Here is a 115,343-nt window from a genome sequence, read left to right as displayed (position 1 = left end):
CGGGTATTTCAGCTTCGTCCACGCGTCCTGCAAAACGCCCGTATAGATCGCTCGCGGCACCCAGCTTACGGCGGGGTCGAGCAGGTCCGCCGAGTTTTTGACCATCGTCGTGATCATGAACAGGATCGGGTTCAAGTAAATGTAGGCGACGTCGATCAGGATGAGGTAGATGAAGGCGCGGAACAGAAGCCCTTTGTCCGCTTCCTTGCCCAGCACCACGTAGCGGGTACGGGTAAGCGCCAATCTCCAATCCAGCTTGTCGGCACGCCTCGTTTTCAAAGCCGTAATCAGTCGGGTCACTGGCTTTCCTCCTAAGAGCTTTTGCGAAGCAAAAGCTGGCTTCGTAAGCGTTAACCGAGCTTTTGCGAAGCAAAAGCTGGCTTCGTAAGCGTTAACCGAGCTTTTGCGAAGCAAAAGCTGGCTTGTATTTCATATTCCCGGCCTTTGCGAGGGCAAAAGCCGGGATGTCGCGAGCCTTTCCGTCAGCGTGAGGCGCCGAGGCCGGACGCCTTCTGCACGCGCTGGAAAATCCAGAGCACAATGCCGAGAAAGGCGAGAATGATAACGAAGTAAATCCAGGCGAGCGCGCTCGATTGACCGTAGTTGCTGCTGTTGACCTGAGTCAAAATCGGGTTCGTCGGGAACGTGAACAGGTCGACCGTCGTGTAAATGAGATTGAGCAATATAAACGGCGTCATGCCGGGCAGCGTAATTTTCCAGAACACTTCCCACGGCGTCGCCCCGTCGATCCGGGCGGCTTCGTAAACGGACGTGCCGATCGTTTGCCGGCCGGCCAGGAAAATCAGGATTTGCACCCCGGAGTACCAGAGAATCAGGACGAACGAGCCCATGACGGTTACGATCGGGCTGGCCCACGTCGCCGACAGGTTTTGCGAGACGAGCGACGTGATGTTGTACCGCTGAATGAAGCCGAGATCGCCTTCGCCCTGGTTCATGAATTCCCGTACGACCTGCCCGGTCGTGAAGATGACGGGCAGGAAGAAGATCGAGCGGAACAGCGCGCGTCCGCGAAACTTTTGGTTCAGCATGATCGCGACGAGCAAGGAAAAGATAAGAATGATCGGGATCATGATGATTGTTTGCCGGAGGAACGGGAACAGCTGGTTGTAAAGCAGCGCGGCGTTCTCGAGCATAATGTACTTGTAATGCTTCAAACCGACCGGCGTTATCTCGATCCCCGTACCCAGTATCCGCACTTGGTGAAAGCTCATGTAGAGCGAATAGCCGAGCGGGAACAACATAAACGCCAAAAATCCGAAAGCCCACGGGGCGATAAACAACGATCCTTCCAGCTTGCGAATCGTTTGACCCGACAGCCTGCTTTTTTTGGTCGTCACCGTGCCGTTCCTCCTTTCACGATCAAGTAGTCCTGCGGCTTAACGGTAATTCCGCCGCTCGAGTACGTCGTGTTGCCGTAGTTGACGATAATGCGTTTGCCGTTCGAATACGTCGTTTCCTTCACTTCGGGCGCCAGCGTACGGTGATTCACGATGAATTTGTTTTGCACGTCGCCGAGCGCTTCGTTCATTTTTTGGTACTGCTGAAGCGCTTCGGTTTCCCAGCCGCGGTAATCCGGACTGTACAGGTGAAGCTCGTCGGCGTTCTTGAAGTCTTCGGCGTTCTCGGCGATGAAGATGAACGAGAGCGCGGAGCCGTACTCCAGGTCGCGCAAAAATTGCTTCTGATACTCCTGCCGTTCGTTCACGTGCTGCGACGTATAGTTGACGAGTCCGTGCAGCGCGATTTGGATGAACGGGATCGACGTTTCGGAGAACGAGTCGTACGAGTAGTCGTCGATCAGCTGGTCGATCGTATTGAGATAAGGTACGGCGAACGTGGCCGATTTGGAGCCGCGCAGCTCGAGCGAAGCGTCCTTGAACTTCTGCATGATTTCCTGCTGCTTTTTCCGGCTTTCCTCGCGGCTGAACGGAAAGTTCGTATTATAGTCGCTGTTGACGGAGCGGCCGAACCCTTCCGACGAGAAGCCGACCGTACCGAACAGGACGCCGTCCGCGCCGAGCTTTTTGAAGTAAGGGATCTCGCGATCGACCACTTTGTCCAAGTAGCCGAGGCTGACGATCGTTTGGTCCTTGTACAGCACCGTGCCGCCCAAATCGCGCAGGCCGTGCTGTCTCCGGTTAAAGCCGCCGGCGTTCGTATTGTTGAACATGTAGTTCGTGCCGAGATAAACCGGAATGTCGTACATATGGGCGAATTCGATAAACTGCTTCATGCCTTTCTCGCCGCCGAGCCGGCTGTCGACCGGAAGCGGGGCGCCGAGGTCGCTGTAGCCGCCTTCGGCCCATCCCAAATAGTTGACGACCATGTTGTCGATGCCGAGACCGTACAGCCGCTGAACGATTTTCATCGCGTCCGACGTCGTCGTCGCTTTCAAGTAAGCGTCGGTAATGAGGCCGTTTTGGCGTTCCGCCCCGACGAGATTGACCGTGAGCGGCAGCTTCGTTTCGTTTTTCGGCTTGATCGGCTGCAGCTTGTATTTGTCCATCAAATATTGACGGTACCGTTCCGCCATGCCGACATAGTTCGCTTTCGGCTTGTCGAGCATAATGTAGCGGACGGCGCGGTCGCCGGTAAACCGTTCTTTTTTGTTGTACGTAATGAAGAAGCGGTTTTTTTGCTCGTTCGTCACTTGCTTGTAGGTCGAACGGTAGTTTTGCTGGGCGGTGATCCAGTTGTAGCCGCTGAATACGCCGGACGGCGAAGCGACGACGTCGGACATTTCCGCACCGTCTTCGATGACCGACAGGAAGCCTTTATCGGCCGATTTGGCGCCGAATACCGGCATCATGATCGGATGGCGCGACTGCGGTTCGTCGTTCGCCTTGAACGAGACGTCGGCGCCGTAAACGGGCTCCTGGTAAATCCGGTTGACGTTCGTCGAGTGCTGGCTGTACGGAATCAGCGCGCCCGAGCCGTCCGGTATGAACAAGTACCCTTCCTGGCCCGTCGAATGCGAGGCGCCGAAAAACGGATACAGCCGAATCCAGATGAGGCTGAGCGAGCCTTCCTTGATGCCGGAATCGATAATTTTCGTTACGACCGAATCGCCTTCCAGCTTGACTTCGATCGGAATCGTGAATTGCTTGGACGGCATGTCGAACGTCAGCTTGAAGCCGCCGTCGATATTGGCCACGTCGATAATTTTCCCCTGCTCATCGAGCAGGTTCGTTTCTTTCGGCTGCGTCACTTTGCCCGTCAAGTCGATATAGCGCAGCATGACGGGGGAGCGGAGATGGTTTCTCCAGGTCCCTTCCTGCTTCTCGTTCAGCCATTGTTCCGGATCGGGATACGACCGCCAAACGTTGCCGTTGCGTTTGTCGACGACGTTGAAATGGCCGGTCTTGGCGTCGAGCTTCAGCTCGAGCTGCCCGTTTTGGGCGACCGTCTTGAAGTCGGCTTCCTGCGGCAGCTCCGCAAGTCCCTTCTCCACCTTGACGGCGCCCACGTTGCCTTGTTGGGCCTGTGCGACGGCTCCGCGGTCAAGCGAGCTTATATCGAGTCGCGTAACGACGAACAGAAGCAGGGCGATGATCAGCACGGTCCATATCCAAACCGATACCGGTATTCGTTTGAGCAGCTTCACCGCAGCCTCACCTCCTGGTACACCTCATAGATGAAGTCTTTCAAGTCGCTGCTCAGTCCGAGAACGACGAGGGCCAAAATGGCGAGCGTCATGAAGGCGACGATCGTCAGGAAAATGTTCATGATCGTTTCGCCGACCGAGTAGTTTTGCAGCGATTGGATTTTCCAGAACACCATCAGGCCGGTCCAGATGTAAAGCACGTTTTGCAAGAAGTCGAATATCGCCTGCTCGGACAGCGTCATCGCGTTGGAGATGATCGCGAGCGGAATGCCGATCAGCACGAGCGGAATGAGCGCATAGGCGCTGCCGACGAATACGTCCTTGAAGCGGCCTTCGCCGCGGTAAATCGAGCTGACCAAGTAGTTGGAGACGACCCAGCCGAGCCAGATGAGCGCGTATTGCAGCAGCAGGCCGATAATGTTCACTCGGCGAACGTCGACCATGTTGAACGAAAAGCTCGTGTACAGCTTCAAAATGATTAGCGTCGCATAGGCGAGCGCGAGCAGGATGAACGCTCCGGCGTAGCCGCCTTTATTTTCGAAGCGCAGGGCGGTAAACCCGTCGATCGGATGCTTCAGCATGTAGAACATATGCTTGAACTGCACGATAAACCGGTTCGTCGACCGCTTGCGGGTGCGCCACGCTTTGCGCCATTTGGCCGAGCGGGTCGCCCGTTCGAAGACGGCGAGCAGGATGACGACGATGACGATGGTGGAGGCGAACAGCGAGAAGTGGCTTTGGAACCACTGCAGCCGGATTTGCCAGAACGCGTCGGAGTAGCCTTTATGATCGTCGCCGCGCTTGAACAGCTCGAGCGCTTCCTGATAGTTGCCCTGCTTGTAGGCCGCTTTCGCGAGGCCGAGAATGGCCGGTGCGAAGTTGGCGTTCAGGCGGAGCACTTCGCGCCAATGCGATTCGCTTTCCTCGTACCGTCCTTGCAGCGTCAGCTTGTTCGCTTCGTTTACTTTGATGCCGAATTCGGACAAGCGGAACAGCTGGATGACGCCTTCCTGTCCGTCGAGCAGGAACAGGTCGTTGCGGGAGTTGGCGTCGACGGCGACCGGGTTTTTCATGAGACCGAGCTGGGTCGTGTTCGCCGAAGACGGGCCGGCCCAGAAAAACAGCAGGTTGCCGTTCGCGTCGTACTGGTTAATATACTTGTAAGAAGAGTCGATCGCCGTCATGTTGCCGTTCGAGTCGATGGCGATGTCGATCAGCTGCGGCGTCACCTGGCCGCCGGTCGCGAACTTGATGTCGAAGCGCCGTACTTCGCCGAACGCTTTGTTTTCGAGCAGGTTGAGCCCTTTGATGCTGAGCTTTTTGATCTGCTCGGTTTTGATCCCTTGGCCGGCCGTCGTCGTGTACATGAACCCGTCGTGGTCGACGGCGACGCTGCTGATCGCGCCCGGCAGCTTGCTGATTTCGTTCGCGTACATTTGCTTCGTGTACAGCAGCCGCTTCATCGCGTCGAGCGGCGAGAAAATCGTTTTGTTCGCTCCGTAGAAGCTTTGGAAATTGCCGTCCGGATCGAGCTGGAGAAGACCTTGGTAGCCGCCGAGCACGGCGATGTACAAAAATCCGCGCTTGTCGACGACGAGTCTCGTCGGGTCGTACTTGAACGATTCCGGAATATACGGGGAATCCGGCTTCTTGTAATCTCGGATGAACTTGCCGTCCTTGTCGAGACGGACGACCCGCTTGTTGCCGGTGTCGGCGACATAAATGTCCAAGTTGTCCGTGACGAATACGCCTTCCGGCTTGTTGAACGCGCCGCCCGTATCTTTATCCAGCGCGATGAACCGTAAAAATTCGCCGCTCGGGCCGAATTCGACGATCCGGTTGTTGCCGGTGTCGGCGACGTAAATATGGTCCTGCTTGTCGATGAACAAATCTTTCGGGTTTTGCAGCGGCGACGCTACCGTTTCGCCCGGTTTGTCCTTGTTCGGGATCGACAAATCTTTGCCGAAGATCCCTTCGGGCGTATAGGCCGGCTGCGTCCATATAAGGCGTCCCTGCTTCTCTTTCGAGTTCGTCCAGTAAGGCACTTCCGCGAAAGCGGCCATCGGCGCGAGCGCCGTGGCGGCCAGCATCAGGACGAGTAGCGTCAGGATCCGCCGACTGATTCTTGATTTCATGGTCAGACCTCCGATGGTTTCGTGTCCTTTATTTGATGCCGGAATGCGCCATGGTGGCGATAACTTTGCGTTGGTAGAACAAGAAGAACAGCAAGTTCGGCAAGAACAGGATGAGAGCGGCGGCGGCGGCCGCGCCTTGCCTTGCGACGTTGTTGACGGCGCCGGTCGTAATCGTGCTCAGGAAGAACGGGAACGTCTTCATCGATTCGTCCTGCATGAACAGGCGGGACGTTTCCGTATTGCCCCATGCCGCCTGGAACGTCAAAATGGCGACGGTCGCCACGGCCGGCATGACGGTCGGGATGACGATCCGGTAAAAGACGGTGAATTCCCGGGCGCCGTCGATTTTCGCCGCCTCCAGCAGCTCGTTCGGCACCTGGTCGACGAACTGCTTCATCAGGAAGACGCTGACCGGAGCCGCCAAGTGCGGCAGCAGGTGGCCCAAATAATTGTTCATGATGCCGAGATTCGATGCGACCAAGTAGCGCGGAATACCGACCGTTTCCGGCGCGAACATCAGCGTGAGCAGAATCGTCGCGAACAATATTTTATGGCCCGGAAACTTGTGCTTCGACAGCGGGTAGGCGCACAAGGCGCTGACGATGACGACGCCGATAACGGTCAGGACGGTCGTCACGATGCTGTTGAACAAGTAACGCGTAACCGGCACGACCGACGAGCTGGACAGAACGAACAGCTCCCGGAAGTTGTTGAACGTCGGGTTTTCGACGTACGGCCGCGGCGGAACGATGAACAGCTCCTGGTACGGCTTGAGCGACTGGGCGAAAATGAACACAAGCGGTATAAGCATGAACAGCGACAACAGCGTCAGGAAGACGTACAGCACTTTCTGGAACGAATCCGCCCTGTCGAGCCGGTTTCTTCTCTTGGTCCGTATGGCCGCGAAAAAGCGCGTGACCGGGTTACTAGCGAGGCTAGCCATCATTCATCACCTCGGGATCCGAATAACTTATGTCCAAGCTTGTTGGCGAGATACATCATGACGAGCAAAAATACGGATATCGCCGAGGCGTAGCCCATCTCGAAGCGAATTTCCCCGTAGTCCTGAATATGGCTCATGAGCACGTGGCCGGAATATTGCGGCGTCGGGAACTGGCCGGAAAGCTGCTGCCCGATTTCGCCCGCTTTAAACGAGCCGACGATGGCCATAACGGCGCTGAACAGCATTTGCGGCTTCATCGACGGAATCGTAATGTACCATATTTCCTGCAGGCGGCTTTTTACGCCGTCGATGCGGCCGGCTTCGTACAGCTCCTTGTTGACGTTCAGCACGCCGGCGAGCTGGGCGAGGAAGCCGACGCCCATACTGGACCATAAAGTGACCGCGACCATCGAGCCCATCAAATATTTGGCGTCCGTTACCCACAGCACCGGCTTGTCGATCAAGCCGAGACTGAGCAGCACGCTGTTGATGTAACCGATCCGGTCGCCCATCAAGAGCGGAACCCAGACGGCGGTCATCGCCGCCCCGGCGACGAGCGACGGGCTGTAAATGATGAGCGCGTACACCGTGCGCGAATAGTTCGGCAGCTGGGAGATGAGCCAGGCCAGGATGAAGGAGGCGATATAGCCTCCCGGTCCGACCGCGAGCACGAATTTGATCGTGTTCGGCAGCGCGTTTTTCAGGAAAACCAAATCCTGCGACAGCAAGTACAAGTAGTTTTGCCAGCCTACGAAGCGGGGCGGCTGCAGCGCGTTGAAATACGTAAAGCTGAGCAGGATCGCCAGCACGACCGGTATAAAGATGAACGCCAGGAAGCAAAGGACGAACGGCGCGATAAACAAATACGAGAGGCGGTACGACCAAATCAGTTTCAAATACGCATTCAGACGTGTACCGAATCCGGCGTTCCGGTTTTTACTGAGGGGTACCGTCATTCCGGCTTCATTTTGGGACAAATCGGTCAACCCCTTCCCACGGTTTGGTGACTTGCGGCAAATCGAGCGTATGCAGTATCGTTCCGTCCGGCGCGATAAATCCGAATTCCTGCGCCTTCCGCACCATTTCGCGATCGATGTTGACGAGGCCTTCCTCCAGCGATTCGCGATAGTTCATGCCGTCGACGACGGTTCGGTTCCAGGCGTTGTTCAGTTCCCGCGGAACGAAATACGCGCCCGGCGGGTTCGGCATTTCTTTGTACCAGCGCCACTGCTCGAAGATGACCTTGAGATCTTCCTTCGGCCACGGCAGGCGGGAGAACGCTTCGATATTGGCCGTATTCCAGCGGAACATGACGCCGTAGAACGATTCCAGGTCGGAGCCGTACCGTTCCTGCACCTCGGCGGAAAGCAGCCATTTGAGGAACGTCCACGCTTCCTCTTTTTTCTTCGAGCTTTTGTAAATGAAGCCTGTCGTTTGACCGCCGGAAGACCAGCGGGCGACGGTGCCGTCCGACTGCTTGAAGCCCGGCAGCGGGGCGATTCCCCACCAGCCCGTCAGCTCGGGCGCCGCAACGGCAAACTGGATATACGAGTTGAAGTCGGCGATGCCGATCGGCATGGAGCCTTTCCGGAAATGCTGGTAGAAGCTCGGCACGCTACGTTCGAGATCGTAAATGTTGAACAGGTCGGTCCATTGCTTGAAGCCTTTGAACGATTCCGGCGTATTGAGCGCCGTGCTGAGGCCGTCTTTGTTGAAAAATTCGGCTCCGTTCTGATAGACGAACGTAATGAAATCGCCCGTAGGCACGTAGAAGTTGTAGCCGCTCTGCTGCAAGGTCGGCAGCATGTTGTAGACGTCGTCCCACGTGTCGGGAACTTTCAAGTTCAGCCGCTCCAAAATGTCTTTGCGATAAAAGAGCACTTTGAACGACTGCGTTTCGGGAAGGGCGTAGTAGCCTTTGTCGTAATAGAACGGCAGCAGCGCGCCCGGCGCGAACTGGCTGGCGACCTGCTGGAAGTCCGGGAATTTGCTCAAATCTTCGAGCGCGCCCCGCATCGCGAAGTCGATCGATTTGTCCTGCGGCTGGCCGAGCGCGACATCCGGCGAGATGCCGGCCGCGTTGGCGTAGATGAGCAGGTTTTCGTCGGGAAGCAGGTTCACCTTGACTTTAATGCCCGTCTGCGGCGTAAACATTTCGTTGCTCAAATCCTGCAGCAGGTTGACGTAGTCGCGAGGACGGTTCACCCATACGTTCAGGGCGGTGTCGGACAAGTTCGTCAAATCTTCCTTCTTGATGAAGGAGCGGAAGAAGTTCATGACCGACGCGCTCGTTTTTTCGAAAAAGTTCGCTTCCAGCCTCGGCGTGCTCGCGGCGGCCGGAACGACATAAATTTGATCGAGCTGCAGCGGCGATTTGATCAGCGTTTCGCGGATGGCGCCGACTTTTTCCTGCAGCGCGGAAATGTCGTCCATATAATACGGGATTTCGTTCGGATATTTCAGATAGTTGTCGATGTCCCGGATGGCGTTCAGCAAAATTTGCACGTTGTTTTCGCGGCGGCCGTTCGCCTTCATCATATCGTCGGCCATCAGCTGCATTTGCTGGCGGATCGTCTCGAGCCGTTTCGGCAGCTCCGGAAAATCTTCGTCGATTTTCCACGTCCGGTTTTTGTCGACGACGTTGCCCGTGAGCGCCTTCAGCTCCGCGGTCAGCTCGCGCAGCTGCGAGGTCGCCAGCTCGGACTCGATGATGACCGGCTGGAACGGCTCGATCGTCGCGGTCATCGACAACGTGTGCTCGCCTTTTTCCAAGTAAAACTCGTACGGCTTGCCCGCTTCGTCGGACAACGTTACGCCGACCCATTTGATGTCGTAAGGGAATTTGTAATTGAGCAGCTCCTTGAACGGCACTTTGCCGTCGATGGCGATCGTGCGGAACGTCGCCATGTTGGAGATCGTGTTCTGCTTGGCGCGCATCGAAATTTTGTAGCGTCCGCTTTCCGGCACGTTGAACGACCAGGTCACGGTTTGCCCGCCGGTTTGCCAGCGCGAACCGCCGACCGTGTTGAACGTTTCGTGCTTGCCGGCGGCCGGGGTCGAGAGCGCGTCCTTGTCGACGACCATCTGGATGGCGGCGTCGTTTTTCAGCGTCATGTTCTCCGCCTGGAATTGGACGATTTCCTTGGCGTTGCCTTGACCTTCCGGCAGCTTCGAGGCGTACGTCTTGTAATCGACGATCGTTTCGGGCGCGGTCAGCGTCAGGCCGCTGATGGCGATCGGTTCGCTGCCGGAGAGCCGGATCGTATGCTCGCCTTGCGGCAAGTACCATTTCAGCGGCTCGCTGTACGCGCCTCCGTTGTCGCGGAACGGCTCGTTCAGCCAGCGGTCGATCGAGAGCGATCGCGGACGGACGTCGTCGCCGTTTTCGTCCTGCTTGACGGGAAGATCGTCCTTGAACAGCTTCCGGAACGTGATCGCGCGCGCTTCCCGGAACGGGAACTGGCCGTCGATCGAGACGGAGAGCGAAACCGGTCTCCGGTTCAAGCCGTTCGAATTCGGATTGTACGGATAGTACTGCAAATTCATTTGATACAGTCCCGGTTTGTCGACCTTGACCTTGTACTCGACCCAGTTGTCGCGGTCGCTTTTCCAGAGCAGCACTTTGTCCCGGCCCTGGAACGAGCCCGTTTGGGCGAGCTGCGCGGGAGCTTGGGCGGAAATGTCGGCCCCGGCTATCGCAATGGTGCCGCTGCCGTTCGCGTACCCTTTCTGCGTCCAGTCCGCGAGCGTTTGGGCATAGAACGGTTCGAAGTTGTTGATCAAGCCGCCTGCGGCGATGGTCGATCCGGCGGGTTTGGCCGGAGCCGCGTTGTCGGCGGCATATACCGCTTTCCCTAGGTCGCTTTGAACGATGCTCGGGCCGGCTATCATGGAGGCGGCCAGCACGATCGCGACGGCGGCGCGTTTATGGTTGTTTCGGCGACGTTGCAATGGAGCTCCTCCTTTCTTCTTTTACGAATCGATCAGGCGTTGGCCGCTATCCCGATCGAAGAACAGCGCTTTATGCATGTCTACCGCTACGGAAATTTTCATTTCGTCGTTGTAGAAATTGCGAGGGCTCGTGCGGACGACGACCAGGTTCGGAATGCCGACGTCGAGATGGAGGAACCGGTCCGCGCCCATGAGCTCGTTGAATTTATGAATGCCGTTGATGACGGCGTTCGGGAACGCGTCGAACACGATTTGGTCGACGCTGATGTTTTCCGGACGGATGCCGAGCGTAACGACTTTGTTGACAAGCCGTTTGGCGATCAGCGCTTTGGCGATGCCTTGGGGAATTTCGAGCGCGAACCGGTTCGTATGGAACTCGAGCTTGCCGCCGTGCTCCTCGAGCCTTCCGTCGATAAAGTTCATCGGCGGCGAGCCGATAAAGCTGGCCACGAACGTGTTCGCGGGGTTGTTGTAAATTTCTTCGGGCGTGTCGACCTGTTGGATGATGCCGTCCTTCATGACGACGATCCGGTTCGCCATCGTCATCGCCTCGGTCTGGTCGTGGGTGACGTAGATGGTCGTAACCTCGAGCTGCTTGTGAAGCCGGATCAGCTCGGAGCGCATTTGCACCCGCAGCTTGGCGTCAAGGTTCGACAGCGGCTCGTCCATCAGGAACACTTGCGGATTGCGCACGATCGCGCGGCCGAGTGCGACCCGCTGGCGCTGACCGCCGGACAGCTGCTTCGGCTTGCGGTCGAGATACGCTTCGATTTCGAGCACGCGCGCCGCCCGTTTGACGGCGATGTCGATTTCGTGCTTCGGCATTTTGCGCAGCCGCAGGCCGAAGGCGATGTTTTCGTACACGGACATGTTCGGGTACAGCGCGTAGTTTTGGAACACCATGGCGATGTCGCGGTCTTTCGGAGGAAGCTCGTTGACGAGTACGTTGTTGATGTAAATCTCGCCCTTGCTGATGTCTTCAAGGCCCGCAATCATGCGGAGCGTGGTCGATTTGCCGCAGCCGGACGGACCGACGAAGACGACGAACTCCTTGTCTTCGATTTCCAGGTTGAAGTCTTTGACGACATTCTGCTTGTCTTTACCGTATTGCTTGTAAACGTGGTTGAACAAGATCCGGGACATGAGCCGATTACCCCCTCGATTCATAATTTGATGATGCCTTACGGAAAGCGGTTACATGGCAATATACTCTATTATAAAAAATGCGCTGTGAAATTGGTGTGAAGAAAACGACACAATTCGAGAGGAAACCGGCAATAAAGGGCCGATTCCATGTAAATTTTCAGTAAATCCCCGGAATACGGCGACGACAGACCGTTTCCGAGACCGCCCTCGGGCGGCTTCCGGGAACGCCCGATGAATTTCATGTGAAGATTGGCCGCAAATGATCCGGCGGACGCGCCGCCTGTGTATGATAATGGATAATGAAGCCAAACGGAGGGGAATCCTATGCCGTATGAGCAATATGAAGACAAGATTCGGCCGACCGGGCGAAAGTCGACAAAGGAACCGCGGTATTCGCCTTATTGCGACTTCGTCTACTACGAGTCGACCCGTACGCCGGGCGTCATGCTGGCCGCCCGCATCGTCAAGCCGAGCAGGCCGTCGTATATTGTGGCCGGCACGCACGGCTGGCATATGAGCATCCCGAAATTCGAAAACATGATGCAGCCCGAACCGGGCAACGACTACTTGCGGGTCGAGGTCGACATGCGCGGCCGCATTTTTTCCGACGGGGCGGCGGATTGCAACGGCTGGGAGCTGTACGACGTCATCGACGCCGTCGAGTACGCCCGCAAAGCGTACGCGGATTACATCGTTGACCCGGACATCGTCTACTTCGAAGCGGGAAGCGGCGGCGGCGGCAACGCGATGGCGATCGTCGGCAAGTTTCCGGACTATTTCGCGGCCTGTACGGCGCTGTGCGGCATATCCGATTACGCCCTTTGGTACGAGCAGGACGTTACGGGCGAATTCCGCGACGAGCTGGACGTCTGGATCGGCGGTAGCCCGGCCGACATGCCGACGGCGTACCGGTCGCGAAGCGGCCTCGAGCTCGTCGGCAATTTGCTGACGCCGATGTACTTGGCCCACGGCGAGACGGATATTCGCGTTCCGTCCGTCCATTCGAGGCGATACGCGAATCGGGCGGCGGAAGCGGGCAAAAGCGCTCTCGTCCGGTATGACGAGCTGCCCGGCGTCGGCACCCGGGATCATTGGGGCCATGCGACCGAAGCGATGATGGAACGCGTGAGGCGGGAGAGCGAGCGCAACCGGCTCGATCACCGGACGCCCGTCCGCATTCCCGGCGAAGGAACGTTCAAGGTCGGCGGGTATTTGTTCACGAAGCATTTTTCCGTCGTGCTCGATTCGCTCGACAAGGTGGCCGACCTGCGCTACGATCTCGCTTCCGGCACGTTCGACGTCTTCTGCGAAACGGAATGCGTGTATACGCTTTCGTTCGGCGGGGAAACGCAAGTCCGTCGGGCGACCGTCGTCCGGTAAACGGCGGGCGGGGCGGGACAACGCATACTACATTTTACACGGCGGCGGGGCAATTCAGAACCGGCGGCTGCGGCCTCCGTTTCGCAAAAATGCGCATTCGTCCGGACGACGGGAACGCGCGGAAGCGAAACGGAGGTTTTTCGCGTCCGATGGTCGGCGAAAACGGCGGCTGACGATTGACAAACCGGCGGCGAAGCGATATGATTGAAACGTTTCAATGAATACGTTTTCAGGGGAATGCTGCATATGAAAAGGAAAAGTCCGACGATCGTGGACGTAGCCAAATACGCCGGCGTTTCGATCGGAACCGTTTCGAACGTGTTGAACCGCCGCCGCGACGTTCCGCTCGCGGAGGATACCGTTTTGAAAGTGAACGAGGCGATTCGCGAGCTCGGCTACCGGCGCAATGCGATCGCCGCCAACTTGAGCCGCCAGCGCACGTACGAGCTGGGCATGCTGCTGCCGGGCTACGACGAATATTTCGTCAAGTTCGCCGGCGAGGTCGAGCAAATCGTGCTGGAGCGCGGCTACCATCTGTCCGTTTTCTCCGCGCCGGAGAAACCGGAGCTCGGCCGGAGACATTTGGAGCTGCTGCTGCAGCGCCGGGTCGACGGCTTGTTTTGCCACGGCTTGGCGATGCCTCCCGATACGGCGAGGAGAATCATTAACGAAGGGACGCCGATCGTCCTGTTCAACGCCTGGGGCTGGCCGGACGACATCGCCGCCGGTCGCGTCAATCTGGACGTGGTGACGGCGTGCGCCGAGGCGGTCGTTCATTTGTTCGAGCAGGGCTGCCGCACGATTTTGTATTTGGGCAACGGCAGAGCCGCGGCGACCGACGAGCAGCGGCGAATCGGCTTTGCGGAAGGCATGCGGCGGCTGGCCGGAGAGCCGGTCGCATCCGCCCTGCTCGATACGGGCACCCCGGGCTGGCTGAACGAGATCGGACGGCTGGCCGAGGCGGATCGTCCGGTCGGCGTGCTAGGCTTCGACGATTTGACCGCGTTCAACCTGATGTCGAAGCTTCTCGAGCGGGGATACCGGATTCCGGAGCAGGTCAAAATCGTCGGCATCAACAACACGTACGTGAGCCGCATGAGCTATCCCGGCATGACGAGCATCCAAAATCATTATAAAATGCAGGCCGAAGCCGCCGTACGGATGATGCTGCGCAGTCTGGGGGATGCGGACGAGGACGAAGCCGGACAAAGCGGCGCGGAATCCATCGCGCAATCGGTGAGCATTCCGCTTACGCTCATTCCCCGCAAATCGACGGAACGATAAACGGTCCGAGCGCCGGCTCCGGCAGCCGCGGCTTGCGACCGTTGGCGTCCCGAACGTCCGCCGACCGAACAAATAGATAGCTTCATTAATAGAGGACGCTCGTACAGTCTTTTTATGTCCCGACAGCGGTCCGGACAACATTTTGGTTGTGTTGAAACGTTTCAATCGATCTCGGAAAGGAGGTGAGGTCGGCGTACCGGGGCGGACGAACAAGGCGAAACGGCCGATCCGGAACCGTACGCCGGGCGAACCGGCGAACCGGCGAGACGGCGAATCGGAGAACGGTCGAACAGCCGGCCGAACCGACGGGACGAGCGAATAAACATGCGAAGCAAGCGAGTCGTGAAGGCCAAGACGGCGCGGACGACGCGCCGCCGGACGTATTTTGGAAGCGGTTAACGGAGCCGTCGAATTGCAAAAAGCCCAATGATAACCGAGGGGGTCCATGTCCATGAAGCGCAAAGTTGCGACCAGTTTGACCGTATTGTCGATTTCCGCCCTGCTTGCCGCTTGCGGAGGCGGCGGAAACGGGGGGGGAAGCGGTGCCGCGGGAGGCGGCGCCGACAATTCGAAAGATTCGGGGGCGGCGCCCGCCCCGCGCAAAGATCCGGTCGAGCTCGCGATCGTGAACGGCATGAGCACGATGACCGAAGATCAGTTTATGCAGGAATACGGCAAGACGATCATGGAAAAGTTTCCGCACGTCAAAATCAAATATTACATCGGAAACTCCAACAAAACGATGACCGAGCGGATTACGGCCGGCGAGCCGATCGACATCATTTTCGCCTCCAGCGGCCTGACGGTCGACAGCTTGATCGCCCACGGTCTGGAATACGACATCTCCGGGCTGATCAAGTCGTACAAGTACGACTTGAGCCGGCTCGAGCCGACGTCGATCGAGTTCCAGAACAAAATCGCGAACGGCGGCATTTACGGCTTGCCGGTCAATACGAATACGCTCGCGCTGTTTTACAACAAAGACATTTTCGACAAGTTCGGCGTTCCGTATCCGAAAGAAGGCATGACTTGGGACGAATTGTACGACGTGGCGAAAAAGCTGACCCGGCAAGAGGGCGGCGTGCAGTACCGCGGCTTCCTCATGTCGTTCCCGCACATGTTCCGGCTGAATCAGCTGTCCGTCCCGTTCGTCGATCCGCAAACGAACAAGCCGAATTTCGAAAGCGACGGATTCAAGCGGCTGGTCGACAACTTTGCGAGATTTTTCGCGATTCCGGGCAACGAAGGCAACGCCAGCACGGTGCAAAACCTGGGCAAGCAGAGAGACATGTTCGTCAAAGAAAAAAGCGCGGCGATGATCGCCGATTTGGGCGGCTGGTACGTCAACCCGGCACTCAAAGAGATGAATTGGGACGTCGTCCAACTTCCGTCGTTCAAAGACAAGATGGGCATCGGAACGCAAACGTATCCGACCTACTACTACATAACCGGAACGTCCAAATACAAGGAGCAGGCGTTCGAAATCATTTCCTACTTGACGACGGACGAATTCCAAACGGTTCAGGCGAGAAGAGGCTACGCCCCGATCGTCAAAAATCCGGAGATCGCGAAAGTGATCGGGCAGGATACGGACGTGCTGAAGGGCAAAAACGTCAAATCGCTGCTGCCGGAAAAATTCGCCTCCCCGGTCATGCTGTCGAGACAGTCGGCCGCGACGGAAGCCGCCATGTACAAAGCGCTGGAAAACATCGTCCAGAACAAATCGGACGTGAACACGGCGCTTCGCGAAGCGGTCGAGGGCGGCGACAAGGCGATCAAGGAGCTGGAAGCGAAAACGAAATAACGACGGCGAACGGAAGGCCGCTGCCGCGAGAAAATAAAGTCTCGCGCAGCGGTATTTTTTTGCAAAAATCGCATTGACAAATGATATTGATAACCATTATCATTTGTTATGTCAGTTGAGAATCGTTATCACTATTTGAACAATAACAAGCCGGAGTACGGACGGCTTGAGCGAGCGACAGGGAGGGCGTAAGCGAATGGCGCGTTTGTTCGCGGAGAAGCTGCACATCGCATACGGCGACAAGACGATCGTGGACCGGTTGGACTTGTCGGTGCCGGAAGGCCGGGTAAGCGCGCTCGTCGGGGCGAACGGTTCGGGAAAATCGACGATTTTGAAAACGATGGCCCGCATTATGAAGCCGCAGAAGGGCGGCGTTTTTCTCGACGGCAAGTCGATTCATCAGATGCAGACGAAAGAGGTGGCGAAGCGGCTCGCCATTCTCCCGCAAAATCCGGTAGCTCCGGAGGGGCTGACGGTGAGCGAGCTCGTCTCGTTCGGGCGGTTTCCGCACCAGCGGGGATTCGGCTCGCTTGGCAAGGAAGACAAGGACATGGTCGCCTGGGCGCTGGACGTCACCGGCATGACGGGCTTTTCCGACCGTCCGATCGAGCACATGTCGGGAGGGCAGCGTCAGCGGGCGTGGATTGCGATGGCGCTCGCGCAAGGAACGGACATTTTGTTTTTGGACGAACCGACGACGTTTCTCGACATGGCGCATCAGCTGGAGGTGCTGAAGCTGCTCGAGCGGCTTAACCGCGAGGAAGGGCGGACGATCGTCATGGTCGTTCACGACTTGAACCACGCGACCCAGTACGCGCATCACATCGTGGCGATCAAGCAGGGACAGGTCGTGTACGAGGGCGCTCCGGCCGACGTCGTCCATCCCGAAATGCTGAAGGACGTATTCGGCATTCGCGCCGACGTCATCGTCGACCCGCGCACGGGCGCGCCGCTCTGCCTGCCTTACGGCTTGGCCGGGGAAGACGAGCCGGCGGCCTACGACGCCCCTCGCGCCGGACGCAAGCCGGAAAGCGCGAACGCCTCCCCATCCGCATCCGGGGCCGTGAACGAGAAAGTCGGCGCGATGTAGCCGCCATTCATTTTGCAAACGAAAAAAGGGGATCTGACATGTTCAAACTTGTAAAACCGATCACGCTGCTTGTCGCGCTTCTGCTCATCCTGGCCGGCTGCGGCGCCAGTTCCGGCAGCCCGTCCTCCGCGCCGGCGGACGGCAAGCAAGGAAGCGCGGCGCCCGCCGGCGCGAATCCGGGGACGGCCGCGCCCGCGACGAGAACGATCGAGCACGCGATGGGAACGGCCGAAATTAAAGGCACGCCTTCGCGGATCGTCATTCTCGAATGGACGTACGCCGAAAACTTGCTGGCGCTCGGCATCCAGCCCGTCGGCCTCGCCGATATCGCCGGCTACAAAAAGTGGGTGAACGCGAAGCCGGAACCGGCCGCGACCGTCGTCGACGTCGGCACCCGCCAGGAGCCGAACATGGAAGTCATCATGAGCCTGAAGCCGGATCTCATCGTCACGACGACGATTCGCGCCAAAACGTCGTACGACAAGCTGAAGGCGATCGCCCCGACGATCGTGTTCGACCCGTATTCGGAGAAAGCGTCGAAAGATTTGTACGCGGCCATGCTCGACTCGTTCAAGCTGATGGCCGACATCGTCGGCAAATCGGCCGAAGCCGACAAGGTGATCCGGGATCTCGACAAGCTGTACGCGGACGCCCGGGCGAAGCTGAAGGCGGCGGGCAAGGAAGGCGCGGAATTCGTGCTGACCCAGGCGTACAGCAACCAAAATGCGGCCGTGTTCCGCCTGATGACCGAAAATTCCGCCGTCTCGCAAATTTACGGCAAGCTGGGGCTGAAAAACGCCTACAAGCCGGAAAAGTTCGAATCGCAAGGCTTTGCGACGACGTCCGTCGAGGCTCTGCCCGCCGTACAGAACGCGAACTTCATCTATGCCGTGCAAAGCGACGACAACGTGTTCGAGAAGCAGCTGAAAGACAATTCCGTCTGGAAAGGGCTCGCCTTCGTGAAGGAAAACCGGACGTACGCCATCGGCGGCGACATGTGGCTGTTCGGCGGCCCGCTGTCCGTTTCGAAAATCGTGGACAAAACCGTTAGCGTGCTGACCGCGAAATGAACGCGCCTACGGTAACCGCAGCATACGCCGGCCGGGGCCGATCCGGCCGGAACGCTTTACTCGTCTTCGGGGGCGGCGGGCTTGCGCTCGTCGTCCTTTTGTTCGTCAGCTTGACGCAAGGGGAAGCGAACATTACCGCGAAAACGGTCGTCGATGCGCTGCTGTCGCCGGCCGGCAGCCTGGAGCACAACACGGTGCTCACGATCCGCTTGCCGCGCGCGATCATGGGCTTGCTCGCCGGCGCCGCGCTGGCCGTGTCCGGCGCGCTGCTGCAGACGGTGACGCGCAATCCGCTCGCCTCGGCGGGAACGTTCGGCGTCAGCGCCGGCGCCTACTTCGTCGTCGTCGCCGCCGTCGTGTTCGCGCCGGCGCTCGCTTCGTCCGCGCCGCTCGCGCTCGCCCTGCTGGGCGGCTGCGGAGGGGCGGCCGTCGCCTACATGATGGCCGGCGGGCCGCGCGGAACGCCGGTGCGGATGGCGCTCGCCGGGATGATCGTCACGATGGTGCTGTCGTCGTTTACGAGCGCGCTGCAATTGCTGTTCGAAAACGAAACGAACGGCTTGTTTATGTGGGGATCGGGCTCGCTCGTCCAGAACGACTGGAAGGGCGTCCGGCACGCCTTGCCCTGGATCGCCGCCGGCTCGGCCGTGCTGCTGCTGTTCGTCCGGACGCTCGACATGCTCGAGCTCGGCGACGATACGGCCAAGTCGCTCGGGCAGCGGGTCGGGGCGGCGCGGATGTGCGCGCTCGCCGCGGCGATTTTGCTCGCCGGCGTCACCGTCAGCGTCGTTGGCCCGATCGGCTTCGTCGGCTTGATCGCGCCGCATCTCGTCCGGCTGCTCGGCTTCCGCCGACACCGGCTGCTGCTCCCCGCGAGCGCGATATGGGGCGCCGTCGTGCTGATCGGGGCCGATACGGTCGCGCGGATGTTCCGCAGCACGATCGGCGAGCTGCCGGCCGGCGCGGTCACGGCGCTGATCGGGGCGCCGTGGCTCATCTGGCTGGCCGTCCGGGGCGCGAAGGAGCGGCGCAGCGTGGAGGCGTCCAGCTCGATGAGCGTCGGCTTCCGCCTGCGGAGCGTGCCGTTCCCGCTCCTGCTCGCGGGTATCGCCCTGCTGCTTGCCGCGGCCGTCGTATTCGGGCTCGCTTCCGGCGGGCTGGCCATTCCGGTTCGCGACGTGCTCGCCGTCCTGACCGGCGGCGGGCAGGAGATGCACCGCAGCATCATGATGGAGATGCGCCTGCCGCGCATGGCCGTGGCGATGCTAGCCGGAGCCGGGCTGGCCGTGTCGGGCGTCATGCTGCAGGGCGCGGTGCGCAATCCGCTCGCCGATCCGTCGGTTATCGGCGTGACGTCCGGCGCGGGCGTCGGCGCGCTGCTGCTGCTCGTCGTCTGGCCCGAGGCGCCGGGGGCGCTGCTGCCGGCAACCGCCTTCGCCGGAGCGGTCGCTGCCGCCGCGGCCGTCTATGCGCTTTCCTGGCGCAAGGCGCTCCATCCGACGGTGCTGACGCTGGTCGGAATCGCGGTTTCCGCCATCGGCTCGGCGGCGATCCATTTTCTCGTCATCCAGTCGAAAATGGCGGCGGCGCCGGCGCTCGCCTGGCTCGCGGGAAGCACGTACGGCCGCGGCTGGGAGGAGCTGCGCTGGCTGGCGGCGGCAACCGTCGTCTTCGTCCCGCTCGCCTGGCTGCTCGGCCGCCGCATCGATCTGCTCGCCTTCGGCGACCCGGTGTCGCTCGGTCTCGGCCTCAGGCTGCAGCGGACGCGCATCGTCGCGGCCGGCGTCGGCGTGGCGCTCGCGGCGGTCGCCGTGTCGTGCGTCGGCACGGTCGGCTTCATCGGCCTGCTCGCGCCGCACGCCGCCCGGCTGCTCGTCGGCCAGCACCAGCGGAAGGCCGTCGCGCTGGCGGCGCCGCTCGGCGCGCTGCTGCTGCTGCTGGCCGACGTCATCGGCCGCACGGCGATCGCGCCGAAGGAAATTCCCGCCGGCCTCGTCGTCGCGCTGATCGGGACGCCCTATTTGCTCGCGCTCATGTATAAAAGCTTCGGCAGGCGCGGCGGGAGCTGAACGCGGTTTTTGTGTCATAATTCACCGATTGCGGGGCTTCCGCAAAACGGCCGGTGACGGTATAGTTGGAACTGTTTAACAGATGCAGCGCTGCAAAAAGGAGGGCGACCGATGGTACCGATGCCGGTTTTCGGACAGAAGGACAAAGGAAAAGGCCATTTTGGAAGAATCGTCAAGACGAACGACGATTTGAGAGCTCAGCCGCAATAAATGCGAATTCATTCCGAAAGAAAGCCGCGTACGGTATCGTATCGCGGCTTTCTTTTTGCGGTATTAAAGAGTTTGTATCTTTTCGGGTTGTCGTCGGGATCCTGCCGGGCGGTTGGAATATCGACTATCGAACGAACGGGAAAACCTCCCGTTAACTCGCTCTCGAATTGGCGTCGTTTTGAATTACCGGGAAAAGCTCCCGATAAAATGGCGCCGAATCGGCGAAAAGCGCGGCATGGACGAGTTTATCGGGACGTTTTACCGTTGTTTTGCCGGGAAACGGGAAACGACCGAAAATAGCGGGAGCATTTCCATCTCGTTCATGGGGCGGCGGCGGGACGGGCCCCGAGTTCCAAGTGCTAACGGACATGGCGGCCGCTAATGAGCCTCCTTTCGGCTTATTATTTTTGTAACGGACACAGGCGCACCTATTTGGCGAAAAACCCCCTCTTGGACGGCGGTTCGGAGCAAAAAAGCGCGCTGGTGTCCGTTACGATTGGAAAACGGCCGATTTTCGCGAAATAAGCGCCGTGGCGTCCGTTACGTTTCGGAAGCCGACCGTTTTCGCTCATCACCGAAATACGTCGATAGCCGTTTTTCTTGTTTCGGCGCCCGCCGATTCCTGTGTACGGAAAAGTGGCGCCGTGATATGATTACGGGTGAGAGACAAGGCTCCGTACGTTTACGGAGCGAGGAGGACGAAAGCCGTGGGAGAAACGATATGGACGAACGCGAAGCTGTATACGGGGTATCGCGTCATCGACAACGGGCGCATGATCGTCAGCGGACAAGGGACGATTCGCGCGATCGGGGACGAGCTGCTGCCGGTGCCGGCGCATGCGCAGGTGCGGGATTGCGGCGGCGCATTGCTGCTGCCCGGATTTATCGACGTCCATGTCCATGGCGGAGACGGGCACGGGATGATGGACGCATCGCCCGAGGCGCTTGACGGCATGAGCCGGTTTCATGCACGGCACGGGACGACGGCGTTTTTGGCGACGACGTCCACGGCTCGGGCGGACCGCATCGAGCGGGCGCTGCGCTGCGCGGCGGAGCGCGTCGGCGGAACGCCCGGCGCGGAGCTGGCCGGCATTCACCTGGAAGGGCCGTACTTGAACGAGAAGCGCCGGGGGGCGCAAAGCAAGGAGCATCTGCGGCTGCCGCAGCCCGAGGAAATCGATGCGTTCGTCGAAGCGGCCGGCGGCCATATGCGGCTCGTCACGCTGGCGCCCGAGCTGGAGGGCGGCCTGGCGGCGGTGTCTCGGCTGGCCGCGGGCGGCATCACCGTATCGGCCGGGCATTCGGACGCGACGCTGCGGGAGATCGAGGCGGCGGTGCAAGCCGGGCTGACGCATACGACGCACCATTTCAACGGCATGAGCCCGCTCCATCATCGGGAGCCGGGACTGGCCGGCGCCGGGCTGGCGCTCGGCGAGCTGACGACGGAGCTGATTTGCGACGGCATTCACGTGCACCCCGCCGTCGTCAAGCTGCTGTTCGAGACGAAAGGGCCGGACAAAGTATGCCTCATCACGGACGCGGTGTCGCCCGCCGGCTTGCCGGACGGGGAATACGGCGACGTCGTCGTGAGCGGCGGCGAAATCAGGCTGAAGGACGGCTCGTCGCTTGCCGGCAGCTCGCTGACGATGCTGCAGGCGCTCAAAAACGCGATGCGCTTTACCGGCTACCCGCTCGAAAAGCTGCTTCCGTCGCTGACGAGCGTCCCGGCCCGCCAGGCGAAGCTGGACCGGACGAAAGGCTCGCTCGCGCCGGGCAAGCACGCCGATTTCGTGCTGCTGACGGCGGGCTTGGAGCTGATCGCCACGTACGTCCGGGGCGCGGAAGTATACCGCTCGGGGCTTCCCGTCAACGCCTGACTTGCGGCGCGCTTCGCGGTCCGATACCGCTGCGCTGCCGTCGTTCGCCGGTACGGGTAGCCCCAGGAGCATCTTAACCTCGCATGACTGCCTCGCGACCAAGGTTGGCAGCAGCCTTTCGAGGCTCTTCTTTCGGACGCGAATGCCGATCATAAAGGAGTCTCAAACATCACTTCTTTTTGCCGGAAAGCAACTTTCCTTATCGGCAAAATGCCCGATGCGGGTGCGCTGTTGGGGACGCATGATGCTGGAGCGGGTACGAGGGCGGACCCAGGGTGCGGATGTGTAATTGGCGATGCGGAATGCAGGGGGCGCGCGGCATTGGGATGCCGGATAGCGTTGGCGGAATGCGGGAAATGGGATGCATGATGCCGGATACTGGAGGTTGATTCGGTGCGGGGGGGCATGTTGATCCGGGATGAAGCATGACGCGGGATGTAGAATGGGTGAGCGGAAGCGCAGCGAGAAGGAAGGCGGACTCGGGTTTTTAACGACCGGCTGCGTGCTACGGAACGGATACTAGAATACGGTGCGCGAAAGCCGGACTCTGTCGGCCGCGGCAGAAAAAACGGCAGCCCGCGTTCGCCCCGATCCGTCGGATCAAGTCGTACGCGGCACTGCCGGTTTCGGATGCACGGTCCGCCGTTCTTGCCCAATCTTATTTCGCTTCTTTTCCTTTGCTGCTCTCCCTTGTTCCTTCTAGCGTCCCTCGGCCTTCCGACCGTTTACTTCGCCAGCTCCTCCATTTGCCCGATCACGTCGCCGAACACGCTCATCGCTTGGCGAATCGGCTCCGGCGACGACATGTCGACGCCGGCCCGCTTCAAAATTTCGATCGAGTAGTCGCTGCCGCCGCTTTTCAGGAAGCCGAGATACCGGTCGACCGCCGGCTCGCCCTCGGACAAAATTTGCTTCGCGAAGCTGGCCGCCGCGGAGAAGCCGGTCGCGTATTTGAACACGTAAAAGCTCCGGTAAAAATGCGGAATGCGCGCCCATTCCATCTCGATCGGTTTGTCCACGGTCATCGCCGGGCCGTGGTAGCGGACGTTCAAATCGTAATAAATGCCGCACAGCTCCTGATGGGTCAGCGATTCGCCCTTTTCCGCCTTGGCGTAAATGAGCTGCTCGAACTCGGCGAACATCGTTTGCCGGAAAACGGTCGTCCGGAACTTGTCGGCGTAATGGCAGAGCAAGTACATTTTTTGCCGCGGATCGGTCGAACGGCGCAGCAAATAGTCCATCAGCAGCGCTTCGTTCAGCGTCGAGGCGACTTCGGCGAGAAAGATCGTATACTGCGCGCTCCGGTATTCCTGATGCGCGTCGGACAAATACGAATGGATCGCGTGGCCCATCTCGTGCGTCAGCGTAAACATGCTGCTCAAATTGTCTTTATGGTTCAGCAGCACGAACGGATGCGTGCCGTACGCGCCGGAGCAATAGGCGCCGCTGCGTTTGCCCTCGTTTTCGTAAACGTCGATCCAGCCGCCCTCGAGCCCTTTCTCCATAATGGCGCAATAGTCGGCGCCGAGCGGCTTCACGCTGTCCAGCACCGTCTTCTTCGCTTCCTCGTACGTAACGGTCATTTTATACTCCTCGACGAGCGGCGCGAACAAGTCGTACATATGCAGCTCGTCGACGTTCAGCAGCTTTTTGCGCAGCTCCATGTACCGGTGCAGCAGCGGCAAGCTTTCGTGAATCGTCGAGATGAGGTTGTTGTAGACGTCGACCGGAATTTTATCGCCGTACAGCGACGCTTCGAGGGCGGACGGGTACTTCCTCGCCTTGGCGTAAAACCTGTTTTTCGTCAAATTGGCGCCAAGCGTCGCGGCGAGCGTATTGCGCAGCTTGCCGTACGTCTCGTACATCGCCTCGAAGGCGCTTTTGCGCACGCTGCGGTCGCGGCTCTCCAAAAACTGAATGTACCGGCCGTGCGTCAGCTCGACGTCGTCGCCGTTTTCGTCCTTGACGGTCGGGAATTTCAAGTCCGCGTTGTTCAGCACGCCGAAAATGGTGCCGGGCGCCTGCGCGACGTTGCCGACCTGGGCGAGCAGCGCTTCCTCCGGCTTGGACAGCACGTGCTGCTTTTCGCGGACGATGTCCTGCAGCGTTTTTTTGTACCGGGCCAAGCCGGGGTCGTCGATCAGCGCCTGCAGCCGGTCGTCCGGCAGCGCCAAAATTTCCGGCGTAATGAAGGACATCGCCCCGTTCACTTCGACGCTGAGCTTCTTCACTTTGTCGAGCAGCGCCTGGAATTCCGGCTCGGCCGTATTTTCGTGATGGCGGTTGCTTGCGTATACGTACAGCCGCTCGGTCAGCAGCGACAGCTCGTCCTCGAGCTCGAAGCATTGCCGGATCGCCTCTCCGTCCGTCAGCTTTCCTTCGAAACGCCCCATTTCGGGAAGCCGCCGCTTCACTTCGTCGTACTCGCGGTCCCACGCCTGCTGATTTTCAAACAAATGTTCCAGACGCCATTTGGCTTCGGCCGGCACCTCGGAACGTTTCATCAACTGCTTCATCCGCATTCCTCTCCTTTATCGGTCGGTCAGACGCGAAGGTCCCCGACGGAAGCCGGGGACCGGTCATGCTGCGCGCAAAATGCCGCGCGCGTCGATCGTTACTTCGTCAGCTCTTCCATTTGCTCGATCAAGCTTTCGAACACGCTCATCGCTTGGCGGACCGGCTCGGGCGACGACATGTCGACGCCGGCGCGCTTCAAGATTTCGATCGAGTAGTCGCTGCTGCCGCTTTGCAGGAAGCCGAGGTACCGGTCGACCGCCGGATCGCCCTCCTCCAATATTTGCTTCGCGAAGCTCGTCGCCGCCGAGAAGCCGGTTGCGTATTTGAATACGTAGAAGCTGTTGTAAAAATGGGGAATGCGCGCCCACTCCATCTCGATCGCTTTATCGACGGTCATCGACGGGCCGTGGTATTTCAAGTTCAAGTCGTAATAGATTTTGCACAAATCTTGGTGCGTCAGCGATTCGCCCTTTTCCGCCTTGTCGTAGACGATTTTTTCGAATTCCGCGAACATCGTTTGCCGGAACACGGTCGTGCGGAATTGATCGGCGTAGTAGGTAAGCAGATACATTTTTTGCTTCGGATCGGTCGAATGCTTCAGCAAATGGTCCATCAGCAGCGCTTCGTTCAGCGTCGAAGCGACTTCGGCCAAAAAGATCGTATACTGCGCGGTCCGGTACTCCTGATGCGTGTCGGACAAATACGAGTGCAGCGCGTGACCCATCTCGTGCGCCAGCGTGAACATGCTGTTCAAATTGTCCTTATGGTTCAGCAGCACGAACGGATGGGTGCCGTAGGCGCCCCATTGATAAGCGCCGCTTCGCTTGCCCTCGTTCTCGTAAACGTCGATCCAGCCGCCGTTGAACCCTTCGCGCAAAATGCGGCAGTACTCCTCGCCGAGCGGCTTCAAGCTTTCGAGCACCGTCTTCTTCGCTTCCTCGTACGCGATGTCCATGTCGTACTCGTCGACGAGCGGTGCGAACAAGTCGTACATATGCAGTTCGTCGACCTTCAGCAGCTTTTTGCGCAGCTCCATGTACCGGTGCAGCAGCGGCAAGCTTTCGTGGATCGACGCGATCAGGTTCGTGTAAACGTCGAGCGGAATTTTATCGCCGTACAGCGACGATTCGAGCGCGGACGGATATTTTCTCGCTTTGGAATAAAAAATGTTTTTCGTCACGTTGGCGCCGAGCGTAGCCGCGAACGTGTTGCGCAGCTTCCCGTACGTGTCGTACATCGCCTCGAAGGCGCCTTTGCGCACGTCGCGATTGCGGCTTTCGAGAAATTGGATATAGCTGCCGTGCGTCAGCTCCGCTTCTTCGCCCTTGTCGTTTTTCACCTTCGGAAACTTCATGTCCGCGTTGTTGAGCATGCCGAAAATCGTGTCCGGCGCCTGGGACAGGTTGCCGACCTGGGCGAGCAGCGCTTCCTCCGGCTTCGACAATACGTGCGGCTTTTGGCGCAGCATATCCTCGAGCGTTTTTTTGTATTTCGCGAGCGCCGGATCGGCTACGAACGATTGCAGCTTCTCGTCCGGCAGGGCGAGTATTTCCGGGGTAATAAAAGAGAGCGCCTCGCCGACTTCGACGTTCAGCTTTTTCGCCTTTTCGGACAGCGCTTGGTATGTAGGCTCGGCCATATCTTCGTGATGGCGCATGTTGGCGTATACGTACAAACGTTCGATATGCAGCGAAATATCGTCCTCGAGGGCGAAGCATTGCCGGATCGTTTCGGCGTCGTTCAGCCTGCCTTCGAATCGGCCGATTTCTCCCAGCAGCTTTTTCAGCTCGTCGTATTCGTTGTCCCACGCTTGCCGGTCCGCGAACATATCTTCCAGCTTCCAGCGGAACTGCTCGGGAACTTCGGAACGTTTCATCAATTGACTCATAGGTACCCTCCTATCGATTTTCGGCGGTCTGTTCGTTTGAATGGCATGGGCGGGGACGGCGGCGATCGTGGCGAGGCAAACGGATGCTAGCAGCGGTTTGAGCTTCATCTGGCGTTCCTCCGTTGCGGTTCGAAAGATTCGCCTCCTAGTATGGCCGATCCGCCCCGCGATTATGAGATGCCGCCGCCGCCGCTAGTCGCCCGCGTAAAGCAGGCTGAATGCGATCAGAAAAAAAGAACAGCTGACGAGCACGATCGCGACGAGCGCCAGCATTCGCCGCAGCTGCGGCGGTATCGAATCTTTCTTCATGATGAGCACGAGCGCGAGCGAAAAAGCGAGGATCGTAAACAATACGATCGATCCGGTATCGTTCAATCTGCAGTCACCTCGGAGCCGGGAGTCCTTACCGACGATTGCGAACGAATCCGCCCGTTCGCGCGTAAAGCGCCGTGCGGGTCGACGGTTCTATCGTCTCTTATTCTCCAAGCGAGCGCAAAATCCTTTTTGCGGCGTAATTTTGCGGCGGAAATCAAGCGCCGGCGCCGTGCGGGCCATTCCTACTATATGGGGATCGGCGAACGGGCAGAACACGTTTTGCCGCCCGTGCGCGCGGGGCGCAGCGCATCGGACGCAATCAAGGAAGACGACTTATAAAAATTCGCCACAATGCCTTCGCGCGCACACTCATAAGTTACAAGCAGGGCGGAATACATTTGAAGAAACGGAATGCCCGCGCCGGTTGCGGGATGCGCCGTTCAGTTCATTACGCCGGGGAGGTGTCCCTTTCGCTTCCACCCGAAGCGGAGGGAAACGCATTGGAAAGCGGTCCGTTACCGATATGGCTCTCTGCAACGCTCGTTGCGCTGCTCGTGTTGTCGAACGGTTTTTTCGCGGCGGCCGAAATCGCGATCGCGGGCAGGCGCGGCGGCCGAGCCGATTTAAGCTTGCCGCAAGGCGGGGGGAGGCGGGCGAGGCTCGCCGGGGCGATCATGGCGAACGCGAACGGCTATTTGTCCGCTTGCCGGTTCGGCGTCACGCTGTCGTCGATCGGTCTCGGCTGGATCGGCGAGCCGGCCGTCGCGCGCTTGCTCGAATCGGTTTTGCTCCCGCTCGGCTTGCCGGAGTCGGTCATCCGCGCCGCCGCCTTCGCCGTCGCCTTCGGGCTCGTCGTTTCGCTGCATATGACGATCGGCGGACAAGTGCCGAAAACGTACGCGATCCTTCGGCCGGAGCCGGTCGCGCTGTGGATCGCCGCGCCGCTGACGCTGTTTTACAAGGCGACGGCGCCGTTCATCCGGGCGCTGAACGGGACGTCGACCTGGCTGCTGGCCCGGTCCGGCGTGCAGCAGGCGGCCGGCCCCATGCCGTTTCATACGGAGGACGAAATCCGCACTTTAGTGAAGGAAAGCCACGAAAACGGGCTGATCGACAAAACCGAGCTTAGTCTCGTCGACAACGCGTTCGAATTTTCCGAGACGAGCTCGCGGGAAATTATGATTCCGCGCACGGAAATGGTTTGCTTGTACGCGGGCAAATCGTACGAGGAAAACAAACGCATCGCGACCGAGCAAATGCATACCCGCTACCCGGTCTGCGATCCCGACAAAGACAACATCGTCGGCTTCGTGCATATTAAGGAAATGTTCAAGCACGACGCCGGCACCGACGGCATTGCGGCGATTACGCGCCCGCTCATGAAAGTGCCCGATTCGATGCCGATCAGCACGCTGCTTCGGCTGATGCAAAAAAAGCGGACCGAGATGGCGCTCCTGATCGACGAGTACGGCGGAACGTCCGGTCTCGTTACGATGGAAGACATCGTGGAGGAGCTCGTCGGCGAAATTCGCAACGAATTCGACGAGGAGCGGCCGAGAATCGAGCAGCGCGGTCCGCATACGTACTCCGTGGACGGCCTGCTGCTGATCGAGGAAATCAACGGCTTTTTCGGAACCGGCATCGCGAACGACGATTACGACACGATCGGCGGCTGGCTGAACGCGCAGGTCGAAATGCCCCCTCGCCCGAACCAGCGCGTCGAGGCGGACGGCTTCGTCTTTACGGTCGAGGAAGTGCATCATATGCGCGTCTCGCGTTTGCTCGTGCAGGTGCCGGAGCAGGCCGACATGCCGTTCCGCCAGGAAGTGTCGTAAACATGGGCGGCAGCCGTTAACAAAACCCCCGGAGCCGGCGGTTTCCGTCCGGCGTCCCCGGGGGTTTCGCGTTCGGTTTTATTTATGCGGCAGCGTACCGGACCGGTTTCCTGCCGTTATTGCAGCAGTGCATGGACGGGCGAGCAAGGTCGGGACGAAGGTGGGGACGAGGGCAGGGACGGGGCGGTCGGAACGCTCTTACGGACATGGCGACCGCTAAACGGTCGATGTCGACCCGTTTCGGATTCCGACGGACCGGGTGCCCTTATTTCACGAAAAGCCTCTTTTTGAACGGCAATCGGCGAAAATCAGGCAGTAGTGTCCGTTAACGAGTCGAAAAACGGCATTTTTTCGCAAATGGGGTCCGCGGTGTCCGTTACGGTTCCGGCTGCGCTCCGCTGTTTCGCATCCAACCCGTGGCAAAGAAAAAACGCGAACCGACGGATCCGCGTTTCTTCTTCCTTGTCCATTGTTTTACACTTCCTTGAACTGCTCCAAAATGTGCAGCCTGTCTTCCTCCGACCCGTCGAAACGGTCCTTCGCGAACGTTTCTTCGGCCCACTGCATGAGCGCCGGCCGGCTCAAAAATTCGAAATTGTCTTCGCCCCATTGGTCGGAAATGATGCGAACGACGATGCGCGACCCGTGCACTTCGGCGTTGATCATGTTCCATTTATCTTTTTTGTAAATTTGCATCTTTTTGATCATATCCGTTCTCCAATCGCTTGAAAGGTTCGTTTGTAGCATCATAGCGTATCGGGACGAGGAAAGCAATAGCTTCGCGGCGGCGGAGGGACGACGGGAAAAAGGCGGCTTAGCCGTTCGGACCCGGCCGTTGCGTCCGCTTTCGCGATTCGGCCGCACGTCCGGCGCCGTCGGCTTTGCTTCAAAAAACTCCCTTGATTTTCCTCCCGGTTGCCCCTATAATCTAGCAATACCCGAGGTTCCGGGTATGCGCATTGGAAAGCCGAGCCGAGAAGAGTCAAGCTCGAAGAGCCGAGGAGAGTGGAGATCGATGAAGAAGGACATTGAACGCAAGCAAGGGCAAACGGAACGTTACGATCAGGTCGGAGTGGCGATGACGTGCAGAGGCTTTGCCGAGTACGAGTTAATGTTCGGGCTGGACGAAGCGCTGCTCGGGAGAGGTCCCGTACTGGACGTGGCCGCCGGAGCATCGTCTTTCGCCGCGGAAGCGCGGAGCCGGGGCATCGACGTCGTCTGCGCCGATCCGAGATATGCGCTAACGGCCGGGCAGATCGCGGCCGAAGGGGCCGCCGAGATCGAAGCGTCGACGGAGAAGCTGGAGCGGCTGGCGCACCGTTTCGACTGGAGCTATTACGGCGACATCGCGTCGCACAAAGCCGGCCGCATCCGTTCGCTGGAGCTGTTCGTTCGCGATTACGAGCGGCATGCGGGGCGGGGGCGCTATACGGCGGATATGCTGCCGCGGCTGTCGTTTGCGGATCATTCGTTTGCGCTCGTGCTGTGCAGTCATTTTTTGTTTTTGTATCGGGAGCAGTTCGACGACGCGTTTCATCGCGCCGCCTTGGCGGAGCTGCTGCGCGTTTGCCGTCCGGGAGGCGAAGTGCGCGTTTATCCGCTTCTGTCGCTCGGCTGGGAGCCGTACCCGCAGTTTCCCGAGCTGATCGCGTTCGTGGAAGGACTCGGGGGGGCCTGTTCGCTCGAAAAGAGCGGCCTGCCGTTTATACCGGGCTCGACGGACATGCTGCGCATCCGCAAAACCGGGGACGCGACGGCGGAATAAACCGAACCGAATTGGCATATACTAGGCGACGTGCCGCATCTCGGCGGCGTTAAACAGCATACTTGGAGGTAGTCGGATTGAAAGGTACAGTGAAATGGTTCAACGCGGAAAAAGGGTACGGCTTCATTCGTTCGGATGAAGGAGAAGATTTGTTCGTTCATTTCTCGGCGATTCAAGGCGAAGGCTTCAAATCGCTCGACGAAGGCCAAGAGGTCGAGTTCGACAAAGTAGACGGAGACCGCGGCCCGCAAGCCGCCAACGTTCATAAAATGTAACCCGATTCCAAGGCGATAACCGAAAGCGAAACGAAGCTTCGGTAACGGCCGGGGTGCCGACACGCTCGCTCCAGAGGCGTTCGGCGCCCCGGTTTTTTTTGTCGGTAATGATCCCGCGGTCCGGATGACCGAACATGTACGCTAAAGGATGCAGCAAGTGGCGCCTTCTTGTTCCACGTCCGACGGATCCGAATCCTGCCGGGCTGCCGGAAAGGAACGAACGGGAAAACCTCCCGTTAACTCGCTCTCCTAGTGGCATCGTATCGAAATACCGGGAAAAGCTGCAGGTATTATGGCGTCGATTCGGCGAAAAGCGCGGTTTGGACGAAATTAGCGGGACGTTTTCCCTTTGTTTTGCCCGGAAACGGGAAACGTTCGAAAATAGCGGGAACATTTCCATCTCGCTGCCCGCTCCGCTGCCGTTTCGGCATAACCAAGAGGTTCGGTTTGCACGGAAAAGACCGTCCGTCCCGACCTTCGTTTAAGCGCCTAAGCCGGAGCGGGATTCCCGCTGCCGGCGGGACACGGCGATACCGGCTCGTATGTCCCGCGCCGGCGTCGTTGGGAGTTGGAGCGGATTTCCCGCTGCCGGCGGGACACGGCGATACCGGCTCGTATGACCTGCGCCCGCGTCGTCGGGAGTTGGAACGGGCTTCCTCCTGCCGCGGCGGGACTGGCCTAAGTGTCTAACGGACATGGCGGCCGCTAATGTGCCTCATTTCGGCATCTTTTTTTTCTAACGGACACAGGCACAGTTATTTGGCGAAAAACCCCCTTTTGACAGCGGTTTGGTACAAATAAGCGCAGGTGGTGTCCGTTACGATCGGAAAACGGCCGATTTTCGCGAAATAAGCGCCGTGGCGTCCGTTACGTTTCCGAAGGCGACGGTTTGCGCTCATCCTCGATATACGTCGATAGACGTTTTCCTTATTTTCCCGCAGCGCCGAAATTTTGACCGTTCCGAGGCGGAGGTGGTAAACTATTAGGTGCCATATTACGTACGAGGAGCGCTAACCGTTATGCCAAAGTTTAAAAATTTCGCGGCGAAAAAAGGGAAGCTGGATCAGGCGAAAAACAACATGTTCGTCAAGCTGGCCCGGGAAATTTATATGGAAGCGAGGAAGGGCGGTCCGAATCCGGACGGCAATTTCAAGCTGAAGACGGCGATCGCCAATGCGCGCCAGATCAATATGCCGAACGAGAATATCGAGCGGGCGATCAAGAAGGCGACCGGCGGAGGAGACAACGTCGAATACGAGGAAATCATTTACGAAGGGTACGGACCGGGCGGCGTCGCCATTATGGTAAAATGCTTGACGGATAACCGGAACCGGACGGCGGCCGACGTGCGGGCCATTTTCAACAAACGGGGCGGAAATATGGGCGAATCGGGCTGCGTGTCGTACATGTTCGACGAGAAGGGCGTTCTGACGATCGATCGCGAAGACCGGGAGCTCGACGAAGATACGGTCATGATGGAAGCGCTCGAGGCGGGAGCGGAGGACGTGATCGCCGGCGAGGACAGCTTTGAGATCATAACCCATCCCCACGAGTTCGAATCGGTCAAAACGGCGCTCGAGAGCGGCGGCTATACGTTCGACAGCGCCTCGATCCGCTGGGTGCCGCAAAATTACGTCAAGGTCGAGGGCGAAAACGCGGACAAGCTGATGAGGATGATGGAAGGCTTCGACGACAACGACGACGTGCAGGACGTGTACGCCAACTTCGAAACCGAGTAAAGCGCCGGATCGCGCGAGCGGCGATGCCGCTTGCCGGAACGATCCTTGGAGAACCCATCTTCGGCCTCGCGCCGCGGGTGGGTTTTTTTGCGGGCCGGACGGCCGTCGTCCTGCGCGAACGTTTCCGTCGCGACCGGACCGCGTGTTATGATAGTACGAAGCAGGGTAACGGTTCGATAAGCGCCGTGGACCAAGGAAGGGGAAGACCGAACATGAAATCTCTCGTGCTGGCCGAAAAGCCGAGCGTGGCCAAAGAAATCGCCCGCGTGCTCGGGGCGACCGCGAAGCAAAAAAGCTGGTTCGAAGGCCCGAAGCACGTCGTGACGTGGGCGCTCGGCCATCTGGTCGAGCTTGCGGAGCCGGAGGATTACGACCCGAGCTATAAAACGTGGCGGCTCGATGATTTGCCGATCGTTCCGGGCGAGATGAAGCTGAAGGTGATCCGGGAAACATCGCATCAATATAAGGCGGTCGCGCAGCTGTGCAAACGGTCCGACATCGGCGAGCTGATCATCGCGACCGACGCGGGCCGGGAAGGGGAGCTCGTCGCCCGCTGGATCATGGAGCTCGTCCGCTGGAACAAGCCGTTCAAGCGTCTGTGGATTTCGTCGCAGACGGACAAGGCGATCCGCGAAGGATTCGAGCGTCTGAAGCCGGGTCGGGATTACGACAGGCTGTATAAATCCGCCGTGTGCCGCGCGGAGGCGGACTGGCTGATCGGGCTTAACGTGACGCGGGCGCTGACGAGCAAATACAACGCGCAGCTCGCCGCCGGACGCGTGCAAACGCCGACGCTGGCGATGGTGATGGAGCGCGAGCGGGAAATCGCCGCCTTCCGGCCCGTCCCGTATTGGACGGTGACGGCCGATTTCGGCGGCTTTACCGCCATGTGGCGGAAGGACGACCGGCACGACGGCCGGCTGTACGATCAGGCGGAAGCGGAAGCGATTTGCGCGCGCATTCGCGGCAAGGAGGCGGTCGCGGAGCACGTTCGCCGGACGGAGCGGAGCGAGCCGCATCCGCTCGCCTACGATTTGACCGAGCTGCAGCGGGACGCGAACAAGCGGCTCGGCTTCTCGGCGAAGCAGACGTCGAACGTGCTGCAGCGCTTGTACGAGCAGCACAAGCTCGTGACGTATCCGCGGACCGATTCGCGCTACTTGACGTCCGACATGGCGCCTACGTTCAAAAGCAGGCTGGAAAGCGTGGCGACGGGGCCGTACGCCAGCCTGGCGCGCGCGCTGCTGCGGAAGCCGCTGGCGATCACGAAGCGGATCGTCGACGACTCGAAGGTGTCCGACCACCACGCGATCATCCCGACCGAGCAGTACGTTCAGCTCGGCGCCTTGAGCGCGGACGAGCGCCGGCTGTACGATTTGATCGTGCGGCGGTTTATCGCGCTGTTTTACGGACCGAGCGTTTACGACGAAACGTCGCTCGTCATCCGCGCGGGGGACGACCGCTTTTATGCGCGGGGCTACGTGCAGAAGGAGGCCGGCTGGAAGGAGCTGTACGGAGGCGCTCAGGCGGCGGACGACGACGAGGACGAGGCGGACGACGGACGGGAGTCCGCGGAGGATGGCGGCGGCCGGGCGTCGGCGAAGCTGCCGTCGCAGTCGCTGCCCGAGCTGGAGAGCGGCCGGCGGCTCGAGGCGAAACACTGCCGCGCCCAGGAGCATAAAACGAAGCCGCCGGCCCGGCATACCGAGGCGTCGCTGCTCGCGGGCATGGAGAAGCGCGGCCTCGGCACGCCGGCGACGCGCGCCGACGTCATCGAGAAGCTGCTCCATACGGATACGATCGAGCGGCAGCAAAACCGGCTCGTGCCGACCGGCAAAGGCAAGCAGCTGATCGAGCTCGTCGCGGAAGATTTGCGCTCCCCCGATTTGACCGCCGAATGGGAGCGGGAGCTGGAGCGCATCGCCCAAGGAAAAGGCGATCCGAAGGCGTTCATGGCCGGCATTCGCGCGCGGGCGGCGAGCCTTGTCGCCGAGGTGAAGACGAGCGCGAAGGAATACAAGCCGCATAACCTGACCCATTCGAAATGTCCGGATTGCGGCGAACGGATGATGGAAGTAAGCGGCAAGCGCGGCAAAATGCTCGTCTGCCCGAGCCGGGAGTGCGGCTACCGGCGGGCCGCCGAGCCGGCGCTGTCCGGCAGACGGTGCCCGCAGTGCCGGAAGCGGATGGAAATTCACGACGGCAAGGCGGGGAAATATTTTCAATGCCGCCCGTGCAACGTCGTCGAGAAGCTGGAGGACGGCCCCGGCGGCGGAGGCCGGGCCGGACGCAAGCAGCAGGCGCAGCTCGCCCGCCAGTACAGCGACAACGTGTCGCTCGGCTCGAGCCTCGGCGATGCGCTGAAGGCGGCGCTGGAGCGCGGCGGCGACAAGTAAGCGATCGTACCGCAAGCGCGGTCTTCCGCACGGCGGGCGAAGCCCGGCTCGCTTCGCGCAAACGCGGCGAATATGCAAAGAAACGCCTCGATCCGCAAGCTGAGCGGGTCGGGGCGTTCCCGATTTCACGGCCGGAAAAGCGGGAGCTTTTCCGGCTATTTTTAACGCGAAAACATCAAAGCGCCGCCATCGCGGGCCGCGTGCTAGTACATCAGCTTCCAAAGCAGCAAGCACGCCAGGCAGCACAGCCACGAGACGAGGCCGAAGACGATGACGATGCGGTTTTCCGACCAGCCGTATTTCAAGCTGTAATGGAAATGGATCGGCGTCATCCGGAAGATGCGCAGCTTCGTCCGTTTGAAGTACCATACTTGCAAAATGACGGACAGCTGCTCCGCGAAGTAAACGAGAAACAGAAGCGGGATCAGCAGTTCGACTTTTTCGAGCATCGCCAAAAACGCGAGCGAGCCGCCGATCGCCAGCGAGCCGGTGTCGCCCATGAACGCTTTGGCCGGGTACATGTTGTAGATGAGCAGGCCGAGCAGGCAGGCGATCATCGTCAGGCAAAACAGCTTCACTTCCGGATAGTCGCTGATGACGAAGAAGAAAAAGTAGGTCGGAATCGCCACCACGATCAGCAGCCCGTCCAGCCCGTCCGTAAAGTTGATCGCGTTGGCCGAGCCGACGATGAACAGCGACATGACGGCCAAATAGACGATCGGCGCCATGTCCAGCTTCCAGTCTCCGTAGACGGCGATGCTCGTCTCGAGCGGGACGATTTGAAACAGGACGGCGATGAGCGCGAACGTGAACAAAAATTGCAGCGCCAGCTTCATTTTGCCCGAGGCGCCGCGCGGGTCCTGGTAAGCCGCTTTCTTAAAGTCGTCGAGGAAGCCGATCGCGCCGAACAGCACGAACGCGGCGCATAGAAACAGGCTGAGCGGGCTGTGCGAGTACAAGCCGACGAGCAGCACCCCGACGAGAAAAATGAGGCCGGCCATAAGCGGCGTTCCTTTTTTCGCCTGGTGATCGGCCGGCAGCTCGGCCCGGATCGGCTGCGTCAGCCGCAGCGTCCGCAACCCGCGGATGAGCGCGGGAGTCAGCAGGGCGACGGATGCGAAGGAAAGGGCGGATACGCCCAAGGCGGTCCATTCCATGTCCGATTGGCTCCTTTCGCGAAGCTTCGGTCAAGCTTTCGCGTTCGGTACTCGTTTGTACTAGTATAGTTTCTGCGGTTGGACAAATATTCCTGCAAAAAATACGCCGGCGGCAAGACAAAGGCTGCCCGGGTCAGCGGACAGCCGTTCGATTCGGCGGGCAGTTATTGCACGATGGTCAAAATCTCGTCCACCTCTTTGCGGGCGAGACGGCCCGGCTGCTCGACCGGATGGCCGAGCGCGATGACCATGTTGATTTGCCGGCTCTCGTCGATGCCGAGATAGTCGCGCAGACGATGCTGCGCCAGCAGCACCGGGCCGGTCATCGGACACGTCGCGAGTCCGCGGGCGTGGGCGGCGAGCATCAAGTTTTGCGCCGCCAGGCAGCTGCTCTTGATGCCTTCCTCGGCCCAAACCGCGTCGTCGACGAGCGCGATCGGATCGAAAATGCGTTCGCGGAACTTGGAATTGTACGGCGTGGCGAGCAGGACGATCAATACCGGCGCGTCGGAAAACGCCGTCGCGTAAGGACCGAACGACTTCGTCAGCAGCTTCGCTTCGCGGGCGAGCCCTCTTTGCTCCGCCTCGGCGGCGCGCTTGTGCAGCTCGTCCCACGTCATTTGTTCGATTTGCTTGATTTTGTCGCGATTCATGACCGCGATAAATTCCCACGTTTGCGAGTTCGTATCGCTCGGCGCGTATCGGGCGCAGTCGATCAGCTCTTTGACGTCGTCGACGGATACGTCCTTGTCCGTAAATTTGCGGACGCTGCGCCGGTCGAGCACGATTTGCTTGAAAGCTTCATAGGTCATATGCAAAATTCCGCCTTTACAGGGTAGTCGATAGCACGGAAGCCCGGAAGCGCCCGGTCTTTAAGACCAGGTACTAATGCCTTTTCCATTATAGCCGATCGACCGGCCACTGTCACCCCGCAACGTCTCTTTTGCGAAAAATGGTCCAGGCGAGCGCGATAAAGACGGCGTAGTACAGGACGAGCATCGTGACGGAAAAGCCGAGCGTCATCCCTTCGAACGGGGGCTTGCGCCCGCCGAAGTAGACGCTCAGATCGGTATTGGCGAACAAAATGTATTTCGCCCACGTTTTTTTCAAATGGATCAAGGCGGTCATGACCGAACCGGAGGCGAACATGATGACGAACGCCAGCGATATGGCGAGCGCGCTGGAACGGAACACGGTCGAGATCATGAAAGCGAACGTGACGTTGATGACGAGCTCGACGAGCCGGAAGCCGTATTCGCGCAATATTCCGCCCATCGTGAGCGGCACTCCGTTCTGCGCCGCGCCGAACGTCAGAAAGCCGATGACGACCGTGCTTACGAACAGCAGCGCGAGAAGCGCGAGCATGAACAGCAGCACGGCGATATATTTCGCGAGCAGCACCTTGGAGCGTCCGACCGGACGGATGAGCAGCAGCTTGATCGTCCCCCACGTGAATTCGCCCGCCACGATGTCCGCCGCGATGACGACGGAGAAGATAAAGACGAGAAACGTCATCGACGACGCGTTGCTGATATACGTCATCGCGCTGGCGCCGCCGCCGACCGCGAACGATTTGAGCAGCACGGCGAAGGCGATCGCGGCCGCCAGCACGAGCGCGGCCATCGCCCAGGTGCGGGGACGGCGGTAAATTTTCATGTTCTCGTTCCGGATCAAATTTAGCAAGCTAGACAATTCGGCCACCCCTCGTCATTTCCAGGAATTGATCCTCCAGCGTCTTCGACGCCGCCTTGACCCCGTAAACGCGAACGTCCGCCTGCACGAGCAGCCGAACGAGCTCGGGAATGTCTTCGTACCCGAGGCTGGCGGCGAACCCTCCCGGCTGCGCCGAAACGTCCGCCCCCGGCATCGCTCTTGCGGCGACATCCGCCGCCAGGCGCGCCGGCTCGGCGACGAACGTTACCCGGACGGCGCCTTCCTCCGCCCCGACCAGGTCCCGCACCTGCCGCACGTCCACGAGCTTGCCGCTTTGAATGATGGCGACGCGGTCGCACATCAGCTCCATCTCGGACAGCAGATGGCTCGAGACGACGACGGCCGTTCCTTCCTCGTTGGCCAGCCTCCGCAAATAGTCGCGCAGCTCGCGGATGCCCTCGGGATCGAGGCCGTTCGTCGGCTCGTCCAATATAAGCACGTCCGGCTTGTGCAAAATCGCCTGGGCGACGCCGAGCCGCTGGCGCATGCCGAGCGAGTACGTTTTCACTTTATCGTGAATCCGGTTTTCCAGTTTCACCAGCTCGACGACTTCGTCGATCCGGTCGCGGGAAATGCCGGGGATCATTCGCGCGAAATGGATCAAGTTTTGATACCCGGTCAAAAACTTGTACAGCTCCGGATTTTCCACGATCGCCCCGACGTGCTTCATCGCCCGCTCGAACTGCTTGTTCACGCTGATGCCGTTCACGAGCACTTCGCCTTCGCTCATCGAGATAAGTCCGACCATCATCCGGATCGTCGTCGTTTTGCCGGCGCCGTTCGGACCGAGAAAGCCGAACACTTCGCCTTTCGGCACGTCGAACGTCAGACGGTCGACGATCGTTTTGCCGTGGATCCGTTTCGTCACATTGCGCAATTGTACAACGGGCTGCTGCGGCATCGTTCAACCTCCACTCGTGTAAGTAGGGAAATTATACCATAGGTTCGGCTCCGTACCAAAAAGCCGGGCGACTTCATCCGGCGGCTCGGGGAGATGCCGGGCGGAACGCGGGCAAAAAAGTGTAAAGCGACGCCCGTTTTTTGCATGGCAATCGGGCGCGGTTCCTTTTATGCTAGTGGTGTAAGCGCAGCTGCGGGCCGTCGGCAGACGGCTCTCGAACGAAGGAGCGGAAAGGAAGGTGTCGAGTATGTCGATGGCGCAAGCCGAGGTGCTGGCGACGGGCGGCTTGATCGGCTTTTGGAGCTTCGGCGAGCCGGCCGGGGAAGAGCGGACGTCGGCGGGACCGCATGCGTACCGGCTGCGCGAGATGAACGGTCCGATCGCCCGCGCGGACGAAGGGGTGTTCGGTCCGCACGCGGCCCGGCTCGAGTTCGGCCAATGGTTTCGCATTCCGCGGGCGGAATGTCCGGCGTTGGACGTGCATGGAGCGGAAGGGCGGGTAACGGTCGCCGCGTGGCTGAAATGGGGCCGGTCGGATTACAACGGCTGCGAAGCGGTCGCCGGCATGTGGGACGAGTCGCGGCTGAAGCGGCAATACTGCCTGTTTCTCAACCTGCGCATATGGGACAGCGCCGAGCAAGTGTGCGGCCACGTATCCTCGATCGGCGGTCCGACGCCCGGCTACCGATACTGCATGGATTCGGCGATCGGGCGGACGCCGGTAACGCGGGACGAGTGGCATTTCGTCGCCTTTACGTACGACGGCGTTTACGCGAAGGCGTACCTCGACGGGCGTCTGGACGAGCGCGAGCGGTTCAACCCGTACCGTTACGAAGGCGGGCTGTACGACGGCGGGCCGGACGGCGCCGATTTTACGGTCGGCGCGGTCAGCCGGTCCGGCGAGCCCGGCAATTTTTTCACCGGCCTGCTCGGCGGGCTCGCCGTATTTGACCGGGCGCTCGGGGCGGACGAGATCGAACGCCTCGCCGCAAGAACCGTCACGAATCGGTAGTCCGATAATGGTGCCGCCGGGCGAGTTTACCGCGAGCGGCTACGCGGAGCGAAGGGGAGTGCGATCATTTGCCGAAAAACCGTACGAAAACGGAACGATTCGCCCAATTTGTCGGCATATTTCTGATCGTCGTGCTGATCGCGATCGTCTTGTTTTTGCTGCTAGCGGCGCTTATCCCGGCGGCGGGCGATGCGGGCGTCGCGGTCCTTGTCGGCGTCGTCCTCTCGCTTCAGCTATCGTTTCTTATCGCCTACGTGATGACGTATGCGAAAAGGGAGTAACCGTGCGCGCGAGGAGGACCGGAGACGGAAAGGACGGGGGCGGACGGAAAGTCCTGACGGACATGGCGGCCGTTAATCGGTCGATTTCGGCCCGTTTCGAGTTTTTACGGACACAGCAGCCGCTATTTGGCGAAATTGTCTCTGTCGGGCGGCATTTCGTCGCAAATAAGTGCCGTCGTGACCGTTACGATTGGAAAACGGCGCATTTTTGCGAAATAAGCTCCGTGGTGTCCGTTAGATTCTTCTCCCGCGACGGTTGAACCCCCACGCCCGTTCGGGGGGAGCCGTCTTCCCCTCGGCCCGCCTCCGGCCGCGCGCTCCCCGTAAACGACCGGGCGCGGCCGCCGCACCGCTTCGCGCAGCCAAAAAACGCGCAACCGTCAGGTTCGCGTTTTTTTGGCTGCCCATTTTTTACTCCTTCAGCCGCATCCAGCTGTCGAACTCGTGAACGGCGTAGCCGCCGTACGACGGATGGCTCGACAAAGCCCCGACGACGGTACCCAGCTCGCTCGTCATCGCGGCCCGGCCTTTCGCGTAAAAGCTGCTGTTCGCCTCGTAATTGTTCATCGTCTCCACGCCGATGACGATCGGCTTGCCGGCCGCTTCGGTCAGCTCCTTGGAGACGGCTTTGACGATGCCTTCCGCGTTGTCGATGTACGCCATCATCGTAATGTGGTCGAACCGGCCGATGATGTAATCGGTCAGCGTCGTCGTTCCGCCTTTGCCGTCGGGAACGAGAAACCCGTCGAGCCAAACGGGAATGTCGACGCCCGTCGTCAAATACGAATCCGACTTCACTTGCTGGGCGAAGCCGCTGACCGTATCCATCCAGTACCCGATCAGCGTATCCCGGTCGGTCTGCCATTGCGGCAGCACGTACGGCTCCACGTCGAGATGGATGCCGCCGAACCTCTCGGACGACCGGGAGCCGTTATTGTACGCCTTTACCCAGTAAATGAAGTCGTACAGCTCTCCCTGGTGTCCGGGCAGCACCCAATCCGGCTTGCCGGCGAGCGCATGCACTTCGATGCCCCGGGCGCCGGCTTCCCGGATAAACGTCCGGTACACGTCCGGGGGGATGTCGTCGTCCGCCTGCAAGTAGACGAGGTTGATGCCGTTTTGGGCGAGATAATCGAGCGTCCCGTCCTTATCTCTCCAGATGGCGTACGTGTTCCACATCCACGTCGCGGCGATTTTGCCCGTGCCTTCGGCCGCCGCCCTCGGGGTCGGCCCGATTTGCGCAGGGAGTACGGCCGGCCCTGCGAGCGCGAGGCACAGAAGCGCTTTTGCGGCAAAACGGGTCATCTTGTTGTTCATCTCATCCTCCTATTATGTATTGGCGCCGGCAAGACGACTCTTGCCGGCGCGGATTTAACGGGTGCAAACGAACGTGCCGGAATCCTGCAGCTCCATCGCCGATTCGCATTTCGGCTGTTCCTTCACTTCCTCGTACGCGATGCCGTATTCGTCCAGCCGGTTTTTGTTCGAGAACGCGTAGGAGAAATAGGCCGTTACCGGCTGCTCCGCCTGCTTCAGCGTTTGCAGCTGGCGCTTCAAATTCCGGTTCGCGTCCGATTGCAGGTTGAAGTACGAGTACGACACCAGGGCGACGTTGACGAACAGGACGCCGACCATCAGCCAGCTGACGCCGCGAATCACTTTGCGTTCCTCGAAGCTGAAGCCGAGCAGCGCGATGATGAACGGCAGCAGCCACAGATGCGGAACGTAGCGGGCCCACCACGCCGCATAGTTGATAAAGACGGAAGCGAACAGGATGGCGAGCAGGCCGAGCACGACCATCGTTCGCGGAATGTTGAACAGAAACGACATGACCAGAACGAGCAGGCACAGGACGAGCACGCCGCTGAACAGCGGACCGAAGCCGCTGATCGCCGTATCCGGGATGCCGTAATATTTCAGCTCCTCCATTTTGACCGTAAACGGCGTCTTGAGCGTCGTCGCGTCCCGTTTCGTGCTGTTGCCTTCCGCCTGCGAGAAGTAGGAGACGATCGCTTCCTCGACCCGGTTCATCGTCATGAAGCTGGTCGGCGTGAACGCGGCCACGACGTCCTTGGCGTCCTCGCCGGCGAGCGGATAAAACGGGTTATGGTCCCGCACCGTGTTGGTCACGTACGGATTGAAGCCCAGAATGACGACTCCGATGATCGTGGCGGCCGTCATCGCGACGAACATCTTTTTAAGCACGTCGTGCTTTTGCGCGATATAGAGCGCGAGGATCAGGCCGATGCAAAAAATGCCGACATAGGCGATCGCCGTAAATTTGTTGTTGATCGTCAGCGCCATGCAGAGCGCGAACGCGACCATCAAGTAATGGCTGTACCGCAAATAGACGAGTACGCCGAGCGCCGCGAGACTGATGAGCAGCGAGCCGAGCTGGCCGTCGACGTAAAAGCTGAGGCTTTGGTACATGCTGACCGGATTGCAGGCGAGCAGAAGGGCGAACACGGCGGCGAGTCCCTTTTTGCGCGGCAAGCATTCGGCCAGGGCGGCGAAGCTGAGAAAGAACGAAGCCAAAATGAGCGCGAAGTTGAACACTTTGCTCAGCTCGATTTGCCCCGTCACGGCATACAGGGCGGCGGCGATCGTTTCCCCGGCCTTCGCGTAGTGGTCGATCCAGATGGCGTACGGAACGCCTTGCTCCCCGAGCGGCTTGTCGTAAAACGGGTTCCAGCCGGCGGCCATCTGCAAAATGCCTTCCTGGTGGTACGTCTGGCCGTCGTAGCTGAGGTCGTAAAAATGGCCGCTGATACCGAGGAAGACGCAAAACAGCGCGCCGGACACGATCAGGCCGATGCCGAAATAAACCGGATGCCGCTCCGGAAAGTAAGCTTTCGCCGCAAACCAGACGAACGCCAGCGTCGCGGCGAGCGCCACGAACAGGTTGACGGCCGTGACGGAAACGTTCGCGAGAAACAATAGCGTCGTTACCGCGAAGCAGGCGGCCGTAAAAACGAGCAGAAAAAATCCGGCAAGCAGGCTCGTATGTTGAATGCGGTCCTTCATGATCTATCTCTCTCCTTACTCCGCGAAAATTTACACCAAGAGCGAAGCGAGCCACCCGACCAGCGTGCCGACGCCCAGGCCGCCGGCGATTTCGATTTTCGAATGGCCCTGCTTCTCCCTCAAATTCGAATGCGCCCCGCCGGGATGTCTGCGCGAAATGTCGTTGATCCAGCGGGAATTTTCCCCGACTGCCCGCCGTACGCCGGTCGCGTCGATCATGACGATCATGAGCGCGGCGACGGCGAGCCCGAACAAGGGGCTGTCCCATCCGGCGGTAAAGCCGATCGTCGCCGCGATCGAGGAGACGACGGACGTGTGCGTGCTCGGAAAGCCGCCGTTGCCGATATGCTTCCGCGCCTCCTTGCCGTGCCTGACGGAATTGACGGCGAATTTCAGGCAGCCGGACACGACCCAGGCGATCGGCGGTACGGCTGCGAACAAATAGCTGTGTACGTCGTTCATCACGTATAATCGATCCCCCGTATGCGCAAGGCGTCTTTGGTCAAGCGCGCGAGATAAAGGCGACGCCGATTAAAATAAAGCCGATGCCGAGCCATTTCATGGCGCTGAACGATTCGCTGAACAAGTAATAGCCGGCCACGGCGACGATGACGTAGCTGAGGCTGACCATCGGATAGGCGACGCTGACGTTCATTTGCCTCAGCGTCAGCAGCCAGAACAGCGAGCTGAGGGCGTAGGAGCACAGCCCGGCCAGCACCGGCCACGAACCGAGCATTTTCACGACGGCCGGGCCGTGATTCCAAAGCGGCTTCGGATGAACGAGCCCCCACTTCATCAGCAGTTGCCCGACGACGCCGAGCAGAACGGACGTCAAAAGCCAGACGATTTTCATCCCGATCCCCCCGCATCACTCCAAATAAATCAAAATAAGCGCGACCGAAAAGGCGTACAGCATGACCGTAACGAGAATGTGCCGGTCTTCGAACAGCACCTTTTCCGGCTTGCCGCCCTTGTTTTCCATATGAATCAGGTACAAGTACCGGAACACCCCGTACAGCACGAAAATAAGCGTCCACATCAGATGAATCGTATGGCCGGACGTAAACGTGAACAAGGCGTAGCTCATAATCGTCGCCGTCGTCACGACGCTGGTCAGCTGGTTCAGCAGCTCGATCGAATAAAAATCGAGCACTTTCCGATGCGCCCCTTTGCCCGCCTGCAGCGAAGCGACTTCGTGCCTCCGCTTGCTGACCGCGAGGAAGACGGACAGCAGCATCGTACAGATGAGAAACCACGGGGTCAGCGACACGCCGATGACGAGGCCGCCGCCGATGGCGCGCAGCACGAACCCGGAGGCGACGATCAGGACGTCGACGATGACGACGTGCTTGAATTTGAACGAGTATCCGACGTTCAGCAGGAAATAGACGAGCAGCAGCAGGGCGAACAGCGGGCTGAACGCGAACGCCGAGACGAGCGAGAAGACGAGCAGCGCGGCCCCGAGCAGCAAAGCGCCTGCCGGATGGATCGCGCCGGAAGCCATCGGACGGTGACGCTTTTCCGGATGCATCCGGTCCGCTTCGCGATCGACGAAGTCGTTCAAAATGTAAACGCAGCTCGAGACGAGGCAGAACAGCACGAAGCCGGCGATCGAATGAAACAGCATGTCCATGCTCGACTTTTTAATGGAAAAGATCAGGGCGGCGAACACGAGCAAATTTTTCGTCCATTGCCGCGGGCGAAGCTGAATGAAGTACATGTAGAGCGAATAGGGGAACGAAGCCGCCTTTTTCGTCTTGGCGTCGACGTTCGAGTTCGGTATAGTCATCGATCAACCTTCCTTTTCTCCAGAGCTTCTGAACGTGCGGCGAACAAACGGACTCGCCTTGCTTGCCAGAGGGATACTCCTTTCCGAAACAATCTCCAATCTACGATTATAGTACTTTATAAAGAACGCCACATTTGATTATAAAGAAACAGTTGTTCTTTATAAAGCACAAAATCAGCGAGGTATTCGGGGGATTTCGGAGAAAAACGGGGGATTTCGTTCTTTTTATAGAATAATGTCGAGTATTTGCAATTTTTACTTTTCATTTTTTTGCGTTATACTCGTAAGTGGTTCTTTAATGAGAACGACAAGCGGCGACGTATACCCTTCGCAGGGAAAACTCTTACAAGGATGTCATGAGAGTATGATAGGGAAGCGAGTGAAGCATCTGCGCCTCGAAAGAGGAATCTCGTTGTCGGAGCTGGCGGAGTCTGCCGGAGTGGCGAAGTCTTACCTCAGCATGATCGAACGAAACATTCAAACGAATCCGTCGATTCATTTTTTGGAAAAGCTCGCGAAGGTGCTGCGGGTGAACGTGGAATATTTGCTTTATTCCGAAAGGGGGGACGAGTCCGGCAAAACGGCGAACGACCCGGGGGCGCTGCCCTCCGAATGGGTTCAGCTCATTCGCGGCGCGATCGTCTCGGGCGTCAGCAAGTCCGAGGTCGAGCAGTTTATCGAAGGAAAAATCAAGGAATTGTCGGACAACCGAATACGCAAATAGGCCGTCCGGCGAACGGTTCGCCTTGGCGGCGTTCGGCCAGCGGCTCATAGAGAGAGGAACTACCCGGAGCAAGGAGGGAAACGTACCGTATGACCGAAAGCGCATCGCACATTATCGTTCTCGCTTATCTATTAATCCTGCTCATCGTTCTCGTTTTCGTCGGTCTGTTCGGTTTGCGGGCCTGGTCGATCTGGTTCGATCGCCAAACGAAGCGGTACACGCTCAAGCATCAAGACTATTTCGAGTACGTCAAATCGCATCTGCACGAAGAAGCGCCGCTCGGCAAGCCGTCCGGCGCGCTGACGAAAACGGAGCTGAAAGTCATACAAAACAAGCTGTTCGAGTGGATGGAAAAAATCGTCGGCGGCGAGCGCGACAAGCTGACGCAGCTATGCCGCGACCTCGGCCTCGTGGAGCTGAACATACGCCGGCTGCGCAGCGAAATTCATTGGACCCGGCTCGACGCAGCGTACAACCTCGGCGTCATGCAGGCGCACGAAGCGATTCCGGAGCTGCTGCAGCTGCTGGGGGAGGAGCGTTACGGCTCTCCCGCCTTCGTCATCGCACGCGCGATCTCGAAGAGCGCGCAAACGGAGGACGAGCTGGACCGGATGGTCCGCACGATCGCGAAGCACCGCAAGCGGTCGCACCGGCTCGTCGCCGAAGTGCTCGCTTTATCGCGCGTCGACAGCACGCCGATGCTCATCGGCTATTTGCGGGAAAACGACGACGAGCTGGCGAAAATCGCCTTGACCGCCCTGCAAAACCGGGAGCTTCCCGGCGCGCTCGGCCTGCTGTCGCCGTTCGTCCGGGCGGACGATCCGGAGCTGCGGCTGCTCGCCGTGCAGGCGCTGGTCGGACAAGCCGCGCAGCTGACGGAAGGGCATATGGCGGAGCTGCTGCGCCACGAGGACGCGGACGTCCGGCTCGCCGTCGTCGACGCTTTGGGCCGTCTCGACCGGCCGTATGCGCTCGGCCTGCTGAAGACGGGGATGACGGACTCCGACCGGCGCGTCCGGTCCCAAAGCGCGCGGAGCCTGGCCGGTTTGGAGGACGAAGGCTTTCGCGCTCTGTGCGAGGTAGCCAGCGGCAGCGAGCCGGGGGAGGCGGCTCTCGCCGGCGAAGTGATTCAGGAGGAGCTGACGCGAGGCGCGCTCGGCTTCGACGATTTCGAGACGGCGATGCGGCACAGCCGCCGGCTCGGCATTTATCGGCAATTTTTTGACGCGCCCGAAACCGGTTTGCAGCCAAGCGGCATGGCTCTCGGCTTGTCGAAAGGGGATACTGCATGAAACAACTGCTACTTGGCTACGCCTTGTTCGCCTTATATTCGGTACTCGCCGTATACGCGTTTTATTTGGTCATCATGCTGCTGTCGCACAAGCGGATCATCCGCATCATCAAAGGCTCGAAATACGCGCGTTACCGCGAGCTGTCCGGTTCCGAGCAAGTGCCTCCGGTTTCCATACTCGTTCCTTCCTATAACGAGGAGCTGACCATCATCGAGAGCGTCCGCTCCCTCCTGAATCTCGGCTACCCTTCCTACGAGGTGATCGTCATCAACGACGGCTCGAAGGATCGTACGCTGCAGGTGCTGATCGACGAATTCGACCTGCTGCCGAAGGCGAATCATACCGCGGGCGAGGAGGAACAGCTCGAGGCGAAGCCGATCAGGGGCGTGTACTACAACCCCCGCTATCCGAAGCTGTACGTCGTCGACAAAGAAAACGGCGGCAAGGCGGATGCGCTCAACGTCGGGATCAACGTATCGCATTATCCGCTCGTGGCGACGATCGACGCCGATTCGCTGCTCGAGAAGGACGCGCTGATCCGGCTCGCTTCGGTCTATATGGAAAACCCGGAGGAAACGATCGCGATCGGCGGCAACGTCCGCGTCGCCAACGGCTGCAAAATCGAGAACGGCTGCGTCACGGAAGTGAACCTTCCCCGCAAGCTGCTGCCGATGTTTCAAAACATCGAATATTTGAAGTCGTTTCTCGCCGGCCGCATCGGATGGAGCGCGATCAACGGTCTTATTATCGTGTCCGGCGCGTTCGGCCTGTTCCGCAAAGATTACTTGATCAAGGTGGACGGCTACCGGGACGGGTTCCCGGGCGAAGACATGAACATCATCATCAAGCTGCACAAGCATATGCTCGACAACAATCTCCCGTACCGGATCGCCTATTGTCCGGACGCGGTATGCTGGACGCAGGCGCCGGAGTCGCTGCGCATCCTGCAAAGCCAGCGGAAGCGCTGGTCGCGCGGCAACATCAAAAACATTTTCAAATACAGCAGCATGATGTTCGTGCCGAAATACCGGGCGGTCGGCCTGCTGTCCATGCCGTATACGCTCATCTTCGAAACGCTCGGCCCGTACTTGCGCATTACCGGCTACCTGGCGCTGATCGCGTACATCTCGCTCGGCATGGCCGACTACCGGATGATGCTGCTTATCGTCGGCGTCAGCCTGCTCGTCGAAATATTGTTCAGCTGCGGCGCCCTGCTGATCGAGGAAATCGCGTTCCGGCGGTACCCGAGGTTCAAGGATTTGGTCAAAATGATGGTATATTCCGTGCTGATGACGCTCGGCTACAACCAGATCAACGTATATTGGAAAATACTCGGCCATATCGACTATATCCGCAACGACGACTCGTGGGGCGTCATGGTCCGCACGAGCTGGAAAAACGAAACGGCCGGTCCGAAGCCGGCGCTCCCCAACCAATCCGTCAACAATCAAACCGTGTAGAGGTGATGCGAAATGTCGACGCAATTATTCGGGCATACGGCGACCGCGCACGAGCTGTTCGTTCGGCTGAACCGGCTGCTCGTGGAATCGAACGAAACGACGTGCGGACTTATCGTGACCCGGCGCGTGCTGGACGAGAACGGTCTGAACCGGCTGAAGAACGATGTGACAAAGACGGAGGCAAGCCGAGAGGCGCAGGTCGTATACGAAGCGGCGAGCGGCCTGCTGGCGATTTTGCTTCCCGACCAAAAGCTGAGCGACACGCACTACGTCTCGCTCTCGGTCAAACGGCTTTTGCAGGGCGACGGTCCGGGCGGCGCGCTCGTCATCGCCGGCTTTCCCGAATGCGGCGTGCCGAAAGAAGCGGACATGCTGGCGATGCAGGACATGCTGACCGGCGAGGCGGATCAGGACGGCGCGATTTTGATCTACAACCAGCCGGAGCAATCGCGCCAATCGTTTACGATCCTGATCGTCGACGAAGACGAGACGGCGTGCGAGCTGCTCGATTCCCGGCTTCGCCTGAAAGGCTACGAGGTGTTCAAGGCGACGAACGGGCTGGACGGCTTGCGGCTGTTCGACGCGCTGCGGCCGGACCTAGTCATCACGGAGCTGTCGCTGACCGCGCTGGGCGGCTACGAGCTGATCCGCGCCATTCGCGGGCGGAAGGAAGCGGGCGGGACATGCGGCATTCTGGTGCTGTCGGAAAACCGCGTGGAGCGGGACATTAGCGCCTGCTTCGAGCTCGGGGTCTCCGATTATATCAAGAAGCCGTTTTCCCCGATCGAGCTGGAGGCGAGGGTGCGCCGGCTGCTGGAAAGAGAGGTGCGGCTCGCTTGATGAAACGGGCGAAAACGACCGGAGATTTGAGCGGATTGCGAAGGGAGCTGGAATTGTTCATTTACCGGGCGCAGCATTTTTCCCGCGAGTCGCCCCGCCCGCTCGATACGTACGTGGGGGAGCTGAGCGACATATTGCGCAAAGTGCTCGGCGACGGGGTGGATAAAGCGTGAAACGGTTCGACGACTACCCGAAATCGTTCAAAAAAATGGTCCGCTTCATCCGCCAGGAAGCGACGCTCGAGCAAATTCGCGGCATGCAGCACATTTTCGGCAGTACGGTCGCCTGGCGGCTCGAAATGCTGCAGCGCACGCCGCGGGACAACGAACCGCAGACAGCGTCCGGCCGTCGCGGCAAGTGAGGAGAATACGTAGCCCATATGAAACGAAACATCAAGCTTCGCCTAAGTCTCGCCATTGTTCTCGTCCTGCTGATCGGCTATTTCGGATGGCAGCATTTTCGGCCACTGAACGCGGAGGGAGCGCTCGTGGAAAGCGCAAAGCTGGATAACGGCCTGAACGTCAAATTTCGCACGCAGGGCGACCGGATCGAATTGTTCGAGGACGGGGACTGGAAGCCCTTTTTCGCCAAAGGCGTCAACGTCGGGGCGACCTTGCCCGGGCACGATCCGGGGGAGCTGTCGATCGACAAGAAGACGTTTATGCGCTGGTTCGCCCAAATCAAGGAGCTGGGCGCGAACGTCATTCGCGTCTATACGATTCACGAGCCGGTGTTCTACGAAGCGTTGGTCGAGTTCAACGAGGCGCACCGGGATTCGCCCCTCTATTTCATCCAGGGGGTGTGGTCGCCGGAGGAGCAATTGGTCAAAACGCACGACGCGTTAAGCCCGCTCGTGACGAAGGAGTTCAAGAAGGAAATCATTTACGCCGTCGGAGCCGTATACGGCGACGCGAACATTCCGAAGGAGGTCGGCAAAGCTCACGGCCGGTACAGGACGAACGCGGGGCCGTATTTGCTCGGCTGGAGCGTCGGAACGGAATGGGACCCGGTCATCGTCGAAGCGACCGACAAAGCGCATCCGGGGATCGAGCCGTATCAAGGCACGTATTTCAAGGCGAAGGAAGGCGCGACGGCGTTCGAAAACATGCTGGCGGAAATGCTCGACACGCTGGCGGCGTTCGAATCGAAGCAGGGCTGGCAGCATCCGTACGCGTTCACGAACTGGGTGTCGACCGACCCGCTTACGCATCCGGGCGAAATCGACCGCGCCGAAGATTTGGTCGGCGTCGATCCGATGCATATCGAGCCCGCGGGCTGGGAAGCCGGCTATTTCGCCTCGTTCCACGCGTACCCGTATTACCCGGAGTTTTTCCGCAGCGACGAAACGATCAAAAACGTGAAGAACGACAAGGGCGAAACCGACACGTACAAGGCGTATCTCCGCCTGCTGAAGCAGCACCACAAGGACGTTCCGATCATGGTGACGGAGTTCGGCGTTCCGGCTTCGCTCGGGATCGGCCACATCACAGGCCTCGGCCGCAATCAGGGCGGGCATACCGAGGAGGAGCAGGGCAACATCAACGCCGATCTGCTGCGCGAAATCGTCCAGGAAAAGTACGCCGGCGCGATCCTGTTCATGTGGCAGGACGAATGGTTCAAGCGGACGTGGAATACGCAGGATTTCGAGCAGCCGGTCGACCGGCGCAAATATTGGCTGAACGTGCTCACGAACGAGAAGCTGTTCGGGCTTGTCGGGATGTACTCGAGCAAGGACGGCCCGCTGCTGATCGACGGCAAGCTGGACGATTGGGCCGCCGTCAAGGACAAGAAACAGTTCGATCCCGGCGTGCCCGGCTGGAAAACGATGTGGGTGACCCACGACGAGGCGTACGTCTACGTCGCCGCCGAGCTGGAGCATGAATTCGATCCCGAGAAGCAGCTTCTGTACATCGGGGCGGATACGATGGAGGGCGGCAACCGGCACGCGAAGGAGCTCGGCGACCGGACGCTGAGCGAAGGGCTGGAGACGCTCGTTGCGATCGGCCGGACGATGGAGAGCGAGGTGCGCATCGCCTCGAACTACGACTTCACGACCCGCCTGTGGGGGACGATCAACGGCATGGCCCCGTACGACGAAAACGAAATGGTCGACGACTCCGGCCTGTTCAATCCGTGGCGTTTGATCGTCGACATGGAGTTCAGCCCGCCTGCGGCGAAGCACTACCGGCCGTACAAAGATCTTCCCGCCGGCCAGCTGAGACGGGGGACGACCGATCCGTCGTCGCCGGACTACAACTCGCTGTCGATGTGGCAGGCGCAAGGCAACGTCGTCGAGATGCGCATCCCGTGGATGCTGCTCGGCTTCGCCGATCCGAGCTCGCTGCGCGCGGTCAACTACGAGATCAAGGACGGCAAAATGCAAAACCAAAGGGTGGACGGCATCCGTCTCGTGCCGTGGCTCGCGGACCGGGCGACGAACCGGATCGTCGGCCTCGGCGACGGCAGCGCGCCGGTCGACGTATCCAAGCTGCCGAAATACAAGTGGAAGCCGTGGAACTCGGTGCAGTACCAGGAACGGCTGAAAAAGAGCTACCCGATCATGCAGAAGGCGTTCCATGACATCGGCGACGTCTACGACAACGGATAGAAGCTTCGGCCGCCTGCGGCCCGCCATAATCGCGACGATTACGGCGGGCTTTTCGCGCTTCCCGGGCGCGGCACCGGCCGTTCCGCCCGACGGCTGCCCTACCCTGTAGAGCGGCTCCCCACTTATCTTGAACGAACGAGGGGCCGTCTCACCCGCACAATCGCGTGTTGGCGGACGTTTGGGACTCTTATTTTTGAAATTCGGCCAGCGGGGATACGGATATCCGGCTTGCCGCCGAAGGGCGAATGCGCCGTTCCTGCACGGCCCCGCCTAGCCGCCGCCGCGCGCAACTTCTTTGCAAAGGTACATTTTTCGTTGGACGGTCCCGTAGAACGGAGCGGGTGCGCACCGGTATGATGAATACGGGATGGTGATGCGATTGAGGTCGGAAACGGTTGCAGGGGGAGCGGCGGACGAAGCGGCGCGGAAACCGGCCGGGGGCGGCAAGTCGGTCTGGAGAAGGCTGGCCCTGCAATGGGACGTCCAGCTGATGGTCGTGCCGGCGCTGCTTTTCATCTTCGTGTTCATGTACATTCCGATGTACGGCGTCCTGATGGCTTTCCAGGACTACGATCTGTTCAAAGGGTTTTTCGGCAGTCCGTGGGTCGGGTTCAAACATTTCCGGACGTTTTTCGAAGCGCCGGAGTTTTGGAGCGTCATGCGCAATACGGTCGTCATCAGCGCGCTGAAGCTGCTCGTCGGCTTTCCGGCGCCGATCGTCCTGGCGCTTATGCTGAACGAAGTGCGCCATCTGGCATTCAAACGGATCGTGCAGACGGTCAGCTATTTGCCGCATTTCCTGTCGTGGGTCATCGTCTCGGGGCTCGTCATCTCGCTCCTGTCGGTCGACGGCGGCAGTCTGAACATCGCGCTGCAAAAGCTGCGGCTGATCGCCGAGCCGATCCATTTTTTATCCGTCCCCGATTATTTTTGGGCGATTCTCGTGACGACCGGCGTCTGGAAGGAGGCCGGGTTCGCCGCCATCGTCTATTTGGCCGCGATCGCCGGAGTCGACCCGCATCTGTACGAGGCGGCGTCCATCGACGGCGCGAGCCGGCTGCAGCAAATGGCGCTCGTGACGCTTCCGTCGATCTCGCCCGTCATTGTCATTTTCCTCATCCTCGCGGTCGGGAACGCGCTGAACGCGGGCTTCGAGGACATCCTGCTGCTCGCCCGCAATCCGGCGCTGCGGGACGTTTCCGACGTCATCGATACGTACGCGTACCGGGTCGGCATACTCGGCTCGCGGTATTCGTACGCGACGGCGGTCGGCTTGTTCAAGGCGGTTATAAGCGTCGGCCTGCTGACGATCGCCAACGGCATCGCCAGAAAGTTCGGCGTCAGCTTATGGTGATTCCGCGCGAGGAGGTGAGCCCCGCATGAAGCCGAGCCGGGGGGACCGGATGCTGCAGGCGTCGATTTACGCGCTGCTGGCCGCGTTCGGGATCGCCACGCTGTATCCGTTCTGGAACGCGCTCGTCGTCTCGTTCAATACGGGCACGGATACGGCGCTGGGCGGACCGACCGTATGGCCGCGGCAGTTTACGCTGGAAAATTATGCGATCGTCTTTCAGGACGGACGGCTGTCGAACGCGTTTCTGGTGTCGGCGGCGCGAACGGTCGCAGGCACGGCGCTTTCGATCTTGTTCACGGCGATGTTCGGCTACGGCATGTCGGTCCGGGGGCTGATCGGCAAAAAAGGTTACATGGTGTTTTGCGTCGTCACGCTCTATTTCAGCGGCGGACTCATTCCGTTTTTTTTGCTCGTCCGCCAGCTCGGCATGATGAACAGCTTTTGGGTCATGATCGTCCCGTCGCTGATCGGCGTCTGGAACATGATCGTGTTCCGCACGTTTTTCGCGGAGCTGCCGGCCGGACTCGCAGAGTCGGCGAAAATCGACGGCTGCGGCCATTTCGGCGTTTTTTTCAAAATCGTCGCTCCGCTTTCCGGCCCGGTCATCGCCACGCTGTCGCTGTTTACGGCGGTGTATCATTGGAACGACTGGTTTACGGCCGGCATTTTCATCTCGAAGCCGGAGCTGCTGCCGATCCAGACCGTACTCCAGCAAATCATGAACTCGAACATTATGTCCGAACAGCTGATGCAGACGAACGCGGCGGCCCAGGAGCATATGGCGAGAATGACGGGCGTCACGACGAAGTCGCTGACGATGGCGACGATGATGGTCGCGACGATTCCGGTCGTCCTCGTTTACCCGTTTCTGCAAAACTATTTCGTCAAAGGCGTGCTCGTCGGCTCGCTCAAGGAGTGAAATTACGGGCATTTGCGATGGGGGGAATCGGCATGAACGTTTCGAACGGCAAACGCGCCCTGCTCGCGGCGGCGCTCGGTCTCGCACTGGCCGCCTCCGGCTGCGACAAGGGCGAGGGCGGGGAAACCGGTCAGCCGGACGACGCGGAAGGCAAGTTCGCGTTCGGCGAAACGCCGCTGTCGTTCAGCTTTTACGGCAGCTACGACTGGTACACGATGCAGCCGTGGGGCGAAGATATGGCGACGAAATGGATCAAGGACAACAAGAAGGTGAACGTGACCGCCATCCCGTCCGGCGGCGCGGCGGCGCAAAAGCTGAACACGATGATCGCCGCGGACGAGCTGCCCGACGTCATCTTCACCGAACGGGGACCCGACGTGGAACGGCTTCGCAAAGCCGGCAAGCTCGTGGCGCTCGATCCGTATTTGGACAAATACCCGAATTTGAAAACATGGGCGTCGCCGGCCGCCATCGGCATGCTCCGGTCCGAGGACGGCAAGCTGTACCAGTTTCCGAACTGGTACACGAAGCTGCCGACCGGCAACGGCGGCTATATCGTCAACAAAACCATATACAAGGAGCTCGGCGCGCCGAGGCTGGAAACGTTCGACGACCTGCATGCGTTCCTGAAAAAGGTAAAGGAACGGTACCCGAACGTCATCCCGTTCGAGGTTTCGATCGCCGGTCAAGGGATCGACGTGCTGTACTCCGGGTTCGCAAACGACCATCCGACCCAGTTCGTTTCGCAGCTGGCGGTGCCGCAGGGCGACCGGCTGACGTCGCTGTTCGCCGACCCGGTCTACAAGGAAACGATGCAGTTTGCGGGCAGGCTGTACCGCGAAAAGCTGATGACGCAGGACGCGCTGACGCAGACGCTCGATCAGGTGCGGGAAAAGGTGACGGCCGGGAGGGTCGCCGTCGCGGCGGCGCACAACGTGACCGACCTCGGCAAGCGCGGCACCGTCGCGCTGCAGGCGAAGGATCCGGAAGCCGGCTATTCGATTATTTGGCCGCTGCGCAAGGAAGGAGTCGACAAAACCAAAGTTTGGGCGACCGGGTACGACGCGCTCGGCTGGAACGTGAACGTCATTACGACCCGCGCCAAAAATCCGGAAGGCATATTCGCCTACCTGGACTGGCTGACCGGAGAGGAAGGGCAGCGGCTGATCAACTTCGGGCCGGAAGGAACGTACTGGCAAGGAGTCGACGATCTCGGCGCCCCGAAGCTGAAACAGGAATATTTCGACCGGTCGGCGGAGGTGGCGCGGCTGCTCGGGGTATGGGATACGTTCACATGGGCCGGCAACGCCTCGTTTTTGAGCGGGATCAACGATCGGGTCATGCGGCAGTATCCGCCGGGCAAGGAAGATTGGGGAGCGGCGGCGCAAAGCGCGGTAACGCGCAAAACGTCGTACAACGTGACCGAGTTCATCAGCCTCGATCCGGCGCCCGATTCGGAGGAAGGCATTATCGCCCAGCGCGTGCAGGACATTTACGCCGAAGCGCGAGCGAAAATGCTGTACGCGAAAAGCGACGACGAAGTCGCCGCGCTGCTCGACAAGGCGAACAAAGACGCGAACCAGGCGGGCTACGGGAAGCTGCTGAAATACAAGACGGACAAATGGCGGGAAAACCTGAAAAAAATGGGTGCGAAGTGACGGGGAAGGTGTTCGTTATATAGATCATCGACGCTTGCCGCAATTGCTCGAAATCGGAACGGTATTGACGAAAAAACGTACGCGGCATACAATCGTATTAAGGATTGATGGCGGAATCTCGGGCGAACCGACGTTCCGCCTAAAGTCCCATTGTTGCCCTTGATGTGCGTTATAATGAACAATGGGGGAGTGACGATGACGATTGCCATACGGCGAACGCGGCATGCGGCCGCAACGATCGCGGCGGTGCTGCTCGTATCCGGCTGCTACTCTTCGGCCGAGCCCGCCGCGACGCAGCCGCCGCAAACGGAGCAAGACGGGCCGAAGGGCGGCGAAACGGACGGGAGCGGCGGCTTCCGCCTCGGACAAGCCCCGCTTTCTTTTACTTTGTTCGGCAATTACGACTGGTACGAGATGCAGCCCTGGGGCGGCGACCCGGCGACGCGCTGGATCAAGGAGCATAAACGGGTCACCGTCGAAAGCGTGCCTTCCGGAGGGAAGGCGGCGCAGACGCTGAACGCGATGATCGCCTCCGGCGCGCTGCCTGACGTTATTTTCACCGAGCGCGGCGCGGACGTGGAGCGGCTGCGCAAAGCGGGCAAGCTCGTGCCGCTCGACGATTATTTGAACAAGTATCCGAATTTGAAAAAATGGGCGACGCCGGAGGCGATCCGTCTGCTCCGCTCGGACGACGGCAAGCTGTACCAGTTTCCGAACTGGCATACGGCGACGCCGACCGGCAACGGCGGCTACAGCGTGAACAAAATCATATACGAGGAGCTCGGTTCGCCTCCGCTGGAAACGTTCGACGATTTGTACCGGTATTTGCAGCGCGTCAAGCAAAGCTATCCGGACGTCGTTCCGTTCGAAACGAGCATTTTGGGACAAGGCGTCGACTTGCTGTACTCCGGGTTCGCGGGCGATCATCCGACGCTGTTCGTGTCGCAGCTGGCCGTTCCCGAAGGGGACAAGCTGACTTCGATATTCGCCGACCCGGTCTACAGGGAAACGATGCAGTTCGCGAGCAAGCTGTACCGGGAGAAGCTGCTGCCCCGGGATGCGCTCACGCAGACGCTGGAGCAGGTGCGCGACAAAGTGACGTCCGGCAAAACGGCGGTTATGGCGGCATACAACGTAACCGACCTGACTCGCCGGGGGAACTTGACGCAGCAGGCTTCCGCTTCCGGCGTCGGCTACAAGCTCATCTGGCCGCTGCGCAAGGCGGGAGTGGACCGGGCGAAAGTATGGCCGACGCAGTACGACACGACCGGCTGGAACGTATCCGTCATCACGACGAGCGCGGCCGATCCGGAAGGCATTTTCGCCTATCTGGACTGGCTTACCGGCGAGGAAGGGCAGCGCATTATGAATTTCGGGCCGGAAAGCTTGTACTGGAGCGGGACCGACGAGTCGGGAATGCCGCTGCTCAAGCCGAACTATTTCGACGAAACGGGCGAGATCAACCGGCTGCTCGGCGTATGGGACACGTTTCAATGGGCGGGCAATTCGACGTTTATGGGCAAAGTGTGGGAAAGCGTCGAGAAGCAGCGCCCGTCCTCGGAAAAAAGAAACGAGAAGGAGCCGAAGAAGGCGATCAACCTGGAAACGTCGTACGACGCGACGCCGTTCGTCAATTTGGACCCCGAACCGTCGTCGGAGGAAGGCCGCATCGCCGAAGCCGTCCGAAACATTTATACCGAAGCGAGGGCGAAAGCGCTTACGGCCGCAAGCGACGCCGAGGTGATCGCCGTCCTCGACCAAGCGGACAAGGAGGCGAAGGCGGCCGGCTACGACAGGCTGCTGCAGTACAAAACCGCCAAATGGCGCGAAAATCGCGCCAAAATGGGCGTCAAGTAGCAGGATAACGAGTCCGGGCCGGGCGTATAGATGATACGGGGCGGGAAGCGATTCGCGCCCGCCTCCGATCATGCTTCGGAAAGGAACGACCGCGCATGTACAAGGTGTTGCTCGCCGACGACGAGCAGCTCGACCTGGACGGGCTTCGCCGCTTTACGCCGTGGGAGGAGCTGGGGATGGAAGTCGCGGCCGCAGTGAACAGCGGTTATGCGGCGCTGGACGTGATGAGCCGGGAGACGATCGACGTGCTCGTGACCGATATCCGAATGCCGAACATGTCCGGCCTGGAGCTCGCGAGGCAAGCGGCCGCGCTTCGTCCCGGGCTGAAGGTCGTATTCGTGAGCGGCTATGCCGACTTTCAGTACGCGAAGCAGGCAATCCAAATGAACGCGTGCAGCTACGTGCTCAAGCCGGTCGACGACGAAGACATGGCGCAGGCGCTGCGAACGGCGGCGGAGTCGCTCGATCGGGAGCGGTTCGGCGACAACATGTTTTACGGCAAAGGCCGCTTGATCGGGCCCGGCGGCCGCGATCCGCGCGTCGCGCGGGACGTCGCGGAGCCGGATGCCGTGCTGGGCGACATGTTCGCGGCGATATCGCGCTACGAGCTCGTCCGGATCGACGACGCCATCGGCGATTTGTTCGCGCTGGCAAGCAGCGTCGGCACGAAGCATGCGGCGTATCATTTCGTCCTGTACGCGATCGCCAAGCTGGACGATTATTTGCGCGAGTTCAACGAATCGTTTTACAAGCTGACCGGCACGGAGCTGCAAAGCATGGAGCTGCTGTTCCGTTTCGAAACGGCCGAAGACGTAAGAAGCTGGCTGCGGCGCAAAACGTTCGAAATTTCCGAGAAGCTGCACCGCAAACGGGTCAAAAAAAACCGCCGGCTCGTCGAGGAAATCAAGCGGTACGTCGAGGAGCGTCTCGACGGCTCCGTTACGGTGCGCGACGCCGCGAACCGGTTTTCGTTCGCCCCGAACTATTTGGGCCACTTGTTCAAGGAAGAGACCGGGATCAATTTCAGCGATTACGTCATCGCCCGGCGGCTGGAGAAAGCGAGGCGGCTGCTGCAGGACCCGAAGCTGAAAGTGTATGAGGTCGCCGGGCTTGTCGGCTACCGCAGTCTGACGTACTTCAGCCGCCATTTCAAAGACACGTTCGGCATGACGCCGGGCGAATACCGCAGGCGGTGCTGACATGCGGGCCGGGACGATCTCGTTCGGACAAAAGCTCGTCTTGTCGTATTTGGCGTTCGTGCTTATTCCGGTCGTTCTGATCGGCGCGTACGCGTATACGTCGACGCGCCGGTCCGTCAAGGAGCAGTATTCCGCGGGCATTCAAGGGACGCTGCGTCAAATGAAAGACAACGTCGCCTACGCGCTGGAAGATTTGAAGCGCGTCTCCGGCTTGCTCTATTACGACCAGAAGCTGCAGCAGTACTTGCGCAGCTACGAGGAAGGCTGGGCGAGCTACGAGGCGACGACGAACTATTTGAAGCCGAAGCTGCTGGGCGCGACGAACGCGACCGGCGTTCCGATCTGGCTGTCCGTCTATGTCGCGAGCGACACGCTGCCGGAAATCTATTACGCCCAAAATCCGGACGCGGACCCGCTGCAATCGAAGGCCGGACGGTTCGAGCTGTACCATATCGGACGGATCGCGGACCGCGCTTGGTACGCCGGGCTGCCGGGGGCGGAAGGGAAACCGGACGCGACCGTTCGCTTCATGCAAATCGAAACGGATGCGGCGTTCCGCAACATTTCGCTCGTGCGCCGGCTGAACGACGAATACCGGCTGAACCCGCTCGGCCTCATCCGCATCACGGTAAAAATCGGGGAGCTGTTCAAGACGATCGACGCGCAAAAAATCGGCGACGCGACCTACATCGCCGTCCTGAACGAAAGGCGCGAGCCGATGTACACCTCCGGCGATCCGCCGCGGCTCCTGCCGGGAAGCGGGAAGGCGCGGAGCTTCTTCACCGTCGAGGAGGCGGTTCCCGAGCTCGGCTGGACGATCGCGGCTTACGTCCCGAACCGGCTCGTCGAGAGCGGGGCGGCCAAAGTGCGCCATTTGACGCTGTTCGTCTGCTTCGTCAGCTTCCTGTTTTTGGCGCTGCTCGGCGTCGTCGTCTCGCGGTTTTTCGCGAGCCGGGTCGCGAATGTGGTCGCCGTGCTCGACGCATTCCGCGAGGGCGACTTCCTTCGGCGGACGGCTTATTCCGGAGGCGACGAATTCGCCCGCATTTTTCAGGCGCTGAACGAGATGGGGGAACAGACCGACAAGCTGATCCGCGACGTGTACGTCGCCAATTTGCGCAAGCGGGAAGCCGAGCTGGCGGCGCTGCAGGCGCAGATCAATCCGCATTTTTTGTACAACACGCTGTCCTCGATCAGCCGTCTGGCGAAGTTCGGGGAAATCGGCAAGCTGCACGACATGGTGTTGGCTCTGGCGAAATTTTATCGGCTTACGCTGAGCGACGGGCGCGCGATCATCCCGATCGAGGACGAATGGCAGCAGGCGCGGGCGTATGTCGACATTCAGCGAATCAAGCATCGGGACCGGCTCCGCTTCAGCTTCCGGATCGACGAAGAGTTGTTCCGGTACGATACGATCAAGCTCATTTTGCAGCCGTTCATCGAGAACGTGCTGGAGCATTCGTGGTACGGCGACGAGCCGATTTGGCTGAAAATATGGGGCTATGCGCAGGACGAAACGCTCGTGTTCCAAATTATCGACGACGGCGTCGGCATGCCCCCGGGCAAAATCGAGGCGATTTTCGCCCCTTCCGGCGTCAAGGCCGGCTACGGCATCCGCAACGTGCACGAGCGCATTCGCCTGCAGTTCGGGGAGCCGTACGGCGTCTCGATCCGCAGCGGGCGCGGCATCGGCACCTCGGTCAAGATCGTGATCCCGAAATTCGCGGAAGGATAGCGCCGTTCGCGCGGCAAAGACTGCGCCCTTTTTGCTTCAAGCGGTGAATAGTGCAATTTTTCGTTGATGGGAGTGCTAAAACTTTCCTTGAAAGCGCTATAAGATGGAGGGGAAAGGAGGTCCATCTTATCATGCTTTGGCATCAAGAACCTGGCATCAAGGAGAGGATAAGCGATGATCAAGCGAAAATCGGCAATGCTGTTCATGCTGGCCGCCCTGTTTTCGTCCTTGTTTGCGTGGAACGCGTACGGGCAGGAACAGACGGACGCTCGGACGACGTCGGATGCGGGTCAAGGCGGCGGCGTGGAATGGACGGTGAAGCGGACGGAGGAGCTGACCTGGAAACGGACGGAAGAAATTACGTACAAGGCGGTCGACGGAAGCGGGGGCGGAGGAGGAGGCGGAGGGAATATGGTTTGGCAAACGAACAATACGGCTTATTTGAACTCGTACTGGTTCAGCGGGGTCGAGCCATTGACCGACGCGCAAATGAAAGAGCGCGTGCTGGAGCTGCAGAAGTATAAAATCAAATATCAACTGGCGGACATCGGCATTCTCGTCGACAGCGGCGACGCATACAACGGCACGCTTCCGGAAAATGGCTATGCGGAGCTCGGACGGTGGATGAAAATTTCGCGAGAGACGGACCCCGCGCAAAAAATTATCGCAACGGTCAATTACGGCAGACGATATTTTTGGGTAAACGGCCAGCGGGTCAGCAATCCGAACTTCGGAAACGCCGTCTTCAACGACAACTTGCGGGCGTTCGCCGACAAAATCGTCAATCAAGGCGTGCTGTACGAAGGACAATGGTACAAGGCGGACGGCATCCAGCTCGACATCGAAGGATTCCTGCCGAACGATCCGGTGCTCAAAGCGACGGCGCAGCACGTACGGACCGCATTGAGCGAGACGGCCGTCTATTCGATCGCTTCGCCGGCCGACCCGGCCGTTTGGTCCGACGCCTACGTCACGGAAATGGCCGGCATTTTCAATATGCTGAACCCGATGATGTACGATCAGATGGGCTGGGGCTCCCCGGTCGTTTCCCCGGAAACGTACCGGCAGCTGTGGAAATCGACGATCGTCCGGTACGCGCACGCCATCGCGAACAGCAGCCGGCCGTCCGCGATGCTGAATCCGACGATGCCCGCCTACGAGAAAAAGGTCGCGGAGGACGGAACGGTCTACCACGATCCCGCCGTCGAAAACATTCTCAACGCGGCGATAGGGTTGAAAATGGCGAGGGATCAGCTGGCGATCGACCGGAAAGCGGATCCGAGAATCGCCAAAAACGGCGTACACGGGGCGGGCATATTTTGGTGGAGCACATTCATTCTTATCGGTCCGGACCCGAACGATCCTTACGGCCACGATTACGCGCCGGACCGGGAATGGTGGATGAAGGAGTGGGTCGCCCAAAAGTAGCGCTCGGCTTAGGCATATCCGATTACCCGTCCCCGGCAGGGGGCGGGTATTTTTGCCGGAACGGGAACGACGCACGTAGTGCTTTCCGCTTAATTTTGCGTAAAACGGCCGTTAGACCTAACATTTGGGTCTTTGCTTACCGAAACATTCCAGTGTATGGTTAATCCATAATCGTCACCGAGAATCGGACATCCGGGAGGAAACGGAAATGAAGCGGAAAGCGGCGGCCGTCGCGATGTCGGCATTGTTTATGTTGTTGTGGGGGACGATCGCCGTATTCGGGCAAGCGGCGACGGGCGGCGAAGAGCCGCCGCAGCGGCAGGTCGACAATGCCGCTTATTTGAATTCGTACTGGTTCAGCGGGGCCGAGCCGCTGACGGACGAACAGATGAAGGAGCGGGTGCTCGGGCTGCAGCAATACCGGATTCGCTACCAGCTGGCGGATGTCGGGATGCTGGTTTCAAACGGCGGGGCGACGAACGGGACGCTGCCGGAGGGCGGCTACGCGGAGCTCGCCCGCTGGATGAAGGCGACGCGGGAGAACGCTCCCGACCAGCGCGTCGTCGTGACGGTCAGCGACGGCACGCGGTACGCATGGCAGGACGGCAGGCGGGTAAGCAACCCGACCTTCGGCAACGACGTCTACAACGCCAATCTGCGCGCCGTCGCGGACAAGTTCGTCAACCAGGGAATCCCGTACGAAGGGAAGCTGTACAAGGCGGACGGCATTCATCTCGATATCGAAGGGTTTTTGCCGGACGATGCGGTATTGCTGAAGACGGCGCGCCACGTCCGGACCGTATTGAACGACGAGGCGATTTTCTCGATCGCCGCCCCGACGGATGCGGCGGTATGGTCGGACGCGTACATTCGCGAGATCGCCGGCGTGTTCAATATGATCCATCCGATGATGTACGACCAGATGGGCTGGGGATCGCCCGTCGACAGTCCGGAAACGTACCGGCGATTTTGGGAAACGACGATCGTCCGGTATGCGCGCGCCATTGCGCAAAGCGCCCGCCCGTCCGTCAAGCTCGTGCCGACGATGCCGGCCTACGAGAAGAAGACGGCGGAGGACGGCACGGTCTACCACGATCCGGCGGTCGAGCATATCGCGAACGCCGCCGCCGGATTGAAGCTGGCCCGGGACCGGCTGGCGCTCGAGCGGACGAGCGATCCGCGGATCGACGCGAACGGCGTGCACGGAGCCGGCATTTTTTGGTGGAGCACGTTCATTCTCGAGGAGCCCGATCCGAGGGACGGTCACGACTACGCCCCGGACCGGCAGTCTTGGATGGACGATTGGGTGCGACATCAATAAACGCGGCGGTGCGTCGCAAAAAGGAAAACATCCGGTCTCGCCTTCAAGGGACGAGCCGGATGTTTTTGTATGTATTAAGATTTAATGATCTCGCGGTTCGGATGACTGAATTCCGCATCCGGCGCATCCAATTCCTGCCTGGCCGTTGGAATCGAACGAACGGGAAAACCTCCGGTTAACTCGCTCTCCTATCGGCGTCGTTTCGAAATACATGGAAAAGCTCCCGATAAAATGGCGTAGTATCGGCGAAAAGTACGGTTTGGTCGACATTAGCGGGACGTTTTCCCGTTGTTCCGCCCGGAAACGGGAAACGACCGAAAATAGCGGGAACATTTCCATCTCGCTTCCCGCTTCGCCTCCGTTTCGGCACAACCAACAAGGTTCGGAGCAAATAAGCAATGGTGTCCGTTACGATTGAAAACGGCCGATTTTCGCGAAATAAGCGCCGTGGCGTCCGTTACGTTTCGGAAGCCGTCGGTTTGCGCTCATCCTCGAAAGACGTCGATAGACGTTTTTGTTTGTGGGGATGAGGCGTCAGGAATCGATGGTCTGTTTCAGTTTGTTCATTTCGGCTAAAACCATTTCGTTGCTCGTCCGGATAAAGTCCAGGATGAGAAGCGTTTCCCGCTCGTCGTATTTCGAGATGATGTCGATCGTCGCCTCGGTGATCGACCGGAATAACGGCGAGATGCGCGCGGAGCCGTCCGATGCCGGTTTGACGATAACGCGCCTCCGATCGTTCGGATCTTTATCGCGGATCACGTACCCGGCCTGCTCCAGCCGATCGATAACGCTTGTAACGGCTCCCGTCGTCAAGCCGGTCAATTGCGCCAGCTGGCCGGCGGTCACCGGGCCGGAACGGTACAGGAAATCGAGGCATTTATGGTCGGTGACGTTGAGGCCCAGCCGATCGGATATGAGCTGGTGGAGCATAACGGCTCGCGCGCTGTTTTGGCGCAGCTCGTCGAGCAGCGCCTGCTGGGAGGCTGTCAGCTCCGCAAGCCGTGCGTCGTTATTTTCGCTTGACATATGAAAACCTCCAAGCTAAGATGATAATATCTTGATGAATTGAGATAATTAATTAATCGAGAATATTTTCTCATCAAGATTGTTATGCTCTTCAGTATAACATAGCCCGCATACACCGCCAAACGAATTCCCAATGGAGAGGAACGATGCGAAATGACGAATCAAGAAGATTTGAAAGCGATCGGCGAATTAATGGAAAAGTTGAGCGACAGCTGGAACAGAGGCGACGGCGCCGCCTACGGCGATTGTTTTACGGAGGACGCCGATTACGTGACGTTCATGGGGTAGCATTTGAAGGGGCGCAAGCAAATCGCCGACGTTCACCAAATGCTGTTCGACGGACCGCTTAAAGGCTCCGTCTTGGTTTCCAGCGTTTCGCGCGAGCTCCGGGCGCGGTTCATCGCCCCCGATGTTGCGATCATTCATGCGACAGGCGAGACAAAGCTTGCGGATCCGGCGCAAGATCGCGGCGACAGAGGATCGATCAATACGAATGTCGTCGTGAAGCGAAACGGCAGCTGGAAGCTGACCGCCTTTCATAACTGCCGTATCCAGGAGATGCCTGCGGGCAGGCGCTAAACCGGAATGGCATGCCCGAACGCCGGCTCCGCCAAGCTGCGGCTCCCGTCCTGCCGCTATCCGGGGCGTCAGGCGTGTAGAGTCGCAGCGGTTGCGGCAGCAATTGCCGCAGCGCAGCGAAGCGAAACGAAAGCGGAGCCCGTTTTCCGCTATGGGGCGGAACGGCCCACGAATACGGAGAAATAGCGGAAATTCGCTTCCTTTATTTGTCTGTCTGCGCCAGATTACGCAAAAATAGCGGAACGTTTGTTCCGCTATTTTCCGCCATTCGCCGTTTCGGCTGCCGCATATGTTCGGCTTTCGCAATCCGCTCAACTTCCGCAATCCGCTGTTCGCGGCTGCTTTCGTTATCCGTCCCGACCGCCGAAAGCCGCTTCATCCTTCGCAATCCGAATATCGTTCGCGCTATTGCAGCACGACCGTGTCGCCTTCCTGCAGCCCTTCCAGCACCTCGGTTTTGTCGGCCGTTTCGAGCCCGACCTTGATCGGCCGCTTTTGCGGGCCTTCGGGCGTTTCGACCATGACGTAGTAGCCGTCCTTGTCGCGCTGCACCGCGATCGTGGATACGGTAAGCACGTCTTTTTTGTTGTCCGTTTCGATCGCGGCGGTCAAGTTCAGCCCGGCGACAAGGCTTTCGTGCGTATCGAGCGAGATGACGACCTCGAATTGCGCCGGACCGGTATTGTTCGTCCCGGTCGTTTTCGGAAACTTCGACACTTTTTCGACTTTGCCGGTCAGCTTCGTCTGCTTCATCGCGTCGATCGTAATTTGCGCCTGCATGCCCGGCTGAATCCGGAAGACGTCGTATTCCCCGACCGACGTCGTCATTTGCAGCCTGGAGACGTCGACGATTTTGCCGACCGCTTCGCCTTCGGCCACCTTTTGCGGCTTGGCGGCCGCCGTGAGCATGAAAATGCCGGATTCGGGCGCGGTCACGGCCGCTTTCGCCAGCTTGTCCCGCTTCGTTTCGAGCTGGGCGCCGAGCAACGAACGGTTGATTTGATCCAGCTCGTCCTGTACGCCCTTCGAAGCGTGCTTCGCATAACGCTGCAGCGCCTCGCCTTCGTTCGCGGCGATCGTTTCGCCGGCTTTCGCCGCGGCGGCCTGCTCGGCTTCCCTAAGCTGCGCCTCCAGCTCGGACTTGCGAATCGCCGACGTCTGCTGGGCGATCTCGTCGCGAATCGCCTTGTCGTCGAGCTTGAACAGCGGGCTGCCTTTCTCGACCTGGGCGCCGTCCGCCGCCAGCCACTCGGCCACGTCGGCCGAAAACGGCGCGTATACGATCGTCTCCTTGACGTAGGCCGATTTCCCTTTCACCTCGACCGCGTTCGCCAAGTTTTCCTTCGCGACCTTGAACGTCAGCTTGTCGCTCTGCTGTGCCGCCGGCGTCCTCGGCGCGCCGGGATGGCTTTGCACGTACAGCAGGCTGCTGACGGCGAACAGCAGCACCGCGATCCCGAAGTACAGCCACGTTTTCTTTTTACGCATTGCGCTTGCTCCTTTAACCCGTTTCTATTCTCGCTTGATCGCGGTGAGGGCGTCGGTTCGCGACGCTTTGATCGCCGGGAAAATGCCGGACATGACGCCGGTCAGCACCGCGAAAAACATGCCGAGCGGCAAAATCCAAAAGCTGATGAACAATATTTCCGCGTCTCCGCCGCCCCCGCCTCCGTTGTTCGTGCGGATCAAAATGATGTTGATCCCCCAGATGACCCAATAGGCGAACAAAATGCCGGCCAATCCGCCGATGAAGCCGAGGAGCGCCGATTCGACGACGAACATGTTGCGGATCTGCTTCAAGTTGGCGCCGAGCACTTTCATGATGCCGATTTGCCGCCGCCGTTGATGCGTCGACATCGTCATGGCGACGATGATGGAGATCGAGGCGACGAATAAAATGAACAGGCCGGCGCCGCCGAATATGATGCGGACGATGACGAACTCTTTGCCGAGGCTTTCCTGCCGGCTCAAATTGTTCATCGTGCGCAGCTTCAGCGACTGGATCAGCCGGTCCGTCTCGGCGACGTTCGCCGCCTGATCGACCTTGACGACGACGGTGTCGTAGCTGCTCTCCGCGCTGCCGGCCAACGTCGTCGTATCCCCGCTGGCCGCGGCGATCGCCTCCTTGATCTGCCGGGCGAGGCCGGGCGAGATGTACGCCGTTTTTTGCGAGAAATAAAGGGCGCGGTCCGACGAATAGTCCGGGCGCTTCTCGATGGCGACGACCCGCACCGGAAATTCGACCGTTCGCGTCGTCCCGTCTCCGAGCGTGATCGTTTTGGTCAGGCGGATTTGCTTGCGGTACAGCGGGTACGAAACGATTTTGGCCGTTTCGCGGCCTTCGATGATCGCCCGCTCCTCCTCGGCCCGCTGGCGCTGCGCCGATTCGCTAAACGACGATTGGAGGTCGCGGAGCCCGAGCGTCGCCGTATAGCTGAGCACGATGACGTTGTCCTGGTCGACCGGAGCCCCTTGCTGAAACTCCGTCCCGAAATCGGCGAGCGTCGTCAAATCGGTGGCGAACAGCTCCACGGAGGCGACTTTGGAGTCGTCCGCGACGAACTCCATTTGGCCGACGTTCTCTTTGCCGGCGACGCTTTTCACGTGCGGCAGCGAACGGATGAGATTCAGCTTCTGCTTCGTCAGCACGCCGAAATCGTCGTCCCCGCCCGACGGTTGTCCCGAGCCGCGTGCGCTGTTCATGACGGTAATTTCGTCCGTTTTCAAATAATAGCTCATCTGCTTCGTGCTGTAGTGCGAGATCGATTCGCCGAACGCCAGGGCGACGACGATCGAAGCCGAGCCGATGGCGATGCCCATGACGCACAGCAGCGTGACGACTTTGCGGCGCCGCAGCTGATCCCAGCCGAGCACGATATAATCGCGCAATCTCATGGCCGCACCTCCGCAGGCCGCCGATTCGCGCCGCCCGGAGCCGGATCGTCGGGAGCGTCTTGCGGGTCCGGCTCGACGAGCCGGCCGTCGCGCAGCTGAATGATGCGCTTCGTCCGCCGGGCCACTTCGTGCTCGTGCGTGACGATGACGAACGTGATGCCGGAATTTTCGTTCAGCTCGATGAGCAGATCGATAATTTCCGCTTCCGTCTTCGTATCGAGATTGCCCGTCGGCTCGTCGGCGAAGACGACCGCGGGCTCCGTAATGAGCGAGCGGGCGATGCTGACCCGCTGCTGCTGGCCGCCGGACAGCTGCGACGGAAACAGCTCCGTTTTGCCCGTCAAGCCGACGCGCGAGAGCAGCTCGCCAGCCCGCTCGCGCCGCTCCTTGACGCTTCGTCCCTGAAAAACGAGCGGCAGCTCGACGTTTTCGCGCACGGTCAGGTGGGGAATCAATTCGTACGATTGGAAAATAAAGCCGATGTGGGTGCGCCGGAAGACGGCGAGCTCGTTTTCGCCCATCGCCTCGATCCGGCGTCCGGCGATGAGGATGCTGCCTTCGGTCGGCTTCATCAGGCCGGCCATCAAGTTGAGCAGCGTCGATTTGCCCGAGCCGGAGCTGCCGAGCAGCGCGACCATTTCTCCGCGTTCGACGCGGAAGTCGATCCCGGCGAGCACTTGCGTCGATTCGTTCCCGTTCGGGAACGAATGGGAAAGCTGTTGCACGACTAGCACGATACCCCTCCGAATAATTGAATTGCGCGCTGCCATTGTCCGTTGCCGCGAAACCGCTCGCGGACCGTTTCGCAAACAGTTCCTATGTTACAGGAAGGGGCTTAATAGTTTTTCAAGAAAAAGTGAAGTTTTTCTTAACGTTTTCGAGGGAAGGCGTCCGGTCGAACGGGGGGCCGAGCCGGAAGCGGCCCGGGCCATGAACGAAGCGTCCGCCTCGCCGTCGGCAAGGCGGGTCCAGTATTCGCTGGAGCAAAGCGAGGTTTCGCCGAAGCGACAAGGCAAGATCGGCTTATTTGTAAACGCGGGGAACGCGGCTGCCGACGGCGCAGACGACCTCGTAATTGATCGTGCCGAGCAGCGCGGCGATGTCGTCCGCCGTGACGCAGTCGTCTTTCGAGCGGCCGATCAGGACGACTTCGTCGCCGGCGCGGACGCCCGGGACGTCGGTGACGTCCAGCATCGTTTGGTCCATGCACACGTTGCCGGCGTACGGAACGCGCGCGCCGCGGACAAGGGCGCTTCCCCGGCCGGACAGCCGGCGGGACAAGCCGTCCGCGTAGCCGATCGGAACGGTGGCGATCCGGCTTTCGCGCTCCGGCACGAAGGCGCAGCCGTAGCCGACCGGTTGGCCGGGAGCCGTACGCTTGACGTAGGCGATTTTCGATTTCAGGGCGAAAGCGGGGCGCAGCGGATATTGCGGCAATCTCGCGTGCTCGGACGGATAAAGCCCGTACAGCGCGATTCCGACGCGCACCATGTCCAGATGCATATGCGGATAGCGCATCGTCGCCGCGCTGTTGCAGCAATGCTTGACCGGCACGTCGATTCCGTTCGCTTCAAGCCGGCGCGCGATTTCGAGAAACGCCCCGAACTGCCGCTCCGTATAATCCGGATCGCGGCCGTCCGCATCGGCGAAATGGGTGAACATCCCTTCCAGCGCGACGAGACGGGACGAAGCCGCTTTGCGGGCGAGCCGCAGCGCGTCGTCCGGATCCGACACGCCGATCCGGTTCATCCCGGTGTCGATTTTCAAGTGAACGATTGCCCGCTTCCGCAGCCGCTCCGTCCAATGGACGACCGCATCCAGGACGTCGCCGGTAAAAACGGTCAGCCCGACGTCGCGCTCGACGGCCGCACGAACCGATTCGGGCGGCGTATAGCCGAGCACGAGCACCGGCTGCGCAATGCCGGCGTCGCGAAGCTGCAGCGCCTCGTCGACGATGGCGACGCCGAGCCGATCGGCGCCGGCGGCGAGGGCGGCGCGCGCCGTCCGGACGGCGCCGTGGCCGTAGCCGTTCGCCTTGACGACGGCCATCAGGGCGGTGCGGCCCGTCATATTCGTTTTGAACAGCCTCGCATTGTGCGCAATCGCCGCCAAATCGATGTCCGCCCAAGTATGGCGGTATCCGATCGACGGCGCAACGCCGGTCGTAGGTTCGTCCATTGCAATCTCCCGCAGCGTAAAATATCGTATACGAGCAGTATAGGGCAGGGGGGCGGCCGCCGTCTTCGTCCGGCGAAACGAAAAACGGGGCGGGCGTTTGTCGGCCGCCACAACCGTACGTTCGGAGGTAGCTTCGCTTCGGACCGGCGGACGCTTGCCCGTTCCGCCGTCTTTATTTTTTCGCCCGGACCGGCTTCGAACGGCTCGCTTTCTTTTGACGGCGATTCGAGGTATCATTCTACTAGCCTATTTGTTTCCACGAACCGATCGGAACATACGCAAACAAGACACGAGAAACGAGGGATATGCGATTGGAACTGCGACCATACCGGCAGACGGATTACGATGGGGTGCTGAAGCTGGACGAGCTCGCCTTGCGGGAAGCGGGCGCCAATAAAGACGGCGGGCCGCGGGACGACGATTTGCGCGATATCGAGGCGGCCTTTGCGGGGAGCGGCGGCGAGTGTTGGGTCGGCGAGGAGGACGGCGATATCGTGGCAATGGGCGCTTTCCGCCCGACGTCGAACGATACGGCCGAAATCAAGCGGCTGCGGGTCGCGCCCGCGCTGCAGCGCCGCGGCTACGGACGCCGCATGCTCGATAAGCTGGAGGAACGGGCGAAGGCGCGCGGCTGCGTGCTGCTCCATCTGGATACGACGGCGGAGCAAACGGCGGCGCGGCGGCTGTGCGAAAGCGCGGGCTATTCGGTGCACGACCGGCGGGTCGTCGACGGCGGCGACCGCTACATGTACGCGAAATGGCTCGGCGACCCGGAAGCGGTCAAAGAAATGACGCCCGAGGAGGAAGCGAAGTTTTACGCCGATTGGGACGTGTCGCAGCAGCTGACCGAGTACGCGAAAAGCTTGCTGCGCGAAGGAGCGACGCCGGAGCAGGCGATGGAGAAGGTGCTCGGCTCGGAGCTGTATGCGGATTGGACCGGTACGGAGCGCTGCTTCCGGGTCGAATACGAGGGGATCGAGCTGTACGACGATTTGCTCGCGAACGTGGAATCGGAAGCGTATATCGCGAACATCGAGCGCAAGGCGGAGCGTTTCTTCGAATCTTTCGCCGCGGAGGCGAAGGAGGAAGCTTTGGACGACGCCGACGAAGCGGACGAACGGATATTCGCGCAAAACGGCATTCGCGTCACGCCTTCGCGTCTCGCCTGGGAAATGGCGCGGTTTTCGTGGGCGATCGGGCTGGCGAAGCCGATTCGCTACTTGCACTTTATCGCCTTGTTCTCGGGAGCCTCGATCGTCGATATGGAGCAGGATCAGGTCGACGTGTTGGTCGCGAACAAGGAGAAGGCGATCGAGCTGGCGGAGGCGTTCGCCGGAACGTACGGGGAAAGCCCGCGGCGGTCGGGCGACGCTCCGGAGGAGCGGTGAGCGGACGCCGAAAAGCGGCAGCCGGCGGACGCCAGGGCAGGCGCGATGGACGGGACGTACCGTGCTTTGGCAACTGAAAAATCAAAGGGACGGGAAAACATCCCGTTAAATTTTCGGTTTTCGCGCGGATAGCTTCATTAGAAGGAAAACCTCCCGTTAACTTCGCCCGGACCGCGCTTTTTGCCGATTCGACGCCGATTTACCGGGAGCTTTTCCCGTTTGTTCGACCCGGCTTCCATTTAGAGACGAAATAGCGGGAGGAATTCCGGTTATATTCGAGTCGGTTGGCCGGATGGGAGGTACGATGTACGGGGTGCGAGGTACGGGGTGCGAGGTACGATGTACGTGGTACGTGGTACGTGGTACGGGGTGCGAGGTACGATGTACGAGGTACGAGGTGCGAGGTACGGGGTACGAGGTACGAGAGAGGTACGCCGGAGTGAACGAACGCGGGTAATGCCGCGAATGGCCGCTTCATTTGCGATTGTCCCGGGGGTCGGAGCATTCTGGAACTTGGCGGAAAAACCCGTATAATGATAGGTACGCGCCCCGTCCCGTACCGAACGCGACGCGAAAAAGGAGAGCGGTCCGCCATATGCGCAGAGCGAGCGATTTTTTGTATGTACGGTTGTACAAAACGTTGAAAGATCAAATATTGACCGGCCTCATCAAGCCAGGCGACTATTTGGCGCCGGAAAACGAGCTGTGCAGGCATTACGGGCTGAGCCGCAACTCCGTGCGGAAGGCGCTGGACGAGCTGCACAAGGAAGGACTCGTCGTGAAAAAGGTCGGGCTCGGCACGTTCGTTCCCGCCGACGTGGCGATCGGCGACGCCGACCGCAAAAAGCTGCGGATCGTCGCGCCGTTTCCGGCCTACTTCGTGGACAACGGCTTGCCGCTGCTGTGCGACGCTTTTCGGCGCAAATATCCGCACGTGGACATCCACGTGCTGAGCCTGCCGAACGATACGTACGTCGAATCGCTGCTGCAAAGCGGCCGATTGGGCTTTACGCCGGATATCGTGCTGCTCGGCGAAGGGCAGCTTTCGCAGATGGACGATCGAAGCGCGTTCGCCGACCTGACGCCGGCCGTCGGCGAATCGGTCCGGGGACTGTACCCGCCGCTGCGCCGCCCGTTAGGCTCCGGACCGGCCGTCCGGGCCGTACCGGTCACCTTTTCGCCGCTTTGCCTCGCGTACAATCCCGAGCTGTTCGCCGCGGCGGGCGTCCCGGCGCCCGGTTCCGACTGGCGGGCGGACGATTTCGCCGCCGCGGCCGAACGGCTCACTTCCGTATCCGCCGGCCGCATCGACCGGTTCGGCTTCAGCCTGCATCCGTCGCTGAGCCGCTGGCTCGTGTTCGCCCTGCAAAACGGCATGAAGCCGGACGGGCCGGACAACCGGCGCGCGATCGCGCAGGCGCTGGAGCGGCTGCAGGATTGGCTGCACCGGAAACGGATCGCGACCGTGTACACGGACAGCAAAAACTTGACCAATCCGTTTATTTACGGCAAAGCGGCGATGACATTGACGACTTTGTTCGAAATGTCGACCTGGCAGGAGCGGGGGATCGACTTCGCGCCGATGATCGCGCCGCTTCCGTTCGGGGAGACGAAAGCGACGCTGATGCAGGCGAATTTGCTGATGGTGCCGAGCGATTGCGCCGATCCGAAGCTTTCGCTGGCATTCGTCGGCATGGCGCTGGAGGACGGCATGCAGCGGCTGCTGTCCGGGAGGACGCCGTTTTTGTCCGTTCTGGATACGGTCAATGCCGGCGTCCATTCGCCCGATTACTTGCGCGCCCTCAATATCGGGGACGGCTTGATCGACAACAATTTCTTTTTGCACGAGCTGATCGACGAGCAAATCGACCAGTCCGATTTGATGGTCGACATGAGCTTGTTTTGGCTCGGTCTCGAGGACGCCCGGGCGATCGCGGAACGGTTTTGACGCAATCAAACGGCAACGCCCCGTTCCCGCCTGAAGGCGGAACGGGGCGTTTCACGTTGCTTATAGGCCGGCTATAGGCCGAGCAGCGCCGCGGCGTTGCCGCGGCACAAGGCGGCGCGCCGCTCGGGCGCTATGTCGGCGGCGGCCAGCTGCAGCGCCGTCGCTTCCGGCACCTGGATCGGCGCGCAGGAGCCGTAGCCGAACCGGGTCCAGGCATTGCCGCGGCAAAGCGAGGCGACGACGCCGATCGGACCGTTCGCGAACCAAAGATCGAGCAAAACGCGGTCGGCTTGCTCGCCGTCGTTCAAATGCTCCGCGACGCTTTTCCATTCCGAAGCCCGCAGGCCGCTCAAAATGACGGGAAGCTCGCCCGCGCGGCGAAGCAGCTCCGCCACTTCGTGGAACGGGACCGGTACGACCGGATAGCGCGGATGGACGAGCCGCTCGTCCTCGAGCCGGACGCATAGGTGCAGCGGCAGCCCGTACCGGGCGAGCCGGTCGACGAGCCCGGCCGCTGCGGCTTCCGCGAGCCCGTACCGGTGGTAGCCCGGCACGAGCCGAATTCCGCGCGCCCCGGCGCCGGCCGCCCAGTCGAGCTCCCGTTCCCAGCCGGCTTCCGCCGGGTTGACGATGGCGAACGGAAGCAGCCGTTCGTCGCCGGCCGTTTCGCGCAGCAGCTCCTCGTTGCCGGTTCGCGTATCGAAGCCGAAGATGGAGGCGATATGGCTGACGCACAGCGCGCCGAGCCCGAGCCGGTCGGCCATGGCCGACAAATCGCCCGCGGAAGCGCGGACGGGCAGTCTGAACGGCCATTGGCCGATAAACGCGGTCAAGTCGACGGCCCGCTCCGCGGCAAACGGCGCGAGCATTCGTTTTGTCGCCGGGGACTCTACCGCATTCGCATTCGTCCGAACCGGCTCCGAAGCCGCGTCCGGCTTCGCTTTTTCGTTTCTGGCGGTCATGTCGTTACCTCCTGGTCTTAGCCGATCGATTCCGCGGCGTTATAGTCGTCGCAGGCGCGTTCCAGCCGGTTCAACGCCTCGGCGATATCGTCGTCCGCGTGGCTGAAATTGACGTACGATACGTTATACATCGAGACGCCGTGCTTGTAGGCGAGCCGGAAAAAGCGCGGCAGCGAAGCTCCGGCGCCGCCTTCCTTCGCGCCGAAAGCCGGGCACGGCCAAAAGCCGCGAAGCGCGATCGGGATTTGCTTGGCCTCGAGCAGCCGGTTCAGGCCGCTCCACATCGTTTCGCCCTGCTTCCATAGAAAGCCGACGACGTCGCGGCTTCGGTACGTTTCCATGCACGCCTTCGCCGCGGCGAGCGACAGCGTTTCGCCGCCGAACGTCGAAGAAACGACCGCTTTGCCCGGTCCGCAGCACGACATGACTTCTTTCCGCCCGGCGTAGACCGACAGCGGCATCCCGTTCGCGATCCCTTTGCTGAAAACGGCCAAGTCGGGCGTTACGCCGAAATATTGCTGCACCCCGCCGATCGCGACGCGGAAGCCGGTCACGATTTCGTCGAACAGCAGCAGCGTTCCGTGCTTGTCGGCGAGCGACCGCAGGGCGGGGTAAAACGCGCGTCCGGCTTCCATCCCGGCGTAGTCGGCGGCGACGACGACGGCCGCGATTTGGCCGGCGTATTCGTCCAGCAGCCGCTCCAGCGCGGGAATGTCGTTCCACCGGCAGGCATGGTGGAGCGCGCTCACCGCCGCGGGAACGCCCGGCAGCGTGCGGGCGGTGCGGCCCGGCAGCTCGGCGCCGCCGACGGCGCTGGCGTTCAGCCAGCCGTTGTAGCCGATTTGCACGACATGGTCGCGGCCCGTGTAGGCGCGGGCGATCTTGATGGCGGCGGCGATCGCCTCGCCCCCGGTTTTCAGAAAGCGCACCTGCTCCGCGCACGGGATCAGCTCGCGACACAGCTCCGCGACTTCGGCTTCGAGCGTATGCGGGTGCCCGTAGACGATGCCGTTGTCCAACTGCCGGCGTATCGCCTCGTCGACCGCGGGAAACCCGTAGCCGAGCGTAACCGGACCGAGTCCGTTGCGGAAGTCGATATAGTCGCGGCCGTCGGCGTCCCATACGCGGCATCCTTTGCCGCGCACGATCACCCCGGGCTCCTCCGGCGCATACAGCGGCGCTTTCGAGCCCGTGCTCGATCCGCCCGGTATCGATTCGTTCAGCCGCTTCGTCCAGCGCTCGGACTGCGTTGCCTGTACGTCCTGCATGTTTCTCCCCCCGGTATTCATCCGAATGTCATGTTCAGCGAAACAACTTATCGGGTGGTTTTTCCCGATCATTCTTTCGTTCAGACGGTCAGGCTCTACGTATCGTTTCTTGGACGGCCGTTCCGGAAATTAGCGCGGCCGCGTCGACACTTCTTCCAGCAGCCGCGCCATATTGCCGCCCATGACGAGCTCGAATTCGTCCGCGGAAAGGCCGGCCCCCATCACTTTGCCGATGTTGCTCGCCAAGCAGGCGCCGTACAGGTCGGAGCCGAAGATGACCCGCTCCGCGCCGAGTCGGCGCACCGCAATGCTCACCTCCGCGCCGCCGATCGGCGTCCCGGACGTATCCGTGTAAACGTTCGGATACGGAGCGATCGCATGGACCGCGCTTTCGACCTGTCCGGCCATATGCGCCATTAGGATGCGCGCTTCCGGATAACGGCGCGCCAAGTTCGCGACATGGGTCGCGGTCGATTCGTAGGGAAGCTGCCCGACCGTCTTGCGCCACGCGTGAATAAGAATCGGCGCGCGGTATTCGATCGCCCGCTCGACGAACGGATAGACGAGCGGATCGTCGCACAGCGTGGCGACCCACAGCTTGAGGCCGATCATGCCCTGGTCCTCGAGGCGGCGGCGGAAATCGTCCAGCGCCTTGGCGCCGTGGCGCGGATTGACGTAGCAGTAAGCGGAAACTCTTTCGGGATGGCGGCGCATAACGGCATGCAAATGATCGTTCGATTCGCGCACCTGGTCGAACGTCGGGTAATACCCGATGCCGACGACGGTCGAGCAGACGAACCGTTTCACTCCGAGCCGGTCGCCTTCGGATAGCGTAAGCGGATGCAAGTCCGCTCCCTGCAAATGCACATGCGCGTCGATCCAGTCCAAACGGCATTCCCCCAGTCGATTGACGATTGCATTGAAAAGTAATAATGGTATATGTACCTTACCTATACCATATCAACGATACCAGTATACCGCCGCATCCCGTTGTTTACAATATAAAAATTTCACGAATGCGACGATAAAAAGAGGCCGAAGAGCGAATGCTCCCCGGCCTGCAATATGTGATTCGAGAGACCGGCCCGAACCGCGCTCGCCCCGCGAATGCGGCTCCCTTCGCTCGCCGCGGCCGCCGCCCGACGTTCGCCCCTCAACGCTGCGGTCCGATCGCCTCCATCCCGTACATGTACGGTCGCAGGGCGGGCGGGATATATATCGAGCCGTCCTCGCGCTGATGGTTTTCGAGCAGCGGGATGAGAATGCGCGGCGAAGCGATCGCCGTATTGTTCAGCGTATGGCAGTAGCGGAGCTTGCCGTCTTCGTCGCGGTAGCGGATGCCGGCGCGCCGTGCCTGAAAGTCGTGCAAATTCGACGACGAGTGAGTTTCCCCGTAGCTTTGCCGGCTCGGCATCCACGTTTCGATATCGTATTGCTTGTAATTTTTTTGCCCCATGTCGCCGGTGCAGACGGCGACGACCCGGTACGGCAGTTCCAGCAGCCCGAGCAGCTCTTCGGCGTTTCGCGTAATGTCCTGCAGCATCCGCTCCGATTCCTCCGCTTCGCCGCGGCACAGCACGACCTGCTCGACTTTGGCGAACTGGTGGACGCGGTACAAGCCGCGCACGTCCCGGCCGGCCGAGCCGATCTCGCGGCGAAAGCAGCCGGATACGGCGGCGAGCCGGATCGGCCGCGAGACGTCGACGATTTCGCCGGCATAGTAGGAGACGAGCGACGCCTCCGACGTGCCGACGAGCCATTTGCCGTCCGCGGGCAGCTCGAACGTTTGCTCCCGGCCGCCGGGGAAAAATCCCGCGCCGGTCAGCGCCTCCTCGCGCACGAGCAGCGGCACGTCCATGACCGTGAAGCCTTTCGCCGCGAGCCGGTCGACGGCAAGCTGCTGCACGGCCCGGTGCAGATGCAGCCCGGCGCCGAGCAAATAGTAGTTGCGGCTTCCGGCCGTCTTCACGCCCCGCGCGATATCGATCAAGCCGAGCGACTCGCCGAGCGCCACATGATCCTGCGGCTCGAACGCGAAGTCGGGAGGCGAGCCGACGCGCCGGATTTCCACGTTGTCCGCGTCCGACGCGCCGATCGGCGTATCGGGCGAGACGACGTTCGGGACGAGCAGCATCAGCTCGCGGAAGCGGCCGTCCAGCTTCTCGAGCCGCGGCTCCGCCTCCGCGAGCGCATTCCCGATCCGCTTCGCCTCCGCTTTCAGCCGGTCGGCCTCGTCCCGCTCCCCGGCGCGCAGGAGCGCGGGCACCTGCGCCGAAAGCCGGTTTCGCTCGCGGCGCAGCCGTTCGACCTCCGCGAGCAGCCGCTTCCGCTCCTTGTCCGTTTGCAGCAGGTCGTCCAGCGGGTCCGGCAGCCGTTTTCGCTCGGCCGTCAGCCGCAGCAGCTCCTCGTTTTCTTGAATAAACCGAATGTCCAGCATCCGTTCCACATCCTTTTCCCGAAAATGACAAAAAGCGCCCGTCGTCTTTGGGACGAGGAGCGCTTTGAACCCGCGGTGCCACCCAATTTGACCGGAAATCCGGTCCGCTTGGTTCCGCGGTAACGGGGCGGTGGCCGGTATGCTTAGAGGATGCGAGACGATCCCGATCGCAAACGCCTCCGAGTTGGATGCTCTTCATCGGCATAATGCGCATATGTAGTTGAGCAGTAGTATAGCGCAAGCCGGCTCCGTCTGTCAAACGGCAATCGCCGCCCGCCAATCGCCGCGACGAGACCGCCGGAAAAGTCGGAATCGTGCTAGCGGAAGTCGATGCATGGAAGGGCGGGACGGGCTCCGTTCTGCTATGCTGGAAGCATCGGCTGACAAATACAGGGATAATCGCCATACTCTTGGTCCGGTTAAGGGGTTTCCTTTTCTCGAAACGGCATGAAACGATAACAATGCAAGAGGCTCCCTTGCAAACGGGCGAGAAGCGAAAGGAGAGGTGCTGAATCCGGTTGAACCAGGTTGCGGCTTCATTGAATGTAAGCGCTATCTTGTATGCCAGTTCTTTATGGGAGGGATCACGCATGATGAAGAAAAGAGCGGCGATTTGGAATGTCGCCCTGCTGTCCACGGCGCTCGCCGGCTGCTCGGGCGGCGCGGGCACCCAGCCGTCCTCCGACATTTCCCCCGAAAACGCGAAACAGACGGAGCCTGTCAAGCTGCGCTTTTATATGTCTCTCAGTCAAACGGACGAATGGATTCAACAATTCATCATCGCTCCCGCCCAAAAGAAATTTCCGCACATCACGTTCGAAATCGTACGAAGAGGAAACGGGACAAACCCTGCCGAGCTGCTGGCGGCGGGCCAGTTTCCGGATTTCTTTTATACGAGCACTCCATGGCTCGGCGAGTTCATCGATCTGGGACTTGCTTACGATATGAACGAAATGATGAAAAAGCATGGCTTCGATACCGGCAAGCTTAAGCCGAGCGTGATGGACGCGATCAAAATATGGGGAGAAAAGGGCGAGGTGTTCGGCCTCCCGTTTTGGATGAACTATTCGGTTCTCTACTACAACAAAGACATTTTCGACAAATTCGGCGTTTCCTATCCAAAAGACGGCATGACTTGGGACGGTGCGATCGAATTGTCCCGCAGCTTGTCCAGAACGGAAGGCGGCATAGCCTACCGAGGCCTCGCTTTGAGCGGAAGTACCGATCACGCGAGTCAATTGTCGCTGCCGTACGTCGATGCGAAAACGAATTCCGCCTTGCTGAATACCGACGGATTCAAAAAAGTGTATCAATTGGTGCTCGACGTGAGCAAAGTGCCGGGCAATAACACGACGGCCGGCGGCTGGGGAAGAGACTGGTTTTTGAAAGACAAAAATTTGGCGATGTGGCCTTTTTACGGGGACGTGCCTGCGTGGATCGCCGATATGGAGGCGAAGGGGGAAACGATAAACTGGGATATGGCGACGATGCCTTACTTTGCCGGAACGCCGGAGCATGCGTTTCAGGTCGATTCGCACAATTTGCACATCTCGAGCGTCAGCAAACATAAGGATGCCGCGTTCCAGGTCGTCTCCTATTTGCTTACGAAAGAGCCGCAGCTGGAGCTGGTCAAGAACGGGGTGCTGTCGGCATTGGTCGACCCCGAGATCGATAAAAGCTTCGGAGCAAATTTAAGCGTGCTGAAAGGCAAAAACGTTCAGGCGATCCTCAAGGCAAAGCCCGCTCCCAAATATAAAATGACGATCTACGATCAGCTGGCGATGAACGAATTCAACAAAGCGTTGGCGGACGTCCAGAAAGGAACGAAGGACATCAATACGGCGCTTCGGGACGCCAACGAGTCGGCGAACAAGGAGATCCAGACTATGCTTCAGGGGAAGAAAAAATAAATCGTCAGCGAACCGTCGGCGTCCCGTTGCGTCCGGCGGTTATTTTTTTACGGCCGAATGCTTCCGAATTTCGCGCCGTCGGGCATAATGTCATAATATCGGCAAGAGGCGCCGCGAAAACCGCTTGCGAAAGCCGGGCGAAGCGCGCCATAATGAGAGATAGTCACTTATCGAAAGAAAGAGGTGCCGGCGACTGCCATGAAATCGATCACGGTTCAAGATTTGGTCAATCGCTTCCATCTGGAAATATTGGCCGGCCATACCGAGCTGCACCGCACGATCAGCAAATCCCGGGTGCACCGGCCGGGGCTCGAGTTCGTCGGCTATTTCGATTTTTTCCCGCAGCAGCGCGTACAGGTGCTGGGCCGCAAAGAAATTACGTACTTGCATAAGCAAACCGAAGAGGAGCGGGACGCGCGCATCGGCCACGTCGTGCAGTACCATCCGCCCTGCTTCGTCGTCACCTGGAACCAGGAAATCGAGGGACTCCGCTACTTGATCACGCACTGCGAGAAGGAAGGCATCCCGCTGCTGCGGACGCCGGAGCCGACGACGAAATGGATCGGCATGGTCGACGCGTTTTTGACGAAATCGCTGGCGCCGGAAATTCAAGTGCACGGCGTATGCGTCAACGTCGCCGGAATCGGCATCCTGCTGCGCGGCAAGTCCGGCGTCGGCAAAAGCGAGACGGCGCTGACGCTCATTCGCCGCGGGCACCGTCTCGTCGCCGACGACGCCGTCGTACTGAAGAAGCTGAGCCCGGAAACGATACTCGGCACGCACGACGGCAAGACGAAAGAATTTCTCGCGCTGCGCAGCGTCGGCCTGATCAACGTCGCCCGCATTTACGGGCGGGGCGCGTTTCAGGACGAAACCCGGATCGTGCTCGATATCGAGCTGACCCAATGGAAAGAAAACGAGCTGTACAACGAGCTCGACGTGGAGCCGAAGTTCACGACATACATGGACGTGCAAATCCCCCACATCCAAATCTCGCTGCAGCCGGGCCGCGACGTGGCCGGTCTCGTCGAGGCGGCGGCCAACAACTGGTATTTGCGGCTGCAAGGGTACAGCGCCGCCGAGGAATTCATGCAGCGGATCGAGGCGTCCGTTCAGCAGCAGAAGCCTTGACCGCATGCATCGCCCACCAACCGTTTCGCCCTATGCGGAACGGTTTGTTTGCGTTTTTTCGCGTTCGAACAAAATAACAAATCCGGCCGAACATTCAAGCATTCATCCGCGCTCCCCCAGTGATTATGATGGAAATGAAAAAAGTTCATCCGAGCATAGGAGTGGGTCTTCGATGCCTCATGCAACGGCAGAGGAAAATAAAAAGCCGGGCACGCTTGATTGGCAAATGACGCGGTTTCGGTTCGATTCCGCCGAAACGGTGCAAACGTCGCTCATCGGCGGCCTTCGCTCCCGGGCGATTGAAGGATACGCCTCCCGCACCAGCGTATACCCGGGGGAGGCGATCGACCTGATGGTCAGCGTCGAGCCGGCGTGCCGGTTTACGATGGACGTTTACCGGCTCGGCTATTACGGCGGGACCGGCGGCAGGCATATGGGCTGTCTCGGCACCTTCGACGGAGAACCGCAGCCGGTCCCGATGGAGACGGTCGAACGGCTGCGGGAATGCAGCTGGCGGCCGGCCGCGACGCTGCAAATACCGGGCGACTGGGCAAGCGGCGTCTATTTGGTCAAGCTGACGCGGCAAACGTCCTCCCGCGCCCAAAGCTATATCGTCTTCGTCGTGAAGGAACGGCGCAAAACGGACGTGCTCGTTCAAGTGAGCGATCTGACGTGGCAGGCGTATAACAAATGGCCGGGCATGAACTCGATTTATGACGACGGGACGCTGGACCTTTGGTATATGGGGCCCAACGTCAGGGTGAGCTTCGACCGGCCGTACGCGAAATATTGCCAAATCGTCGACTCGCCGCTGTCCTGCGGCTCGGGATCGTTCCTCTTGTGGGAATTTCCGCTCGCTTTCTGGCTCGAGGCGGAAGGCTACGACGTGACGTACTGCTCGAACCTCGATCTGCATCTGGATCCGGGCTTGCTCGGCAACTGCAAAGTATTCGTTTCGGTCGGGCACGACGAATACTGGACGCGCGCGATGTTCGACAATGCCGCCGCGGCCCGGGATGCCGGGGTCAGCCTGCTGTTTTTGAGCGGAAATTCGATCAATCACGATGTCATTCCGTACGACAACGGGCTCACGGGGGCGCCGTTCCGCGCTTTTGCCCGGAAGCAGCGGTTTTTGGACGAATACGAGCTGATGGGGGCGACGACATTCGGCCCCGGCTACGGCGACTGGACCGTCGCGAACCCGGATCATTGGGTGTTCGAGGGCACCGGCATGAAGGAGGGGGACAGCATTCCGGGCTTGGTCGGCTGGGAATACCACGGGGCGCCGTTCAAGGCGATCGAAGGCTTGGAGCTGCTCGCGCACAGCGAGTTGACCGGCGTAACGGCTCCGTCTTCCAAGCAGAAGCACGCCAGTCCGAGGGTCGGGGACGGGAAGCATGCCGCCGTCATTTATCCCGGGCCGAAGGGCAACTGGGTATTTAACGCCGGCACGATCTGGTGGGCGCAAGGGCTTAGCAGTCCGCCCGGACATATCCCGGCCAAGGGCGTTTTCGGACGCGTACAGGGACCCGATCCGCGCGTTCGGCAAATCACGCGAAATTTGCTTGCAAGGTGCATCGGACGGCAAACCGGGCAAGGCAAGGAGGAAACGCCATGAAGCGAGAGATGGGCGATCCGTTAAGCAGAAGAAAGCTGCTGACGCTCGGGGCGGCAGGCGCCGCGGCGGTTGCGGGCACATGGCTTGGCGGGGGGAGCGCGCTCGGCAACGGCGCGGTGACGAACAACGTTTACGGCAGCGCGGCCGGCGGCGACGGTAACGGCAACGCGGCGGGCATTCGCCGGGTCGCGGAAGAAGTGGTGCGGGAATATGCGGACGGAATTACGGCGCAGTTGGCGAAGAGAGCGGTATTCGTCGATCATGTCGCGGCGATGAAAAGCATGGACGACCCGACGGAAGGAGGAGTCGTCGTCACGCTCGGCTACTATGAGCGCAATGACGGCGGCGGTGCGGTATACAGCATCGAGCGCAGCGCCGGCTTGGCCGAAGACGGCGGTTCGATTCACAACTTGCCGGGCGGACTGCAGGCGAAGCTCATCGTCAAGGACAACACGATCCATTTGAAGCAATTCGGCGGCAGCGAATCGATCCCGGACAATGCGCCTTACATCCAAAGCTGTTTAAACTACCTGGACTCCGTAAACGGAGGCTATCTCGTCATTCCGCAAGGAACTTTCCATGTCGTCGCGACGAAACGGACGATCCTTTTAAAGTCGAACGTAACCGTGCAGGGCGTGCACCGCGATTTATCGATTTTGAAAATTCACGGCTCCACGGGAAATTGGGGCGAATTGTTCACGCATCCGGTTCCGAACCATGTGCTGCAAAATATCGCGTTCAAGCAGCTGACGCTCGATTGCAACGTCGACAATGTCGTCACCGGCTCCGAGGCATGGACGAGTCACCGCACCTTTTTCAACGGCGGAGAAGGCCGCAACTATTTGCTGGACGACTTGAAGGTCATTGCGAACGGAGTATGGGTGTTTCGCGGAGACGTCAGCAACAGCACGTTCCGAAACTGCGAGATCGTCTACGATTTCAGCCGTTTCCCGCTCGGCTGGTTCGATATTTCCGCGTTTTGGATTGCCGGCGAAAACAATCATATCGAAAACAATTTATTTTACAGTCAGAACAGAACGACGTTCACGCCGGAAACGTGCATCGAATTTCAAGGCCACAATACGCACTGCAACGATAACATATGCCTCGGTTTTACAAACGGCATCATCGTAACCCCTTCCACCTCATACGATAACGGCTTGATAATTTTGGAGCCGGGCGGCTACGGCTGCAACGTATACAACAATACGATCGAGTCGTCGAACAAAGGGATCTTTTTATGGCCGATGAGCTTGCCGGCCGGACATTTCGGACCCGTTAAAATATCCGGCAACAGCATCCGGATTAACGATATGCGGCAAGGCCATTCGGAGCCGAACGCCGGCATCGACTTCAAGCTGCAGACGCCGACATGGGTGCAGACTACGCCGATCCGAAACGTAATCATTCAGGACAACTATATCGAGTACAAGACGAGAACCGTCTCGGACAGCCTGTATTCGGGCGATGCCGGCATCAAGCTTTACATCAACGTGGAAGCGACCGGGATCGACATCCGGCAAAATACGATTGTGAATTGCGGAGGAAACGGGATAGCGCTGCATATGGATACGGGCAGCGCGAACCGGATCAAGCAAGTCACGATCGAAGGCAACGTGTTCAAAAATACGAGATTGCCGATCTGGGTCAACCGGAACGTATCCCAGGTGCTCATTCGAGGCAACCTGTTCCAGCAGTACGAGGCGTACGCGGCCGATTCCGACAATATGAAGATGACGATCAAGACGCTAAACCGTTCGCACGCCTCCAACGCCGATTTCAAAATAAAAGGCAACGAGATCAGCTGCGCTCCCGGCGTCAAACCGTATTACCCGGTCTATGACTTGTCCGATATCGATAGCAACTCGGCATACCCGTTATCCAGAGGCATGATTTTGGAGAAGAACACGCCGGAGTCGAGCATGCTTATCGAGCCGCCGCCGGGGCCGGGCGTTACGACGACTGTAGCCAAAGGGCAATACATTCGCAGGCTTGACGGCAAACTGTACAAAACGAAATTCAACTATCCGTCGACGATCGGCAGCCTGAAAGGCGGCGACGGAACGTCAAACGTTACGATCGTCAGATGGATTTCCAATTCCAGACTCGAAGTATCGGATGCGGCGAACCTAAAACCGAACGAAGCGCTGTCGCTCGATTGGCGCCATTTGTTCAAGAGCGCGGTCTTTTATGTGCAAGCGGTTACAGGGAACGTGATCGAAACGTTTGCCGGGCTGGGCGCTCTCCGTCAAGACGGCGTAACCCCGGAGCAAGTCGTCGGGGCCGTCCTCGGCTATTATACGGATTTGACGGAGGTTGACGGAAGCTTACTCTAAATGCGGGGGGATAAAATGAAAAGAAATGCGACAAACAAGTTTTTGCCGATCGCCTTATGTTCATCGCTCGCGGCTGGCTTAGCCGGCTGCGGAGCGGCGCCGAAAGAGACCGTCGAAGCTTCCGCGCCCGTCGGCAACGATCCGGTGACGTTAAAAATGTTATTGTATCAGCCGCTTAGCGACGAAGAATTGAATACGCTGCTCGTCGAGCCTTTGAAGAAAAAGCATCCCCATATCACGCTCGAAAAGATGAACAGCTCCGTCGAGAACGCGGTTTCCACGGGCAATATTCCCGACCTGCTCGTCCATTGGAACGGAGGCGCCGGCGTATTCATGCAGCTCGGCATTCTCGGAGACATGACGGATCTCGTAAACAAGCATAAGGTCGACCTAAACCGGTTCGAACCGGCGACGCTCGATACGATCAAGGCTGTCGCCGGCAACGGAGAGCTGTACGGGCTTCCCTACTCCATGCAATTTAACGCCTTGTACTACAATAAGGATCTGTTTAATAAATTCGGGGTGCCGTACCCGAAGGACGGCATGACATGGGACGAGGCGATCGAACTCGGCAGGAAACTGACGCGCAAGGAGGGCGACGTTCAGTATCGCGGGCTCAGCTACGAAAACATTCACAGGCTCGCCTTTCCGCTGTCTCCCGATTACGTTGACGGCAAAACCGAACGCGCCAACGTCAATAACGAGTTATGGAAAAAAGTGTTTGAACTCGGCAACCGGATCAACTCGATACCCGGAAACAGTCCGACGACGTCGCACGACGACTTTATCAAAAAGCAAAACGTGGCCATGTACGGCTCGATCAATCTGTTCTACGCGCTCAAGGATGCCGTGAAAAACGGGTTTAATCTGGGAATCGCGCAATATCCGAGCTTCAAGGAGCAGCCTAACGTATTCGGCATGGTCGACGCCCACTATATGTTTATTTCCAAGCAAAGCAAGCATCGGGATGCCGCGATGCAGGTGCTCGCCACACTTACGTCGGACGAGGTTCAGATCGACAGCGCCAGAAAATTTATCAGAAGCTCTCCGCTCAAAAATCCGGAAACGAAAAAACAATTCGGGGCGGAAACGGATTATTTGAAAGACGTGAGCCTGCAGTCGATTTTCAAGAGCAAGCCCGCGGCCGCTCCCGCGTTGTCCAAATACAATAAGGATGCCGGGAACATCGTGCTGAAAAAGTTCGAGGAATACAACAAGGGGGCCAAGGACCTCAACACCGCTTTAAGGGAAGCGGAAGAGGAAATCAACAAAAAAATCGCCGAACTGAAGTAACGCCGGCGGCATTATTGCGCGGCGGACGGACCGGCGCGCCGGGAGCGGGCATCGCTCTATATGCAAACGGTTACACGATGGAAGCGCGCGTTCCGGGTTTATGTTCAAAGCTGCGCCGGCGCGCATTCGACTGGAGGGATACGCATGATTGGGAAAAGGTTGCTCATGCTCGGAACCGCGGCAATGACGGCGACCGTGCTCGGCTGCTCGAATCAAGGCGGGGGCGGTACCGGGGACGCGGGGAAGTCGCCGGAGGCGGTTAAGCCGCCGGAGCCGGTCGTGTTAAACATATTGGCGCCCGAATCGTATTTTCCCGGCACCGATTTTCAGACGCTGCTGGCGGAGCCCGTCAAAAAGAAATATCCGCACATTACGCTTGAGAAGGTGACCGGAAGCTTGCTAGACATTCTCGCCGCGCGGGAGCCGCTCGATTTTTGGGTTTCGTATAACGGCGAGCTGTCGAACCATTTGGATAAAGGCATTTATTTGGATTTGATTCCGCTCGCCCGAAAGCACAATTTCGATTTGAACCGGTTCGATCAAGGGGCGCTGAACGTCATCAAGCAATATTCGGACAAGGGCGAGCTGTTCGCGCTGCCTTACGCCGAAAACGTCGTCGGCCTTTATTACAACAAGGACATTTTCGATAAATTCGGAGTCGCTTACCCGAAGGACGGAATGACCTGGGACGAAGCGATCGAGCTGGCCGGCAAAGTTTCGCGCCAGGACGGGGGCGTGACCTATTACGGGCTGCAATCGACGGCGCTTTCGCTGATCGCCCAGCTGTCGCTGCCGTACATCGACTATAAAACCGAAGCCGTGCTCGTCAACAGCGAGCCGTACAAAAAAGCGTTCGAGCTCGGCAAACGGATCGTTTCGATTCCGAACAATCCTTACCTCGGAACGTATCAAACGATGTACGACCAGTTTATGAAGCATAAAACGGTCGCCATGCTGGCGCCGCAAGGCAATTTGTTTTCGATGCTGAAGGGCGTGCCCGAATTGAATTGGGACGTCGTCCAGAAGCCGTTTTACCAAGAGCTGCCGGGCATCAGCGGCTGGTATAATCTTCATCTCCTCATACCGACCAAGATGAGCAAGCATCCCGACGACCTGATGCGCGTTATGGAGGTGCTGTTCTCCGATGAGGTGCAAACCGGGATGGTTCGGAAGACGGCGAGGAAATCGACGCTGAGCGATCCGAAGTACATTCAAATGTTCGGGGCGGATATGCCCGAATTGAAAGGGAAAAACGTGACGGGCATTTTCAAGGGCAAATCCGGTCCGGCTCCGCAGCTGTCGCGGCATTTCAGCAAAGCGACGAGCCTCATGGACGCGGAATTTACGAAGGTGGCCAAAGGCCAGACGGACGTCAATACGGCGCTCCGCGATTTGGAAGACCAGATCAGGCAGTATATCGCTTCGCAGGATCATCCGAAAAAATGACGCGACAGCCGACGTTGCGGCCCGGACGTACTTCATCTTCGAGAAGTGCGTCCTTTCCTTTTTGGTTTCGTGACCAACCATTGCCGCAGTTGTGGTAAAATGGGAATTATCGCACCGAATATGTCCGCTTCTGCGAGCGAATGGACGAGGAGGGCTCCTATGCGCGGTTTGAAAGAGTATGCGACCGAATATGCCAAAATGGCGTTTTATAAACCGTCCGCTTTGGAAAGGGAGATCGGCATATGTCCGATGTTCGCCGGCCGTATGGTAGCCAAGCCGCATTACCAAACGATACCGCGCACGTACTCGTACTATATTTTGCAATTCGTGCTGGACGGCCAAATGATGTTCCGGGCGGGCGGGGAGCCCGTCTATTTGGACAAAGGCGACATGTTTTGCTTGTTTCCGGAGAAGACGGTTCAATACGGGGTGATTCCGGAGAAGCCGCAGCTGCAGCTGATCTGGTTCGGCTTGGAAGGGGAAGGCGTAGGCTCCTTGCTGCAAAGCGTCGGAATTAAGGAGGAGCGGCCGTATGCGCGGAGGGCGTGTTCGCACGGCATACCGGGCATGCTGCATCAGCTGCTGGACGAGTTTTTGCTGCTGAAATCGGGCAGCACGAGCTACTACCGCTGGATCAGCAAGCTGTACGAAGTATTCGATCAGCTCGTGATCGCCAGGCCGCCCGGGGCCGCGAATTCGCGGGAAAAAAATTCGTACGCATGGATCAAAGAAAGCGAAACGTTCATGAGCATGCATTACAATGAAGATATTTCCGTTCAGGACGTGGCCGATTACGTCGGCATACACCGTTCGCATTTCACGGTAGCTTTCACGAAGCTGCTCGGCATTTCGCCGGGGCAATATTTGCTGCGGCTGCGGATGACGAACGGCGCCCGCTTGCTGGAGGAAACCGATTTTTCGATTACCGAAATCGCTTTGTCGCTCGGGTATTCGGACATTTTCGCATTTACGAGGGCATTCAGCAATTATTACCGAATGCCCCCGAGCGTATATCGGTCGAACCGCCGGATCGAGCAGGAGCAAGCCGGGCCGTTGCGTTCAGACGCGCCCATGCCGGGCTGACGGGGCCGTCTGCCGCGCCGCGCCGGCCCGCTTCTCTTCGATGCAGTCGGCGACGTAAGCGGCGAAAGGCAGCGAGCAAGTAAACGCGGGAGATACGGCATTCAATACGTGCATCGATTGCTCGTCGCCCTCGAGCACGAAGTCTTGGACCAGCTCGAGTTTTTCCTTATGAAGCAGCTGGGCGCGGATGCCCGGCTTCGCGAACGCGCCGAACTGCGCGCGGTCCAGCTTTCGGGTCAGCTTTAACGCAAGTCCGATCAAGTTCGATTTGCGGTATTTTTTCATTTCCTCCACAGCCAGGCGGCGAAATTGGAAAGCGTTCGTCATAAACAGCTTCGCTTCGTAATAAACGATTTGCAAACATTCGCTTAGGCGGAAATGGCGCCAGCCTTCGTAATTTTCCCGCCAAAAGGCCGGGATGGCGGTCGGACCGATCTTGATCGAGCCGTCCGCCGTTTTGGTAACGTGCACGCCGAGGAACGGGTTGTTCAAGTTCGGTACCGGGTAAATGTGCGTGCGCGCATCGGTGTCGGTGCTGGCGTATTTCAAATAAATGCCTTTAAACGGAATAATCGTGTAGGCGGTGCCGAAGCCGAAATCGTGCGCGATTTTGTCGGCGTACAGACCGGCCGCATTAATGAAATAGCCGTACGCAATATCGGTTTTGTTCGTTCGGACGGTGTTCCGGTCCCGACCTCTGTATTCCGTATTGAACAAAAGCTCGACGCCGCCGGCGATCACTTCGTTTTTCATGCACCTGCACACCTCCACCGGGTCGACCGAGGCGGTAGACGGCGAATAAAGCGCCTTCTCGTACGTTTTGGCGTTCGGATCGATGCGCTCCGCTTCCTTCTCGTCCACCCAGTGCAGCTCGACGCCGTTTTGCTCCGCCCGCCTTTTCAGCTCCTCGAGCCCTTTTAGTTCGGTTACGTCCTTCGCGACGACCAGCTTGCCGCAGGTGTTGACCTTCAGGCCGTTTTCCTCGCAATACCGCTTCATGGCGCGATTGCCGTCGCGCGTGAAACGGGCTTTCAAGCTGTCCGCCGCATAGTAGAAGCCGGCGTGCAGAACGCCGCTGTTCCGCCCGCTCGCATGGACGGCGACGTCCGCTTCCTTCTCGATGACCGCGATCCGGGCGCCCGGCTCCCGCTTCATCAGCTCTCTCGCAATGGTCAGCCCGACGATTCCGGCGCCCGCGATCAAGTAATCGTACCGCATCAAGCATCGCTCCCGGGACGGCCGGCGGCTGCCTGCCGGTTGAAGTCGACAAAATCGACCGGTTTCCCTTGAGACTGCACCGATCGGACGGAAAGCGGGAAGACCGAGCTCCACGTAACCGCGTCGTACACGTCGATCAGCGGCTTCCGGCTTTCGAGTATGGCCGAGCCGAACTCGTCCAGCACGAAAAAATCGCTGCCTCCGTGACCCGCTTGCCCGGCCTGGGTATGCCATTTTTGCCAAGCCGGATGCTCGTACTGCTCCGCGTAATTCCACAGCGGCTCCCATTCCGCCCCGGGCTCCGACGACCTTTGCGGCGAAGCTCCGGGCGAACGGCCTTTGATCCAGACGATCGGATCTTCGTCCTTGTGTCTTCCCGTCAAATAAGCGCCGTTCGCTCCCTGAAGGCCGTAATGGGCCGCCTGGATCGGCCGGGCGGATTTGACGTCGTACCGGAGCTGGATGAGGACGCCGTTCCTCGTCTTGATAAGCGCGACGGCGGAATCGCCCTGCCGCCAATAATCGCGGCTCGCTCCGGGATGCTTGTCGCCGAACAGCTCGCGGAAATAATGGTGGTTCGCCACCTCCTTCGATACGAAGCAGGTCATCGATTCGAAGGCGTCGCCGTTTTGCTTGTTGATTCGGAGCCAATGGGCGATCGGGCCGAGCGAGTGGGTGGGGTATACCATGCCGTTCGCGTCTCTGCGCAAACGTCCCCGCCAAGTAAGCGTCCCGTCCGAATGATGCTGCAGATGGCGCACGTCGTGGATATAGCCGCCTTCGGCAAACGATATTTCGCCGAAAACGCCCGAATGCGCCATTTGCGCGACCATCATATTGGAGCGGGTAAACAAGCAATTTTCCGCCATCATGTAGGTGAGGCCGGATTGTTCGACCGCTTCGACCAAAGCCCAGCTTTCCTCGATCGTAGTCGTCGCGATGACTTCGCTCAGCACATGCTTGCCCGCACGCAGCGCCTGAATCGCTTGATGAGCGTGCACGGTGAACGGAGTCGCGAGAAATACCGCGTCGACATCCGGACAATCGAGCAGCTTCTCGTAGCTGGCAAACGTAAGAAGGTCCGGCTTCTGCTCCTTCCACATCGCAATCAGTTCTTCGCGCATGTCGCAGAAAGCGACCAACCGCAGTTTGTCGGATAACGGCGCGAGTACTTTGAGAAACGCGGCTCCTCTGCCGCCGCCGACGATCGCCAGCCTTACCGGTCCGGTACTCAACGGCTAAACCTCCCGAATGCAAGTAGAATGGTTGTTTCGCCATTATCATAATCGTTTTGCCGCGCCGGATGAATGTCACAATGTTCGGTCGGAATTGCCATTTTGTACGGTTCGGGTACAGGGGACCCGGAGACGGGATGCGGGGCGAAGGTTGACAAAGCGGTTTGCGCTCTTTAAGCTTAGACTAAGCGAGAAACGAGCGGAATTCGTATGCGAACAAACAAGAGCGCGCACCTATGCGCGAAAATCGGGGGAGGAACGGTCATGCTTGCGGCAGAACGCAAAATGCGCATCGTGGAATACGTAAAACAAAATCGGGTCGCTTCGGTCGCCGCGCTCGCTCAAGCGTTTCAGGTGCACGAAGCGACCATTCGTCGCGACCTGGCGGAGATCGAGCAGGAAGGGCTGCTGAAGCGCACCCACGGCGGCGTCATCGTCGACCAGGGAGCGAACAGCGAGCCGTCCTTTTCGGAGCGGGCGCACGAGCAGCTGGATCAGAAGAAGCGGATCGGCAAGCGGGCGGCGGAGCTCGTCGAGGACGGGGATCACATCATTCTCGATTCCGGGACGACGACGCTGCATATCGCCCAGCATTTGGTCGATCGCACGAATTTAACGGTCGTGACGAACGATATGAACGTCGCCGCCGAGCTGCGCGATTCGAAAGGCATTTCCGTCATCGTGACGGGGGGCTCGCTGTACCATTCCAGCTATATGCTGAACGGGATGTTTACCGATCAGGTGCTGTCGACGCTGCACGTGCAGAAAGCGTTCATCGGCACGCCGGCGATCCATTCGAAGTACGGCCTGACGCATCCCGAGGCGCAGCTTGTGCCGACGAAGCAGGGGATGATCCGCGCGGCGCAAGAAATTATCGTCGTCGCCGACGACACGAAAATCGGCAAGGCGTCGCTCCATTCCGTCGCGCCGATTCACGCCGTGCATACGTTCGTCACCGGCTCGGAGGCGTCGGAGGCGCAGATCAAGCTGTTTCGCGACGCGGGCGTGAAAGTGATCACGGTTTAGCACGGGCGGTTTGACCAAATAAAGGACGATTGAGGCTCTTATTTTCGGTTGTTCGGGCGAGGTTGCGCTCGACGGCCGCGAATAAGAGCCTCTGACGTTTGCCGACGGCTCTCCCCTTCGATTCCCCGCACGCCGGTCCCGACGAGGACAAAATATGCGCAATTTGCCCGCCAATCAAGCAAATATGGCGTAGAACGTCTGCTTTTTATTCCTTATGATCGAATCAGAGCATGCGAATTTCCAACAGACAAGGTGTGACGAACATGAAGCAATATGTCGTTTGCGGCGTCAGCGGCCGGGCGCTGGCGATGTTTATCGGCCCGCTCGTCAAAACGTTCGGCAAGGGGCATCGGATCGTCGGACTGCTCGATATCGATCCGCTCCGCTTCGAAGTATGCAAAGCCCAATATCCGCAGCTGAAAGACGTTCCCGGATACGGTCCGGACGAGTTCGCGAAAATGGTCGCCGAAACGAAGCCCGACGTCGTGCTCGTCGCCGGCCAGGACAGCACGCATGCGGAGTATATCGTGCAGGCGCTTCGTCTCGATCTCGACGTCGTGACCGAGAAGCCGATGGCCGTCTCGAGCGAGCAATGCCGCGACATTATCCGCGCGGAGCGGGAAAGCAAAGGGAAAGTGACGGTAACGTTCAACTACCGCTACAGCCCGTATCACCGCAAAATCAAGGAGCTCGTTCTCGAAGGCAAAGTCGGGCGCGTCACGTCGGTCGACTTGAACTGGTACGCCGATACGCACCACGGCTCGAGCTACTTCAAGCGGTGGAACCGGAAGCGCGAAAACTCCGGCGGCTTGTCGATCCATAAAAGCACGCACCATTTCGATCTGGTCAACTGGTGGATCGCGCAAAAGCCGGTCGAAGTGTTCGCGTACGGAGCGCTCAACTACTACGGTCCGGACGGCGAGCTGAATCCGCGAAAGGAAGACGGCCGCCACTGCGAAACGTGCGACGTGAAGCCGAGCTGCCGGTACGTCATGCGCTGGACGACGCGCAGCAAGGAAGTCGTGCCGCCGGACGACCATTTGACGGAGCGGACGTCTTCGATTTCGCAGCGGTTTTCGACGTACCGCCCGGACGCGTGCATATTCGACTCGGAGATCGACATCGAGGATACGTACGCGGTCGCCGTCAAGTACGACAAAGGGGCGCTGCTCAGTTATTCGATCAATTTCTCCGCGCCGTACGAAGGCTACCGGCTGGCGATCAACGGCACGAAGGGGCGGATCGAGACGACGGAATATCATGCGCCGGGCCGCATCCCGTTCCCGATTCCGGTTCAGACGATCGATTACATCCCATTGTTCGGCTCCAAGGAAATAATCGGCGTCGTGCAAAACAGCGGCGGTCACGGCGGCGGAGACCCGCTCCTGCTGGAAGATTTGTTTCTCGGGTCGGACCCGCTGCGGGAGTACGACATTCTCGCCGGAGCGGCGGACGGCGCTTATTCGATCGCCATCGGCGAAGCGGTGTGGAAGTCGGTTCGCGATCATAAGCCGATTTCGATACGGGACCTGCTGCAGGAAGCGTACTGAGAGGCGGCCCGGCGGGACGGCGCGGGCGAGCGGCGCCGCCTTGACACCGCGGCGCGGCGTTTTGTATACTGAGGCCATGCGGCAGCTGCCGGCCCGACGCCGACAAGCCGCGCCGCATGCGATTTTTATGACATCTGAAGGAGGAAAGGAAATGACGTTTTTATCGACTGTTCTGATTCGGAAATTGGCGTAAACGGGAGAAGTCTGCCCATTTTGCACGATACGCCAACCGGAGAACAGTGGATAAAGAGCGAATTCCTTTTCTTTGCGATAACGATGACCGCAAAAGGCAAGGCGACGTTCGCCCTGCCTTTTTTCGCTTTTTTTGGGGAACGACAACCGAACGGACGGCTACCGGCACCGAAGCCGGGCCCCGCAACCGAAATACGTCGACGGACGCGTCTTCTTTGCGCTGTTCTCCGGTTGGCTTCGAATTTGAAGCCGAAGGAGACGATGGACATGAGCTTGATAACGGCAGAATGCGTTTCCCATTCGTATGGGGACAAACAGGTGATTCAAAACGTCAGCTTCCGCCTGCTGCGGGGGGAGCACGCCGCTCTCGTCGGCGGCAACGGCGCCGGCAAATCGACGCTGCTGCGTCTGCTGACCGGGGAGCTCATCCCCGACCGGGGGAACATCGAGCGGTTTCCGCATGCGAAAATCGGATATTTGCGGCAGCATGCGGATTTGCGGGCCGGAACGACGATCGGGCAATATTTGCAGGGCGCTTTCGCGCATTTGTACGAAATCGAGTCGCGCATGCTGCAGGCGGCGGAACGGATGGCGACGGCGGGCGACCGTCTGGACGACCTGCTCGCCCGTTACGGAGCGTGGCAGCATCAGCTGGAAAGCTCCGATTTTTACCGGATCGACGCGCAAATCGAAGAAGTCGCGGCCGGACTCGGCATCGCGGAGCTCGGCATGGACCGCGACGTCGCGCGGCTGAGCGGCGGCGAACGGACGAAGCTGCTGCTCGGCAGGCTGCTGCTCGAAAAGCCGGACGCACTGCTGCTCGACGAGCCGACCAACTATTTGGACGACGCGCATATCCAATGGCTGACCGACTATTTGCAAAGCTACGGCGAAGCGTACCTCGTCGTGTCGCACGACGAATCGTTCCTGAATCGAATCGCCTCGACGATTTTCCATCTGGAGGGCGGTTCGATCAAGCGCTATCCCGGCGGCTACGAGGCTTTCGTTCGGGCTTCCGAGCAGAGCCGGGGCCGGCTGCTGGAGGCGTACGAGCGGCAGCGGAAAGAAATAGGCAGGCTGGAGGCGTTCATCGAAAAAAACCGGATCCGCAAAGCGAAGCAGGCGAAAAGCCGCGAGAAGGCGCTGATGCGGATGGAGCGAATCGACGTGCCGGCGAACGCCCCGCGGCCGCGCTTCGACTTCCGGGTTCACGACGAGCCGTCCGGCCTGATCGCGGAAGCGGCCGATTTGCGGATCGGTTATACCGAGCCGCTGCTGCCCCCGATCGGACTGCGGATCGAACGCGGCGACAAAATCGCGATCGTCGGCCATAACGGCGCCGGCAAATCGACTATGCTGAAAACGCTGCTCGGGCTCATTCCGCCTCTCGGCGGCGGCGTCCGGCTCGGCGACCGGGTGCGGGTCGCCTATTTCGCCCAGGAGTCGGTCCCGACGGAGCAAACGCCGCTGGAGCGGCTGCTCGCGTTCCGGCCCGATCTGACGCAGAGGGACGTTCGCAAAACGCTGGCGATGTCCGGCTTGACCGACAGCCATATCCGCAAGCCGCTCGGCTCGCTAAGCGGCGGGGAGCAGGCCAAAGCGCGCCTGAGCGAGCTGATGCTGACGCCGAGCAACGTGCTCGTCCTCGACGAGCCGACGAACCATCTGGACGCGCGGGCGAAAGAAGCGCTGCGTGACGCGCTGCGGGCGTACAAAGGGACGATCGTGCTCGTCTCCCACGAGCCCGATTTTTACGAGGGCTGGGTGACGCGGGTGCTGCCGGTCGACCGGCTTCGCTAACCGGCCGAAGAAGCCTCCGATACGCATGATGCGTGCCGGAGGCTTCTTTTTGGCTTCAGCGGGCGTCGCGCGCCGATTCGGCCGGGGCGGAGGCGGGCGCGGCGACCGGATGCGTCGCGGCCCTCGGCTTCGGCTTCCGCTTCGGAGTGCGGGTTCCGCCGCTTCGCAGGAAGTTGGCGCCGAGCACCCCGGCGATGATCATCGCCCCGCCGGCGACGTGATAGACGGTCATGCTTTCCCGCAGCACGACGACGCCGGTCAAGATCGTGATAAGCGTCGCGACGTTGTTGAAGGCGCTCATTTTGTACGCCTCCAGCCGCGCCAGCGCGTAATTGGACAAAAACGACGAGGCGAGCGAGGAGAAGACGCCGAGATAGACGATCGAGAGCGCGAACAGCCCGTTTCCGAACGGCTGAAAAAAAGCCGGCAGCGTCCCTTGCGACATATGGCGGACGACGGCGGCGCCGTTGAAAGCGACGAAGCCGATCAGCGACATCATGAATGTAATGTCGGATACGCTGCGCGACTGCGCCATTTTGCGCGTCAGTACGCCGTAGCCGGCCAGCGACAGGGCGGACAAGGCGATCAGGCCGATTCCCGCCAGCGAGGCCGATTCGGGGCTTGCCCCTTTCATGGCGAAGATGAGGACGACGCCGGCGACCGACAGCAGCACCGACAGCTGCTGCCATAAACCGGGACGTTCCTTCAGCACGAAGGCCGCGAGTATCATCGTCAGCGCCGGGGCCATCGCCTGCACGATGCCGGCCTCGGAAGAAGACGTATACGCCAGCCCGAACGTCTGGAAGGTGAAAAACAGCGTCGGATACAGCATCGCGAGCGGCAAAACGGCCCCTATGTCGCGAAGCCGGACCGTCAGCTTCATCCGGCCCGTCAAGACGAGCGCGGACGCGGCGACGAGCGAGACGGTAAAACGGTGCGCCAGCGTATCGAGCGGCGACGCCGCTGTGAGCGCGAATTTGACGAACAAAAACGAGAACCCGATGATCAGAGCGTATACGAGCACGGCCGCATAAACGGATCGATCGCGCTGCGTGTTCATGGGCGTCAGCCTCCTCTGCGGCAAAATGGGGGCGCGGCGGATCGTGCCGCCGGCCGGGCGGATACGTCTATCGTAATCGGCGCCGCCTTTTGCTACAATTAGAAAAATAGTCAACTGTATCGATACAGATGCGGAGGGAAGCGAACGATGCACAAATATATGCGGCTGTTGAACGAGCTGGAGCTTGCGATCGGGAAGGGGACGTTCCGGGAAGGCGACAAGCTGCCTTCGGTGCGCGATTTGGCGCAGCGGTACGCCTGCAACGCGGGGACGGTCGTGCGGGCGATGCAGGAGCTGGAGAGGCGTCATCTGATTTATTCCGTCCCGAAAAGCGGGTACTATGTCGTGGTGCGGGGGACCGAACGCGCGACGGACAAGCGGGAGCCGCTCGATTTCGCCAACTTTTCGCCCGATCCGGACGTGTTTCCGTATTTGGATTTTCGCCACTGCATCAACAAGGCGATCGACACGTACCGCAACGAGCTGTTCGTGTACGGCACGCCGAAAGGGCTGCCTACGCTCATTCCGGCCGTGCGCAGCCATTTGGCGAGCCATCAAGTGTTCGCTTCGGACAGCCGCATTTTCATTACGTCCGGGGTTCAGCAGTCGCTGTCGCTGCTCGCCTCGATGCCGTTCCCGAACGGGGGGACGACCGTGCTGGTCGAACAGCCGGGCTATCATCTGTTCGGCGAGCTGCTCGCGGCGCACGGCATACCGGCCGTCGGCATTCGCCGAACGGCGCGCGGCATCGACATGGACGAGCTGGAGCGTTTGTTCCGGACCGCGAGCGTCAAATTTTTTTATACGATACCGCGTTTTCAAAGTCCGCTCGGCTGCTCGTATTCCGAGGCGGAGAAGCGCCAAATCGCGGAGCTGGCCGCCCGCTGCGGCGTTTACGTGGTGGAGGACGATTTTTTGGCCGATATGGAGCCGAGCGGCAAGTCCGACCCGATCTACGCATACGATACCGCCTCGAAGGTCGTCTACTTGAAAAGCTACTCGAAAATCGTGTTCCCGGGATTGCGCGTCGGGGTTGCGGTCGTCCCGGAGCCGCTCGCGGCCCGTTTCGCGCAGTATAAGCGGCTGAACGATATCGACAGCTCGATGCTGTCGCAGGCCGCTTTGGAAATTTATTTGAAAAGCGGCATGTTCGAGCGGCACAAGCACAAAATACGCGCCTCCTGGTCACGCCGCTCCCGTCTGCTGGAAGACGCGCTGACGCGCCACGCCGGCCCGGACGGCGAAACGTACCGGTTTACGCCGCCGCGCTCGCCGTGCATCCATACCCATATCGAGCTGAACGAACGGACGCGGGTGACCGCGCTCGTCGCCGCGCTGAAAAGGCGGTCGGTGATCGTGGAGCCGATCGACAAGCATTATTTGCCGGGCTACCCGAAGGCGCCGATTTTGAAGCTGACCGTGGCGAACGTAAAGGAGGACGACATCGAACGCGGCGTGCGGATGATCGCGGAGGAGCTGGGGCGCAGAAGGTAGCCGGCATTTTCCTATTTTTGAACGCAAAAAAAGACGCTTCCGTCCCCGCTTGGCATGCGGGTTCGGAGGCGTCTCGCCGCGTATGCGGGGCCGTCTCGTTCGGTCGCGCCCGGAAGGGACGGCCTCCGGCACTCAAGCGGAGCCCGCGACGTCCGGCGCCGCGTCCCGCTGCCGCCGGCTCGGCAAGTGCCACAAGGCGATGGCCGCGAAGACGACGGCGCTGCCGACGTAGGCGGGCACGAGGCCGCCGGACCAGCCCGCGAGCGCGTACGACGCCGCCGGGCCGATCGCCGAGCCGAGGTCGGTGGCGACCGAGTACGCCGTCATGACGGCGACGACGGAGGCGGTGCGGGCGGCGTCCGAGGCGAGCGCGTCCATGAGCGTGGAGACGGCGGTGCCGGCGATCATGACGAGCAGCACGGCCGCGAGCCAGAGGGCGAACGGCAGCGGCCACGGCATGAGCGCGAAGCCGGCGGCGGAAGCGGCCAGCGCCGCGACGAACAGCGGCAGGCGGCCCTTCGGGCCGTCGGACAGCCGCCCGAACGACGAGGCGAGCAGCGGCTCGGCGGTCCAGCGCACCGCCTGCAGCACGCCGGCCAGCGCCGTTCCGGCCAGGGCGATGCCAAGCAGCGTTTGCGTGCCGGCATAGTTCGTTTCGATGACGAGGCTGAGCGTCGCCGTCAAAATCGCCTGGAGCATCGAAAGAATGAGCCCCGTGGCGATCGCCTTGCGCACCGTCGCCGATTTGTACCAGGCGCGGGTGTCCGCCGCCGAAGCCGGGCTTGCGGCTGCCGCGGCGGTCGACGGCTTGCCCGGGCTTCCGGCGCCGCGCCTCGGCAGCCAGATGCCGATGGACGGCAGTCCGGCCAGCGCGACGACGCCGAAGGCGATCGAGACGGCGGACAAGCCGACGATCGGCGCTAGCGTCCCGCCGAGCAGCATGCCGAACAAGCTGCCGATGCGCGATAAGCCGTTATAACGCCCCATCAGCCGGCCGCGGTTCGTATCGTCGGAATAGGCGATGACGGTCAAAAATCCGCCCATGCGCAGCAGCGACCAGGCGACGCCCCATATGGCGCGCAGCGCGAGCCAGGCGGCGAAGCCGTGGAACAGGCCGTACCCGGCCGTCGTGAACGCGCCGAGCAGGACGGCCGTAATGAGACCGGCGCGGAGCGGCAATTTCTTGTACAGCCAGCCGATCAGCGGATTGAGCGGCAGCCGGACGAACCGGTTGACCGACAGCAGGACGCCGACCTGCCACAGCGAGGTGAGTCCCGCCTCGTGCCAGTATATCGGCAGCACGACGTACAGCATCGAATCGCCAAGCAAACAAAACGCCGTCACGACGGCGACGAGCGTGATCGGCCTATTGCCGTTTGCGTGCGAGCTCATCATAGGCAACCAACTTCCCGATATGTTGTCGTCAATTTTGTTCGTATAAACGGCCGGGCTTGGCAGGAATAACGGAACGGAATTAAACGGAATCCCGCTATTCCGCGAAACCGCGCCGATTTCCGGCCCGAACGGCGCAAATTCCGCTCCCCGCTCCCCGCGGCATTACGCCGCCGCCTACCCGTTCGCCCGCCGCCGCTGCACCAGATGCGTGAGCAGGAAGCCGAAGCAGGCGACGAGTCCGGAAGCGGCCGCGATCCGGTACATGACCGGCGCACCCCAGCCGTCCAGCACCCAGCCGCCGACGACGCCGCTCGCCAGACCGGCGAGGCACGACCAGACGATGTTGTAGATCGCCTGCCCGGTCGCCCGGTATTCGTCCGGAATCAGCTGCTGAATATACCGCAGCGCCGTGACGAGAAAAATGCCGAACGTCACGCTGTGCATCAGCTGGAGCGGAATAATCCAGATCGGATCGGTCACGACGCTGACGAGGAAAAACCGCACCGCGTAAAAAAACGAGGCGATCATGAGCAGCGGCAGCTCCTTGTACCGGTGCCCGTTTTTGCTCAGCCAATAAAACATCGGAATTTCGCTCAGCGACGACGCGGTCCAAGCCCAACCGATCACCGTGTCGCTCGCGCCCATCCCCCGCATCGTCAAGGCGAGAAAGCCGTCGTTCGTCCGGTGCGCGAACGACATCGTAAAGATGAGCGCCAAAAACAGCAGCAGCCCCCGCTGCCCGAGGACGCTGAAAAAGCCGGACAGCTTCACCGATCCCGAACCGGCGCCGCCCCGTGCCCGATCCTTCAGGAAAAAGGCGAGAACGAGCGACAGCGAAATCGTGCCGATCGTAAAATAAAGCGTGCGTTCGACGCCGACCGCGTGCAGGACGAAGCCGAAGACGACCGACGAGAAGGCGAAGCCGAGCGAGCCCCAGACGCGGAAGCTGGCGTAGCTTTTGCCGCTGGCGCGAATCGTCAGCAGCGTCAGGCTGTCGTTCAGCCCGTTGATCGGCGTATGGAAAAAGTTGTAGACGGTCATCGCGACGTACAGCCAGGCGATCGCGTCGAGCTGCGTCAGGACGACCGTGGTGAGCAGCTGCCCGCAAAGCATGACGAGCAGCACGTTGCGGATCGTCTGCAGCTTGTCGCTGGCGAACCCCCAAAACAAATTGGCGGCGATGCCGATAAACGGGCCGATCGAGTAAATGACCCCGATCTGCAGGTTCGAATAGCCCCGCGATTGGAAATACAGCGGGAAAAAGGAGACGGTCAGCGCCATCGTCATATAGAATACGAACGAAAACGAGCGCATAACCGTTTCGTCCTTCGCCGTGGGAGCGGCGCCATTTTCGCCGCATGTCTTCTCGACCGCATCCGCCTCGCGGGCGGACGGTACGTCTTCATGCCGCTCCGCGCCGGAAACGCGGCGTTCTTCCAGTTGTGTAGTCATCGGGATTCATCCTTATGTCGTTAAAGTGACGGCTCGATCCGGCGCGAGGCGCCGGACGACGTAGCGCGTATGGCGTACAAAACGACGGCGAGCTCGCCGGCGATGCCGAGCGACTGCGCAAGAGCGCCGATCGCCCCGTTCCAGCCCGGAACGGCGGAAATGCAGACGACGAGGGAGAGGAGCGTCACCGCGACGTTCGCCGCCTGCGAGACCATCATCACCTTCGTTTGGCCCCGGAGCATGAGGAGCCCGTTGCAGAAATCGAGCCACGGGAACAGCAGCGCCATCAGCATGAACACGCGAAGCGTATGAAGGCTGGCGTTCATCAGCCGCTCGCTTACGCCCATCACATGCTCCATGAACCACGGTCCGACCGGGGTATAGCCGAGAATGCCGATCAGGATCGTCGGCACGAATCCGCACGTCAGGGCGAACCGCAGCGCCAGCGCCGCGTCTTTGCGGTAAAAGTTCAGCACGATTTGATGCATATACGAGAAGAAGCTTTGCACGAGCTGGGTCAAACTCCCGGCGATGGCGAACGAAGCGATCGCCAGCCCGATATCGGACGTTTTGCCGAGCATCGCGTTAATCGCGGGACCGATGACGACGGCGATGAACGACGAAAACAGCAGCGGCCGGTAAAACCGGAAAATATGCCCCGCGCGCTCGACGTCGTGGCCCTCCTTCTTCAGCGGAAGCGAGCGGGCCAGCTTGCTGCCCTCCAGGAAGCTGACCGCCGCTTCGATCGCCATGCCGACGAGAAAAATGATCGCGCCGACTTTGCCGCTCGTCACCCCGTTCGTTTGGATGAAATACAGCGACATCGCGTACATCGCGGCCAGCCGCACGACCATGCCGATCGTCAGCCATTTCGTCCGCATGTTGCTGATAAGGATGCCGTGGTACAAGCAGCGGATGCCGGAAAAAAGGCTGACGAACATCAAAATGCGGTATACGTGGATAATCGCTTCGAGCATCGCGTCCTGCGCGCCGAACAAATGCAGAAACAGCAGCCTGCCGACCGGAGTATACGAAATGAGCAGCCCGGCCGCGAACATGCCGATTAATAGACAAACCGCCACTTTGGTCATCGCCCTGAACGAAGTCCGGTCGCGAACGAGCGCCGAACACGTTTGGCGAAGCAAGATGGCGGGTTTCTCGATAACGCCCAGCATGCTGAGGCCGATCGCATAGCTGGCGATGATGATTTCCGGATCGGCGGAGCGGGCGAGCGTGCTGTTGATGATGACGTGAGAAATAGTGACAAGGCTGGCAGAGAGGCCCAGCGGTATAAAAAAAGCAAAAAGCTGCCCCATGGTCAGCCGTCGTTGTTCGCGTTCGGTCATTGCAGTTCTCTCCAAACTCAGGTAGCCGCACCTTTTTGTCGAATTTGTAAATCTTTTATGTACTCTAGTATAAATCGTCGATCGCCTCGCGCATAGCATAAAATGCGGCGGAACCCTATTTTTTTCGGGTCCCCGCTTGGCGGATCGGCTGCAGCATGATAAATTAAATAACATCATGAGTCGCGCGTTGGAGGCCATGCGATGAAGTATGAATTTGTATACGACGAGCGCCTCGGCATCGAACTGCCGCTTCTGCACGAGGAATGGAACGCGTTGTCCGCCGAGGAGCGGGCCGCGCTGCTGCACGACTGGGAGCGGATCCGCGGCCGCATTCCGGATCGGATCCGGCAGCTCGAGCTTCTGATCGTCCAAAAGCAAAACCGGCTCGACGTCGAAGACGATTTTCCGCTTTCGTGCTCGCTCAATACGGAAATCGCGGAATTGGCCAGCCGGATCACCGATCTGCATCTGTGGTTCCGCGCCGATCAGGACGTCTCCGTCAAAGGCCATTATTAGGAAGTTGAAGTCGTTTGTACTATAATAGGGGAATCAACGTTTTGGAGGATCGCCGCAAGTGAAACCGACATTGCGATACGGCCGAACGGTTCCCCGAAATCCGGTTACGCTCGTGCACCGCGTATACAGGCACGTCTTTCCCGAAGTGAACGAACAGCTGGGCCGCTGGCGCGAGGCGGCGGATCGGATGCCCGATCCGGAGCTGCGCAGGCAGGCCATCGCCAGCATGGCGAGCAAGGAATTCCACTGCAAGGGCGGGGCCGTCTACGCCGCCGCCAATTTGCCGATGCGTCATGTGCTTATCCCGTTGATCGTCGCGTTTCAGACGATCAGCGATTATTTGGACAACTTGTGCGACCGCAGCACCTCGCTCGATCCGGACGATTTTCGCCTGCTGCACCGGTCGATGCTCGACGCGGTCGACCCGGACGCGCCGCTGGCCGACTACTATGCGCTGCGTTCGGAGCGGGAGGACGACGGTTATTTGCACAAGCTCGTGCGGACGTGCCAGTCGTGCGTCTCGCAGCTGCCTTCGTATGCGGTCGTACGGGACCGCGTGAAGGAATTGGTCGGGCTGTACGCGGATCTGCAAGTGTACAAGCATATACGCCGCGATTTGCGCGAAGGCGAGCTGCTCGCCTGGTGGGAGAAGCACCGAAGCCGGTACCCGCATCTGCGCTGGAACGAATTCGCCGCGGCGACCGGCTCGACGCTCGGCGTATTTTATTTGTTTTTGGCGGCGGCGGAACAACGGCTGACCGACGAACAGGCGGAGACGATTCGCCGGTGCTATTTTCCGCACGTCTGCGGGCTGCATATTTTGCTGGACTATTTGATCGATCAGGAAGAAGACCTCGCCGGCGGCGATTTGAACTTTTGCAGCTATTACGAGGACGGCGAAACGACCGCGAAGCAAATCGCGGACATCGCCCGGCGCGCGCGGGCCGATATCGCGGAGCTCGAACATCCGCGCTTTCACCGGATGATTATCGAAGGGCTGCTGGCGCTTTATTTGTCCGATCCGAAGGTGAGGGAGCAGGAGCATGTGCGGCGCGTTTCCAAGAAGCTGATGAAAGGCAGCCCGTTCATGCGCATCTTGTTTTTCGCGTTCAGCGTCTGGATCCGCAGGTCCTCGTCTTGACTATATTTTTGGCTTGCGACGCAAACGAAAGGGGATTATGGAATGACAGTCAAATCGATAGCGGTACTTACTAGCGGAGGCGACTCGCAAGGGATGAACGCGGCCGTTCGGGCCGTCGTGCGCAGCGCGATTTTTCACGGGCTGGAAGTGTACGGCGTGCAGCGCGGGTATGCGGGTCTCATTAACGACGACATCCGGCCGATGGATTTGCGCAGCGTAGGGGATATTATCCAGCGCGGCGGCACGATTCTTCAAACGGCCCGGTGCAAAGAGTTTCATACGCCGGAAGGCCAGCAGCTCGGAGCGGACAATTTGCGCAAGCGGGGCATCGACGGCTTGGTCGTCATCGGCGGCGACGGCTCGTACCAAGGCGCCAACAAGCTGAGCAAGCTCGGCATCCGGGCGATGGGCCTCCCCGGCACGATCGACAACGACATTCCGTTTACCGACTATACGATCGGCTTCGATACGGCGGTCAGCATCGTCGTCGACGCGATCAACAAGCTGCGCGACACGATGAGCTCGCACGAGCGCTCCTCGATCGTCGAGGTCATGGGCCGCCATTGCGGCGACATCGCGCTGTACGCGGGACTGGCGAGCGGCGCGGAGACGATTCTCGTGCCGGAGGTCGAGTTCGATCTCGACGAGGTGGCGAAACGGATGGAAGCGAACTTCCAGGTCGGCAAACGCCACAGCATCATCGTCGTCGCCGAAGGCGCGGGCAGCGCGCAAAGCGTAGCCGATCATATCAAATCGCTCAACGGCATCGACGCCCGCGTCACCGTACTCGGCCATATTCAGCGCGGCGGGACGCCAACGCACAACGACCGCATCCTGGCAAGCCGTCTCGGCGATTTCGCCGTGCGCAGCCTGCTCAAGGGCGAATCGGGCAAAGCGTGCGGCGTAATCAAGGGCGAGCTGGTCGCGACCGACATCGATACGGTCGTCCATACGAAGAAGCAGTTCGACCGGGATTTGTACGAGCTCGCCTCGAGACTGTCGCAATAATCCGCTCGGAGAGGCGCCGCATCCGGATTTGATCTATGGAAAGCCCGGCCCCTGTGGTATAATGGCAGCATTAAACCGCATGGCGAATATAGAGAGCCCGCAAATAAAAGCGGAACGTCGGGAGGAGACGGTCACAATGTCCAACGCGTACGAAGGCGATTTTCAAGGGGAAAAGGCGATATGGCTCCGGTTCGGGCGCTATGAAGCGGCGCTGCTTCCGAACGTCGGCGGCAATTTGGTCGCGTTTCGCGATACGGAAAACGGCTACAGCTTCATACGCGAGCCGGGAGCGGACGAAATGGACTCGTTCCGGAAGCGTCCGATGGTCCACGGCATCCCGGTGCTGTTTCCGCCGAACCGCTACGAGGACGGCCGATTTCCGTGGAACGGCGGCGAATACCGCCTGCCGGTCAACGAGCCGAACCGCGGCAATCATTTGCACGGATTTTTTTACGATATTCCTTGGCAGATCGACGATTACGGAGCGAACGACCGCTCGAGCTACGTGGTGGTTGCGCAGCGCGTAACCGAAACGCATCCCGCTTTCGCGCATTTCCCGCACCGGTTTACGATCAAAATCCGCTATTCGCTCGGCAGCGACGGACTGCGGCAGGAGGTCGGCGTACGCAACGACGGCAGCGAGCCGATGCCGTGCGCGATCGGCTTCCATACGACGCTGAACGCGCCTTTTGCGCCGGGGAGCGCGGCTTCCGACTGCGTGCTGCGCATGACGATCGGCGAACGGGTCGAGCTCGGCGAGCGGATGCTGCCGACCGGCCGGTACGCGCCGCCGGACGCGGACGAGCAGGCGCTGAAGCAGGGCGGGACGTCGCCGTATTTCGCGAAGCTGGACAACCATTATACGGCCGCGCCGCAAGGCGGTCGCAACGCGATGGAGCTGACCGACACCCGTCTGAACGTGAAGCTCGTCTACGACGCGGGGACGGCTTACCGGTTTTGGATGATTTACAACGCCGATGCGAACAGCGGCTTTTTTTGCCCGGAACCGCAGACGAACATGGTCAACGCGCCGAACGCCCCGTTCCCGGCGGACCGGGTCGGCCTCGTAACGCTCGCGCCGGGCGAAGTGTGGCAGGAGACGAGCCGCATGTACAGCGAGCAAGCTTAGCCATCATACTTCTTCGAAACGGACGAAAGCCCGGGCTCGCGGACAGCGAATCCGGGCTTTGCTTTTTTGGTTATGGTTAAGGGCCAATCACCTTGGCTTACCCTACGGGGGAACGCTTCGGATTCGGGTCACAGCGCCCGCAAAATGTCTTCGGCGGACGGACTGCCTTTTTTCGCGAAAACGATGCGTCCCCGCTTGTCGATCGCATAGACGATCCGCTGCTGCAAAAACAGCCCGAGCAGCTTGCCGACGCCGTACAGCTTGCGGATTCGCTCGTCCTTGTCGGACACGATCGGAAAATCGAAGCCGTGATGCTCGGCGAATTTCCGGTGCTGCTCCGCCGAAGCCGGATTGATGCCGATCACCGCGGCGCCGCGCGCCTCGTACGCCGCTTTGCTGTCCCGGACCGCGCACAGCTGCGCCGTACACCCCGGCGTCTCGTCCATCGGATAAAAAATAAGCACGACTGGCCGCTTGCCGATATAATCTTGAAGCCGCACCGGTCCTTGCGTGCTGTCGGCTTCGAATAAAGGAGCCTGATCGCCGATTTGCAGCATAGGCGAGCCTCCGTTCCCGTTTTCCGCTATTATACTACCGAAACGGGACGAACGGCCAGCGGCCAAGGACGTTTATCCCGCCTTTCCATTGACTTCCTCAATATAAAAAACTAAAATGTATGTGAATTTCATGGGGGAAGGGGAGCTCGTTATGAACGTCACGATATTGGCCGGAAGCAACAAGCAGTCGTCGACAAGCACGAAGCTTTGCCGATATATCGCCAAGCGGCTGGAGGAACGGGGATGCGCGGTGACGCTGTTCGACCTGCACAGCAGACCGGTGCCTTTGTTCTCGCCGGACAACCGCAATCCCGCCGACGTCAATTTGGCGGCGCTGAAAGAATCGATGCTGCGCGCGGACGCGATCGTGTTGAGCACGCCGGATTACCACGGCTCCGTATCCGGGGCGCTGAAAAACGCGATCGATCATCTCGGCTTCGACCATTTCGACGGGAAGGTCGTATTGTCGGTATGCTCGACCGGGGGAGCGGTCGGGATCAGCCCGCTGCAGCAGCTGCAGGTGATCGTCCGCGCCGTTCACGGCATCAACTGTCCCGAGTGGATTTCGATCGGAGGGGAAAACCGGCAGTTCGACGCGGAAGGCGATCCGGTGTCCGCGCATGTGAAGGAGCGGACGATCCGGGCGATCGACTATTTTTTGAAAATGACACGCTCGCTTCGAAACGTATGATGCCAAAAGAAAACAAGCCGTACCCGTGCGCCGGGACGGCTTGTTCGCATGCGATCATTGTTGTTTTTTGCCGCGCAGCTCCTTGAAGATGAAAAACGCGCCGCCGATCAGCAAAGCCGCGCCGCCGACCGCCGTATTGACCGTAATCAGGCCGTCCCATTTGCCGCCGAACGCGGACAGCGAGCAAATGAACACGACGACGCCGATAAACCCGAGCAGCAGGTTGCTCTCGTTCGCGTTCGGGTGACCGGTCGGGCCGGGATACGGATACCCGTACCGGATGGCGCGATTGACCGCATCGGTTTGATGAACCGCATCGAACACGTTGTAAAAGTAAAGCACCGGAATGAGAAGCGACAGCAGCGTTACGGGCAGCACGCCCAGCTCCGCCGGACCGCTCGTGAAAAAGACGATCGCCACGATATCGAGGACGAGCAGCAGCATGATCGACATGCCGCGGGCGACCGCGCCCAAATACATTTGCCCCGTTCCGGGAACGAACATCGAGAACAGCGTCGCCAAAAATTTGCTTTTCAGCGGCGGTCTTTCGCCCGGAAACGCCGTCGGCCCGTGGTAGGCGGCCGGCGCCTGTCCCGGTGCCGGGTTCGGGCCGTGTACGCCGCGCGCGTCGAAAAAGTCGTCCTTCATTCGAAACCCCTTCTTTCCGCTGCACCATATTGTTAGGTACAGCGTACCCGTTTCCGCCGCCTATGAAAACAGACTGCGGACGGTATTGCTACTGGTCTAAAGTCGGGCAAAGCGGGACGCGGACCGAAAGCGTCCGATTTCGACCCGCCGACGGCGCCGCCTTTCGGACGGTACTAAGCCGATTCGGCTCGCCGAGCGCGAAAAGACGCCGCTTCAGTGAAGAAGGGCGTCCTTTTGGTTTTCGGAAATGCTGTGCTTCACAATATCTAAAGCGTCTTCCGCCTCCAGCGATTCGAGGCCGTACTTCAGCACGATGTCGATGTCGAGCTCGGAAGCTTTCAGACAAGGATACGTGTCGGGCGTTAATTTCATGACAATCCTGGATAATTTGACCGTTTCCATAAGCATCACCTTTCCGCGTTTTTTTCGAATCGGTCTTGCGACGATCGGTCAAAAAAACGAAAAGATCCATGAAGCCGTCAAGCTTGTAACCAGAACCTATGAAATTACAACACCATTATACCACATCTTCAAACCGTTTGTATCGATTGCGGCCGATTTCGGTTGCCTAAATATGGAAACCTATCGCAGCTTGCGAAATTGTCCGATCACTTCGGCCGTCTCGACGATATTGACGAAAGCGCTCGGGTCGGTTTCCTTGACGATTTTGCGCAGCTCGGCGAGCTCGTACCGGGTCGTCACCGTCATCAGCATATCGTGCGGCGTATGGCTGTACGCGCCTTCGGTTTTGATCAGCGTAATGCCGCGCGGAAGGACGAGCAGCCGCCGCGTCATTTCCTCTCTTCGCTTCGTGACGATAAAGGCGGTCACTTTGATGTGGCGAATATGGACCATGTCGACGACTTTGCCGGCTATGAAAATCGACAGCATGGACCGCAGCGCGGCGTCCCAGCCGAGCACGAGCCCGAGCGCCATGACGACGGCGCCGTTCAGCGCGAACAGCAGCATGCCGAGCGGAAAATCGTACCGATTCGTCAAAATGGAGCCGATAATGTCGAACCCGCCCGACGAGCCTCCGGTTCGCAGCGAATATCCGGTGCCGAAGCCGATGAGGACGCCGCCGAATACGGCGCCGATGATCGGATCGGTATTGACCGAGCTTTCGGGAATAACCTGCATGATCCAGGTCGTCGCCAGGACGGAGACGATGCTGAGGACGACGAAGCGCCGGCCGACCGCGACCCATCCCCAGACGAGCACGGGCAAATTGATCAAAAAATAAAGCAGGCCGATGTTCCAGCCCGTAAAATAGCCGATCATCATCGAGATGCCGGAAAGGCCGCCGCTCAGCAGCTGGTGCGGGACGAGAAACAGGTTGAACCCGGCGGCGATCAGCAAGGCCGCCAGCATCGTGCGCACCACGTCGAAAAAGTCGGTCAGTCGGATCATTGCGCTCCCTCCGCTCACGACTAGTATGGCCAAACGGAAGCGGTCGCAAACGACATGAGCCGGGTTCGGCATCGACGATACGGGCAAAACGAAAGCTCCCCGGACCGAAGTCCGGGGAGCGGGCGTTCGCGCCTATCGCTTCTTGCCCCCGCTGCTGCTCTTGCTGGAGAAGCTGCCGGTGCGGTTCGAAGTGGACGGCTTGCTTGTCGATTTCGTCGACGACGGCGTCGAGCCGTCGTTTTTGCGGATCGAGGAGCTCGACGACGACGACGTCGACCAGCTGCCGGAGCTCGATTTGCTCGAGCTGGAGCTGCTTGAACTGCCGGAGCTCGACGAGCTCGAGCTTCCCGAGCCGACGGCGCCGCTCGATTTGCCGGCGTTCGAGCTGCCGCTCGAGCCGGTCGAGCCGGTTGCGGCGGAGCTTCCCGCCGCAGTGGACCCTTTGGACGTGAACGAGCCGGTCCGGTCGCTCGTCGTCGGCTTTTTGTCGTCGTTCGATATCGGAGCGGCCGACGAGCTTTTGCCCGACATCGAATAGCCTTTGTACGGCGTCGAATATTTTTTATAGCTGGAGTCCCACCAGTCGTTGCCGAAAATCGACTGAACGAGCGTCGCCGTCAAATACCCTTCGAGAAACGACGAATCGTAATGCTGCTTCGCGTATTCGATCGAATCGATTTCGATCAGCGTATTTTCAGGCTTCTCCGGATTTTTTTGCAAATTGACGACCCGGTTGTCGTAAATGAGAAACATTTGGTCCGGGTCTTCCTTGCTCGTCTCCTGCGGCTTTTCCTGGGCGGCCAGCTCCTTGGCCACCTCGGGAACCGTCTTGCCCTCCGCCTCGTACACTTTGGCCGCCGTTTTCCCTTTGCCGTCCATATCGACGAGCGGGTAAGAATCTTTGACGTAGTTGGCCGCGTTCGCGCATCCGGACAGCAGGGCGACGACGAGGAGCATGCTGATCCAGACCGCCCAGCGGTTCCAACGTTTCATGGACATTCAACTCCCCTGAAGTAAAATATATTCCGTTCCCCTGTCGTCGGAACCCGCTTCGATCGGCGTTCGGGTTCCCGAAAGCGGCGAGAAGCTTCGAAGCTCTGCGTCACTTGGCGGGGGTTGTCGATTTCATTATTTTAACTTCGCCGGTAGGAATGCGCGTTCCTACCATGCCGACGAATTTTCCGTCCTGCCATTGCAAATAAAAGTGATCGTTCTCGTCGGCGAAGTAACGCCAAACCATCACTTCGTCGCCGCTGCGAAAATCGGTATTGCCGAGCGTTTGCGTCCGGTCGGTGCGCTGGTGCTCGAGCGTGTACGTCGTTTCGCCGTCGAGCACGAGCGTCGTCGGAACGTCGCTCGGATCGTCGAGACCGCCTTCGAGAAAGCGGCACATGAAGCAGTCGTAGCTGCGTCCTTTCTCGACGACGAGACAGTGGATGTCGCGGCCGCTCTGCAAATAATAGGCGAACCGGTGAGGCGCGAAGCCGCGGTCCGAATAAATGACCTTGCCGGAGACGACGAATTCCTCCAAATCGACGTTGACGATATCGCCGACGGACGCTCCTTCGAGGGGCGGCACGGTCGATTGAACGGCAGGGGCCGGCTCTTTATGGCTGCGGATAATATTGCCGATTCGTTTGAAAATGGACATGGGACAATCGCTCCTTTGCTGCGATTCGAACGTTTCGCTCATTCCTTAACTATGATGTTATACGGCTCAATCGTCAATTGGTTTCGGGCGGGAAAAACAATGTTCGACAAAACGTATCAACCGCGCTCCGGAAGGACATCCTTGACGAAGGGAATAAATCCGCGACTGTCCCTCTGAAAAAGCTGGAAATGGTCGTTCGATTTATGGTATGATATAAAAGATATTCTTAAGTTCGGCTGAGTATGGAATGAGTCGGCGATGGTACCCGCTCATACCTTTTCCAATAAAGAGATCGGATCCGTATGATCCCCAGTATGAAACGGGTCTAAGGAAAGAGATACTAAACCATCGGATAGAACTGGTCGCGCTTAAGGGTAGATCAAAAAATTTTCAGGGATCCAGCATACCCTAAGTAAAAAGGAGTAGAACCATTTGAAATTATTCAGCGAGTTCGGTTTGGACGCGAAAGTGGTCCGGGCCATTACGGAAATGGGATTCGAAGAGTCCACCCCGATTCAGGAAAAAACGATTCCGCTTGCCCTCGAGGGGAAAGATTTGATCGGACAGGCGCAGACGGGGACGGGGAAAACCGCCGCATTCGGCATTCCGCTCGTCAGCCGGATCGAGCCTTCGGAAGAAAAAATCGTCGCCCTCATCATGTGTCCGACGCGGGAGCTTGCCATTCAGGTTGCCGAAGAAATCGGCAAGCTCGGCCGGTTCAAAGGCATTCGTTCGCTGCCGATCTACGGCGGTCAAGATATCGTGAAGCAAATTCGCGCGCTGAAGAAAAAGCCGCAAATCATTATCGGCACGCCGGGCCGGCTTCTCGACCATATTAACCGGAAAACGATCAAGCTGGACAACGTCAATACCGTCGTCCTCGACGAAGCCGACGAAATGCTCGATATGGGCTTCATGGACGACATCCAATCGATTTTGCAGCTCGTTCCGTCGGAAAGGCATACGATGCTGTTCTCGGCGACGATGCCGGAAAACATCAAGCGGCTGGCGAAGCAGTTCCTGAACGAGCCGGAGCACGTGTCGGTCATTCCGAAGCAGGTGAGCGCTCCGCTGATCGCCCAGTCGTACATCGAAGTTCACGAAAAGCAAAAGTTCGAGGCGCTCTCCCGCCTGCTCGACATGGAATCGCCGGAGCTCGCCATCGTATTCGGCCGGACGAAGCGCCGCGTCGACGAGCTGTCCGAGGCGCTGCAGAAGCGCGGCTATTCGGCCGAAGGCCTGCACGGCGACCTGTCGCAAAACCAGCGCGATAACGTCATGCGCAAATTCCGCGACGGCAGCATCGACGTGCTCGTGGCGACCGACGTCGCCGCGCGCGGACTCGACGTATCCGGCGTCACGCACGTCGTCAACTTCGACCTGCCGCAAGACCCGGAAAGCTACGTGCACCGGATCGGCCGTACCGGCCGCGCGGGCCGCGAAGGCGCCGCATGGACGTTCGTCACGCCGCGCGAGATCGACCATCTGCACTTCATCGAGAAAGTGACGCGCCATCGCATTCCGCGGAAGCCGCTGCCGAGCCTGGCGGAGGCGATCGAAGGGAAGCAGCGCGTAACGGCGGAACGCGTCATCGAAGTCGTCAATCAGGACACCTTCAACGAATTTAAAGGCATTGCCATTCAACTGCTGGAGCAGTACGATTCCGTCCAACTGCTCGCCTCGGCGCTGAAGCTGCTGACCGGCGACAAGAAAGACGTGGAAATCGAGCTCACGCCGGAAGACCCGCTTCGCGCGAAAAAACGTCGCCCGGACATTCGCAGCTCCGGACGCAAAATGCCCGGCTCCTACGTTCGCGACGGCGGCCAAGGCGGCTATCGCCGAGGCGGCGACCGTCCTTACGGCGATCGCGGACGCCGCGACGGGCGTGGCGGTTACGGCGGCTATCGCGAAGATCGCGAACGCAACTACCGCGACGGCGACCGCGGCAGCCGGAAATACGACGATTCCCGCAAGCAAGGCAGCAATTCGGAATTCGTCAACACCTGATCGGTATTGGAAAAAACAGAGCCTGCCGGCAATCGGCAGGCTTTTTTTCTTTCCAAAGGCCGCTTACTGCTTCGCGGCGTTTTCTTGCCGGCCGCGCCCCGGCCGGTTTGCTTTTCTTTTGGGACATATCATAGTATATTAGAAGGTAAGCGAACGGCGAGGAAAGAAGCGCGTTTTCGGAGGAGGACTTCAGGTTGGAATTTCGCGGATTGATGGGTGGACTCTATCGGATATCGGAATGGATCATGCGTTTTTCGGTCATCAACGTGCTGTGGGTGATTCTTTCGATACCGTTTTTTTATTTGACGCTGGCCGGACTGATCGCCGCCACGGAATCGGTCGCCTATATACGGCAGTCGATCGTGCTCATCGCGATCGTATCCCCGTTCACGCTGTTTCCGGCGACGGCCGCGATGTTTTCGGTCGCCCGCAAATGGGTCACCGGCGATGTGGACGTTCCGCTCTTTAAAACGTATTTTCGCGGCTATAAGGAAAATTACTTGCAAAGCATGCTCGGCGGGTTGTTTTTCGTCGTGCTCGCCTCCGTCATGTACGTCAACTATACGTTTTATTTGCGCCAGTCGGGGGCGCTTAGTCTGCTGTCCATCTTGTTCATCGTCCTGGCCTTCATCCTGATGGCGGCCGTGCTTCACTTTTTCTCGATCATGGTTCACTTTCACATGAAGTTTTGGCAAATATTGAAAAATTCGTTTCTCATCACGATCGGCAACCCGGTCATGACGGTGTTTTTGCTCGTCGCGAACGGCGTTATCGTGTACGTCAGCCTGTACCATTTTACGTTTCTCATTCCGTTTTTTATGGGCAGCCTCATGGCGTTCGTTTCGTTCTGGGCGTTTTACCGCATTTTCGACCGGATGAAAACGTTGTCCGAGAAAAAGGAGGAAGAGGAAGCGAAATCGGCCGAGGAAGCCGCCGAAGGCGACCGCGAAGACGGGGACAAGCGTGCCGACAAGCATGCGGATCGGGGGCAAGCCGCTTTGCCGGAAGGCCAGCCGGCCGAGAACGCGAAGCCGGCCGAGCAGCCCGAACCGGGCGACAAGAAGAACGCGGATTGACGCATTGGCCCAAATTGGTCGGGCATCCATCCAAAACTTTCGCGGACGGTTTACTTTTGCGAATAATAAGCCTATAATAATCAATATCATACACAACAGAAGACATCCTGCGATGTTCGTCACGATTTTCGATTGTTTTGAACCAATGAATGTTTCTAGGGAGTCCTATTATCGTTCGCCCGGCTGACACGCCCTCAAAAGGGGACTTCAAAAAGGCGACTGCGGACACCCACCTGCGAGAGCGGGTTTGAAACATGAGAATCGGACGGCATATGCGGGTTTTTTGTTGTTTCCGGACATAATACCATCTATCACGTACATACGGGGTGACGATTTTGAAAATATTTATCGATACGGCCAACGTCGAGGAAATTCGCGCCGCCCACGAATTGGGCGTTTTGTCGGGCATTACGACGAATCCGTCCTTGATCGCAAAGGAAGGCAAAGATTTTTTCGCGACGCTGAAGGAAATTATCGCGATCGTCGGTAGCGAAATCCCGATCAGCGCGGAAGTGATCAGCCTGCAGGCGAACGAGATGGTCGAGCAAGGGAAGAAGCTGGCCGCGATCAGCCCGAACATCGTCGTAAAAGTTCCGATGACCGTCGACGGGTTGAAGGCGACGAAGCAGCTGGCCGACGCCGGCATCAAGACGA

General features: G+C 59.7%; 95 protein-coding genes and 1 other RNA gene (2 of these 96 cut by a window edge). 53 read left to right on the top strand and 43 right to left on the bottom strand.

Going from position 1 to position 115,343, the window contains the following annotated elements; genetic code table 11:
• The 8 genes from PV407_RS06100 to PV407_RS06065 all read right to left on the bottom strand — a co-directional run.
• Positions 1 to 300, bottom strand: the beginning of a protein-coding gene (locus PV407_RS06100) for a carbohydrate ABC transporter permease (RefSeq protein WP_442951629.1). It extends 669 nt beyond the left edge of the window; only the first 300 of its 969 coding nucleotides appear in the window; it begins with the start codon at positions 298 to 300; its stop codon lies beyond the left edge, outside the window.
• A 182-nt stretch (positions 301 to 482) separates the two neighbouring features.
• Positions 483 to 1,358, bottom strand: a complete 876-nt coding sequence (locus PV407_RS06095) for a carbohydrate ABC transporter permease (RefSeq protein ID WP_332088999.1) — start codon at positions 1,356 to 1,358, stop codon at positions 483 to 485.
• A complete protein-coding gene (locus PV407_RS06090) occupies positions 1,355 to 3,625 on the bottom strand; it encodes a DUF5696 domain-containing protein (RefSeq protein ID WP_332088998.1) in 2,271 nt (756 codons plus the stop codon). The genes PV407_RS06095 and PV407_RS06090 overlap by 4 nt, the downstream gene beginning before the upstream one ends.
• Positions 3,622 to 5,760, bottom strand: a complete 2,139-nt coding sequence (locus PV407_RS06085; RefSeq protein WP_332088997.1) for a YIP1 family protein — start codon at positions 5,758 to 5,760, stop codon at positions 3,622 to 3,624. The genes PV407_RS06090 and PV407_RS06085 overlap by 4 nt, the downstream gene beginning before the upstream one ends.
• 28 nt (positions 5,761 to 5,788) lie before the next feature.
• Positions 5,789 to 6,703, bottom strand: a complete 915-nt coding sequence (locus tag PV407_RS06080) for a carbohydrate ABC transporter permease (protein ID WP_332089016.1) — start codon at positions 6,701 to 6,703, stop codon at positions 5,789 to 5,791.
• On the bottom strand, positions 6,703 to 7,659 hold the full coding sequence (locus PV407_RS06075; RefSeq protein WP_332089015.1) for a carbohydrate ABC transporter permease: 957 nt from the start codon (positions 7,657 to 7,659) through the stop codon (positions 6,703 to 6,705). Before PV407_RS06075 ends, PV407_RS06080 begins: the two co-directional genes overlap by 1 nt.
• A 7-nt stretch (positions 7,660 to 7,666) precedes the next feature.
• The gene (locus PV407_RS06070; RefSeq protein WP_332088996.1) at positions 7,667 to 10,654 is read right to left on the bottom strand and encodes an extracellular solute-binding protein; all 2,988 of its coding nucleotides are present in this window, start codon (positions 10,652 to 10,654) and stop codon (positions 7,667 to 7,669) included.
• Positions 10,655 to 10,675: 21 nt separating this feature from the next.
• Entirely contained in the window at positions 10,676 to 11,797 is a 1,122-nt protein-coding gene (locus PV407_RS06065) for an ABC transporter ATP-binding protein (RefSeq protein WP_332088995.1), read from the bottom strand.
• 327 nt (positions 11,798 to 12,124) lie between these two features.
• Between PV407_RS06065 and PV407_RS06060 the strand changes: the two genes are divergently transcribed.
• The 7 genes from PV407_RS06060 (at position 12,125) to nagA (ending at position 22,584) form a co-directional block, all read left to right on the top strand.
• Positions 12,125 to 13,180 carry an alpha/beta hydrolase family protein gene (locus tag PV407_RS06060; protein ID WP_332088994.1) on the top strand — a complete coding sequence of 352 codons (1,056 nt, stop codon included), beginning with the start codon at positions 12,125 to 12,127 and terminating at the stop codon, positions 13,178 to 13,180.
• A 246-nt stretch (positions 13,181 to 13,426) separates the two neighbouring features.
• Positions 13,427 to 14,464, top strand: a complete 1,038-nt coding sequence (locus PV407_RS06055) for a LacI family DNA-binding transcriptional regulator (RefSeq protein ID WP_332088993.1) — start codon at positions 13,427 to 13,429, stop codon at positions 14,462 to 14,464.
• Positions 14,465 to 14,915: 451 nt separating this feature from the next.
• Positions 14,916 to 16,268 (top strand): ABC transporter substrate-binding protein, encoded by a 1,353-nt coding sequence (locus PV407_RS06050; protein ID WP_332088992.1) that lies wholly within the window; start codon positions 14,916 to 14,918, stop codon positions 16,266 to 16,268.
• A gap of 196 nt (positions 16,269 to 16,464) precedes the next feature.
• Positions 16,465 to 17,358 carry an ABC transporter ATP-binding protein gene (locus tag PV407_RS06045; protein ID WP_332088991.1) on the top strand — a complete coding sequence of 298 codons (894 nt, stop codon included), beginning with the start codon at positions 16,465 to 16,467 and terminating at the stop codon, positions 17,356 to 17,358.
• 38 nt (positions 17,359 to 17,396) lie between these two features.
• Positions 17,397 to 18,428 carry an ABC transporter substrate-binding protein gene (locus tag PV407_RS06040; RefSeq protein ID WP_332088990.1) on the top strand — a complete coding sequence of 344 codons (1,032 nt, stop codon included), beginning with the start codon at positions 17,397 to 17,399 and terminating at the stop codon, positions 18,426 to 18,428.
• On the top strand, positions 18,425 to 20,497 hold the full coding sequence (locus PV407_RS06035) for an iron ABC transporter permease (RefSeq protein ID WP_332088989.1): 2,073 nt from the start codon (positions 18,425 to 18,427) through the stop codon (positions 20,495 to 20,497). Before PV407_RS06040 ends, PV407_RS06035 begins: the two co-directional genes overlap by 4 nt.
• A gap of 917 nt (positions 20,498 to 21,414) precedes the next feature.
• Positions 21,415 to 22,584, top strand: coding sequence for an N-acetylglucosamine-6-phosphate deacetylase (gene nagA, locus PV407_RS06030; RefSeq protein WP_332088988.1), 1,170 nt, complete (start codon positions 21,415 to 21,417; stop codon positions 22,582 to 22,584).
• Between the two features lie 725 nt (positions 22,585 to 23,309).
• Here nagA and pepF (PV407_RS06025) read toward each other — a convergent pair.
• The 3 genes from pepF (PV407_RS06025) to PV407_RS06015 form a co-directional block, all read right to left on the bottom strand.
• Positions 23,310 to 25,100 carry an oligoendopeptidase F gene (gene pepF / locus PV407_RS06025; RefSeq protein WP_332088987.1) on the bottom strand — a complete coding sequence of 597 codons (1,791 nt, stop codon included), beginning with the start codon at positions 25,098 to 25,100 and terminating at the stop codon, positions 23,310 to 23,312.
• A gap of 98 nt (positions 25,101 to 25,198) precedes the next feature.
• On the bottom strand, positions 25,199 to 26,989 hold the full coding sequence (gene pepF, locus PV407_RS06020; protein ID WP_332088986.1) for an oligoendopeptidase F: 1,791 nt from the start codon (positions 26,987 to 26,989) through the stop codon (positions 25,199 to 25,201).
• 192 nt (positions 26,990 to 27,181) lie between these two features.
• Positions 27,182 to 27,364, bottom strand: a complete 183-nt coding sequence (locus PV407_RS06015) for a hypothetical protein (protein WP_332088985.1) — start codon at positions 27,362 to 27,364, stop codon at positions 27,182 to 27,184.
• Between the two features lie 440 nt (positions 27,365 to 27,804).
• On the opposite strand from PV407_RS06015, the gene PV407_RS06010 reads away from it, so the two are divergent.
• Positions 27,805 to 29,139 carry a hemolysin family protein gene (locus PV407_RS06010; protein WP_332088984.1) on the top strand — a complete coding sequence of 445 codons (1,335 nt, stop codon included), beginning with the start codon at positions 27,805 to 27,807 and terminating at the stop codon, positions 29,137 to 29,139.
• A gap of 474 nt (positions 29,140 to 29,613) precedes the next feature.
• Here the strand turns inward: PV407_RS06010 and PV407_RS06005 are convergent, their stop codons facing one another.
• Positions 29,614 to 29,847 (bottom strand): hypothetical protein, encoded by a 234-nt coding sequence (locus PV407_RS06005; RefSeq protein ID WP_332088983.1) that lies wholly within the window; start codon positions 29,845 to 29,847, stop codon positions 29,614 to 29,616.
• Between the two features lie 307 nt (positions 29,848 to 30,154).
• Here PV407_RS06005 and PV407_RS06000 point away from each other — a divergent pair, with 307 nt between their 5' ends.
• The 4 genes from PV407_RS06000 to PV407_RS05985 all read left to right on the top strand — a co-directional run bounded on the left by PV407_RS06000 (position 30,155) and on the right by PV407_RS05985 (position 35,314).
• Positions 30,155 to 30,904 (top strand): class I SAM-dependent methyltransferase, encoded by a 750-nt coding sequence (locus PV407_RS06000; RefSeq protein ID WP_332088982.1) that lies wholly within the window; start codon positions 30,155 to 30,157, stop codon positions 30,902 to 30,904.
• Positions 30,905 to 30,981: 77 nt separating this feature from the next.
• The gene (locus PV407_RS05995; RefSeq protein WP_332088981.1) at positions 30,982 to 31,179 is read left to right on the top strand and encodes a cold shock domain-containing protein; all 198 of its coding nucleotides are present in this window, start codon (positions 30,982 to 30,984) and stop codon (positions 31,177 to 31,179) included.
• A gap of 1,019 nt (positions 31,180 to 32,198) precedes the next feature.
• Entirely contained in the window at positions 32,199 to 32,918 is a 720-nt protein-coding gene (locus tag PV407_RS05990; protein ID WP_332088980.1) for a YebC/PmpR family DNA-binding transcriptional regulator, read from the top strand.
• Positions 32,919 to 33,130: 212 nt separating this feature from the next.
• Positions 33,131 to 35,314: a DNA topoisomerase III gene (locus tag PV407_RS05985; RefSeq protein WP_332088979.1), complete on the top strand. Its 2,184-nt coding sequence runs from the start codon at positions 33,131 to 33,133 to the stop codon at positions 35,312 to 35,314.
• 203 nt (positions 35,315 to 35,517) lie between these two features.
• Here PV407_RS05985 and mraY read toward each other — a convergent pair whose 3' ends face one another.
• The 4 genes from mraY to PV407_RS05965 form a co-directional block, all read right to left on the bottom strand.
• Positions 35,518 to 36,471, bottom strand: a complete 954-nt coding sequence (mraY, locus tag PV407_RS05980; RefSeq protein WP_332088978.1) for a phospho-N-acetylmuramoyl-pentapeptide-transferase — start codon at positions 36,469 to 36,471, stop codon at positions 35,518 to 35,520.
• Positions 36,472 to 36,635: 164 nt separating this feature from the next.
• Positions 36,636 to 37,283, bottom strand: coding sequence for a nitroreductase family protein (locus PV407_RS05975; protein WP_332088977.1), 648 nt, complete (start codon positions 37,281 to 37,283; stop codon positions 36,636 to 36,638).
• 112 nt (positions 37,284 to 37,395) lie between these two features.
• A complete protein-coding gene (locus PV407_RS05970) occupies positions 37,396 to 38,172 on the bottom strand; it encodes an ABC transporter permease (protein WP_442951628.1) in 777 nt (258 codons plus the stop codon).
• Positions 38,156 to 39,085: an ABC transporter ATP-binding protein gene (locus PV407_RS05965; RefSeq protein WP_332088975.1), complete on the bottom strand. Its 930-nt coding sequence runs from the start codon at positions 39,083 to 39,085 to the stop codon at positions 38,156 to 38,158. Before PV407_RS05965 ends, PV407_RS05970 begins: the two co-directional genes overlap by 17 nt.
• 247 nt (positions 39,086 to 39,332) lie before the next feature.
• Between PV407_RS05965 and PV407_RS05960 the strand changes: the two genes are divergently transcribed.
• Positions 39,333 to 40,097, top strand: a complete 765-nt coding sequence (locus PV407_RS05960; RefSeq protein WP_332089014.1) for a LamG domain-containing protein — start codon at positions 39,333 to 39,335, stop codon at positions 40,095 to 40,097.
• A gap of 68 nt (positions 40,098 to 40,165) precedes the next feature.
• Entirely contained in the window at positions 40,166 to 40,378 is a 213-nt protein-coding gene (locus PV407_RS05955; protein WP_332088974.1) for a hypothetical protein, read from the top strand.
• 411 nt (positions 40,379 to 40,789) lie between these two features.
• Here the strand turns inward: PV407_RS05955 and PV407_RS05950 are convergent, their stop codons facing one another.
• From PV407_RS05950 to PV407_RS05930, 5 genes are read right to left on the bottom strand one after another with little or no spacing between them, the layout of a single operon-like run.
• Positions 40,790 to 41,695 (bottom strand): hypothetical protein, encoded by a 906-nt coding sequence (locus tag PV407_RS05950; protein ID WP_332088973.1) that lies wholly within the window; start codon positions 41,693 to 41,695, stop codon positions 40,790 to 40,792.
• A gap of 54 nt (positions 41,696 to 41,749) precedes the next feature.
• Positions 41,750 to 43,402, bottom strand: a complete 1,653-nt coding sequence (locus tag PV407_RS05945; protein WP_332088972.1) for a hypothetical protein — start codon at positions 43,400 to 43,402, stop codon at positions 41,750 to 41,752.
• 30 nt (positions 43,403 to 43,432) lie between these two features.
• Positions 43,433 to 43,864 carry a divergent PAP2 family protein gene (locus PV407_RS05940; RefSeq protein WP_332089013.1) on the bottom strand — a complete coding sequence of 144 codons (432 nt, stop codon included), beginning with the start codon at positions 43,862 to 43,864 and terminating at the stop codon, positions 43,433 to 43,435.
• A gap of 40 nt (positions 43,865 to 43,904) precedes the next feature.
• On the bottom strand, positions 43,905 to 44,255 hold the full coding sequence (locus PV407_RS05935; protein ID WP_332088971.1) for an EamA family transporter: 351 nt from the start codon (positions 44,253 to 44,255) through the stop codon (positions 43,905 to 43,907).
• 15 nt (positions 44,256 to 44,270) lie between these two features.
• Positions 44,271 to 45,191 carry a decaprenyl-phosphate phosphoribosyltransferase gene (locus tag PV407_RS05930; RefSeq protein ID WP_332088970.1) on the bottom strand — a complete coding sequence of 307 codons (921 nt, stop codon included), beginning with the start codon at positions 45,189 to 45,191 and terminating at the stop codon, positions 44,271 to 44,273.
• Positions 45,192 to 45,555: 364 nt separating this feature from the next.
• Here PV407_RS05930 and PV407_RS05925 point away from each other — a divergent pair, with 364 nt between their 5' ends.
• The 15 genes from PV407_RS05925 to PV407_RS05855 all read left to right on the top strand — a co-directional run bounded on the left by PV407_RS05925 (position 45,556) and on the right by PV407_RS05855 (position 63,586).
• Positions 45,556 to 45,915, top strand: coding sequence for a helix-turn-helix domain-containing protein (locus PV407_RS05925; RefSeq protein WP_332088969.1), 360 nt, complete (start codon positions 45,556 to 45,558; stop codon positions 45,913 to 45,915).
• 89 nt (positions 45,916 to 46,004) lie between these two features.
• The gene (locus tag PV407_RS05920) at positions 46,005 to 47,207 is read left to right on the top strand and encodes a HEAT repeat domain-containing protein (RefSeq protein ID WP_332088968.1); all 1,203 of its coding nucleotides are present in this window, start codon (positions 46,005 to 46,007) and stop codon (positions 47,205 to 47,207) included.
• Positions 47,204 to 48,667, top strand: a complete 1,464-nt coding sequence (locus tag PV407_RS05915) for a glycosyltransferase family 2 protein (RefSeq protein WP_332088967.1) — start codon at positions 47,204 to 47,206, stop codon at positions 48,665 to 48,667. Before PV407_RS05920 ends, PV407_RS05915 begins: the two co-directional genes overlap by 4 nt.
• A 12-nt stretch (positions 48,668 to 48,679) precedes the next feature.
• Positions 48,680 to 49,507 (top strand): response regulator transcription factor, encoded by an 828-nt coding sequence (locus PV407_RS05910; RefSeq protein WP_332088966.1) that lies wholly within the window; start codon positions 48,680 to 48,682, stop codon positions 49,505 to 49,507.
• A complete protein-coding gene (locus tag PV407_RS05905; protein ID WP_332088965.1) occupies positions 49,507 to 49,680 on the top strand; it encodes a hypothetical protein in 174 nt (57 codons plus the stop codon). The genes PV407_RS05910 and PV407_RS05905 overlap by 1 nt, the downstream gene beginning before the upstream one ends.
• Positions 49,677 to 49,868, top strand: a complete 192-nt coding sequence (locus PV407_RS05900) for a hypothetical protein (RefSeq protein WP_332088964.1) — start codon at positions 49,677 to 49,679, stop codon at positions 49,866 to 49,868. Before PV407_RS05905 ends, PV407_RS05900 begins: the two co-directional genes overlap by 4 nt.
• Positions 49,869 to 49,886: 18 nt before the next feature.
• A complete protein-coding gene (locus PV407_RS05895) occupies positions 49,887 to 52,115 on the top strand; it encodes a hypothetical protein (protein WP_332088963.1) in 2,229 nt (742 codons plus the stop codon).
• A 490-nt stretch (positions 52,116 to 52,605) separates the two neighbouring features.
• Entirely contained in the window at positions 52,606 to 53,469 is an 864-nt protein-coding gene (locus PV407_RS05890) for an ABC transporter permease (protein WP_332089012.1), read from the top strand.
• Positions 53,470 to 53,494: 25 nt separating this feature from the next.
• Positions 53,495 to 54,388 carry a carbohydrate ABC transporter permease gene (locus tag PV407_RS05885; RefSeq protein WP_332088962.1) on the top strand — a complete coding sequence of 298 codons (894 nt, stop codon included), beginning with the start codon at positions 53,495 to 53,497 and terminating at the stop codon, positions 54,386 to 54,388.
• A 32-nt stretch (positions 54,389 to 54,420) separates the two neighbouring features.
• On the top strand, positions 54,421 to 56,046 hold the full coding sequence (locus tag PV407_RS05880) for an extracellular solute-binding protein (RefSeq protein WP_332088961.1): 1,626 nt from the start codon (positions 54,421 to 54,423) through the stop codon (positions 56,044 to 56,046).
• A gap of 195 nt (positions 56,047 to 56,241) precedes the next feature.
• A complete protein-coding gene (locus PV407_RS05875; RefSeq protein ID WP_332088960.1) occupies positions 56,242 to 57,903 on the top strand; it encodes an extracellular solute-binding protein in 1,662 nt (553 codons plus the stop codon).
• A 95-nt stretch (positions 57,904 to 57,998) separates the two neighbouring features.
• Positions 57,999 to 59,102, top strand: a complete 1,104-nt coding sequence (locus PV407_RS05870) for a helix-turn-helix domain-containing protein (RefSeq protein ID WP_332088959.1) — start codon at positions 57,999 to 58,001, stop codon at positions 59,100 to 59,102.
• A gap of 1 nt (position 59,103) precedes the next feature.
• Positions 59,104 to 60,837 carry a sensor histidine kinase gene (locus tag PV407_RS05865; protein WP_332088958.1) on the top strand — a complete coding sequence of 578 codons (1,734 nt, stop codon included), beginning with the start codon at positions 59,104 to 59,106 and terminating at the stop codon, positions 60,835 to 60,837.
• A 174-nt stretch (positions 60,838 to 61,011) separates the two neighbouring features.
• Positions 61,012 to 62,265, top strand: a complete 1,254-nt coding sequence (locus PV407_RS05860; RefSeq protein WP_332088957.1) for a hypothetical protein — start codon at positions 61,012 to 61,014, stop codon at positions 62,263 to 62,265.
• Between the two features lie 208 nt (positions 62,266 to 62,473).
• On the top strand, positions 62,474 to 63,586 hold the full coding sequence (locus PV407_RS05855; protein WP_332088956.1) for a glycoside hydrolase family 18 protein: 1,113 nt from the start codon (positions 62,474 to 62,476) through the stop codon (positions 63,584 to 63,586).
• A gap of 534 nt (positions 63,587 to 64,120) precedes the next feature.
• Here PV407_RS05855 and PV407_RS05850 read toward each other — a convergent pair.
• Entirely contained in the window at positions 64,121 to 64,615 is a 495-nt protein-coding gene (locus PV407_RS05850; protein WP_332088955.1) for a MarR family transcriptional regulator, read from the bottom strand.
• A gap of 153 nt (positions 64,616 to 64,768) precedes the next feature.
• Here PV407_RS05850 and PV407_RS05845 point away from each other — a divergent pair, with 153 nt between their 5' ends.
• Positions 64,769 to 64,903: a hypothetical protein gene (locus PV407_RS05845; RefSeq protein WP_332088954.1), complete on the top strand. Its 135-nt coding sequence runs from the start codon at positions 64,769 to 64,771 to the stop codon at positions 64,901 to 64,903.
• Between the two features lie 3 nt (positions 64,904 to 64,906).
• Positions 64,907 to 65,194 carry an SgcJ/EcaC family oxidoreductase gene (locus PV407_RS05840; RefSeq protein WP_332088953.1) on the top strand — a complete coding sequence of 96 codons (288 nt, stop codon included), beginning with the start codon at positions 64,907 to 64,909 and terminating at the stop codon, positions 65,192 to 65,194.
• A gap of 202 nt (positions 65,195 to 65,396) precedes the next feature.
• On the opposite strand, the gene PV407_RS05835 is transcribed toward PV407_RS05840, so the two are convergent.
• The 5 genes from PV407_RS05835 to alr all read right to left on the bottom strand — a co-directional run bounded on the left by PV407_RS05835 (position 65,397) and on the right by alr (position 70,267).
• Entirely contained in the window at positions 65,397 to 65,573 is a 177-nt protein-coding gene (locus PV407_RS05835) for a hypothetical protein (protein ID WP_332088952.1), read from the bottom strand.
• Between the two features lie 26 nt (positions 65,574 to 65,599).
• Positions 65,600 to 66,682, bottom strand: a complete 1,083-nt coding sequence (locus PV407_RS05830; protein WP_332088951.1) for an efflux RND transporter periplasmic adaptor subunit — start codon at positions 66,680 to 66,682, stop codon at positions 65,600 to 65,602.
• 24 nt (positions 66,683 to 66,706) lie between these two features.
• Positions 66,707 to 68,089, bottom strand: coding sequence for an ABC transporter permease (locus tag PV407_RS05825; RefSeq protein WP_332088950.1), 1,383 nt, complete (start codon positions 68,087 to 68,089; stop codon positions 66,707 to 66,709).
• Entirely contained in the window at positions 68,086 to 68,823 is a 738-nt protein-coding gene (locus PV407_RS05820) for an ABC transporter ATP-binding protein (RefSeq protein ID WP_332088949.1), read from the bottom strand. The genes PV407_RS05825 and PV407_RS05820 overlap by 4 nt, the downstream gene beginning before the upstream one ends.
• A gap of 289 nt (positions 68,824 to 69,112) precedes the next feature.
• Entirely contained in the window at positions 69,113 to 70,267 is a 1,155-nt protein-coding gene (alr, locus tag PV407_RS05815; protein WP_332088948.1) for an alanine racemase, read from the bottom strand.
• A gap of 311 nt (positions 70,268 to 70,578) precedes the next feature.
• Here alr and PV407_RS05810 point away from each other — a divergent pair, with 311 nt between their 5' ends.
• A complete protein-coding gene (locus PV407_RS05810; RefSeq protein ID WP_332088947.1) occupies positions 70,579 to 71,655 on the top strand; it encodes a GNAT family N-acetyltransferase in 1,077 nt (358 codons plus the stop codon).
• A 595-nt stretch (positions 71,656 to 72,250) separates the two neighbouring features.
• Positions 72,251 to 73,603 carry an extracellular solute-binding protein gene (locus PV407_RS05805; RefSeq protein ID WP_332088946.1) on the top strand — a complete coding sequence of 451 codons (1,353 nt, stop codon included), beginning with the start codon at positions 72,251 to 72,253 and terminating at the stop codon, positions 73,601 to 73,603.
• Positions 73,604 to 73,674: 71 nt separating this feature from the next.
• On the opposite strand, the gene PV407_RS05800 is transcribed toward PV407_RS05805, so the two are convergent.
• The 4 genes from PV407_RS05800 to serS all read right to left on the bottom strand — a co-directional run bounded on the left by PV407_RS05800 (position 73,675) and on the right by serS (position 78,270).
• The gene (locus PV407_RS05800) at positions 73,675 to 74,565 is read right to left on the bottom strand and encodes an amidohydrolase family protein (protein ID WP_332088945.1); all 891 of its coding nucleotides are present in this window, start codon (positions 74,563 to 74,565) and stop codon (positions 73,675 to 73,677) included.
• Positions 74,566 to 74,582: 17 nt separating this feature from the next.
• A complete protein-coding gene (locus tag PV407_RS05795; RefSeq protein ID WP_332088944.1) occupies positions 74,583 to 75,833 on the bottom strand; it encodes an aminotransferase class III-fold pyridoxal phosphate-dependent enzyme in 1,251 nt (416 codons plus the stop codon).
• A 129-nt stretch (positions 75,834 to 75,962) separates the two neighbouring features.
• Positions 75,963 to 76,721, bottom strand: coding sequence for an amidohydrolase family protein (locus tag PV407_RS05790; protein ID WP_332088943.1), 759 nt, complete (start codon positions 76,719 to 76,721; stop codon positions 75,963 to 75,965).
• Between the two features lie 265 nt (positions 76,722 to 76,986).
• Positions 76,987 to 78,270, bottom strand: a complete 1,284-nt coding sequence (serS, locus tag PV407_RS05785) for a serine--tRNA ligase (RefSeq protein ID WP_332088942.1) — start codon at positions 78,268 to 78,270, stop codon at positions 76,987 to 76,989.
• 590 nt (positions 78,271 to 78,860) lie between these two features.
• Between serS and PV407_RS05780 the strand changes: the two genes are divergently transcribed.
• The 7 genes from PV407_RS05780 (at position 78,861) to PV407_RS05750 (ending at position 89,087) form a co-directional block, all read left to right on the top strand.
• Positions 78,861 to 80,180 carry an ABC transporter substrate-binding protein gene (locus tag PV407_RS05780; RefSeq protein ID WP_332088941.1) on the top strand — a complete coding sequence of 440 codons (1,320 nt, stop codon included), beginning with the start codon at positions 78,861 to 78,863 and terminating at the stop codon, positions 80,178 to 80,180.
• Between the two features lie 198 nt (positions 80,181 to 80,378).
• Positions 80,379 to 81,311, top strand: coding sequence for an HPr(Ser) kinase/phosphatase (gene hprK / locus PV407_RS05775; protein WP_332088940.1), 933 nt, complete (start codon positions 80,379 to 80,381; stop codon positions 81,309 to 81,311).
• A gap of 172 nt (positions 81,312 to 81,483) precedes the next feature.
• Entirely contained in the window at positions 81,484 to 82,929 is a 1,446-nt protein-coding gene (locus tag PV407_RS05770; RefSeq protein WP_332088939.1) for a N,N-dimethylformamidase beta subunit family domain-containing protein, read from the top strand.
• Positions 82,926 to 85,265, top strand: coding sequence for a hypothetical protein (locus tag PV407_RS05765; protein WP_332088938.1), 2,340 nt, complete (start codon positions 82,926 to 82,928; stop codon positions 85,263 to 85,265). Before PV407_RS05770 ends, PV407_RS05765 begins: the two co-directional genes overlap by 4 nt.
• 15 nt (positions 85,266 to 85,280) lie before the next feature.
• Positions 85,281 to 86,558 carry an ABC transporter substrate-binding protein gene (locus PV407_RS05760; protein ID WP_332088937.1) on the top strand — a complete coding sequence of 426 codons (1,278 nt, stop codon included), beginning with the start codon at positions 85,281 to 85,283 and terminating at the stop codon, positions 86,556 to 86,558.
• Positions 86,559 to 86,702: 144 nt separating this feature from the next.
• On the top strand, positions 86,703 to 88,004 hold the full coding sequence (locus tag PV407_RS05755; protein ID WP_332088936.1) for an ABC transporter substrate-binding protein: 1,302 nt from the start codon (positions 86,703 to 86,705) through the stop codon (positions 88,002 to 88,004).
• Between the two features lie 159 nt (positions 88,005 to 88,163).
• Entirely contained in the window at positions 88,164 to 89,087 is a 924-nt protein-coding gene (locus PV407_RS05750; RefSeq protein WP_332088935.1) for an AraC family transcriptional regulator, read from the top strand.
• Here the strand turns inward: PV407_RS05750 and lhgO are convergent.
• Together lhgO and PV407_RS05740 are read right to left on the bottom strand one after the other, a co-directional pair.
• The gene (gene lhgO / locus PV407_RS05745; protein ID WP_332088934.1) at positions 89,064 to 90,305 is read right to left on the bottom strand and encodes an L-2-hydroxyglutarate oxidase; all 1,242 of its coding nucleotides are present in this window, start codon (positions 90,303 to 90,305) and stop codon (positions 89,064 to 89,066) included. The two genes, PV407_RS05750 and lhgO, sit on opposite strands and share 24 nt — an antisense overlap.
• On the bottom strand, positions 90,305 to 91,540 hold the full coding sequence (locus PV407_RS05740) for a Gfo/Idh/MocA family protein (RefSeq protein WP_332088933.1): 1,236 nt from the start codon (positions 91,538 to 91,540) through the stop codon (positions 90,305 to 90,307). Before PV407_RS05740 ends, lhgO begins: the two co-directional genes overlap by 1 nt.
• Positions 91,541 to 91,804: 264 nt before the next feature.
• Here PV407_RS05740 and PV407_RS05735 point away from each other — a divergent pair, with 264 nt between their 5' ends.
• From PV407_RS05735 to PV407_RS05725, 3 genes are all read left to right on the top strand, one after another.
• Positions 91,805 to 92,566 carry a DeoR/GlpR family DNA-binding transcription regulator gene (locus tag PV407_RS05735; RefSeq protein WP_332088932.1) on the top strand — a complete coding sequence of 254 codons (762 nt, stop codon included), beginning with the start codon at positions 91,805 to 91,807 and terminating at the stop codon, positions 92,564 to 92,566.
• A 263-nt stretch (positions 92,567 to 92,829) separates the two neighbouring features.
• On the top strand, positions 92,830 to 94,116 hold the full coding sequence (locus tag PV407_RS05730) for a Gfo/Idh/MocA family protein (RefSeq protein ID WP_332088931.1): 1,287 nt from the start codon (positions 92,830 to 92,832) through the stop codon (positions 94,114 to 94,116).
• Positions 94,117 to 94,575: 459 nt separating this feature from the next.
• A complete protein-coding gene (locus tag PV407_RS05725) occupies positions 94,576 to 96,108 on the top strand; it encodes an ABC-F family ATP-binding cassette domain-containing protein (protein ID WP_332088930.1) in 1,533 nt (510 codons plus the stop codon).
• A 55-nt stretch (positions 96,109 to 96,163) separates the two neighbouring features.
• Here PV407_RS05725 and PV407_RS05720 read toward each other — a convergent pair whose 3' ends face one another.
• Complete coding sequence (locus PV407_RS05720) at positions 96,164 to 97,168, bottom strand: DMT family transporter (RefSeq protein ID WP_332088929.1); 1,005 nt, start codon at positions 97,166 to 97,168, stop codon at positions 96,164 to 96,166.
• A 147-nt stretch (positions 97,169 to 97,315) separates the two neighbouring features.
• Between PV407_RS05720 and PV407_RS05715 the strand changes: the two genes are divergently transcribed.
• A complete protein-coding gene (locus PV407_RS05715) occupies positions 97,316 to 98,662 on the top strand; it encodes an aminotransferase-like domain-containing protein (protein WP_332088928.1) in 1,347 nt (448 codons plus the stop codon).
• Positions 98,663 to 98,794: 132 nt separating this feature from the next.
• Here PV407_RS05715 and PV407_RS05710 read toward each other — a convergent pair whose 3' ends face one another.
• From PV407_RS05710 to PV407_RS05700, 3 genes are all read right to left on the bottom strand, one after another.
• Positions 98,795 to 100,057, bottom strand: coding sequence for an MFS transporter (locus PV407_RS05710; RefSeq protein ID WP_332088927.1), 1,263 nt, complete (start codon positions 100,055 to 100,057; stop codon positions 98,795 to 98,797).
• A 174-nt stretch (positions 100,058 to 100,231) separates the two neighbouring features.
• Positions 100,232 to 101,509 (bottom strand): MFS transporter, encoded by a 1,278-nt coding sequence (locus PV407_RS05705; RefSeq protein ID WP_332088926.1) that lies wholly within the window; start codon positions 101,507 to 101,509, stop codon positions 100,232 to 100,234.
• 20 nt (positions 101,510 to 101,529) lie between these two features.
• Complete coding sequence (locus PV407_RS05700; RefSeq protein WP_332088925.1) at positions 101,530 to 102,855, bottom strand: multi antimicrobial extrusion protein MatE; 1,326 nt, start codon at positions 102,853 to 102,855, stop codon at positions 101,530 to 101,532.
• 201 nt (positions 102,856 to 103,056) lie between these two features.
• Here PV407_RS05700 and PV407_RS05695 point away from each other — a divergent pair, with 201 nt between their 5' ends.
• The 4 genes from PV407_RS05695 to PV407_RS05680 all read left to right on the top strand — a co-directional run bounded on the left by PV407_RS05695 (position 103,057) and on the right by PV407_RS05680 (position 106,649).
• Positions 103,057 to 103,371, top strand: coding sequence for a hypothetical protein (locus PV407_RS05695; protein ID WP_332088924.1), 315 nt, complete (start codon positions 103,057 to 103,059; stop codon positions 103,369 to 103,371).
• Positions 103,372 to 103,429: 58 nt separating this feature from the next.
• Entirely contained in the window at positions 103,430 to 104,512 is a 1,083-nt protein-coding gene (locus PV407_RS05690) for a tetraprenyl-beta-curcumene synthase family protein (protein ID WP_332088923.1), read from the top strand.
• Positions 104,513 to 104,554: 42 nt separating this feature from the next.
• On the top strand, positions 104,555 to 105,520 hold the full coding sequence (gene pfkA / locus PV407_RS05685) for a 6-phosphofructokinase (RefSeq protein ID WP_332088922.1): 966 nt from the start codon (positions 104,555 to 104,557) through the stop codon (positions 105,518 to 105,520).
• A gap of 136 nt (positions 105,521 to 105,656) precedes the next feature.
• Positions 105,657 to 106,649, top strand: a complete 993-nt coding sequence (locus PV407_RS05680) for an aldose 1-epimerase (RefSeq protein WP_332088921.1) — start codon at positions 105,657 to 105,659, stop codon at positions 106,647 to 106,649.
• 128 nt (positions 106,650 to 106,777) lie between these two features.
• Here PV407_RS05680 and PV407_RS05675 read toward each other — a convergent pair whose 3' ends face one another.
• The gene (locus PV407_RS05675) at positions 106,778 to 107,206 is read right to left on the bottom strand and encodes a peroxiredoxin (protein ID WP_332088920.1); all 429 of its coding nucleotides are present in this window, start codon (positions 107,204 to 107,206) and stop codon (positions 106,778 to 106,780) included.
• Positions 107,207 to 107,357: 151 nt separating this feature from the next.
• Here PV407_RS05675 and PV407_RS05670 point away from each other — a divergent pair, with 151 nt between their 5' ends.
• Positions 107,358 to 107,897, top strand: coding sequence for an NADPH-dependent FMN reductase (locus tag PV407_RS05670; RefSeq protein WP_332088919.1), 540 nt, complete (start codon positions 107,358 to 107,360; stop codon positions 107,895 to 107,897).
• Between the two features lie 54 nt (positions 107,898 to 107,951).
• On the opposite strand, the gene PV407_RS05665 is transcribed toward PV407_RS05670, so the two are convergent.
• The 5 genes from PV407_RS05665 to PV407_RS05645 form a co-directional block, all read right to left on the bottom strand.
• Positions 107,952 to 108,545 (bottom strand): hypothetical protein, encoded by a 594-nt coding sequence (locus tag PV407_RS05665; protein WP_332088918.1) that lies wholly within the window; start codon positions 108,543 to 108,545, stop codon positions 107,952 to 107,954.
• Between the two features lie 213 nt (positions 108,546 to 108,758).
• Positions 108,759 to 108,947 carry a hypothetical protein gene (locus tag PV407_RS05660; protein ID WP_442951627.1) on the bottom strand — a complete coding sequence of 63 codons (189 nt, stop codon included), beginning with the start codon at positions 108,945 to 108,947 and terminating at the stop codon, positions 108,759 to 108,761.
• Between the two features lie 180 nt (positions 108,948 to 109,127).
• Positions 109,128 to 109,955 carry a YitT family protein gene (locus PV407_RS05655; protein WP_332088916.1) on the bottom strand — a complete coding sequence of 276 codons (828 nt, stop codon included), beginning with the start codon at positions 109,953 to 109,955 and terminating at the stop codon, positions 109,128 to 109,130.
• 132 nt (positions 109,956 to 110,087) lie between these two features.
• Positions 110,088 to 110,948: a DUF4247 domain-containing protein gene (locus PV407_RS05650; protein WP_332088915.1), complete on the bottom strand. Its 861-nt coding sequence runs from the start codon at positions 110,946 to 110,948 to the stop codon at positions 110,088 to 110,090.
• A 109-nt stretch (positions 110,949 to 111,057) separates the two neighbouring features.
• The gene (locus PV407_RS05645; protein WP_332088914.1) at positions 111,058 to 111,606 is read right to left on the bottom strand and encodes a DUF4178 domain-containing protein; all 549 of its coding nucleotides are present in this window, start codon (positions 111,604 to 111,606) and stop codon (positions 111,058 to 111,060) included.
• Positions 111,607 to 112,038: 432 nt separating this feature from the next.
• Between PV407_RS05645 and PV407_RS05640 the strand changes: the two genes are divergently transcribed.
• From PV407_RS05640 to fsa, 4 genes are all read left to right on the top strand, one after another.
• Positions 112,039 to 113,613, top strand: coding sequence for a DEAD/DEAH box helicase (locus PV407_RS05640; protein ID WP_332088913.1), 1,575 nt, complete (start codon positions 112,039 to 112,041; stop codon positions 113,611 to 113,613).
• Positions 113,614 to 113,807: 194 nt separating this feature from the next.
• On the top strand, positions 113,808 to 114,689 hold the full coding sequence (locus PV407_RS05635; protein ID WP_332088912.1) for a YesL family protein: 882 nt from the start codon (positions 113,808 to 113,810) through the stop codon (positions 114,687 to 114,689).
• Positions 114,690 to 114,790: 101 nt separating this feature from the next.
• A non-coding RNA gene (gene ssrS, locus PV407_RS05630) (6S RNA) lies at positions 114,791 to 114,974 on the top strand.
• Between the two features lie 50 nt (positions 114,975 to 115,024).
• Positions 115,025 to 115,343, top strand: the 5' end (the start) of a protein-coding gene (gene fsa, locus PV407_RS05625; RefSeq protein ID WP_332088911.1) for a fructose-6-phosphate aldolase. It continues 341 nt past the right edge of the window; the window shows 319 of its 660 coding nt (coding positions 1–319); its start codon is at positions 115,025 to 115,027; the stop codon falls past the right edge of the window.

The sequence above is a fragment of the Paenibacillus sp. GYB003 genome (assembly GCF_036577625.1).
Lineage (GTDB): Bacteria > Bacillota > Bacilli > Paenibacillales > NBRC-103111 > Paenibacillus_AB.
This window is presented reverse-complemented; position numbering and strand designations above follow the sequence as displayed.

Bases quoted from the DNA above. Each gene is read 5' to 3' on its own strand.
- PV407_RS06085 (WP_332088997.1), bottom strand. From the start codon at position 5,760: ATGAAATCAAGAATCAGTCGGCGGATCCTGACGCTACTCGTCCTGATG.
- PV407_RS06080 (WP_332089016.1), bottom strand. From the start codon at position 6,703: ATGGCTAGCCTCGCTAGTAACCCGGTCACGCGCTTTTTCGCGGCCATA.
- PV407_RS06075 (WP_332089015.1), bottom strand. From the start codon at position 7,659: ATGACGGTACCCCTCAGTAAAAACCGGAACGCCGGATTCGGTACACGT.
- PV407_RS06065 (WP_332088995.1), bottom strand. From the start codon at position 11,797: ATGTCCCGGATCTTGTTCAACCACGTTTACAAGCAATACGGTAAAGAC.
- PV407_RS06060 (WP_332088994.1), top strand. From the start codon at position 12,125: ATGCCGTATGAGCAATATGAAGACAAGATTCGGCCGACCGGGCGAAAG.
- PV407_RS06055 (WP_332088993.1), top strand. From the start codon at position 13,427: ATGAAAAGGAAAAGTCCGACGATCGTGGACGTAGCCAAATACGCCGGC.
- PV407_RS06050 (WP_332088992.1), top strand. From the start codon at position 14,916: ATGAAGCGCAAAGTTGCGACCAGTTTGACCGTATTGTCGATTTCCGCC.
- PV407_RS06045 (WP_332088991.1), top strand. From the start codon at position 16,465: ATGGCGCGTTTGTTCGCGGAGAAGCTGCACATCGCATACGGCGACAAG.
- PV407_RS06040 (WP_332088990.1), top strand. From the start codon at position 17,397: ATGTTCAAACTTGTAAAACCGATCACGCTGCTTGTCGCGCTTCTGCTC.
- PV407_RS06035 (WP_332088989.1), top strand. From the start codon at position 18,425: ATGAACGCGCCTACGGTAACCGCAGCATACGCCGGCCGGGGCCGATCC.
- pepF (WP_332088987.1), bottom strand. From the start codon at position 25,100: ATGAAGCAGTTGATGAAACGTTCCGAGGTGCCGGCCGAAGCCAAATGG.
- pepF (WP_332088986.1), bottom strand. From the start codon at position 26,989: ATGAGTCAATTGATGAAACGTTCCGAAGTTCCCGAGCAGTTCCGCTGG.
- PV407_RS06005 (WP_332088983.1), bottom strand. From the start codon at position 29,847: ATGATCAAAAAGATGCAAATTTACAAAAAAGATAAATGGAACATGATC.
- PV407_RS06000 (WP_332088982.1), top strand. From the start codon at position 30,155: ATGAAGAAGGACATTGAACGCAAGCAAGGGCAAACGGAACGTTACGAT.
- PV407_RS05990 (WP_332088980.1), top strand. From the start codon at position 32,199: ATGCCAAAGTTTAAAAATTTCGCGGCGAAAAAAGGGAAGCTGGATCAG.
- PV407_RS05985 (WP_332088979.1), top strand. From the start codon at position 33,131: ATGAAATCTCTCGTGCTGGCCGAAAAGCCGAGCGTGGCCAAAGAAATC.
- mraY (WP_332088978.1), bottom strand. From the start codon at position 36,471: ATGGAATGGACCGCCTTGGGCGTATCCGCCCTTTCCTTCGCATCCGTC.
- PV407_RS05975 (WP_332088977.1), bottom strand. From the start codon at position 37,283: ATGACCTATGAAGCTTTCAAGCAAATCGTGCTCGACCGGCGCAGCGTC.
- PV407_RS05965 (WP_332088975.1), bottom strand. From the start codon at position 39,085: ATGCCGCAGCAGCCCGTTGTACAATTGCGCAATGTGACGAAACGGATC.
- PV407_RS05960 (WP_332089014.1), top strand. From the start codon at position 39,333: ATGTCGATGGCGCAAGCCGAGGTGCTGGCGACGGGCGGCTTGATCGGC.
- PV407_RS05950 (WP_332088973.1), bottom strand. From the start codon at position 41,695: ATGAACAACAAGATGACCCGTTTTGCCGCAAAAGCGCTTCTGTGCCTC.
- PV407_RS05945 (WP_332088972.1), bottom strand. From the start codon at position 43,402: ATGAAGGACCGCATTCAACATACGAGCCTGCTTGCCGGATTTTTTCTG.
- PV407_RS05940 (WP_332089013.1), bottom strand. From the start codon at position 43,864: ATGAACGACGTACACAGCTATTTGTTCGCAGCCGTACCGCCGATCGCC.
- PV407_RS05935 (WP_332088971.1), bottom strand. From the start codon at position 44,255: ATGAAAATCGTCTGGCTTTTGACGTCCGTTCTGCTCGGCGTCGTCGGG.
- PV407_RS05930 (WP_332088970.1), bottom strand. From the start codon at position 45,191: ATGACTATACCGAACTCGAACGTCGACGCCAAGACGAAAAAGGCGGCT.
- PV407_RS05925 (WP_332088969.1), top strand. From the start codon at position 45,556: ATGATAGGGAAGCGAGTGAAGCATCTGCGCCTCGAAAGAGGAATCTCG.
- PV407_RS05920 (WP_332088968.1), top strand. From the start codon at position 46,005: ATGACCGAAAGCGCATCGCACATTATCGTTCTCGCTTATCTATTAATC.
- PV407_RS05915 (WP_332088967.1), top strand. From the start codon at position 47,204: ATGAAACAACTGCTACTTGGCTACGCCTTGTTCGCCTTATATTCGGTA.
- PV407_RS05910 (WP_332088966.1), top strand. From the start codon at position 48,680: ATGTCGACGCAATTATTCGGGCATACGGCGACCGCGCACGAGCTGTTC.
- PV407_RS05905 (WP_332088965.1), top strand. From the start codon at position 49,507: ATGAAACGGGCGAAAACGACCGGAGATTTGAGCGGATTGCGAAGGGAG.
- PV407_RS05895 (WP_332088963.1), top strand. From the start codon at position 49,887: ATGAAACGAAACATCAAGCTTCGCCTAAGTCTCGCCATTGTTCTCGTC.
- PV407_RS05890 (WP_332089012.1), top strand. From the start codon at position 52,606: ATGGTCGTGCCGGCGCTGCTTTTCATCTTCGTGTTCATGTACATTCCG.
- PV407_RS05885 (WP_332088962.1), top strand. From the start codon at position 53,495: ATGAAGCCGAGCCGGGGGGACCGGATGCTGCAGGCGTCGATTTACGCG.
- PV407_RS05880 (WP_332088961.1), top strand. From the start codon at position 54,421: ATGAACGTTTCGAACGGCAAACGCGCCCTGCTCGCGGCGGCGCTCGGT.
- PV407_RS05875 (WP_332088960.1), top strand. From the start codon at position 56,242: ATGACGATTGCCATACGGCGAACGCGGCATGCGGCCGCAACGATCGCG.
- PV407_RS05870 (WP_332088959.1), top strand. From the start codon at position 57,999: ATGTACAAGGTGTTGCTCGCCGACGACGAGCAGCTCGACCTGGACGGG.
- PV407_RS05865 (WP_332088958.1), top strand. From the start codon at position 59,104: ATGCGGGCCGGGACGATCTCGTTCGGACAAAAGCTCGTCTTGTCGTAT.
- PV407_RS05860 (WP_332088957.1), top strand. From the start codon at position 61,012: ATGATCAAGCGAAAATCGGCAATGCTGTTCATGCTGGCCGCCCTGTTT.
- PV407_RS05855 (WP_332088956.1), top strand. From the start codon at position 62,474: ATGAAGCGGAAAGCGGCGGCCGTCGCGATGTCGGCATTGTTTATGTTG.
- PV407_RS05850 (WP_332088955.1), bottom strand. From the start codon at position 64,615: ATGTCAAGCGAAAATAACGACGCACGGCTTGCGGAGCTGACAGCCTCC.
- PV407_RS05845 (WP_332088954.1), top strand. From the start codon at position 64,769: ATGACGAATCAAGAAGATTTGAAAGCGATCGGCGAATTAATGGAAAAG.
- PV407_RS05835 (WP_332088952.1), bottom strand. From the start codon at position 65,573: ATGAAGCGGCTTTCGGCGGTCGGGACGGATAACGAAAGCAGCCGCGAA.
- PV407_RS05830 (WP_332088951.1), bottom strand. From the start codon at position 66,682: ATGCGTAAAAAGAAAACGTGGCTGTACTTCGGGATCGCGGTGCTGCTG.
- PV407_RS05825 (WP_332088950.1), bottom strand. From the start codon at position 68,089: ATGAGATTGCGCGATTATATCGTGCTCGGCTGGGATCAGCTGCGGCGC.
- alr (WP_332088948.1), bottom strand. From the start codon at position 70,267: ATGGACGAACCTACGACCGGCGTTGCGCCGTCGATCGGATACCGCCAT.
- PV407_RS05805 (WP_332088946.1), top strand. From the start codon at position 72,251: ATGCGCAGAGCGAGCGATTTTTTGTATGTACGGTTGTACAAAACGTTG.
- PV407_RS05800 (WP_332088945.1), bottom strand. From the start codon at position 74,565: ATGACCGCCAGAAACGAAAAAGCGAAGCCGGACGCGGCTTCGGAGCCG.
- PV407_RS05795 (WP_332088944.1), bottom strand. From the start codon at position 75,833: ATGCAGGACGTACAGGCAACGCAGTCCGAGCGCTGGACGAAGCGGCTG.
- serS (WP_332088942.1), bottom strand. From the start codon at position 78,270: ATGCTGGACATTCGGTTTATTCAAGAAAACGAGGAGCTGCTGCGGCTG.
- PV407_RS05780 (WP_332088941.1), top strand. From the start codon at position 78,861: ATGATGAAGAAAAGAGCGGCGATTTGGAATGTCGCCCTGCTGTCCACG.
- hprK (WP_332088940.1), top strand. From the start codon at position 80,379: ATGAAATCGATCACGGTTCAAGATTTGGTCAATCGCTTCCATCTGGAA.
- PV407_RS05770 (WP_332088939.1), top strand. From the start codon at position 81,484: ATGCCTCATGCAACGGCAGAGGAAAATAAAAAGCCGGGCACGCTTGAT.
- PV407_RS05765 (WP_332088938.1), top strand. From the start codon at position 82,926: ATGAAGCGAGAGATGGGCGATCCGTTAAGCAGAAGAAAGCTGCTGACG.
- PV407_RS05760 (WP_332088937.1), top strand. From the start codon at position 85,281: ATGAAAAGAAATGCGACAAACAAGTTTTTGCCGATCGCCTTATGTTCA.
- PV407_RS05755 (WP_332088936.1), top strand. From the start codon at position 86,703: ATGATTGGGAAAAGGTTGCTCATGCTCGGAACCGCGGCAATGACGGCG.
- PV407_RS05750 (WP_332088935.1), top strand. From the start codon at position 88,164: ATGCGCGGTTTGAAAGAGTATGCGACCGAATATGCCAAAATGGCGTTT.
- lhgO (WP_332088934.1), bottom strand. From the start codon at position 90,305: ATGCGGTACGATTACTTGATCGCGGGCGCCGGAATCGTCGGGCTGACC.
- PV407_RS05735 (WP_332088932.1), top strand. From the start codon at position 91,805: ATGCTTGCGGCAGAACGCAAAATGCGCATCGTGGAATACGTAAAACAA.
- PV407_RS05730 (WP_332088931.1), top strand. From the start codon at position 92,830: ATGAAGCAATATGTCGTTTGCGGCGTCAGCGGCCGGGCGCTGGCGATG.
- PV407_RS05725 (WP_332088930.1), top strand. From the start codon at position 94,576: ATGAGCTTGATAACGGCAGAATGCGTTTCCCATTCGTATGGGGACAAA.
- PV407_RS05720 (WP_332088929.1), bottom strand. From the start codon at position 97,168: ATGAACACGCAGCGCGATCGATCCGTTTATGCGGCCGTGCTCGTATAC.
- PV407_RS05715 (WP_332088928.1), top strand. From the start codon at position 97,316: ATGCACAAATATATGCGGCTGTTGAACGAGCTGGAGCTTGCGATCGGG.
- PV407_RS05710 (WP_332088927.1), bottom strand. From the start codon at position 100,057: ATGATGAGCTCGCACGCAAACGGCAATAGGCCGATCACGCTCGTCGCC.
- PV407_RS05705 (WP_332088926.1), bottom strand. From the start codon at position 101,509: ATGACTACACAACTGGAAGAACGCCGCGTTTCCGGCGCGGAGCGGCAT.
- PV407_RS05700 (WP_332088925.1), bottom strand. From the start codon at position 102,855: ATGACCGAACGCGAACAACGACGGCTGACCATGGGGCAGCTTTTTGCT.
- PV407_RS05695 (WP_332088924.1), top strand. From the start codon at position 103,057: ATGAAGTATGAATTTGTATACGACGAGCGCCTCGGCATCGAACTGCCG.
- pfkA (WP_332088922.1), top strand. From the start codon at position 104,555: ATGACAGTCAAATCGATAGCGGTACTTACTAGCGGAGGCGACTCGCAA.
- PV407_RS05680 (WP_332088921.1), top strand. From the start codon at position 105,657: ATGTCCAACGCGTACGAAGGCGATTTTCAAGGGGAAAAGGCGATATGG.
- PV407_RS05675 (WP_332088920.1), bottom strand. From the start codon at position 107,206: ATGCTGCAAATCGGCGATCAGGCTCCTTTATTCGAAGCCGACAGCACG.
- PV407_RS05670 (WP_332088919.1), top strand. From the start codon at position 107,358: ATGAACGTCACGATATTGGCCGGAAGCAACAAGCAGTCGTCGACAAGC.
- PV407_RS05665 (WP_332088918.1), bottom strand. From the start codon at position 108,545: ATGAAGGACGACTTTTTCGACGCGCGCGGCGTACACGGCCCGAACCCG.
- PV407_RS05660 (WP_442951627.1), bottom strand. From the start codon at position 108,947: ATGGAAACGGTCAAATTATCCAGGATTGTCATGAAATTAACGCCCGAC.
- PV407_RS05655 (WP_332088916.1), bottom strand. From the start codon at position 109,955: ATGATCCGACTGACCGACTTTTTCGACGTGGTGCGCACGATGCTGGCG.
- PV407_RS05650 (WP_332088915.1), bottom strand. From the start codon at position 110,948: ATGAAACGTTGGAACCGCTGGGCGGTCTGGATCAGCATGCTCCTCGTC.
- PV407_RS05645 (WP_332088914.1), bottom strand. From the start codon at position 111,606: ATGTCCATTTTCAAACGAATCGGCAATATTATCCGCAGCCATAAAGAG.